This window comes from Sphingomonas sp. Sph1(2015) (assembly GCF_001970915.1).
GTDB lineage: Bacteria > Pseudomonadota > Alphaproteobacteria > Sphingomonadales > Sphingomonadaceae > Sphingomonas > Sphingomonas parapaucimobilis.
On record NZ_MQUI01000006.1, the window covers coordinates 1 to 112,174 of the forward strand.

Genomic DNA, 112,174 nt, shown 5'->3' on the forward strand with positions numbered 1-112,174 from the left:
CGAACCGGCCTCGTGCCAGTATCGTCACATGACATCGTCATGGCTGTAGGCCTTGCTGCTATCCAGAAAGGCCAATCCGTCCCCGGTTATGCCGCCATCAGCAAGGTGACCGCGCAACAGCGCTTACGCTTCAGCCGCAGCATTGACGATTTGTCGAACCACGTCAGATCAAGCCCGGCAAACTGGCTTGGGAACGGCATGACGGCGCCGTCCATCATGGCCCGCCCTGGTACCGCAGCGCTGACCACCAACCCGAGCCTGCCCCAACGACCGACCTGATCGAATGCGTGGCAGGCTCGTTGCAAATCGCTTGCAAGTCAGACAGCTAAGCTCATACATTGCGATTTAATGACATTTACCATCCCCGACACGTCACGGGACCGTCGGATAGAAGATCCGACAAATCTCTGGATTATTCATCCAGCGGCACGCTTTCTTGTGCCCTGGTTCATCGCGCGTGGAATCTCGGCCAATGCCGTTTCGCTGGCCGGGCTGGCTTTGGGCACATCGGCGGCGTTGGCCTACAGCCACTGGGAAATGTGGCCTTTTGCCGTTGTCGGCCTGCTGCTGTCCGTCTGCTGGCTTGTCGCAGACGGCCTGGATGGGATGATCGCGCGGGCCACAGGCACAGCCAGCCCGTTGGGACGCGCGCTGGATGGGCTGTGCGACCATGGCGTTTTCGTCCTGATCTATGTTTCGCTGGCCTTCTCCATCGGCACTTTGCAAGATTGGATACTGGCGGTGGCTGCAGGCATCGCACATATGGTCCAATCCAACATGTATGAAAGCGAGCGAGCCCGCTTTCACCGGCGCCGGGATGCGGTGGCGAAGATCGCCGGTCCTGCACCCAGCCGCAATCCGCTGGTTCAACTCTATGATCATTGCTGGGGATTATTGGATCGCGTTGCCGCGCGGTTCGACCACGCGCTGGCGCAGCACCAAGCTCCCGCTGAGCTTGCGGCAAGATATGCCACCCTGGCCCTTAGGCCCATGCGGCTGATGAGCCTGTTGTCCGCCAATGTGCGAGTCTATGCCATTTTCCTTGCCTGTCTTTTCGGCAATCCACGCCTGTTCTGGTGGTTTGAAATCATCCCGCTGAACATCATCCTCATCATTGGACTTTTCCAGCATCGCACCGTCGAAAATCGCCTTACAGTGCCGGAAAATCATTTCCCAAATATAGAAGGAAGCAACAGGTAATGCCGGCCATTAATATTGCCATTGTCGGGGTAGGCAACTGCGCCAGCTCTCTCGTGCAGGGGCTTTCCTATTATCGCGAGGGTGCAAACGAAACGGTCGGGCTCATGCATTGGGACTTGGGCGGCTATAAGCCGACCGATATCCATGTCGTGGCTGCTTGGGATATTGACCAACGAAAAGTCGGCAAGGACGTAGCAGAGGCAATCTTCGCCAAGCCCAATTGCACCACCGTCTTTTGCGAAACCGTGCCTCCCACGGGTACCAAGGTAAGGATGGGGAATGTTCTTGACGGCGTCGCCGAACATATGTCGGATTATGACGATCATCGGACATTCCTGCTCGCGCATGAGAAGGAGGCCTCCAAAGCGGAGGTCGTCGCCGCCCTGCGCGAGACCAAGACCGATGTGCTGATGAACTATCTGCCGGTGGGTTCGCAGGCCGCCAGTGAGTTCTACGCCGAATGCGCGCTCGAGGCGGGCGTGGCGTTTGTGAACAACATTCCCGTGTTCATTGCCAGTGACCCCGTGTGGGCGGAACGCTTCATCAAGGCTGGCGTGCCGATCATCGGCGACGACATCAAGGCGCAGCTCGGCGCCACCATCGTTCACCGCGTGCTCACCGATCTGTTCGCGAAGCGGGGCGTCAAGCTGGAGCGGACCTACCAGCTCAACACCGGCGGCAACACCGACTTCCTCAACATGTCCAATCATCGCCGCCTCGCCTCGAAGAAAATCTCGAAGACCGAGGCGGTGCAGTCGGTTGCTGCGGAGCGACTGCACGACGACAATGTTCATATCGGCCCGTCCGACTATGTGCCTTGGCAAAATGACAACAAGATCTGCTTCCTGCGGATGGAAGGGACGATGTTCGGCGGTGTGCCGATGAACCTCGAGTTGCGCCTGTCCGTCGAGGACAGCCCGAACAGTGCGGGCGTCGCCATCGATATGATCCGGTGCGCCAAGCTGGCAAAGGATCGCGGTTTGGCGGGGCCAATCGACGCGGCCTCGGCGTATTTCTGCAAGCATCCGCGTATTCAGATGACCGATGACCTTGCGGCGCAGGCAGTCGACGAGTTCATTGCCGTAGCGGCGGAATGATCGAAACCGGTATCGTTCTCGCGGCAGGCGAAGGCTCACGCCTTCGCACTGTCGCCCCGCTCAAACCGCTCTGCCGCGTGGGCGGGCGGACACTGCTTGCCCATGCCGTGTCCGGCATGGCGCAGGCGGGGCTGGCCCGGACGGTCGTGGTCGTCGGCTATGAGGCAGAGACGATCGAGGCCTATGTCGCGGCGGAAGACTGGCCGATCAAAGTCGAAACCGTACGGGTAAAGGATCATCGCCATCCCAACGGCTCGTCGTTGCTCGCAGCGGAACCACTGTTGTACGGTGAGGAGGCGGTCCTTGCGATGTGCGACCATCTCGTCGAACCGGAATTCTATCGGCGAATGGCCCATGCCGATACGGGGGGCGGCGCATCGCTCGGAATCGACCGTCGGATCGATCACGACTGGATCGATCTTGACGATGTGACGTGCGCTCAGACGGATGGCGACCGCTTGATCAGCATTGGCAAGGGACTCGCGGTATATGATTGCTTTGATACGGGTGTCTTCGCTGTTGGCAAGGGTCTGTTCGACGCACTCCGCGGATTGGAAAAGTCCTCTCTGACCGAAGGAATGCGGCGCCTGGCATCCGACCAAGCTGCTGGCATCAGCGATTGCAGCGATCTTGGATGGATAGATGTGGACGATGAGCGGGCATGGCGCATTGCAGAAACGTGGCTCACCACACGTCGTCGCAGCACAGGCGACGCTTAGAGCCCAAACGGGAATTACGGCTCACTGATATCATATGAACATGTGCAAGGTCGTTCGCGTCGAGCAAATATTATTACTGTGCGTGGTAGCCCGGTCTACCATGCAATATTAACGGCATGGGTCGCGTGCCTTAATCCCACAGTGGCCTTCCATCGGCAGCGGAAGGTAAGCCAATGACATAGCGCGTGATTAATTATCGGTTGGGCTCTTATAGATCGATCTCGCGTCGCCCGATCCGATATCATAAACGTTGCGGCGATATTCCGCGCCGAAGGTCGGCATTGACCGTGAACTCCGTCGACAGATCGTAATGAAAACCACCGGCATCACCGCGCACACCGCCGGTAAAGGCCATGTCATCCTCGCGAATTTTCTGGCGCGGGCTGAATCCGTTGGGTGGATTGTCTCCATCCGGATCGAAATAGGTCGTGCCCCCAGCAACCGTACGCGCCACCCGCGTCGGGACGCGAGCATTTTGGTACGCACTGGCGATCCGCTTGGAATAGGTACCGAAACTATAAACCTCGACGTCACCGAAATTATAGGCGGTGTTGTACTGCAGGTTGGTCAGCGAAGACTGGGCATCGCCGTTGATCCAGTTCACATAGGCAAAGCCGGCCATCAGCGGATATAGCTGTCGCTGCGTCGCGTTCAGGGATGGACTGGACGTCGCGGTCAGCAGGGTGCCCTTGATGTCAGTGACTCGGCGATCCAGTCCACCCACCCGGGTGAAGTCATGGAAACGGTGAAAGCCTGTCACGTTCAGGAAGCCGCTCTCTCCCAGGTTAGCCGCCAGATGCAGGGTGCCTGCGAGCGTGTCGCCGCCAACGCTGTAGTTGCGCCCGGCGGTGATGTATCCATCCCCACCCTGCGCATCGTCCTTCAGGATGATATTGATGACGCCCCGCGCCGACACCGTGGCACGAACGCAAACGGCGCCCTGCATTCATGGTTGACCCGGCCGCGGGCCTTCGCAACATCGGAGCATGGTTTCATCGAAGACGCTAAACGCCACCAACCTTTCCTCACTGGGGGCTGTCAGGCTTGCGGAGTTGCTCCTGGAATTGGCGCAGGGTGATGCCGTCATGAAACGGCGCTTGCGGCTGGAACTGGCAAGCCAGGCTGGGGGCAGCGATGTCGCCGCGCAGATCCGCAAGCGCCTCGCGACGATAGCCCGGTCGAAATCCTTCCTGGACTGGAACAAGGTCGGGCCGATGGCGCAGGATCTCGAAATGCAGCGATCGGCTATCATGACCCATGTCGTGCCGACTCATCCGGGAGAAGCGTTGGAGCTGCTGTGGCGGCTGCTCGACATGGCCCCCTCCATCTACGGACGATGCGACGACAGCAATGGGGCGATCGGTAGCGTCTTCGAGCAGGCGCTGGAGGATATCGGGGACGTCGCCAAGCGGGCCAGGCTCGACCCGGCGCGCCTGGCCGACCGCATCCATGACGCGCTGTGCGCCAATGATCATGATCAGTTCGATGACCTGATTCCCTTGATGGCGACGGCGCTCGGGACGGATGGCCTGACCATGCTGAAGGCGAAGTTCGAACAGCTTGCGGCAAGCCCTCCGGTTCCTTCCGAGCAAGACGGTCGCAAGATCATCGCCATCAGCAGCCATGGACCGATCTTCGGGGATGAATATGCCGCGCGACGCCGGACGCGGCTCGTCCAGAGCGCGCTGTCTGACATTGCCGACGCCCTGAACGATGTCGACGGCTATGCGGCTCTCCATTCGGAGGCGGAGCGGGCCAATCCAGCGATCGCGGCCAGCATTGCCAAACGCCTTCTGACGTCCGGCCGGCCTCAGGACGCGCTGGCCGCGTTGGCGCTCGCCGAGAGTAGAATGCGTCAGGGCGGTTACTGGCCAGACTGGCACAGGGTCAGGATCGATGCCCTGGAAGCGTCGGGCATGGTCGACGATGCGCAGCGTGAACGGTGGCAGCTGTTCGAAACGAACCTCGACAGGGGCTATCTGAAAGCCTTCATCAAGCGGTTGCCGGATTTCGATGACGTGGAGGCGGAGATGAAAGCCCTGGCCTATGCCCGCCGGTTTCCCGATTTCCATCAGGCACTGTCATTCTTCCTCGAATGGCCGGCGATCGATGAGGCTGGCCGCATGGTCCTCGATCGCCATGCCGAACTGAACGGCGACCATTATTGGCTTTTGGCCCCGGCGGCGGAGGCGATGGAGCAGCGCCATCCCCTGGCCGCGACGCTGCTTCTACGCGCGATGATCGACTTCTCGCTCGAGAAGGCCCGTTCCAAACGATACCCCCATGCCGCCCGCCACCTGCAAACCTGTGCCCAGATTGCCCGCAGGATCGAGGAATATGGCGGGCACGCCGACCATCAGGCGTATGTGACCGGACTGAAGGATCGCCATGGACGCAAGAGCGGCTTCTGGAGTGCGTAGACGCGCCCCGCCAAAATGGACCTCGATCACCGTCAGAAGATCAGAGATCGGATTTGGGCCGCAGGTTGTGCCCCGCGGGATGGTGTAGCTGAGGGGTGGCCATAGGCGATCTTGGGATAGGTTTGAGTTAGGACACTCGACCGACAGAGACCCCGATGACCGATGATACGATGAACCCGAATGCGCACCTCGAACGGGCGCTGCGGCACCGACAGGCGATGGCGACCCGTTGGGCGAATCTTGCGATAGGCGTCGAGCGCGGCACAGCCCGATTGAGTGATCGGCGATACATGGGCAAAGTCAATCGCGCTGGCAGCCATGCCCTGCGCCTGCAACGTCTGGCTGTAGAGATGGTCGCACCGCCCGCCCGAGGCCCCCTGCAACTTGGCCAGCGCCTCGGTCAATCAACGACCAAGTGGCTTGCCTTCCTCATCGGCGGCATCGAGTCCCGCCAGTTCGGCGGCGATCGCATCGGCGACCCTGCGGGCGGCACGGCGGCGGCGCGGCGGGGCGGCGCGGCGGCGCGGCGGCGGAGATACCGCCACAGCCCCCAGGCAAGCGCGACCAGCGCCACTGCCGCGATCCGCACCGAGAGGGGCCAAAAAAAGGGCACGAACAGCGGCAGTCCGAAAGCCAGCAAGGCAGCCCGCAAGACCGCGGCGGTGATCGTCACCCCATACCGGTTTCCAATGAACCGCCGCATCAGCAGCGCCTCGGCACGATGATTTCGACACGCCTCTTCTGCGACTTGCCCGCGGCATCGGCGTTGGAGGCGATCGACACGGTATCTCCCAGGCCGTTGGTCGTGCCCGACGACGGATCGGACAGGTCGTCCCTGATCAACGCCGCGATGGTTCCGGCCCTCGCTGCGCTCAGGGCCATGCTGTCGGGGAAGCGGACGGTGGCGATCGGGGTGTTGTCGGTATGGCGCCGCCGCCCACCACACTGCCCTGCTCGTTCTCGATCGCGCAGCCGATCCGGTGGAGCAGCGCCTCGCGGCCCGGCGCAGCTTCGAGCCCGCCTTGATGCTGGCCGCCGCTGCAACTGGGCCGGTTACGCCGATTGTCGGTGCCGACCTTTCCCCGATGATCGCCAAGCCCCGGCCGACAGCATCCGCTCCGAAATCAACCTCAGGCAACTGTCCGGGGCCGGAACCGGTGGCGAAGTCAGATCAGTGGGCTGCGTCACCCGGATCGATCCTGAGATCCGGCCGAGCCTGCGTCGCGCAATATCCGTTGATAAAGGCGAGGTGGTCCGGGATCTGCTGCACCTGCCGGGAAAGCTGTTGATCCAGCCCGTCGAAGGAATCGCGCAGGGCGTGCGGACTCAGCATCCCCGATATGCGGTGATGGGCTTTTGGAACCATTCCCTGCCCAAGCATGACTGAAATCCAGGAATCGATCTTGAACAGATCGTCCTGCCCCTGCCAGGCCCCTGCGCTTTCGACGAACAATGCCATGCGCTGCGCCAGTGTATCGGGCACGGACATCGTGGAGCAGCGTTGCCAGAACATCGAGTCCGTTCGTCCGGTCTGCGCATAATGCAGGATGATGAAGTCGCGGATATGCTCCCATTCGTGACGCGACTGGGCATTGAACCGCGTCCGCAGCGCCGCGCAATCCTGACCCTGGAACGGAAAGCCCTGGATCAGGCGCATCACCGCGATCATGACCAGATGGATGCTGGTCGATTCCAACGGCTCGATAAACCCGGCCGCCAGCCCCAGCGCCACGCAATTGGCGCTCCAGGCCCGCCGCCGCATCCCGGCGCGAAACTGCAGGGCACGCGGCTCGAACAATGGCTTACCCTCGATTCCGCCCAGCAACGTCGCACTTGCTTCGTCATCGCTCATGTCGGCCGAGGAATAGACCAGTCCATTGCCCACCCGCGTCTGCAAAGGGATGCGCCAGCGCCAGCCCGCCCGGTGCGCGATGGCGCGGGTATAGGGAACCGGGGGTGAGACGGCTTCGGTCTGGACCGCCAGTGCGCGGTCGCAGGCCAGCCATTCGCTCCAATCCTCGAAACCCGTCTCCAGCGCGCCTTCGATCAGCAGTGCGCGAAAGCCGGTGCAGTCGAGGAACAGGTCCCCCTCGATCCGGTTGCCCGATGCCAGATGCAATGCGGCGATGTCGCCGCGCTCGCCGTGGCGCTCGACCCTGGCGATGCGTCCCTCGACCCGGCATACTCCGGCTGGTTCGGCGATACCGCGCAGGAAGCGGGCATAGGCCGTGGCATCGAGATGATAGGCATAGGCCAGCGTGCCCGCCTCGTCCCGCCCGAACCGACCCGCCTCGGCCGCCCGCGTCTCCAGCGAATAGTCGGTATATGCGCCGCCAAAGCCGTGACGCCTGGCCTCCAGCCAGAAATGCTGGAAATCGGCGATCGCCACCGACCGGCCGACCGTTCCGAACGGGTGGAAATAGCGCGCGCCGTCCGGTCCCCAATTCTCGAACGCAATGCCCAGCTTGAAGGTCGCCTGGGTCGCCCTCATGAACTCGGCCTCGTCGAGCCCTAGAAAGGCATGGAAGCTGCGCGCCGTGGGGATGGTGGACTCGCCGACGCCGACCGTGCCGATCTCGTCGGACTCGACCAGCGTGACATCGACCAGCGGCCCCAGCTGCCGCGCCAGCGCCGTTGCCGCGAGCCACCCCGCCGTACCGCCCCCGGCGATGACGACACGGGTCGGCCGATAGGGATCGCTCATCGGTTCAGCCTTTGCAGAAGGTACGCACGTAACCGCCGCGCCATGGCCTCGTCGAGGGGCGCGAGCGGGCCGTGCGATGCAGGCGGGAGATGGCCGACGACCGCTTCGCCGTCACCGAAGATGTAATGATCGAACACCGCCCGCCAGGCCTGCTTCTCCGCCGTCGGTCGGTCGCGCAGCGACAGCATCGCATGCATCACGCTATCCATCGGCGTGTCGAGATAGTCGGGGCCTGTGTTCCACCAATAATTGACGAGGATGTTGAACGCCTCCAGCGCCTCGACATGGTGCCACCACAGGGCCGGATAGACCAACAGGTCACCGGGTTCGAGTTCGGCCACCACGGCGTGGGCCATGGCATCGGCGAAACGGGGATAGCGATCGAGGTCCGGCCGGGCGAAGTCGACCATGCTGACCACCTGCCCGCCCGGTGTCGGGGCAAGCGGTCCGGGATAGAGATTGCCGATCTGATCGGGGGGAAACAGCGTGAAGCGGCGCCGACCGGCGGCACAGATCGCCGCATTGTTCGCCATGTCGTAATGCGCCGAGGCGATGGTCCGGTTGCCGATCCAGATACTGGCCAGCGGCGGGTGACGCTGAAACAGCTCGCCGGAGGGAACCAGATCATTCTCGAGGCGAAGACCCGGCAGATAGGCGTCGAGATCGGTCGACCCCATATAGAGCGCGGGCTGTTCCCCCTGCTCGTCGTCTCCATCCAGCAGCCGCGCCAGGAATTCGCGCAGCAGCAGCGTCTCCGTCCGGAAATTCAGTCCGGTGGCAGTTTCGTCATAGTGGAAACGTCCGCCTGTCACCGCGTCCGCAACATAGCCGGTCACGGGTCGCCCACGATCGAAGCGCAGGAGATAATCGGCAGCGGCACGGGCGGAAACCTGCCCTGCGCGGACGAGCGGCCAGTGCGCGGCATGGCCCCGCAGGATGACCGGCTCGTTGCCTTCGACGAGCGCCGCCAGATCGGGCGCCCCCGTTTCCGTCAGCGCGCGCGCATGCCGCGCGGTGGGCAGGCGCTCAGCCATGTGCATCCCGGCTCAGCTTGCGGTCGATCAAATGGCGGAGATTGCCCAGCGAAGACGCCATCCAGAAGGCCGGGCGCAGATAGTCCTGCGCATGGAGATCACCCAAGGCCCCGGCCTCCAGCGCCGCCAGCCGTGCCGTGTCGATCGTCAGGCAATCCGGCACATTGTACCGCCGCCCCTCGTCCAGATCGAGTTGCAGGACGGCGGGCGTCAGCAGGTCGAGCGCGGCCCAGGCGTCGTACATCGCGCGCTCGGTCTGCACGCCCTCATAAATGCGTTGCAGCATGGCCGAGACATGGTCGAGCAGCGGCGCGTTGCCGCCATGTTCGCGAAACACGGGAAAACCCTCGGAGGTCAGCCGCGGATGCTCGGGGTCGACAAAGACCATGGGCTCGCCCGTGGCGTCGTGACCGATCGAGAACGGCCCCCGCGCCCGGGTCGCCGGGATGTAGCGGGCATCCCAGTGGTCGCCCTTCAGAAACAGGTTTTCGTCCGGGTCGAGGCCGAGGAGAATGGTGGCATACAGCGCCCCGCCTTCGTCCCGCCGCAGCAATATGGCGTATTCGCGCTGAAGCTCCTCGAACTCGGACGGAAACACGCGCGTCTGGTTGATCGCATCGCCGAAGCGGGCGTGATGACCGATCGCGACACGAAGGTCGCGATGGTCGATATTGTTGAGCAGGACAGGTGCGGCCATGATCGCCCCTTGTACCCGGAAGACCGCAGAGGGGACAGCAGCCTTCCGGGTTTCCACGATCAGAAGCGATACCGCGCGCCGATCAGATAGCGGGCGGAGCCTTCGGCCAGATACCAGGTGTTCATCCGGTCGCGGCCATAGGTCTGAACCCCCTCCTCGGTCAGGTTGATCGCCTCGAAGCCGAGCGCGAAGCGCGGCGTCAGGTCGAAGCTCATCGACAGGTCGAGCTGGCCATAGGGCGCGGTGAAGACCGGATTGCGATCGCCGCCACGGTTGATGTCGCTCAGGAACTTGTCGCGCCAGTTGTACGACAGGCGCATCGAAATGCCGTTCTTGTCGTAGATCAGCGTGGCATTGGCGGTGTCCGACAGGCCGACCAGCGCAAAGGTGTTCACGCTGGGATCGGCGGCGATGTCGATGCCGATATTGCCGCGAACGAGCGTATAGCTGGCCGCGACGCCGAAGCCCGTCTCGCCCAGAAAATACTGGCCCGCCAGCTCGACGCCATAAATGTGCGCATCGCGGTTGTTGATCGGCGTGTTGACCGCAAAGTTGAACAGCGGGTCGCTGGCATTCGGGCTGATGTCGACCTGGCTGAGGATCGAGTCGACGAAGCCCTGGTTCAGCGCGCGGCTCTGCGTGTTGTAATTGGCCGCGAACTGCGCGTTCGCCGCCGCGACATTGCCGTTATTCTGCTGGAGCAGCGCGGTATAGGTGAACAGGTTGACGTCGGTGATGTCCGCCCCGAACGTGTTCGCCAGCTGCTGGCGGGCGGTGCCCGACCGGGTGCCCGCCTGGCCCGACGTCGCGTCGCGCAGGCCGAACAGGTTACGGTTCACCACCGTGTTGCCGATGAAGTTGTGCACCCGCTTGTCGAAGAAGCCCGCCGACAGGAAGACGTCCTTGCGCGGATACCATTCGACCGACAGGTCGATATTGTCCGACGACAGCGGCAGCAGGCCGGTGTTGTTGGACGAGCCCGTCGCGATGCCGCCGATCGCGGTCGGCCGCCCGGGCGCACCGACGCCGGTCGAGGCGAAGAGGTTGCCATAGGGCGCACGCGAGATCGTCTTGCTATACGAAGCACGCGCGAACAGATTGTCCATCACCTCGATCTTGGCATCCACGGCGGGCAGCCAGTTGCTGTATGACCCGCGCGCCGAAATGGCCTGCTGATCGGCGCTGTTCTGGATCACGAAGTCGTTGTCCGCCGTCCACACGATCGCCAGCGGCACCGGTTGCAGTGACACCGCACGCACCTTGGTATTCTCATAGCGCAGGCCCGCGACGATCTGTGCATTGCGGCCGAACACCTGCCCGTTCCAGCTGCCCTGGAGATAGCCGGACCAGATATTCTCGCGCACCGAATTGTCGCTGTTCGCGTCGATATTGTTGCGGTGGTCGACCCCGTCGTTCGTCACGCCGGAATAATAGTTGAACAGCGTGTTGTAGAGCTTGGTCGCGTCCTCGGTACGAAAGGCGATCTGGGTGTTCGGATCGGCATTCGGGTTGTTATGCTCGAACTTGCAGGTGTTGCAGAACTGAAAGACCTGCCCCGGTGCCAGCCGCGCGACGTCCGGCGGCAGCGAATTGCCCCAGTCGCCCAGGACCTGGCGCGTGTTGAACTGGGTCTGGCGGGTCGTCGTGGTGCGATAATCGGCACCCGCATCGAACCGGATCTGGTCGGTGAATTCCCAGGCCGCATCGGCGCGCAGCTCGCGGATCCGCTGCGTCTGGTTCGAGGCGAATTGGCGCTGCACCGCGCTCGCCAGATCGCCGACGTCCAGCACGCCGTTATTATTGCCCTTGATGAAGGGCTGGGCGGTCGGGGTCGTGCTCTGCGTCCCGTCGTTGATCGACAGCGTCTGCTGCGGGAACCCCTTGTCGGTCCAGCGCAGCGTATGGCCGGTCACGACCGGCGCGTTGATCGCGACGGTGGTCGATGTCTGGCCGTTGGGATTGTCGGGCAGGCTCTGCGCCTCGCCGGCATGGCCGTCGATCGACAGGGTGAAGCGGTCGCTCGGCTTCCACTCGATATTGCCGCCGACGTCGTAGAGCCTGTTCTTCTGCGCGCGATAGGCCTGTTCGAACGCCGCGTCCTTCACACCGTTGATCGTCTCGGCCAGGAACTGGGTGGTGGCGATACCGTTGCTGGCATCGTCGAACGTCACCTCGCTGAACGGGCGGTTGAACCAGTTGGACTGGCTCGACCGGCGCTCCGACTGACGCAGCTGGGCATAGAGGCCGTCGGCGGTGAAGGTCAGCGTGTCGGTCGGGCGGAATTGCAGGATCGCCTGACCGTTGATCCGCTCGCGGCTGGCCTCGGAGAAGTGATAGCGGAAATCGTTGGGCACCGAGACCAGCGGGTTGCCGGTCGGGCGGTTGTTGATCTTGGTCGCGCCGTTGATGAAGCCGTTGGACGGGTTGAGGAAGTCGTTGAGCGAACGGATATTCCAATTGTCCGGGGCGACGCTGGCGAAGCTGAAATTGCGCTTCTGATAGCTGCCGAACAGCGACACGCCGACACGCTTCTCGCTGTCCGTCCAGCTGGCGGTGCCCGACGCCTCGGGCGTGACGCGCGCGCCGCAGTCGATGCAGTCGGCCGAGCTGTTGTCATAGCTGCCCTTGACGCCCAGCGACCCGACCAGCCCGGTATCGGCATTGTCGAGCGGGCGGCGGCTGACCACGTTGACCGTCGCGCCGATGCCGCCCGACGGGATCGCGGCGCGCCCGGTCTTGTAGACCTCCAGCGTCTTCACCCCTTCCGAGGCGAGGTTCGAGAAGTCGAACGAACGGCCGAAGCCGCCCGCGCCGTCACCGCCCTGGTCGCCGCCGACCGCGACGATGTTGGACGTCGCCAACTGGCGGCCGTTCAGCGTGACCAGATTGTACTGCGCGCCGAAACCGCGGACCGTGACGGTCGAACCCTCACCATTGCGCCGGTCGATCGAAACGCCGGTAATACGCTGCAGCGACTCAGCCAGGTTGGTGTTGGCGAACTTGCCGATATCCTCCGCGCTGATCGCGTCGACGACGCCGTTCGAGTCGCGCTTGATGGCGATCGAGCGTTCCAACGAGGCACGGACGCCGGTGACGACGATGTCGTCCGGCGTGGTTTCCGGCTGGGGGTTGCTCGGGCTTGCCTCGCCCGGCGGGGGTGTCTGGCTGCTGGTGTCCGCCTGGGGCGTGCCCTGTTGCGGGTCGATCGGTGCCGTCTGCGCCTGGGCCTGCGAGGCCAGCAACAGCCCCGCCGTCAGGCTTAGCACCGATGTCGAGCGCACGAGCACGCGCGCAAGCGTCTTCCCCTTCATCCCACCTCTCCCATTACGGCTATTTTTTGCTCTGATTGTTCGCCGATGAATTCGGCTAATTATTTTCTTTATAGTTCATAGCTATACCGACCGGCATCGGTGTCAATCAAAATGCCGTGGCGGCATGGTGCCCGGTCAATCAACCGGGCGACTGTGCTTCCGCCGCCACACTCCCCTCGCCTTTCGCGACGAGACTTTGGGCATCGGTGGCAAGTGTCAGGCGATCGCGATCCGGCGCAGCTCCCCAACCACGGCCTGCCGTCCGACGCGCTGGGATGGCGGATCGATCTAGATGGATGACGCCGTGATATAGGCGCCGATCGCGATCAATATGGCCGCAAATCCGCGTTCGAGCAGCCCCTTGCGAGTGCCGAGGCTCTTGCCCAGCGCGATGCCGCCGATCGTCCCGACGACGCCGCCCATGATCAGGAGCGCGGTCACCTGCCAATCGACCAACCCCGACAAGGCGTAGGAGGTGGCGGTGGTCAGCCCCAGCGCGCTGACGACGACCAGCGAGGTGCCGATCGCGAAGGGCAGCGGCATGGCGGTCGCCAGGATCAGCCCCGGCACGATCAGGAAACCGCCCCCGATCCCAAAGAAGCCTGCCGCCAATCCGACCCCCAGTCCGATCGGCACGAGGCGCGGCAGCAGCGCCCTGGCGCTGTCGCGGGTCAGCCGCACGTCGGGCGCTTCCGCCGTACGGCGCCTGCGCAGCATCGACACGCCGACACCGATCATCAGCAGCCCGAACAGGACGAGCAGCCGCTTGCCATCGAACGCCTTGCCCAGTTCCGCCCCCAGCGCAGCACCGATCATGCCCGACACGGCGAAGACGCTCGCACACCGCCATTTCACGCGGCTGGCACGGGCATGACCGATCAGACTGGCCAGCGCGTTGACCGTGACGGCGACAGCGGCTGTCCCGATCGCGGCATGCGGCGATCCGACCCCGACGACATAGATCAGGAGCGGCACGGCCAGGATCGACCCGCCCCCGCCGACAAGGCCCAGGATCAGGCCGATCACGCCACCCGATAGGAGCGCGGCGAGGATGGCGGCGGTGCCCATGATCGCCTCAGGCCGCCGCGCGCCGGTTCCATGGCATGATGCGCAGCAGATTGGCCATGCCGCACCACCCCGTCACACCCGCGAATATCAGCCCCGCCCCCACGAACGCCGACAGCGCGAAGAAGCCCGGGGTCACGAACAGGCCGAGCAGGACGCCAGCCAGCACGAGCGCCCCGGCGGTGATCTGCACCTGCCGCATGATCTCCAGCGGCTGCGACCGGTCGGCGACCACGGGGTGCCCTGCCTGTCGCCACGCCTCTATGCCGCCCCCGAGGATATAGGCTGGAGCGTTGCCCGCCGCCGCGCAGAGCTGCGCCGCATTGGCGGCAGTCCGCATCCCCGATCTGCAATGAAAGACGACCGGGCGACCGTCACACGGCAGGTCGCCGATCCGGTCGAGCGGCACGTTCACCGCACCGGGGATACGCTCGCGCGCATGTTCGTCAGCCCCGCGGATATCGATCAGGCGCGCACCGGATCGGATCACGGCATGGGTCTCGGCGGGGGATAGGGTCGCAAGCGTCATCGCATCAATCCTTGCAATAGAGCTGGTAAAGGGTGGCGAGCAGTGTTTCGACGCGGGGATCGGCAACGGCGTACCAGAGCGTCTGGCTCTCCCGCCGATAGGTGACGAGGCCCTCGTCGCGCATCCTGGCCAAGTGCTGCGAGCAGGCCGATTGCGACAAGCCGACATCGCGCGCCAGGTCGCCGACCGTCACCTCGCCATGTTCGACCAGCTTGCACAGCAGCATCAGCCGGCGCGCATTGCCGATCGCCTTCAGCGTGTCGGCGACCTGTCCGGCCTTCGCCTCGAAGGTCGCCAGGTCAATCGGGGGTTTGAGCATCATCGCTACTCCATTAGGTATTGCTTATGTAGCACTATCTAATATATTAGCAAGCGCTAACGGAGGAAATCATGACCCAGCCCTTTATCGAGGCCTTTTTCGACGAGCCGACGAACACGATCAGCTATCTCGTGGGCGATCCCGCGACGCGGACAGCCGCGGTGATCGATCCGGTGCTCGACTTCGACATGGCGAGCGGCGTCGCCGACACCGGCTCGGCCGAACGCATCATCACCTTTGCCCGCGCACAGGGCTGGCGGATCGTGATGGTGCTGGAGACGCACGCCCATGCCGATCACCTGTCGGCCGCCCCCTTCATCAAGGCGCATACCGGCGCATGGATCGGGATCGGCGCGCATATCCGCGACGTGCAGAAGATCTTCCGCCCCGTGTTCGCGATGGACGACCTGAAGACCGATGGCTCGGACTTCGACCGGCTGTTCGAGGACGGCGACCGCTTCGCGATCGGCGGGCTGGAGGTCGAGGTGCTGCACGTCCCCGGCCATACCCCGGCCGATATCGCCTATCGGATCGGCGATGCGGCGTTCGTCGGCGATACGCTGTTCATGCCCGACTATGGCACCGCCCGCGCCGACTTCCCCGGCGGGGACGCCCGTACGCTCTATCGCTCGATCCGGCGGTTGCTGGCCTTGCCCGAGGCGACGCGACTGTTCCTGTGCCACGATTATAAGGCGCCGGGCCGCGACGACTATCGCTGGGAGACGACGGTGGGCGAGCAGCGCCGGTCGAGCGTCCATGTCCATGACGGCGTGAGCGAGGATGATTTCGTCGCGATGCGCGAGCAGCGCGACGCCGGGCTGTCCGTGCCCAAGCTGCTGCTGCCCTCGATCCAGGTCAACATCCGCGCTGGGCGTTTCGCCGAGGCCGAGGCGAACGGCGTCAGCTATCTTCGCATTCCGGTGACGTGGAAAGCGCGATGAGGATCATGGTGCGGTCGTGATCGTCCGCCCGGAATAGCGCCCGACCCTGTTGCGCGGCACGTGACCGATTGGCCGGTAACCTGGCCGTGGCGTCCGGGGCTGCGCCACAAGGCCGTGGAGAGGCCTCAGGCCATCCCCATCCGCAGCGCGAGCGCCGCCAGCGTGATGAGCAGGACAGGCGCGGTGAGCGTGACCCCGACCCGGAAATAATAACCCCAACCGATCCTGACGCCCTTCTGCCCCAGGACATGCAGCCACAGCAGTGTCGCGAGCGAGCCGATCGGGGTCAGCTTGGGGCCGAGATCGCAGCCGATCACGTTGGCGTAGATCATCGCTTCCTTGACCGCCCCTGTCGCGTGCGCGGCGTCGATCGACAGCGCACCCACCAGCACGGTCGGCATGTTGTTCATCACCGACGACAGGACGGCCGCGATCACACCCGTCCCCAGCGCCGCACCCCACACCCCGCCTTGCGAGGTACGGTCGAGCAGCGCCGTCAGATGATCGGTCAGACCCGCGTGCCGCAGGCCATAAACGACCAGGTACATTCCGAGCGAAAAGATCACGACCTGCCACGGCGCGCCGCGCAGCACCTTGCGCGTCTCGATCACATCGCCACGCCCCGCGATCACCAGCAGCAGGATCGCGCCAGCAGCGGCGACGGCGCTGACCGGCACGCCGAGCGGCTCGAGCAGGAAGAAGCCGGCGAGCAGCAGGGCGAGCACGATCCATCCGGCGCGGAACGTGGCGGCATCGCGGATCGCCTCGCGCGGCGCGCGCAGCGCCCGCACGTTATAGTCTGTCGGTATGTCGCGCCGGAAGAACAGCAGCAGCGCCGCCAGCGTCGCGGCGATCGACACGAGGTCGACCGGCACCATCACAGCCGCATAGTCGCCGAACCCGACGTGGAAGAAGTCGGCCGACACGATGTTGACGAGGTTCGACACGACCAGCGGCAGGCTGGCGGTGTCGGCGATGAACCCCGCCGCCATGACGAACGCCAGCGTCGCCCTGTCTTTGAACCCCAGCGCGCGCAGCATGGCGACGACGATCGGCGTCAGGATCAGCGCCGCGCCGTCATTGGCGAACAGCGCCGACACGCCTGCGCCCAGCAGCACGATCAGGACGAACAGGCGGCGACCGTTCCCGCCGCCCCAGCGGGCGACGTGCAGCGCCGCCCATTCGAAAAAGCCCGCTTCATCCAGCAGCAGGCTGATGACGATGATCGCGACAAACGCGGCGGTCGCGTTCCAGACGATACCCCACACCACCGGCACGTCGGAAAGCGTGACGACGCCCGCAAGCAATGCCACCATGGCTCCGCCCATGGCGCTCCACCCGATGCCGAGGCCCTTGGGTTGCCAGATGACGAGTGCGATCGTCGCGACGAAGATCAGGATGGCGAGGATCATCAGGCGAAACGCTGGCCCGCGGCATCCACCACCTGTTCCCCGTCTTCCTTGGCGAAAGCGCTGAGCTGGCCACTCGGCAACAGATCGAGGACGGATTCGGAGGGGCGCCACAGCCTCACCCCGAGCGGCGAGACGACCAGCGGCCGGTTGATGAGGACCGGATGCGCCATCATCGCGTCGACCAGCACGTCGTCGGACAGCGCCGTATCGCTCAGGCCAAGCTCCGCATAGGGCGTGCCCTTCTCGCGCAGCAGCTCGCGAGGCGTCATGCCCGCGCGGTCGATCAGCTCGACCAGCAGCGCGCGAGAGGGCGGGGTCTTCAGATACTCGACTACGTGCGGCTCGATACCGGCGTTGCGGATCATGGCCAGCGCGTTGCGCGACGTGGCGCAGCCGGGGTTGTGATAGATGACGATATCGACGGCCACGGCTTGTCCTTTCAGCAGCAGGGGGCGAGTTCGGCGATGAGCGGCGCGCATAGTGCAGGCGCGCCAGCGCAGCAGTCCTTCACGAGGAACAGCGTCAGCGCGCGCAGGCCGCCGAGATCGGCTCGATAGATGATAGATCGGCTTTGGCGCGCCGATCGGATCAGGCCTGCGCGAGCAAGGATGCCGAGATGCGCCGACATGGTGTTTTGCGGTACGCCGAGCTGACGGGCGATTTCACCGGCCGCCATCCCGGCGGGTTCGTGGCGGACCAGCAGTCGGAACACCTCCAGCCGGGTTTCCTGTGCCAAAGCACCGAGCGCAGCGATGGCCGAATCGTTTTCCATCCATCCAGCATAATGGATATATCATTCGACGCCATTGCCGCGTCCTCATGTGCGGATCGAATATTCCAACACCCGTCCGACTGCGGATTTTGGGCAGGCTGCCGCCTTGAGAAAGCGCGACGGCGCCGCCGGATGCCCTGCGACCTGCCCCATGATCCCCCTTTGCCAAAGGTCGATCGCAATCCATGACCTGCATGATTCCTGTGATCCGGATTTGACGCTCGACGCTCTACGTCAGCCTGGCACCGGCCCAATCCCCACCCGGTCTCCCGCAGCGTCATGGCAGGAGCCGGTGAGGCAAGGCAGCGGACCGGCGTCTCTCCCACCTGAAGGGATCAGGCGCGAGATATCGGATCCCGGCATTCTCCGGTGACGCCACGCAGGGCCGTGGCATCCCGAAGATGCCGCTCCTTTCAAAAGCGAGTGCGCACCGAAAAACTGAAATTGCGAGAAAAGTACCGCACATCCTGTGGTGCGGCATAGGATCCCCAATAGCTTCGATTGCCGTCCGCCGTGAGGTTGGAGCCTTCCAGCGCGAGCGTCAGGTTCTTGTTCACGTCATAGTTGATCGAGGCATCCAGGCGACGAACGGGATCGAGGAACAGATTGTTGAAGGGATCAGCGCCGTCACGCCGCCATTGACGCCGCGATTGCCAGTTATAGGCGACGCGGACATTCAGCCCGTCCTTCTCGAAGAAGCCGACGATGTTGTACATGTACTTGGACACGTCCAGGAACGGGCCGTACACGAATTCCGCGTCGCGAATCTCGTTGCTGTCCGGACGAAACACGGGGAATGCCTGCCGCGTTATGTTCATCGTGCCGTTCACCTGCATCCCGAAGCTTTTCAGGATACCGGGGAGGAAGCTGAAGAAGGTGGTCACATTGCCTTCGATCCCGCGATGGCGCCCGCGACCCAGATTATAGGGGCGCGTGACCAGTGTCAGGACATTGGGCGCCTGAGGCAAAACCTCGGGCAGCGTTCGATTGCCAATAAAGCCTTCCTGGTTCCATTGCCAAACGGCCAGGCTGGCCAATCCGGTAGGCCCAAAATACCATTCCAACGAGGCGTCATATTTGGTGGTGGTGATCGGACCCAGCCTCGGGTTGCCGCCGCCCGCGACGGGCCGCGCGGCGTTGCGGACATCGATCTGGAGCCGCGGATTGATCTGATAGACGCTGGGGCGGCCCACTTCATACGTCCACGCCGTCCGCAACTGCAGCTTGGGGGTGAAGTGGATGATGGCATTCACGCTGGGCATGAAGTCCAGGAAGTTGCCCTTCGGAGAGATCGTCTCGTCCGTGGTCTGTTCAACCAGTCGGTCATCGATATTGACGAACCGCGCGACGCGCTGGATTGCGGTCAGGTTGGTCAGATTGTTGACCAGGCGGCCCCCGATCACCCCGTCGATCGGAAACAACAGCTTCACGTTATAATGCGCCATCGCATAGGCCGCATAGCTGCCGTCCGAACCTTCGAAATAATCGAGCGGGTTGTAGGTGGGATAAGGATCGGCAAGCTCGGGATAGATGCCGACCAGTTGCCCCCGTATCGCATCCCAGCTCTGCCGGATCGAATTGGTATCACCGATCAACCATTCGGCGGTCGATGCCGATGGCGAGCCTTGAAAGCCCTTGCCGCTGCTCACCAACTTATAGTCAGGCAGGCTGCTGATCGGCAGGCGCAGATTGCGATAGTCGCCACGGCGCCCATATTGCCTGTCGTAGCTACGATTGGCGTAGCGGAAACCGGTCTTCAGATAGTCGATCAGGTTCCAGCCGGTGTAGAGCTTGAGATCATATTTCACCTCGAGTTCGGCACTGGTCGTGAACTGGCGAGATTGGTTGAATCCATCAATATACAAATAATTTTTAGGATCGAGCAGATCGAAATTCTTGAACGTTACGTGCGACCCGCCAAGTGGGTCGCGCTTGTCGTTGAAGATGATGTCAAATTCAGGCTGCTGGTTGAAGCGGATCCAGTGGAAAATGTTGTTCGAATAATTTTCGGCCCGGGCGTAGTTGACCCAGCCGTTGAATTCCAGCCGGTCATTGGTGAAGTCGACCTGGAAGCGGCCATTGTAATTGCGGCTTTCATGTTGAAACGATTCGCGGCCCGGCCCGAACGGGTCGAGCGAGGTGACGGTCAGGGACTCGACCAGCCGGCCATCGGGGCCGAGCTTGATGTTCGACAACACCGGCGGCGGTGCGGCCGATGCCGAATAGGTCAGCGGCAGGACGAAGCCGTTGTCGGCCCAGAGCATTTTCTGATTGCGATAGCCGCCTTCCAGGGTGATCGACCAATGATCGTCGGGCCGCCATTGCGTCGAAACCTGCACATCGGCGCGGCGCGACCAGCCATTGGGTCCGGCGAAGCCGACATCGAAGGGCATGTAGATGTTGCTTGGGGTCGTACTGGGCAGCACGATCTGGCGCGGGTTGTTCGGGACGATCGGTCGCTGGTTCCAGCGGCTCGATTCATTGTAGCGCACGTCGTTATAGGTGCCGTTCACCGAAAACCCGATCCGCCCGATATCGGTGTCGGCATTATATGCGACGAGGGCGCTGACATAGGGGTTCACCTTCCTGATCTGGTCCGCGTAATCGCCGCGCACATTGAAGGCGTAGGTGGCTCCCTCCTTGAAGTCGGTCGGCCGACGCAGGGTCAGGTTGATGACGCCGGTCTGGCTTCCTTCGACCTGGTCCGGTGTTCGTGTCTTGAACACCTCGATCGCGGCGACAAGATCGGACGAGATGTCGTTCAGATAGGTCGTTCGATCACCGGCCGAGAAGGTCGGCGATCCGTTGACCGTTGTCATGGCCCCGCCCAGACCGCGAATTTTGACTTCCCCGCCTTCGCCACGATTGCGCTCGATCTGGATGCCGGGAATGCGCGCCAGCGCCTCGGGAATGTTTTTGTCTGGTAATTTGCCGATGTCCTGCGCGACCACGACGTCGACGATCTGCGATGCCCGGCGCTTGGCGTTTCGGGCCGACTTCACATTCTCGCGAAGCCCCATGACAATGATATCACCTTCGAGTCGCCCATTGGTGTTCGAGAGTTGAGGCTGCGATTCGCCGCTCTTCGCAGCATCTTTCGCTATTTTCTCATCGCGCTTTGTGCGGTTGCGCTTCGCCTTCTTTGCAGAAGCCCCGCCTGTTAGCACATTCTGTGCTTTTTCAGTAACATCTTGCTTCTGCTGCGCAGCAACATCATCAACCGGAAAAGCAGCAATTAAAGCAGCAACAGCAACCCCGCCTGCGAGTCCATGCATGGACAGCATCCTCACCTCCCCCAAAAACGTTTACGGAAGCCCTTTTAACTTGCTTGCGCAGCGTAGCTGGACTCTTAAACTCGGACAACTTAAACTTGAAAAAAATTTCATATGGGCGCAGCCATAGGATGCCTAGACGCTCAGGAAGGATTCGCCGAGGCCGGATGTCGCAGTTCCAAAGATAGGCAGAGCACCGGGTGACGCAGCCGCCCCCAGGCGTGGCGGTCAACAACAGGGGAGGGAAATGGAAGACTTTCGAATCATGCCCGAACATCGAGGCGAATCGACAAGTTCCGGTCGTCGCGAATTCTTCGGCCAAGTTCTGACCGGAGCCGTGCTGGCCGGGGCCGTGGTCGTCGGAGCTGCCGGGATGGCTCAGGCCCAGGTGGCGTCATCGGTCGACACCGCACCGCTGCAATTTGCGCTGAACTTGCACTATCTTTCGACCAACATGCTGCAACTGGCGATTTACGGCGCAGGCCGACAGTTGCCGGCCCAATATATCCGCGGCGGCGAGACGCTGGATCGGCCGGGCGTTTCGGCGACCTCGGCCAAGCAGGTCAGTTTTCCGGCCGGGACGCGTGATATCCAGGCGCGTATCCAGGAAATTGCGGCCTCGCTTTGGTTTCGCACTCTTTTCCTCCGCGACCTGCTCCGCGCCGACTCTCCGGCGCAGAATCAGATCGACATGACGGCAGAACGGTTCACCGCCATGTTCCGGCTGACGGGCGCGATCGGACCGGGAGACAGCTTCGATCCTTATGCCTCGCCGGTCGATCTGGCGCTGGCCGCGGAAACGATCCTGGCCGTGCAGGCAACGGCGCTCAACGGCTTGTCGACGCTTTATACCAATCCGGTCATCCGCGCATCGATGCTGTCGATGGCGGCGACGGCGGCGACGGACGTCACGACGATACGCACCATCCTGATGGCCGCATCCGCAGCCCGGCCGGAAATCGTGACGATGGTCGACCGCATGGCGTCGTGGCGCAATGGGATTGGCGGGGGCGGCACGACCGATCGTGGCCTGTCTCCCGTTCCGGTCAATGGCCGCCTGGCGGCCCGGCTGGCGCTGACCGATGATAACGGGCTGCACCTGTCGCGAACGCCCGGCCAGGCGCTCAACGTGCTGTTCATGACGTCGGGCGCCGCTACCCAAGGCGGCTTTTTCCCGACCGGGATCAACGGCACGTTCAAGACGGGCGCCGCCAACTAAGTCCGCAATTTCGATCCCAAGGGGGATGACATGACCTATTCCGACAAGGATATCGCCACTGCCGACACCACGCGCCGCCAGATGATCCGCTGGTTCGGCACCGCCTCGATCATGGCGGGCGGGCTGGCCTTTCTCGAGGGCTGTAACGACGATGTCGTCGGGTCCGAATCGGTGGTCACGCCGACGCCTACCGCATCGGCGACCGCCACTCCCACGCCACCCGCAGCCTATACGGCGACCGACGCCGACCGGATGAACCTCATCCTGCAGCTTCATTATCTCTATGGCACGTTCCTGGTCCGCGCTTTGGACGGCGCCACCCTGCCCCCCGCGCTGACCACAGGGGTCGGCACCTCAGGTGGCGTGACGGGCGGCAGCAAGGTCGTGTTCACCGACCCGATGACGCTGGCCGGGGTGAATGAGGTCGCCAATGCCGTGCTCGCCCGGATCGCTTTCCTGCGCAAGACGCTGGGCAGCGCGGCGACCGCCCAGCCCGCCCTGAACATCGCCGGTGGCCAGAACGGACCGTTCGATGCGATCGCGCGCGTGGCGTCGACAACGACGCAACCGACCAGCTTCTTCGATCCCTATGCCAGCCAGGACGAGTTCCTGCTCGGCGCAGTGGCCCTTTCGGCGGTCGTGATGACGACATCGGTCGGCCAGGGCTTTCAGGTGGGCGCGACGACAAGCGGCCCGGTCGCGGCGCTCGTCGCGGGCATAGCCGCCAGCGACGGAGCCATTCGCAACGCCCTCTACCAGCGCGCGATCCTTCAGAAGCGATCGATCCCGGAAAGCGAAATCCTGTTCGAACGGTCATGGCGCATGGCCGAGGTTCGGGATCGGCTCGATGGTCCCGTCGGCTTGGACCGCGGCATAGGGTCGTTCGGCGGCGGAGAGGACTTCGGTTCCCAAATCCAGCTCCGCGACAATAATTGGATAGCGTTGCGCCGCACGCCCGAACAGGCTCTGGGCATTTTGTACGCATCCGGCACCGCAGCATCCTCGGGAGGATTTTTCCCGGGCGGTGTGAACGGGCTGATCAAGACCAGTGGGAACAACGTCATGTGATCCCTCGAGTCGTGCGCCTTCGGCACCCCACTCTGACGGCGCACGAAACTTTGGCGAAGAGGGCTTCCCCCTCTTCGCTTTTTGCATCGCGGTAAAAGACGTTCGAATAGAGCGTTGCTGTTTGCGCGTTCAAACTCGTCTCAAACGGCTCGAATTTCCGCCGAGCCAGCATTCGCCTTTAATCTTCCGCTGGTTTGCCGGACACCGATGACGGGCTCTGCTGAGCCAGGACATGTTCTGATCGCGAATATGACGAAGCGTCGGTTCAAGCACGAGCGTACGCGCGAAGCGGTGGCGCTGTTAAAGGCGAGCGGTCGGATGCAGAGCGAGGTTTCGGCCGGGTTGGGGATCATGCCGACGATGCTGCATCGCGGACAGCGCAAAGGTGCAGGAGCGCGGAGTCTCGCCGGGAAGATCACAGCGGCGTCATGCGCAGCCCGCGAACCTCGTCGATCCGCTTCGTGGCCATCGTGCCATAGCATGGGATCGCGCCGCTGGGTCGGCAGGCCGCGACGTTCCGGGGCGCACGAAACCTCCGCGCCCGCCCGCCGTTGGACCATCGCTTCGCGGTCCTGCCGCATCGTGAAGCTGGAGGAGACGAAGATGACCGACCTGCCGACCCGGGTGACGCTCGATAATGACGGCACCGATGCCGAGCGGCCGCCGGTGCTGCCCTTCCTTCATATGTGGACCGGGGCGGATGGCGGCAGCCGGATCGACCTGTCGCGCATGACCGGCTTTGGCCAGAAGAGTGTCGGCGGCGGCGCGGACCCGCAATGGATGCGACCGTTTCCCGGCGAGGTGGAGGCGGTCAACTTCGCGATCCTGCCGGTGGGCTGGGTCGGCGACTGGCATGAAAGCCCCAAGCCGCAATGGGTGATCCCGCTGCGCGGCCGCTGGTTCATCGAGACGATGGACGGCAACCGGGTGGAGATGGGACCGGGCGACATTCATTTCGGCCAGGATCAGGACACCACCGACAGCAAGGGGCATCGATCGGGCCAGATCGGCGACGAGCCCTGTCTCCAGATCATGATCCAGTTCGCCACATCGCCCGCCGCGCAGACCCGCGACCCGTTCGGGGCATGACGGACGCTCAGGCGACGCCGCTCGCCCCGCTGTTGACTCCCGCCCGGCTGCGTCAGCCCGGACCGCCCGAGCGGACCGAGGTGGCGCCACCGACCATCCACCACGCCGCGGCGCACACGGTGCTCGGTGAAGCGCGGCTCGTCACGTTGTACGATGGGGCGAGTTGGAGTGAGGGGCCGACATGGTGGGCACGCGAGCGAACGCTGGTATGGAGCGACATCGTCGGTCGCCGCGTGCTGGGGTGGCGTGAGGACGGCGCGGTCGATGTGCTGCTCGACGCCACGCCGTTCATCAACGGCAATGCGGTGCTGCCGGACGGCACGCTGGTACATTGCGAGCATGGCCGTCGCGCGATCAGCCGGTCCGACGGCACGGGTGTCGCGACCCCCATCGCATGGGCGGCGGAGGGTAGCCACCTCAATGCGCCCAACGACCTGATCGTCACCCCCGACGGGGCGATCTGGTTCAGCGACCCGACATTCGGCCTCGAAAACCCCAAGCAAGGCGTGCCCGGCCGTTCGGAAAGCGGGCGTACCGCGATCTGTCGGATCGACGAGGATGGCACGGTGCGGCGGATGGTCGACATGGCGCAGCCCAACGGCCTCGCCTTCTCGCCCGATCGACGCACTTTCTACGCCTCGCAGACTCCCGAGCATGGCGAGGGCGAAGTGGCGATCTACGCGTTCGACTGGGACGGGACCACATTGTCGAACCGGCGACGGTTCGCGACCATGGCCGAGGGGATACCCGATGGCTTCACCATCGACCGGTGCGGCTGGCTGTGGAGCAGTTCGGCAAAGGGGGTCGAGCTGTTCGATGATGACGGTACGCATCTCGCCACCGTGCCGACGCCGGAGACGTGCAGCAATTGTACCTTCGACGCCGACGAAATGCGCCTGTTCGTGACCGGCGGCGCGCACCTCTGGATGTTGCCGCTGGCATAGCCCACGCTGGTCGCACCCGGTCGTCAGGCCAAGGCGACAAGGCCGGTGTCGCGCGGTCCGAGGTCCTATGGCTCGATCCGGATGACGTCACGACGGGAGGGGCACGGGTTTCTCGCCCTGCAAACAGACGCCAGCCTGGAATGCGATGGCACGCCATGACGCGACGTTCGTTGGTCCGGACCGATGGGAGACGTACATGATCAACCTGAATAGCGCGACCGCAGCGGAACTGGACGCGGTGCCCCAGCTGAAGGGACATGGTTTCGAGATTGTGAGATATCGGGACGAGCGTGGCAGCTTCAGCGAGGTCCGCCAGCTCGAGGAAGTGCCGGGCCTCGCAGGCAAGTGGAACGGGGCCGAGGCCGTTGTCTCCACCGAATGACGGTCGTTATCGCCCCCCGGCCCCGGCAGCCGCCATTCGACAGGCACCCAACGCTTTCCAGTTTCTACCGTTGGGTCATATTGGCCTTTTGCCGAACCTGTGAACAGAAATCCTCTCTCCATTTTCACGTCACCAGGGCTGCCGACATTCTGGCGACAGCGGCCTCACCGTGCATTTCCCGTTGGGCGTTCTGCTGAACCGCGATGGCCGATGCCGGTTTGACGTCGCGAGCATCGGGGCGAGCATCGGGGCGAGCATCAGGGAGCGTGCCGACCGCATTCTGTCGGGTATCTCCCATGAAATGATCCGGCACCGCTCGCGCGACGATCCCGGCAAAGGATCCTAGCAAAGACGTGCAACTCCCTCCCGGCGGCGCGGGTGGAGCGCGGTACGAAACCGGATTTTCGAGCGACACGCCGGACGAGCCAGCCGATGCGACGCCCCGATATCATCGGGTCCGTCAGTCCTTTTTGCAATCGATCGGACCTAAATAGAGGCCAATCGTTATGGGTCCGTCACCCGGACACGGGCGTCGGAATCGATTGAGGGGCGGGGACATGGCATGGGGGTTGAGCGGAGCGACCGGCAGGCATCTGCGGGTGGGATCGTCGAACGTACGGCGCTGGACCATCCTTTCGTGGCGGACGGTGCGTAGCGGTATGCGCGACGATTTCGGCATCGCGGCCAGCTCGATCGCCTTTGCCGCTTTCCTCGCCATGATCCCTCTGGTCGGCCTTGTCGCGGGTGCCTATGGCTCCATCGTGCCGGCCGCGACGGTGGCGCAGAATCTGTCGACACTGACCGCGATCATGCCGGTGGATGCGCGAAGGATCGTCGCCAGGGGATTGCACAACGCGCTGGCGACGGACCGCGCCTCCATCACCGCATTCCTCCTCTCGATTGCCATCGCCCTGTTCAGTGCCCGCCGCGCCGGGCGGTCGCTGCTTCACGGCATCAACCTCGCCTATCGGATCGAGCGGGAGCGCCAGGGTCTGCGCCGACAGTTCGCGTCGACGGCGCTGGTGCTGGGCTGCGCCGCGCTGGTGCTGACCGCCCTGGTGTCCCTGTCTGTCCTGGCGTTCCTGCAAAGCTATGTACCCGATGGCCTGCCCGGCGCGCGCCTCGTGTCCACGATCACGCTGTTCGGCTCGCTGACCCTCGGGGCAGGCGCAGGGCTGATCCTGATCTATCGCTACGCGCCCGCGGCGGAGCAGGCGATCCCGTGGCGCCACGCCCTGCCGGGCACGATCGCGGGCGTCGCGATGTGGCTCACCGCCACGTTGCTGTTCCGCATCTATGTCGCGCGCATCGCGCGGTTCGACGACACTTATGGCTCCCTTGCGGCCGTGGTGGTGCTGATGCTGTGGCTGATGGTCTCGGCATGGGCGCTGCTGCTCGGCGCACGGCTCAACGCCGAGGCCATGGCCGATTCCGGGACCCGCATCGAGGAACGACGCAAATGACCCAAAATCCGGTGCAGGACCGCTACCGCAATCGCATGCTGACGATCATTGCCGCGATCCTGCTGATCGCGGCGCTGCGGGCAGGATTTGCGGTGATCATGCCGGTCGCCTTCGCCGCGATCATCGTCGCCGCCTTGTGGCCGCTCAAGCGCTGGCTTGCCCGCTTCATGCCGTCGTGGATCGCCTATACGCTGACCCTGTTGTCGCTGATCGCGATCCTCGCGGCCTTTGCCGCATCCGTCTATCTGTCGATCGGGCAGGTCATCGGGGCCATGTCGGCGGAGTGGGCCGGGCTTGAAAAGGCCTATATGCGGCTTGCCGCCTGGGCGGCGGAGCATGGCGTACCGATCGCGGGGACCATCAACCGCCAGCGCATCATGGGGCTGTTGCAGATGCTGGCCAGCGGTGCCTATGCCTTCGTCACCTATGTCGGGTTCATCGGTATCGTCGTGATGCTCGGCCTGCCCGAGGTGCCGCGGCTGCGGCGGCGTCTGTACGAGATGTGCGAAGGCGGCGCGCGTCGCGACATGCTGGAAGTGAGCGAGGAGATATCGGGTCAGGTCCGTCGGTATCTCGGCACCACGTTGGCCACCAGCATCCTGACGGGGGCTGCATCCGCCCTGTGGTCGTGGATGACCGGGCTGGAGCTTGCGCTGGTCTGGGGTATCCTGAATTTCCTGCTCAACTTCGTGCCCGTGATCGGCAACATCGTCGGCATCGTGCCACCCGTGCTGTTCGCCTTCGTGCAGTTCGGCGGGTGGCAGATGCCGACCCTGGTCTTCGTCGGCTTCGTGATCCTGCAGATGACGATCAGCAACGTGGTCTATCCGCTACTCCAGGGCAAGCAGCTGTCGCTGTCACCGTTGGCGATCATCATCGCCATGACGTTCTGGAGCTGGGTGTGGGGTATCGCCGGCGCCCTGATCGCCGTACCGCTCACCGCCGCGATCGTCATCATCTGCGGCCAGTTCGATCGCAGCCGATGGATCACCAAATTGCTGTCCGCGTAAGTCCGATGGCGAGGATTCCATGGCCACCTCCGGCCCGATAGGAGGTCATTCGATGCCGCTATCTGGGCTTTCCGGATCGGCCCACTCGTCCCATGGGCCATGGGCGGCGGTTGCCCGATACCTATGGCCTGGGCGATGGCGGATGAACACCGTGAGACGGCTGGCTGCGGCGCCGTGGCTCGCCTATCGCTCGTGCGACGATGACATGCCATTTTCGTTGACGGCGCACCGTGGCTGTCCGCCAGGACAGGCCGGTCAGGTCGAGGAAGCGTTGCTGTATCCCGGCGGCGTGCTGCGCGAAATCATAATAGTCGATCCGATGATGCGCGAGCACCAGCCGCCCGCCGGGGCGTAGCGCCTGTGTGACGTGCCTGGCGACGTGCCTCATCGCTGGCGGGGAAAGATAGTAGAGCAGTTCCGCGATCACGATAGCGTCATAGTTTTTCTGCGGAAATCGCGCGGGCAATGCCAGGCTGATGGCACGCGCGCGGGGGCGGTCCGCGATGGCGCGGGCCGTCAGAGCCGTACCTTCGGCGGTCCCCTCCGTCGCATCGAGGCGCAGGGCGCGCGCGGCCATGGCCCGGCTGTTCGATCCATTCCCGCTGCCGAGTTCCAGAACGCGGCCGAGGGGGCCAGGGCCCAGGGCATGCAGGATCGCCGCACGCTTTGTCGCTTCGTCCCGGTCAGAATAGGTTCGCCAGGGGTCGCCACTTGCCGCGAATTTCTCGGCAAAACCGGCAAGATCGATAGGCCTCATCGCCGCTCCTCGGCAAACTGTTCGACGGGGAATGCGAAGACTGCGAGTTCATGGCGTGCGATCGTAAAGCCATGAGGATCGTCGGCGATCACGCCCAATTGCGTACGATGCATCCGAATGAGCGATCGCTTCGCCGCTACGCCGCCCGCCAGCGAAACGGTCTGGCATCGGGCACCCCTCGCGCGGTGTGGTGGCCATACCTGATAGGTCATGCGTCGTCCGGCAAAATGGAGGTCCCGAAGCGCCGCCGCGACGGCCCGGTGATCGGGATGCGCGTCGGTCATGGCGGGGCCGATAAGCATGTCCAAACCCCGGCACCGACGGATCGCCCGGCCCAGCCGCTGGCGACACAGCACCGGTCGAGTGAAAAGGCCGCCGTCCGGCAACCCCAGAAAGGTCACGCGATGACGCGTCACACCCAGACGGCTAAGCGCCGACAGGCTTTCCTGCCGACGCGCCGCAATCAGCCGTTCAGGGAGCCATGCCCCACTGTTGGGATGCGAGGCGGCGCCGTTGCTGACCACGACGACCCGGACCACACTGCCCTGCCGCCGCAAGGCCTGTATCAGGCCAGCGGCCCCGATGATCTCGTCATCGGGATGGGGTGCGACGACGACGGCATGGCGAACGGCGTTGAGATCCAGTTTCACAGGGCGGGCACCAACAGACCCTGCAGAACCCCGCGACCGACGCGAAGCCTTTGGGCGTCAGGGGCGGGCTGGCGGAGATAGACCGCCAGATCGCTGAGCATGGCCGAGAGAGGATGGCTGTGGAACTGGCTGGCAAGCCCCACGGCCTCGCGTGCGACGACCATCGCCCGCTCGGCCGCATCGGCCACCGCCAGTCGGGCCGCCGCCACGCGCGCCAGTCGCGGCTCGTCGCCTTCTTCGGCATTCTCGAACCACAGACGTGCCGTCCGCCGGACGATGGCGGCCGCGCCGTCGGCCAGTGCGAACAACTCGGCCAGTCGGGCGGCCTGAAAGGGATCGTCGCCCCGCCCCGCCGCAACCAGATGATCGCGGCTGAGGTCGCAGATGCCCGCCACGCCGCCCGCATGAACCGCCACGAAACGCAGCGCGCCGCCGCTGAAAAAGGGCTCCCGCGCATAGCAGCCGGGCCGGCCGATCCGATCCGCGTCGGTGACGGGGGCATGATCCCAGCGCACCCGATGCGTTTCGGATCGCTGCATGCCGATCACCCGCCACCAATCGGAGTCGACCGCCGGTGGTATGCGGGACAGGTCGAGGAGGAGCAGTTGTACCCCGTCGGACGTGTCCGCCGTCACCAGCGCATGGCTCAGCACCCCCGCCCCCGACGCATAGCTTTTGCCGCCGCTCAGCCGCCCGTCGTCCAGCCGCAGCGCCTCCCCCGGCCATCCGGCATTCCACACCCCCAGCGTCGCGCCGCGCGCCAAGGCACGGCCCAGCACTTCGACCTGAGCGGCCGAGCCATAGCGCCGGACGATCTGCACGGCATCGACATGCCCCTCGACCAGTCGGGCGAGCGGAAGGTCGCGGCGGCCGATCCCGTACAGCCTGGCCAGCAATGCGATCAGTTCGTCCGCCGTCTGCGGATCGCCTGGCGGATGATCGGCCCAGCCCTGTGCAGCGATCGCGCCCCGCAGTTGATCGGCCATCATCGTCATGCCGCGACCTCGCACCACCGGCTTTCCAGTTCGCCCAGACGATCTTCCGCCGTCGCCAGCGACACCATGGCGTCATGGGCCATGGGTGCCGGAACGATGCGCATGGCAAATGCCTCGCCATTGGGACAGTCCCGCGCGACGCCCAGGATATGGTCCGCCGACAGGCCCAGGCTTTCCCCCAGCGCCGTGCGGACAGGGATCTGGTCGATCGTCGCGAAACTGCGTCTCGCCGCCGCCTGTGCGCGCCATTGCCATGACGATCCACGCGGGTCGGCCATGGATGGCCATTCGCCGTGATCCAGCGCCCGCAACACGTCCGCAAGGCCCCCGGCGACGCGCCCGTCCCGCCGTGACGATGTGTCGACCGCCATCGCCCCGTCGCGGCGGACGCGAAAGCCGGCCCGCGCCGCATCGTCCAGAAACCGGGCGTCTTCGCCGGACGGCAGCGGCCGGAACCCGTCGATCGCGCGATAGGCGGACGCACGAACCGCGATATTGGCGCCTCCGCCGAAATGATGGGTATCCCGCGCCTCCCATGGCACCGGGTCGACGAGGCGGCGATATCGGTGGAGCCGATCATAATAGCGTTCGATGCGGCACTGCAGGGGGTCTCGCGCGGCTTCGAGGCGGAGGATACGTCCCGCCACCACATCCGCCTCTTGCAAAGCCCGACACCCCGCCGCGATCCAGTCGCGATGCGGCATGCTGTCGGCGTCGGTCGTGAATATCAGGCCCTCTGCGCCAGCCAGCCGTTCGAGGCCCATGGCCAGCGCCGCACGGCGGGCCGCGCCCGCATTGGGTTCCGTATCCCGGGCGCCCTGCGCCACCGTCAACCCGAAGGGCAAGACCGGCTGCATGCGATCGAGCATATCCCGGCTGCCGTCCCGGCAATCATCGAGATACAGGCAAAGATGCATGCCATTCGCGCCTATCGACTGCCCGGCGATCGCGGACAGCAATTGGGGCAGCAAGCCCGCCTCGTTGCGCGCCGGGACACAGATGATCACGGGGATGTCCTCGCTCAGAATCCTTCTCCCATGCTTCGTGCGTCTCGACCGATGCGGATCGGCCCTGCCTGTGTACGACAGGCCGACAGGATAAGACTTGATCAATATCAACCATTTAACGGCAGGGCGATTGTGCTTTCCATGCGTTGAGACGCTGACATTCCTCACGGACGCAAAGGCATCATCATGGCCAACAAGATCAAGTCGCGCGCAGGCGCGACAAAGGGCGAGACACCCGACAAGGCCCCCGCCCTTCCTGCCGCATCGGACACGCCCACCCATTATGCCGAGTCCCGCGGTCATGGGGGAGAAACGCACCAGAGCACCGACGACACGGCCCAGACGCTGACCACCCAACAGGGTGTTCCCGTCGCGGACAACCAGAACAGCCTGCGCGTCGGCGAGCGCGGCCCGACCCTGCTCGAAGACTTCATCCTGCGCGAGAAGATCTTCCACTTCGACCATGAGCGCATCCCCGAGCGGGTGGTCCATGCCCGCGGCTATGGCGCGCACGGCGTGTTCGAGCTGACCGACAGCCTGGCGGACTACACCCAGGCCGATGTGCTGAGCACGGTCGGCCAACAGACCGAGGTGTTCGTCCGCTTCTCGACGGTGGCGGGCAACAAGGGGTCGATGGACCTGGCGCGCGACGTGCGTGGCTTCGCGGTCAAATTCTATACCACACAGGGCAATTGGGACATTGTCGGCAACAACATCCCGGTGTTCTTCATCCAGGACGCGATCAAATTCCCCGACCTGGTCCATGCCGTGAAGCAAGAACCCGACCGCGCTTTCCCCCAGGCCCAGTCCGCGCATGACAATTACTGGGATTTTGCCAGTTTAAGCCCGGAGGCATGGCATATGGTCATGTGGCAGATGTCGGACCGGACCATTCCGCGCTCCTTCCGCACCATGGAGGGATTCGGCGTCCACAGCTTCCGCCTGGTCAATGCCGAGGGCAAGTCGACCTTCGTCAAATTCCACTGGAAACCGCGCCAGGGCCTGCAATCGGTGTTGTGGAACGAGGCGGTCAAGATCAACGGCGCCGATCCCGATTTCCACCGCCGCGACCTGTGGACCGCGATCGAGGGCGGTGACTTTCCGCAATGGGACCTGGGCGTCCAGCTGTTCGACCAGGAAACCGCCGACAGCCTGCCCTTCGACCATCTCGATGCGACCAAGCTGATCCCCGAGGAACAGGTGCCCGTCCGTATCGTCGGCACGCTGACCCTGAACCGCAATGTCGACAATTTCTTCGCCAGCACCGAACAGGTCGCCTTCTGCACCCAGAATGTCGTCCCCGGCATCGACTTTTCCGACGACCCGCTGCTGCACGGCCGCAACTTTTCCTATCTGGATACGCAGTTGAAGCGGCTGGGCGGACCCAATTTCACCCATATCCCGGTCAACGCGCCGCGCTGTCCGGTGATGAATTTCCAGCAGGACGGCCATATGGCGATGCGCAACCCCAAGGGGCGCGCCAATTACGAACCGAACAGCTGGGGTCCCGATGGCGGTCCGCGCGAGAACCCGACCATCGGCTATCGCAGCTTCCCCGCCGAGGTGCGGGGCACCAAGCAGCGTATCCGCGCCGAAACCTTCGCCGACCATTACAGCCAGGCACGGCAGTTCTTCATCAGCCAGCAGCCCATCGAGCAGAAGCATATCGGCGATGCGCTGGTGTTCGAACTGTCCAAGCTCGAGCGGGTCGACATCCGCGCGCGCGCCGTCTCGCATCTGCGCCTGATCGACGAAGGGCTGGCCGCGACGGTCGCCGACGGGCTCGGCCTCGACCTGCCCGAGCCCGCCCAGGCAGCCAAGCCCACGCTCGACCTGCCACCCTCGGCCAAGCTGAGCATCCTGTCCAACGGCCCCAAGGACTTCAAGGGGCGCAAGATGGGCATCCTGCTGACGGACGGCAGCAGCGCCGATCTGTTCGCCGCACTGACGAAGGCGCTCGAGGCGGAGGGCGCGCTTTGGGAAGTCGTCGCTCCCAAGATCGGTGGGGTGACGCTCGACGACGGCACGCAAGTCGCCGCCAAGCAGAAGATCGATGGCGGCCCCTCGGTGCTCTACGATGCCGTCGCGGTCCTGCCATCCGAGACGGGCGTGGCCATGCTCGCCAGGGATGCGACAGCCAAGGACTTCGTCACCGATGCCTTTGCCCATTGCAAGTTCATCGGCCACAACGACGCCGCCAATGCCCTGTTCAACGCCGCCGGAATGATGGAACGGGACGAGGGTTTCGTCGCCTTGGCCAACGCCAAAGATGCCAAGACTTTCGTCGGCCAGTGCCGTGCGCTCCGGATCTGGTCGCGAGAGCTGGATGTGGACCTTGATGCAGCGTCGCTTCAGACCTCGCAGTAACGATCAGGGGACGGGAAGGCGCGACAAGGCCTTCCCGTTCATCATGGCATCCCCCTTCCTACAATGGCGATAAGCGATGGATCCTTCGGCAATTGGCCGCCGTCCTTCATGAACTTCGCCCCTGGAACGAGGGCCGGTTGGTTGTCGGAGCCAGACGGGCGCATGAGCAGCAACAGATTGGGGCCATTCGCTGTCTCTTCGGTCGCCACCGGCATTGCCGGGCCAGACCGCTTATGAGGCATCGAACTTATGGATTCAGCCATAGCGTTCGGGGAAGCAGTGCATGGCGCGATGGCGGTCACGTCAACGTCTCCGCGGTGGCGGCCTTCGCCGACTGGCACCCGGCGGTGCGCCAGATGGTCGCGGCGGGGCGGCATCGCCTTCATGTGCATCGGCATTGCATTGATGGTGGAGCGGGTCTGACGCCACCAACGGGCGGGGGGCGAGATACTCGCCGCCCGCTTTCGCTGTCGGCAACCGCTTGGTCCATGGCGGCGACATCATGGAGGCGTGTCGCGACGAACCCTTCCCGCCGGGAAAGGGCTCGCCCCGACATGGAACAGGCGCTGAGGGAGCAGCCCTTGGCCGATCAGCGCGGTGCGGGCGCGGTGCGGGCCATCGGCTGCACCGGGCGGCCGCCGTTCAGGTCCGCAGCGTTATTGGCGTCGGTCGGTGTCGGCTGGACCATGGCGCGCATCTGCCACTGATATTTGTCGATGGCGTGCTGGACCTCCTGCAACAGGTTGGAGGTCGTGGGATCGCCATCCTCGCTGGCCTTGATGCCCTGGCCGATCTCGTCGCTGACCACGCGGTAGTTGGCCGCGAACCAGCCGATCACCTGCGCATCGTCGATGAAGCCGCCCGGCATCTCGGGGACGCGGCTGGTGCGGACGATGGTGTTCGCGCGGCCATCGGCCGATGCGCCGATGGCGAGCAGCCGCTCGGCCACCTCGTCGGCATATTTGGCGACGCCGTCATGATGGTCCTGCAACAGCTCGTGCAGCGGGTAGAACAGCGTGCCCGACACGTTCCAATGCGCCTGCTTCGTCTGGAGCTGAAGCTGCTGGAGTTCGATCAGCGTTTGCTGGAGCGCCATGATCGAGGCACGCTGCGCCTCGCCCTGCGGGCCGCCATGCGGCTGGCTGGACAGGCTGTTCTGCGGAAATCCGTTGCCCGTCTGGATGTCGTTGGTCTGGGCGAAAGCGGGCGCGGCAAAGAGGCACGCGACCAGCGCGAGCGAAGCGTAACGCATCGTTCCTGTTCCTTCGATAAAGGGACTCAGCCGGGGGAAATAGGGTTCGGCTCAGGCCGTCAGTCGGCGGACGGTGAACGCGACCCTCGGCATAGGGTTCTATAAATTTATGTTTATTTTGCTGCGCCGGGGCAGATGATCGAAACGGCACTGCCCTGCGCCGCAAAGGCAAGGCCGAAGCCGTGGAGATCGGCGATCGCCTTGACCAGCGGCAGGCCCAACCCGACCCCCGGTTGATCGGCGCGGCCACGATAGAAGCGTTGCAGCACCAGCGCGCGCTCGGCCGGGGGCACGCCGATACCGTCATCGGCGACCCTCAGCACGATGTCGCGCCCCTGCATCCCCAGGGTGACGCGCACCGCGCCGCCGACCGGCCCGAACTTCATCGCATTGTCGATCAGGTTGGACACCGCCTCGATCAACAGGCTGGCATCGCCATCGACCGGCGGCACCGGTTCGATGGCATAGGACAGGGTGATGCCGCGATCCTCGGCGGTCGGGTGGTGCAGGTCGCAAGCATCCTCGACCAGCCGGGCCAGATCGACGGGCGCGAAGCGGCTGCGGCGGGCATGATCCTCCAGCTCGCGGATGCGCAGCAGCGCGGCGATGATGCCCAGCAGCTTGTCGACATCGGCCAGCGTCGCCTCGGCGGTCGCGGCAAAGGCGGCGCGGTCGATATCGTCGCGCATCCCCCGCTCGACCCGTGCGCGCAGCCGCGTCAGGGGCGTGCGAAGCTGGTGCGCGATATCGTCGCCGATCCCGCGCATGTCGGCGACCAGCAATTGCAGCCGGTGGAGCATCAGGTTGATGTCGGCGCACAACAGCCCGAAGCTGTCGGGATCGCGCGGCACGGGAAGACGCTGCGACAGATCGCCTGACAGGATGCGTTCGGTCAGGCGGCGGACCGCGTCGACCTGCCGCGCCGCGCGCCGCCCGGCGATCAGCCCGAAGACCAGCGCCATCAGGATGCCCGGCACCAGCCCGACCAGCAGCGACTGGCCGACCAGCCGCATCGAAGCCTCCGTATCGTCCAGATCGACGCCGACCAGCAGGAGGGTGCCGTCGCCCATCGGGCATAGCTGGACCCGCGCCTCGTCACTATGCTTGCCGGGCAGTTCGGTCGGCGCGATCGAGGCGACGAACGGGGCGGCGGGCGGCGGGCCGGGCGGCAGGCGCGCGACATTGCCCGCGATCCGCCGTCCGTTCGCATCGAACAGCGCCAGGAACAGGTCGCGGTGCAGGTCGCGGTCCAGCTTCTCGCGCAGTTCCTCGGGCCGCTCCTCCGTCGGGGTCAGGCGGAAGAAGGTGCAGTCGTCGCTCAGCTGATGCTCGATCTCGCGCCGGTGATTGTCGTCGACCAGCACCCAGAACACCGCCGCCAGCGCCAGCGATTGCAGGACGAGCATCGCCGCCAGCGCGCTGCCCCAGCGCCAGGTCGCCCGCGCGCGCGGATCAGTGGGGAAGATCGAAGACATAGCCCTGCCCCCGCACGTTGCGGATCAGCTGCGCCTCACCCTCGCCGTCCACCTTGCGGCGCAGGCGGCCCATATGGACGTCGACGACATTGGTATTGGGCTCGAAACTATAACCCCAGACATCCTGGAGCAGCATCGAGCGGGTGATGATCCGCCCCGGTCGACGCACCATATAATCGAGCAGCTTCAACTCGCGCGGCAACAGTTCCAGGTCGCGTCCGGCGCGGGTGGCGCTGCCCGCCAGCAGGTCGAGGTCGAGCGGCCCCGCGATCAGCCGCGTCTCGCGCGTGTCGTTGGGGCGGCGCAGCAGCGCCTCGACCCGCGCGATCAGTTCGACCAGCGCGAACGGCTTGGGCAGATAATCGTCGCCCCCCGCGCGCAGGCCGCGCACCCGGTCGTCCAGGCTGCCGAGCGCGCTCAGCACCAAGGCGGGCGTGCGCCGCCCCCGCCCCCGCAGATCGGACAGCAGATCCAGCCCCTCGCCATCGGGCAATTGCCGGTCGAGGATCAACAGGTCGAAATCCAATTCCTCGACAAGGCTGGCGGCCGAGGTGAGGCTGCCGACATGGCAAACCTCATGCCCGGCGGCGACCAGCTCCAGCCGGATCTCCGCCGCAGTTCCTGCATCATCCTCGATCACCAATATTCGCGTCATGGCGGCGTGATCGCAACAGAGGCGCGGCAGCGTCAATGAAATTACGATTTAGTATTGATAGTCATTACAAGCAAAGAGCCATCGATGATGGGGAGCACCGGCATCACCCATCTCTAAATCGCTATTTAGTCGACGGCGTGCGGGAAACGCGTCTAGCGCTGCATCATCGAATACCGCGCAGGGGATGACATGCGGATCACGGCTTTGGCAGGACTGGCGGCGATGGTTGTGGCCGCGCCCGCAACGGCGCAGCAGCAGGCGATGACGCTGGACGCGCTGGTCCAGAACGTCATCGCGGGCAATCCCGAGCGCCAATTCTACCAGCGCCAGATCGAGACGGCGGGCGTCGAGCGCGAGGCGGCGGGCCGCTGGGCCGACCCCGAAGCGGTGGTCGAGTTCGGCCAGCGGCGCGCGCAGGACCGGACCAGCGGCGCGGTCACCGGCGAGGGGCTGACCTATGCCGTGTCGGTCGTGCAGCCGATCGAGTTCGGCGGGCGCATCGCGCTGCGCCGCGCGATCGCCGACGGGCAGGTCGGGCTGGCGCGAATAGGGTTGCAGCAATTCGACGCAACGCTGGCCGCGCGCGCCCGTTCGCTCGGCTACGGCCTGTTCGCGGCGGACGAGAAGGCGGCCGCCGCGCGCGAGGTCGCCGGGCGGATGCGGACGCTGGCCCGTGTGATCGTCGCGCGCGATCCGGCCGGACCCTCGCCGCAGCTGGAGGCCGCCTCGCTCCAGGCCAGCGCGATCAGCGCCGAGCGGACCGCCGCCGCCGCCGATGCCGAGGCCAATTCGATCCTCTACGAACTCAACCAGCTTCGCGGCGCGCCCTTTGCCGCGCGCATCCGTGTCGTGCGGCCCGACATGGCGCTGCCCGCCCTCCCCTCGGGCCAGATACTGGCCGACCGGGCGAGCGAAAATAATTTCGAGCTGAAGGCGCTTCGCGCGCAATTCGCCCAGCAGGGGCTTCGCGTCGACCTCGCCCGCAAGGCGCGTATCCCGACGGTCAGCGTCGGCCCCTATTATGACCGCGCCCGCTCGGACATTCGGGAGACGAATTACGGCGTCCGCATGTCCACCACCATCCCGCTATGGAACCGCCAGGCGGGCGATGTCGCGGTCGAACAAGGCAAGCAGGCCCAGGCCAATGCGACCCTGATCAACGCCGAGCGCCGGATCGCGCGCGAGGTGTTCGACCAGGCCGCGCAATATGAGGCCAAGCGCGAGGTGCTGGCCAAATGGGATGCCAACTCGCCGCAGCGTTTCGCGCAGGCCGCCGCCGACGCCGACCGCAACTATCGCCTCGGCGCGATCCCGCTGACCACCTATACCCAGATTCAGCAATCCTATGTCGAGGCGGTGAACGCCGTGCTCGACACGCGGCGCGAGGCGCTGGAGGCATTGCTCCAGCTCCGCGCGCTCAACGGCGGGGCGGCGCTCGCCCGATGAAGCGCTGGCTCGATCTCGTCACCCGCCACCGGCTGGGCGTCGCGCTGGTCGCCGCACTGATCGCGGCGATCGGGCTGTGGTCCTTCGCCAGTCTCCAGATCGACGCCATCCCCGACATCACCGGGGTTCAGGTGCAGATCAACACCACGGTCCCGGCGCTGGCGCCCGAGGAGATCGAGCGACTGGTGACCCTGCCCATCGAACGCGCCATGGGCGGCCAGCCGGGGCTGGACCAGACCCGCTCGCTGACCAAGACCGGGCTGAGCCAGGTGACGCTTCTCTACAAGGACGGCACCGACCAGCTGAAGGCGCGCCAGCTCGTCACCGAGCGGCTGGCGGCGGTGCGTGACCAGTTGCCCGCGGGCAGCACGCCGCAGCTGGCGCCGATCACCACCGGGCTGGGCGAGATCTTCTACTATACGCTAGAATGGCGAAAGCCGCCGCCGGGGCTGAACCCGCAAGCCCAGCTGATGGCGCTGTACGAGGCGCAGGAATATACCGTGCGGCCGATGCTACGCGCCGTGGCGGGGGTCGCCGACGTCAATTCCAATGGCGGGCTGGAGGAGCAATATGTCGTCGAGCCCGATCCGGTCCGGCTGACGTTGCACGGCGTCACCGCGGGCGAGCTGGCCGCGGCGGTCGCCCGGAATGTCGAGAATGCGGGCGGCGGCATCATCCGGCGCGGGGCGGAACGCTTCACCGTGCGCACCGATGCCCGCGTGATGACCGCTGAGCAGATCGCCGCCATCCCGGTCAAGTTCGCCGGCGGCGTCCTGCCGCTGCAGGTCCGCGACCTCGCGCGCGTCGTCACCGGCGCCGCGCCGCGTCAGGGGGCCGCGACCCAGAATGGCCGCGAGACGGTGCTGGGCACGGTCATGATGCTGGTCGGGCAGAACAGCCGCGAGACCGCCTTGCGCGTGCAGGAAGCCCTGCCCGGCATTGCCGCCGCGCTGCCCAAGGGCATGGTGATCGACCGGCAATATAGCCGCGCCGATCTGGTCGATCAGACGATCCATACCGTCGAGCGCAATCTCGGCGAAGGCGCGCTGCTGGTCGCGATCGTCCTGCTGTTCGTGATGGGCAACTGGCGCGCCGCGCTGATCGTCGCGCTGGTCATCCCGCTCGCCTTTCTGGTGACGGTCAGCGGGATGCACGCCATCGGCCTGTCGGGCAATCTGATGAGCCTGGGCGCGCTCGACTTCGGGCTGATCGTCGACGGATCGATCGTGGTGGTCGAGAACAGCCTTCGCCTGCTCGCCCTGCGCCGCGCCGAGAAGGGCGAGGACCTCACCGCCGACGAACGCCGCGACACGGTGGCCCATGCCGCCCGCATGGTCGCACGGCCGACCTTTTTCGGCATCGCGATCATCGCGCTCGTCTATGTCCCCGTGCTCAGCCTGGGCGGGGTCGAGGGCAAGCTGTTCCAGCCGATGGCGCAGGCGGTGATGCTGGCGATCGTCGCCGGGCTGCTCTGGACCTTCACCATCGTGCCGATGCTCTCGGCCTGGGCGTTGCGCGCACCCGCCCGCCCACATGGCGAGGACGCGCCCAAGGGCTTCGTGGCGGTGGCCGAGCGGGTCTATACCCCGGTGCTGGAACGCTCGCTGCGTCACCCGGCGATCCTCGTCCTCGGGGCGCTGATGCTGCTGGCGGCGGCGTTCCTCGCCTTCAAGACGCTCGGCTCGCAATTCACGCCGCAGCTCGATGAAGGCGCGATCACCGCGATGGTCTATCGCCCGGTCGGCATGTCGCTGGAGCAGAGCCTGGCCATCGAGCAGGCGACCGAGCGCGCCATCCGCCGCAAATTCCCGCAGGTCAGCCACACCTTCTCGCGCATCGGCACCAGCGAGGTCGCGACCGACCCGATGCCGCCCAACGAGAACGACCTCTACATCTTCTACACGCCGGTGAAGGACTGGCCGACCGGCGACGGGATGCCGACCACCAAGCAGGAGCTGATCGCCGGGATCGAGAAGGTCGCGCGCCAGGTCTATAAGGGCCAGAATTTCGAATTCGCCCAGCCGATCGAAATGCGCTTCAACGAGATGCTGGAGGGCGTGCGCGCCGACGTCTCGGTCAAGATTTACGGCGACGATTACGACGTGCTGGAACGCGCCGCGACCCAAGCCAAGGCGATCCTGGAAAAGCTGCCCGGCACCGAGGGCGTCGAGTTCGAGACGGCGGGGCGGCCCAAGAGCATCGTGGTCGAGCTGGATCGTGCCGCGCTGATCCGCCTGAACCTGGGCGCGCAGGCGGTCAACGACGCGATCCGCGACGCGCTGGCGGGGGCCGAGGTCGGCTTCATCCCGCACGGCCCCGCGCGCCACGCCATCGTGATCCGTATGCCCGATTCGCTGCGCGCCGATCCGGCGGCGATCATGGCGCTGCCGCTGCGGGTCGGCGACTATGGCATGGTGCCGCTGTCCCGCGTCGCCCGGCTGAAGGAAACCCGCATCGTCGAGCCGATCCTGCACGACGACACCAACCGCCGCGCCGCGCTGATGGTCAATCTGTCGACCAGCGATCTGGCGGGCTATGTCCAGCGCGCCCAGGCCGCGATCAACGGGCAGGTCAAGCTGCCCCCCGGCTATCGCATCGAATTCGGTGGGCAGTATCACCAGCTGGAGGCCGCACAGAAGCGCCTGTCGATCGTGGTGCCCGCCGCGCTGATCCTGATCTTCGCACTGGTCTATGCCGCACTGGGCAGCGTGCGCGAGGCGGCGATCGTCTATACCGGCATTCCGTTCGCGGTGACGGGCGGCGTGCTGGCGCTATGGTTGCGCGGCATGCCCTTTTCGATCACCGCGGCGATCGGCTTCATCGCGCTGTCGGGCATCGCGATGCTCAACGGGCTGGTACTGATCGACCATATCAACGCGCTTCGCGACGGGCGCGAGTGCGATCCCCTGCCAGCCGAGGACGCAGTGCGGCGCGGCGCGCACGACCGGCTGCGCCCCGTCCTTTCGACCGCGCTGGTGGCGTCGGTCGGCTTCATCCCCATGGCGATCGCCACCGGCCAGGGTGCGGAGGTGCAACGGCCGCTGGCCACCGTGGTGATCGGCGGAATCATCACCTCGACGATCCTGACGCTGGTGCTGCTGCCCAGCCTCTATGCGTGGGTCGAACGTCGCCGCCGCCCTGTATGGCGTGAAGCGGTTCCCGCCTGAGCCGGCGCACTGGCCTCGACCGTCTGGCGGGCGGCGGCGCTCCTGTGGGCGGGCAGCTTGTCGAGGATCACGACATCGCCGGGTTTGAGCGTCGGAGCGATACGGGCTGCGAACCACGCCCCGGTCATGGGTCCGTCGCTGCCCATGCGGGGGGCGTCGGGGGCAAAGGCACTTGCCGCGCTCCATTTCGAGCGTCCGTCCAGGCGGCGTCGCAAGCTGGTGGACGGCGCACCAAAAGAGATGATCGATCCGATCTCGCTGCTCGAAACCCTGCCATTTTGCGCAGCATGGACGTCGGTTCCCGCGAGATGTTTGCGGCGATGAGCGCGTTGATGTTGCGCTTCCTGTTCGGCATGACGCTCCGCTGGCCGGACCTGCCGCACAAACGGGTGAGGGCGCCGCGACCCTGGGCATCAATTACCAGGCATCAACCACTGGGCCGCGCCCGCCATGGCCTATCGCGTCGGCCAGCAACTTCCCTTGGCCGCAAGCATAGGGCAAGGCTGCCAAGGAAAGGTCGGATTGTCAGGCATTCGGCATCATATTGCCCAATGGCCGCCAGAAGGAAAAAGGGCTGGCCGATCAGGCTGATCACCATTCCTTCCGGACGTTCGGGTCCTGGGAAAGAATGGTGGGCGCGACAGGGATTGAACCTGTGACCCCACCCGTGTGAAGGGTGTGCTCTACCGCTGAGCTACGCGCCCGTAACCGGGAGACGGGCCTTTAGGCGGCGATCCGCCGCCTGTCCAGCCCAAAATTTCGGATTAGTTGACCGAGTCCTTCAACAGCTTGCCCGGCTTGAACTTGGGCTGCGACGAGGCCTTGATGGTCATCGGCTCGCCGGTGCGCGGGTTGCGGCCGGTCGAGGCCTTGCGCTTGGAAACCGAGAAAGTCCCGAAGCCGACGAGGCGGACTTCGTCGCCCTTCTTCAGGGCCGCGGTGATCGACTCAAACACGGCATCGACCGCCTTGACCGCATCGCCGCGGGCCAGGCCCGAGGAGTCGGCGACGGTAGCGATCAGCTCCTGCTTGTTCATTCCATAACCCCCTATGATTTCATCGAGAAAACGACACGGGACTCGGTGCCGCCCAAATATTAAAGCAACGATAATGACGCGGCAGGCGGTGCTGTCAAACCCCGCCCTTATCCCCCATCCTTACCCAAAGCGAAGCATGGCGCAAACAGAAGCACATGTCATCATCATGACATCGTTTGAAAAAGGCCGCCGATCCTTCGACCGGCGGCCCTGTCCTTGTGACGATCAGTGGTGGCGTTCGCCGCCCACCGCCGGGATCGCAGCGGGCGGCAGCGCCGCCAGCTCGTCCGCATCGGTCCAGTCGATCGCCTCCAGCGGCTCGACCAGCGCCAGGCGAAGCACCTCATCGACATGCGCGACCGGCACGATCTTCAGCCCGTTGAGAATGTTGCCGGGAATGTCCGCCAGATCCTTCTCATTCTCCTGCGGGATGAGCACGGTGGTGATGCCACCGCGCAGCGCCGCGAGCAGCTTTTCCTTCAGTCCGCCGATCGGCAGCACGCGTCCACGCAGCGTGACCTCGCCGGTCATCGCCACATCCTTGCGCACCGCGATGCCGGTCAGCGTCGACACGATCGAGGTGACTAGGCCGATACCCGCCGACGGACCATCCTTGGGCACCGCACCCTCGGGCAGGTGGATATGGATGTCCTTGCGGTGGAACAGCGACGGCTTGATCCCGAAGCTCGGGCTGCGCGCCTGGACGAAGCTGAAGGCGGCCTGGACCGATTCCTTCATCACATCGCCCAGCTTGCCGGTCGTCTTCACCTGCCCCTTGCCCGGCACCGTCACCGATTCGATGGTCAGCAGTTCGCCACCCACCTCGGTCCATGCCAGACCCGTGACCGCGCCGATCTGGTCCTCCTGCTCGGACAGGCCGTGGCGATATTTCTGGACGCCCGCGAACTCGTGCAGGTTTTCCGGCGTGATCGTCACCGACGTCGCCTTGCCCTCCAGGATCTGGCGCAGCGCCTTGCGAGCGAGACGCGCGATTTCCCGCTCCAGCGTCCGCACGCCCGCCTCACGGGTGTAGCGCTGGATCAGGGCGCGCAGGCCTTCCTGGGTCAGCGTGAACTCGCCGTCCTTCAGGCCATGCGTCTCGACCTGCTTGGCGACCAGATGACGCTCGGCGATCTCGACTTTCTCGTCCTCGGTATAACCCTCCAGACGGATGATCTCCATGCGGTCGAGCAGCGGCTGCGGCAGGTTCAGCGTGTTTGCGGTACACACGAACATCACGTCCGACAGATCGATATCGATCTCCAGATAGTGATCGTTGAACTTGGCGTTCTGCTCGGGGTCGAGCACCTCCAGCAGCGCCGAGGCAGGGTCACCCCGGAAATCCTGACCCAGCTTGTCGATCTCATCGAGCAGGAACAGCGGATTGGACGTGCCGGCCTTTTTCAGGTTGGTCACGATCTTGCCCGGCAGCGAGCCGATATAGGTACGACGATGGCCACGAATCTCGGCCTCGTCACGCACGCCGCCCAAGCTCTGGCGAATGAACTCGCGCCCGCACGCCTTGGCGATCGACTGGCCCAGCGAGGTCTTGCCGACGCCCGGCGGGCCGACGAGGCACAGGATCGGCCCCTTCAACTTGTTGGTGCGCGCCTGGACGCCGAGATATTCGACGATCCGGTCCTTCACCTTCTCCAGCGCATAATGATCCTGATCGAGGATCGCCTGCGCGGCGGCGATGTCCTTCTTGACCTTGGACTTCTTGCCCCAGGGCAGGCCCAGCAGCACGTCTAGGTAGTTGCGCACCACCGTCGCCTCGGCGCTCATCGGCGCCATGGTCTTCAGCTTCTTCAGCTCGGCAGTCGCCTTGGTGCGCGCTTCCTTGGACAGCTTGAGCGTCGCGATCTTCTGGGTCAGCTCGGCGATCTCGTCGCCGTCGCCGTCCTCGCTCTCATTGCCCAGCTCGCGCTGGATCGCCTTGAGCTGCTCGTTGAGATAATATTCGCGCTGCGTCTTCTCCATCTGGCGCTTGACGCGGCTCTTGATCTTCTTCTCGACCTGCAGGACGCCGAGTTCGCCTTCCATCAGGGCATAGGCCATCTCCAGCCGCTTGGCCGGATCGGTTTCCACCAAAAGCGCCTGCTTGTCTGCCACCTTGACCGAGATGTTGGCGGCAACCGCATCGGCCAGCTGCGAGGCGTCCTCGATCTCGGCCAGCTGCACCGCGGTCTCGGCGGGCAGCTTGCGGTTGAGCTTCGCGTAATTCTCGAACTGGTCGACCACCGAGCGCATCAGCGCCGCGACCTGCGCCTTGACGTCATGCTCCTGCTCTTCGAGCGCGGTTTCGTCCGCCTCGACCACGGTCGTGTCGATGGTGGAGGTCAGGTGGGGACCCGACTCGTCCAGTTCGACCAGGCGGCCGCGCGTCTTGCCCTCGACCAGCACGCGGACGGTGCCGTCGGGCAGCTTGAGCAGTTGCAGGACGCTGGCGGTCACGCCGATCTCGTACAGGTCCTCGCGCGAGGGATCGTCCTCGGCGGGATCGAGCTGGGCGACCAGGAAGATTTCCTTGTCCGCCGCCATCGCCGCTTCCAGTGCCGCGACCGATTTGTCGCGGCCGACGAACAGGGGCACGATCATGTGCGGGAAGACGACGATGTCACGCAGCGGGAGGACGGGATAGGTCTGGTTCATGCAAACTCCGGTCGGCCCCGACCGGGGCCTCTTCGCCTCTATATATGGGGAGGGTTGCCGATCCATCAATTCCCGCTGCGACAAGACGCTGCGGCACGGCTTGCCAAGCCGCAGCGCTTGGGCGAAACCATGGGCCATGGATCGTATACCGAACGCCGCACTCGCGCTGCTCGCCTCTTCGTTTCTCTGCGCCGCCCCGGCCATTGCCCAGACGGCCAAGGCGCTTCCGGGCAAGGGTGAGCCGCCGCTGACCGCGCAGACCATGATCTCCGGGGGGGTGCGTCCGCCCGAACAGCGCGCCGTCCGCTTCGACCGCGCCGACCTGTCGTTCGAGGTGCTGCCCGATACACGGGAGTTGAACGGCATCGCGGTGCTGGACTTTACCGCAACGGCGCCGCTGGCACGGCTGGTGATCGATCTCGACAAGAACCTGCCGGTCAAGGCGATCGCGATCGACGGCAAGCCGCTGTCGCCCGCACGGTGGAGCAATCCGCAAGGGCAGCTGGTCATCACCCTGCCCCGCCCGCTCAAGGCCGGGCAAAAGGTGAGCGCGAAGATCACCTATGGCGGCACGCCGCATGTCGCGGTGCGTGCGCCCTGGGATACCGGCGTCGTCTGGGCCAGGACGCCGGACGGCCGTCCCTGGTTCGCGACCACGACGCAAGGCTATGGCTGCGACCTGTTCTGGCCGTGCCTCGACTATCCGATGGGCGAGCCGGGGGTGGTGACGCTGCACATCACGGTCCCCAAGGGGTTGAAGGCCCCCTCCAACGGCGTGCTGCTGGGTGTCGATACACTGCCCGACGGGCGCACCCGCTGGAACTGGCGGACCAAGCATCCCAACACCTATGCCATCGCGCTGAACGTCGGCCCCTATGAGGTGGTCGAGGGCAAGTATAAGAGCCGCTTCGGCAACACGATCCCGATGTTCTACTGGTATCTGCCCGGCGAGAAGGAAAAGGCGGAAGGCCTGTTCGCCGAGTTCGCGCCGACGCTGGACTTCTTCGAATCGACGGTCGGCCCCTTCCCCTTCGGCGACGAGAAGCTGGGCGTGGTCGAAACCCCGCACAAGGGCATGGAGCACCAGACGATCAACGCGTACGGCAATGAGTACGCCAAGGCACCGGAAGGGTTCGACTGGCTGTTCCAGCATGAGTTCAGCCATGAATGGTTCGGCAACCAGCTGACCAATGTCGACTGGGACGATTTCTGGCTGCACGAAGGCTATGGCAGCTATATGCAGCCCAGCTACGGCCGCTGGCGCGAGGGCGAGGCCCGCTACGCGGTGATGATGGACGCGCAGCGCGGGCAGATCGCCAACAAGGCCCCCATCGTCCACGACCGCAGCATGACCGAGCAGGATGTCTATGAAGAGGCCAAGGGCGGCCCCGGCCTGGACATCTATATGAAGGGGTCGTGGATGCTCCACACCCTGCGCAATCTGATCGGAGACAAGGCGTTCTGGGACGTGACGCGGCTGGCGGTCTATGGCCGTACCGATCCGAAGCCGGGCAATTTCGCGCCCCGTTATGGCTCGACGAAAGAATATGAGGGGTTCGTCCGACAGGTCACGGGCAAGGATTATGGCTGGTTCTTCAACGTCTATCTGCGCCAGGCGGCGCTGCCCGAGATCGTCGAGACGCGGGTCGGCGACCAGCTGACCCTGACATGGAAGGTGCCGGGCGGCGGCCCCTTCCCGCTGCCGGTCGAGGTGCAGGTGGGCGATAAGATCGAGACCCTGCCGATGACCGACGGATCGGGCACGCTGACTGCTCCGGCCGATGCGCATGTGGTCATCGACCCCTGGGCGAAGGTGCTGAAGCGCTCGGTGGCGATCGAACAGTTCCGGGCGTGGAAAGCGGAGCAGATGGCGAAGAAGAAGCCCAATTAACGGCCATCCCATTCCCTACCTCCGTTCGCACTGAGCGAAGTCGAAGTGCACGCCCAGACCACTGGTCTTGGCGGCGTTCATCTCGTGGCCTTCGACTTCGCTCAGGCTGAACGGAGGGTGGGGTCCGGATAACCGGTATCTGCCGAACGGAGCGAGGTCTTACGGCACCACCGTCACGAACAGGTACGCGGCGAAGATCACCAGATGGACCGCGCCGCCCAGCACGGTCGTCCGGCCATTGCCGAGCGTCAGCGTGATGGTGAACAGCGACAGGACCAGCAGGATCATCTGCTTGGCCCCGATCCCCAGCGCCAGCGGCAGGCCGAGCATCAGCGACACGATCGCCACCGCCGGAATGGTCAGCCCGATCGTCGCGAGCGCCGAGCCGAGTGCGAGGTTGAGGCTGGTCTGGAGCCGGTTGCGCTTGGCCGCGCGGTACGCCGCCAGGCTCTCCGGCGCGAGGACCAGCGCGGCGATCACCACCCCGACGATCGCGAGCGGCAACCCCGCCCCCAGGATCGCCGCCTCGACGATCCCCGACAGCCCCTTGGCCAGCAACACCACCCCGACCAGCGCGACCAGCAGCATCCCCAGCGCCGCCCAGGCCGCCGCATTGCTCGGCGGCTCTGCATGGGCGTCGGCGGGCATATCCTCATCGGCGGGCAGGAAATAGTCGCGGTGGCGCACCGTCTGCACCATGACGAACGTGCCGTAGAGGATGACGCTGACGATCGCGACGAAGATCAGCTGCGACGTCGCATAGGTCGGCCCCGGTGCGGACGAGACGTAATTGGGCAGTACCAGCGACAGCACCACCATCGCGGTCAGCACATTGAGCGACGAACTCGCACCCCGCAGTGAAAAGCGCTGTTCGCCATGCTGGAATCCCCCGGCCAGCAGGCACAGCCCGACGATACCGTTCAGGATGATCATGATCGCCGCGAACACCGTGTCACGCGCGAGACTCGAGGCGTCGCCCGCGTCGGACAGCATCAGGCTGACGATCAGCGACACCTCGATCACCGTGACCGCAACCGCCAGGACCAATGTGCCGAAGGGCTCGCCGACCCGGTGGGCGACGACCTCCGCCTGATGCACCGCCGACAATACGCAGCCGAACAGGATGATCGCCGCCGCCACGACTCCGGCCGTGCCCATCCCGTAGAGCGATACCGCGATGGCGAGCAGCCCCAGGATCGGGAACACCAGGGTCCACCACGGCATCAACAGGCGCTGGAGCAGCGCGCGCTTCTGTCCGGCGGTCACGATGGCGTCGGTGTCGCTCATGGCTGGTCTGGTTTCCTTGTCATGACATGGAATGATGACATCCCTGTCATGCCAATGCGCCAAACGCCCTGTTGGCTCCCGAAGCGCTCAAATTCGTTGCGAACGGGGAATAACCACCCGCCCCCTCCCCCGCTGGCGGTGGCAGTAGGGGTGAGAACAAGAGGTGGCTTAGCCCGCCTCGTTCTCCACCCGATACCGGAGCCAAAGCTCGCCACCCGCCAGCACCTCGTGATGCGTCAGGATCAGCCCGGTCAGGGGCGCAGCCCTGTCCGCATCCTCCTCGCCCGAATGAAACAGGCTGGGCGCGCCCGCTGCATCGTCGATCGCGGGGCAGAGCGCCATGCTGATCTCATCGATCAAGCCGGCGCGCAGGAATTCGCCATTGGCCGTGCCGCCGCCTTCGACCAGGAGCGTCTCGACGCCCAGCTCGCGATTCAGGATTTCGGGTACGACGCGCAGGTCGATCGCGTCCGGTCCGGCAAAGATATAGGACACGCCATCGCTCCGAAGACCGGCAAGATGCGAGTCCGACACCGCCTCGGCCAGAACGACGACGATCGGATCGCCGCCGATATCGCCCCGGCCCCAGGCGATCTTGCCCTGCTCGTCCAGCACAACGCCGAATGCGTCGGCCTCACGACGCGCGAACCAGTTTTCGCGCGGGAAGGTTTCTTCCGTTTCGGGATAGCGATCGCCCTTGGCGAATTCCTGCCCGGTCACGCGCCCGACGATCCAGGCGTCCCCGCCGATCCGGTCGTGCAGATCCTCGAACAGATCGCCGGGCTTGTAGCTCTCGGGCCGCCAACGGCTTTGCAGGATACGCCCGTCCAGGCTGCAAATCATGTGACAGATCATATGGGGCTTCATCGCTGCGTCTCCTGTTCGGAGCGGCAACGCGTGGGATGAAGCCAATATCCTCCCCGGCACGGGGAGGTGGCAGCGCTTGAGCGCTGACGGAGGGGGGCTTGCCTCATAGGACATTCCCAGCCGCACGCCCCCTCCACCATCGCTATGCGATGGTCCCCCCTCCCCGTACCGGGGAGGATCAGCCGCCGACCGGCCGGATCATCGACCAGAAGCGCGGACCGCCGCCGGGCACCGACCATTCGCCGGTCAGTTCGAACCCCAGCCGCGCATAAAGCCCGACATTGCCCTCGGTCGCCGTCTCCAGATAGGCGGGCATAGCGTCCGCATCGCACCGGGCCAGCCCCGCCCGGATGATCGACGCGCCGCCCAGCCCGCGCCCCTGCCGCGCCGGATCGACACCGGCAATGTGCAGATACCAGAAGGGTTTGTTCGGAAACTGCGCCTTGATCGCATCGCCGAGTCGCATGGCGCGCGGCAGCGACGCCCCCAGGGCATGCAATACCGGGATCAGCCGCCGGATATAAGCTGCCATAGGCACATGCGCCTGTCCCGGCGACCGCCAGAAGGTCCCGGCATCGGCATCCTGGCTGACCAGCCGCATTCCTGTCGCATCGCTGTCGAACAGCAGCGCGAACAGGCGCGGCAGCCGTTTCGCCCGGTCGGCGTCATCGGGGAAGATGTAGGACATGGCCGGATCGTCGGCAAAGGCGCGGCCCAGCATCGTCGCCACCGCCGCACGGTCGGCCGCCCCCGCCTCACGGATCGTCACCATCGCATTCCTCATGTAGAAACGGGCGCCTCCCAAGGGGAAGCGCCCGCCATCCATTCACAACGTCGCGAAGCCGATCAGGCCGCCGCGCCGTCCGTCTTCTTGGCCTTTTCGGCATAGACGCGGATCGGTTCCTTGCGGCCCTCGACCACGTCCTTGTCGACCATCACCTCGTCGACGCCGTCCATGCCGGGCAGGTCGAACATGGTGTCGAGCAATATGCCCTCCAGGATCGAGCGAAGCCCGCGTGCACCGGTCTTGCGCTCGATCGCCTTCTTGGCGACCGTGGTCAGCGCATCGTCGGTGAAGTCGAGTTCGACATTCTCCATCTCGAACAGCTTCTGATACTGTTTGACCAGCGCGTTCTTCGGCTCGGACAGGATTTTCACCAGCGCCGCGATGTCGAGGTCTTCCAGCGTCGCGATGACCGGCAGACGGCCGACGAATTCGGGAATCAGGCCGAACTTGAGCAGATCCTCCGGCTCGGTCTGGCGCAGATATTCACCCGTGCGCTTTTCCTCCGGCGCGGCGACATAGGCACCGAAGCCGATCGACTTGCCCTGCAGACGGTCGCCGATGATCTTTTCCAGACCCGCAAACGCGCCGCCGCAGATGAACAGGATGTTCGTCGTGTCGACCTGCAGGAATTCCTGCTGCGGATGCTTGCGGCCACCCTGCGGCGGAACGCTGGCGGTGGTACCTTCCATCAGCTTCAGGAGCGCCTGCTGAACGCCCTCGCCCGACACGTCGCGGGTGATCGAGGGATTCTCGGCCTTGCGGCTGATCTTGTCGATCTCGTCGATATAGACGATGCCGCGCTGCGCCCGCTCGACATTATAGTCCGACGCCTGGAGCAGCTTCAGGATGATGTTCTCGACATCCTCGCCGACATAACCGGCCTCGGTCAGCGTCGTCGCGTCCGCCATGGTGAATGGCACGTCGAGGATGCGCGCCAGCGTCTGCGCCAGCAGCGTCTTGCCGCAGCCGGTCGGCCCGACGAGCAGGATATTCGACTTGGCGAGTTCGACGTCGGCACCCTTCGCGCCATGGTTCAGACGCTTGTAATGGTTATGCACCGCGACCGACAGGACACGCTTGGCCTGCTTCTGCCCGATGACATAGTCGTCGAGCACGTTGCAGATTTCCTGCGGCGTCGGCACGCCACCATCCTTCTTGGAAACCAGCGCGGACTTGGTCTCCTCCCGGATGATGTCGTTGCACAGCTCCACGCACTCGTCGCAAATGAAGACGGTCGGCCCCGCGATCAGCTTGCGCACCTCGTGCTGCGACTTGCCGCAGAACGAGCAATAGAGGGTGCTTTTCGAGTTGCCACCGCTCACCTTGTCCATCAATCACCTCTCGCACCATTGAAGCGGTGCGCTACCGTTGCCGGGGTGCGCATCGTACCGCACCCCTATAAAGTCACAATCGAAATAAACCGTTCACGGTGAACGATCCGCCTTATGCGGCGGCCGTTGCGTCGTCGGCCGGGGTCGGACGCTTGTCGAACACCTGGTCGATCAGGCCGAATTCCTTGGCTTCCTCGGCGCTCATGAACTTGTCGCGGTCCATCGCGCGCTCAATCTCTTCCAGCGGCTTGCCGGTGTACTTGGCGTACAGCGTGTTCAGGAAGTGCCGCATGCGCAGGATTTCGCGCGCCTGGATCTCGATATCGGCCGCCATGCCCTGCGCCCCGCCCGAGGGCTGGTGGATCATGATGCGGCTGTTCGTGGTTGCGACGCGCATGCCCGGCTCACCCGCCGACAGCAGGAAGCTGCCCATCGAGGCGGCCTGGCCGATGCACAGCGTGCCGACGCGCGGCCGGATATACTGCATCGTGTCATGGATCGCCATGCCCGCCGTGACGACACCGCCCGGCGAGTTGATGTACATGTAGATGTCCTTCTTCGGATTTTCCGACTCAAGGAACAGCAGCTGCGCGCAGATCAGCGAGGCCATGCCGTCCTCGACACCGCCGGTGACGAAGATGATGCGCTCGCGAAGCAGGCGGCTGAAGATATCGAACGACCGTTCGCCGCGGTTCGATTGTTCGATGACGATCGGAACCAGCCCGGCCTGCGTCTGCCGCAGCCCGACGCCAGCCATAGCCAGCGGGCTCGCGAAATCGCCGGTCTCGAACGGATTGTGCATGGAAATCTCTCTTATGCCCAGAAGAGCCCCTATGTCGCGTGATGCCCGCGCATATTCAAGCCCCGGCAGCCTCCAAGGATGCTGCCGTGCAGCGTTTATGGCTTTCAGGCGTGAAAATCGGATTAGCGCGGGTTCCCCGGCGCGGGCAGCGCCAGATAGGCCAGCCGCCGCACCTCCTGCCGTCCGCGCACCACCGTATCGAGGATCAGCCCGGTAAAGACGTTGAGCGCAGCGAGCAGCATCAGCCCCGTCGACAGGATCGCGGTCGGGAAGCGTGGCACCTGATGCGTGTCGAGATAGGTCAGGATCAGCGGCACGGCGAGCAGGATGGCGAGCGCGGCGAAAAGCCCTGCGACCGCGCCGAAGAACCACATCGGCCGCTCGATCCGGTACAGTTTCAGGATGGTGCGCAGGATGCGCCAGCCGTCCGAATAGGTGGACAGCTTCGACGCCGAGCCCTCTGGCCGTGCATAATAAGGCGTGGCGATTTCAGCGCAGGGCATCTTCAGCTCCAGCGCATGGACGCTGATCTCGGTCTCGATCTCGAAGCCGACCGACAGAACCGGGAAGCTCTTGACGAAGCGGCGTGAAAATACGCGGTAGCCCGACAGGATATCGGTAAAACTCCGCCCGAACAGCTTGGCGAGCATGCCGGTCAGCATCGCATTGCCGAAGCGGTGCCCGCGGCGATAGGCGAGTTCGGCCTCGCTCACCCGCTGGCCGACAACCATGTCGAGCTGCTCGTCGACCATGCGCGCGACCAGATCGGGGGCGGAGGCGGCGTCATAGGTCGCGTCGCCGTCCGCCATAACATAGATATCGGCGTCGATATCGGCGAACATGCGCCGCACCACCGCGCCCTTGCCCTGGATACGCTCCGACCGGACGACGGCCCCCGCCGCCCGCGCGACCTCGACCGTGCGGTCCTTGCTGTTATTGTCATAGACATAGATGGTCGCAGTCGGCAGCGCCTCGCGGAAGCCCGCGATCGTCTGAGCGATCGCCGCTTCCTCGTTATAGCATGGCAACAGCACCGCAATGCTTGGCGCGGCCCCCTGATAGTCCATCATTCTTCCCTCGTGCGGCCGTATGGTCAGCCGAAGCGATGCCCCTTATGGCGGATCGCGACCTAAAGCGAGACGGCGGCCGTCAGGCTTGCCCCCGGATCGGCCATATCCCTAAGCTGCGCCATGAACGAGTCAAAGCCGGATCGACGGCGCCCCGGAATATCATGGCGGATGACGCCTGCGGTCGTGCTGGGGGCGGCGATCCTGTCCTGGGTCGCGGTCGCCAACGGCTTCCCGTTGGTCTTCGCCGATTCGGGCACCTATTTGCGGATACCGCTCGACCTCTTCTACCCGACCGATCGGCCGCCCGTTTACGGCCTCGCGATCGGATTGCCTTTGTGGCTCACGGGGGTCTGGGGGATCGTCGCGGTTCAGGCGATCGGCAGCGTGCTGATCATCGCGATGACGCTGGCCATCGGTGGCGGCCGCCTCAACGCGCAGAATCTGGTCGTGACCTGCGCCCTTCTGGCCCTGGGGAGCAGCCTGCCCTGGTTCGTCGGCCAGATCATGCCCGACATCGCCACCGGCTTCGTGCCGCTGGTCCTGTTCGCGCTGCTCGCCCGCCCTTCCGATACGCCGCTATGGCAGCGCGTCGGACTGGCCGCCGTGCTGGCGCTGCTGATCGCGGTGCATCTCAGCCATGTGCTGTTGGCGGCGGGGCTTCTGGGGCTGGCGGCGGTCGCCATGCTGATAAGCGGCACGGGGTGGCGCGAGACGATCCGGCGATCCCTGCCCGCCGCGCTGGCCATCGCCCTGACGCTGATGGGTCTGAGCGGCCTGAACCGGGTGGCGGGGTATGAGTTCAGGCCCGCTTTGTCGTCCGACACCTTCCTGCTCGCACGCCTCTTTGACGGACATGTGGCGCAACCGACGCTGGCGCGGCTCTGTCGCGAACGGGCGCTTGCCCATTGCTCCGTGCGGCCGCTGGTCGACGACCCGTCGATCGCCAAGCCGGGTCAGGCCTATCTCTGGGACCAGCGCTCACCGATTGGCGCGATGCTCCATCACGACCGGGCAGGCGCGGTCGCCGAACAGCGGACAATCATTCGCAGGGTCCTGCACGACGATCCCGGCGGCTTCGCGGCATTGGCGTGGCGGGGGTTTGCCGAGCAACTGGTGACCGTTCGCAAGGGCGTGCTGCCGCCCTATGCCGCCGACATGCAGATTGCCCACATCCTGAAAGCCCGACTGCCGGATGCCTGCCGGGCGTTTGCGGTGTCGCGGCAACAGCGCGGGGCGCTCGATCCGCTGAAATTCGTACCCGACGTCGCGGTGGCGATGGCCGTCGTCCTGCTGCTGCCCCTGATGCTCGTCTGGGCGATACGCCGTCGGCGGTGGCGGCTGCTGGGTCTGGCGGGGCTGGTCGTTGCGACGCTCCTGCTCAACGCGGCCATCACCGGCGATCTGTCCGGCCCCGATGATCGTTACCAGAGCCGGGTGCTGTGGCTGCTGCCGCTGCTCGCCGCCTGTTTCGTCATCGCCGCTGCTCGACGCCCGATTCTTGACCGTGATGATATTGCCTTGAACTAACGCGAGCCCCTCCCCTGAAGGGGAGGGGTTGGGGTGGGGGTGGGGCCTCGCCACAAGCGCGGAATTCGTGGAGGCGCCCCACCCCCGCCCCCTCCCCTGAAGGGGAGGGGTAAGTCCATATCGTATCATCTTATTTTAAAAGCACGGCGGACCTGAACGACAAAAGGGCGACCGCTTGCGCGGCCGCCCTCTTTATCAATCGGTGGGCCGAAGCCCGCGCAGGCCGTCCTTACTCGGTCGGCGCAGCCTTCTTGGCACGCGGCTTCTTGGCGGGCGCCTCGGCGGCGTCCGCTTCGCCTTCCGCCGGAGCAGCGGCCTTCTTGGCGCGCGGCTTCTTCGCGGGGGCTTCCTCGGCCGCTTCCGCTTCGTCCTCAGCCGGAGCCGCCTTCTTGGCGCGGGCAGGCTTCTTCTCGGCGTCGTCAGCGACCGCTTCCTCGGTCACGTCGGCATCGGCCTTCTTGGCCTTCGTCTTTGCGGGCTTCTTCTTGCCATGGTCATGATCATGGTCGTGGTCATGATTGTGGACGTGCGTGCCCGACGCGAAGCCATCCTCGCTCTCAATCGCGGCTTCCAGTTCCTCGCGCGTGGTCTCGCGGTCGGTGATCTCGGCCTTGCCGAACAGGAAGTCGACGACCTTGTCCTCATACAGGGGCGCGCGAAGCTGGGCGGCGGCCATCGGCTCCTGCTGGACATACTGGATGAAGCGCTGGCGATCTTCCGGGCCGTATTGCTGCGCGGCCTGGGCGATCAGGCGGTTCATTTCCTGCGCGGTCACTTCGACGCCGTTCGCCTGACCGATTTCCGAGAGAAGCAGGCCCAGACGGACGCGGCGCTCGGCGATCTTCTTATAATCGTCGCGCTCCTTTTCCATCTCGGCCTTGGCGGCCTCGGGGTCTTCCTCGTGCGTGGCTTCATGCTCGAGCTGCGCCCAGATCTGCGAAAACTCGGCCTCGACCATCGACGGCGGAACCTCAAAGTCGTGGCCATCGGCCAGCTGGTCGAGCAGCTTGCGCTTCATATAGGTGCGGGTCAGGCCGTTATGCTCCTGCTCGATCTGCCCCTTCAGCAGGCCGCGCAGCTGCTCCAGGCTTTCCAGGCCCAGATTCTTCGCCATCTCGTCGTCGACCTTGGCTTCGCCAGCGGTCTTCACCGACTTGATCGTCAGGTCGAAGGTCGCGGGCTGACCGGCCAGGTCCTTGGCGGGATAGTCCTCGGGGAAGGTGACCGAGATTTGCTTCTCTTCACCGGCCTTCACGCCGACCAGCTGCTCCTCGAAACCGGGGATCAGGCGACCGCCGCCGATCTCGACGGCCATGTCCTCGCCCGAGCCGCCCTCGAAGGCGACGCCATCGGCGGTCTTGCCGACAAAGTCGACGGTGACCTGATCGCCTTCCGCCGCGGCCTTGTCGGCCGCATCGTCCCAACGCTTCTGCTGGTCGGCGAACTTCTGAAGCTGCTCGTCCACCGCCTCGTCGGCGACCGGCACGGTCAGGCGCTCGAGCTTCAGCGCGTCGATCGCCGGGGTCGGGACGGTCGGCAGAACCTCGAGCGTGACGTTCAGCGTCGCGTCCTTGCCCTCTTCATACTCGCCGACCAGCTCGACCTGCGGCTGCATCGCGGGGCGCAGGTTCTTGTCGGCGATCAGCGACTGCACGCCTTCCTGCAGCGCGGTGTTCAGCGCGTCCTGGAGGAGCGCCGGGCCGTGCATCTTGCGAACCAGGTTCGCCGGGACCTTGCCGGGGCGGAAGCCGGGCATCTTCATCTGCGGAGCGATCCGCTTCAGCTCGGCATCGACCTTACCGTCGATGTCCTTGGCAGTGATGGTGAGCGTGTAGGCGCGCTTCAGCCCCTCGTTCAGCGTCTCGACAGTCTGCATCTAAAGGCCTTCAATCTGGAGAAATTCCGTGTGGCTGTCGCCCCGTTGTGACCGGGGACTGGTGCGGGCGAAGGGACTCGAACCCCCACATCTTACGATACTGGAACCTAAATCCAGCGCGTCTACCAGTTCCGCCACGCCCGCACGAGGACACCGCCGATGGGCGCGCGTCTATATCACCATGGGCGGCTTCGGCAAGGGACAACAGGCAACATCGGTGCGCGCAGTGCGTTTATGCCCTCCCCAGCCCCAGAAACGGAGAGCGATCATGGCTACTCAGCCCCCGCCCGAAAGCCCGCAGCCGACCCAACCGGCGCAACCCGACACGCCGCCGCCCGAAATCGTGCCGCCCGGCCCGGATATCGACCAGCCCGCCCCCGGCGTGGGTCCGGGCGATCCCGGCACCGCCCAGCCGCCCCAGATCTGAGAGGAGCCGATCATGGCGACCAACCTCGAAAACCATCCCGACAGCCCGCCCGGCGAAGCGCCGGAGAACAACCCGGACAGCCCGCCGCGCGAAGACCCGCGCAGCGATATCGAACAGGCTGTCGAGGCGCGTTCCGATGCGGTGAAGCGCGGTGAGGGTGGTGAGGAGCCGGTAACGTTTACCGATACCGGCGAGCATGACGGCGTCGGCGGGACCGGCGGCGTGGTGCGGAACCAGGATCTGGATGCGCAGTAATTGAGGGGGTAGTCTCGGTGAGACACCGTTGCCCTCCCCCGACCCCTCCCGCTTGCGGGAGGGGAGATGCGCGGGGTGAGGTGTGAGGGTTGCCGCAGACCGTTTGCTGAATCCAAAGCTCAGCTCACGATAGCGTAAACGGCCCGCCCAGAAGCACGCCCCTCCCGCAGGCGGGAGGGGATGGGGGAGGGAAAGCCACAGGCCACGTCCTCTGCGAGGCTCAATGCCCTCCCCCGGCCCCTCCCGCCTGCGGGAGGGGAGAAGGAGGGGGAGCGGCGCTAAATCACCCGGCCAGCGCCTTTTTCAACAGGTCGTTCACCACCGCCGGGTTGGCCTTGCCGCCCATCGCCTTCATCGTCTGCCCGACGAAGAACCCGAACAGCGCGTCCTTGCCCGCGCGGTACTGGCCCAACTGGTTGGGGTTCTTCTCCAGAACCTCGGCGATCACCGCCTCGATCGCGCCCGTGTCGCTGGTCTGCTTGAGGCCGCGCTCCTCGACGATCTTCGACGGACCATCGCCCGTCTCCAGCATGATCTCGAACACCTGCTTTGAGAGACTCCCCGACAGCGTGCCGTCGGCGACCAGCGCCAGCAATTCGGCGGCCTGGGCAGGCGACACCGGACTCTCGGTGATGTCCTTCCCCAGCCGGTTCAGCGCGCCGAACAGCTCGGCCGCGACCCAGTTCGCCGCCTGTGCGGGCTTGGCCTGCGAGCCTTCCAGCGCACCCAGCAGCGTATCGAACCAGCGCGCGGTTTCGACCTCGGCGGTCAGCACGCCCGCGTTATAGGCGGTCAGGCCCAGCGCCTCGTACCGGCGACGCTTGGCATCGGGCAGCTCGGGCAGGCTGGCGCGGCATTCCTCAAGGAACGCGTCGGTCAGCTCCAGCGGCAGCAGGTCGGGATCGGGGAAGTAGCGGTAATCATGCGCATCCTCCTTCGATCGCATCGAGCGGGTGGTGCCGCTCTCGACGTTGAACAGGCGGGTTTCCTGGACGATCTTGCCGCCGTCCTCCAGCACCGCGACCTGGCGCTTGGCCTCATATTCGATGGCTGCCATGACGAAGCGGACCGAGTTGACGTTCTTCGTCTCGGTCCGGGTGCCGAATTCGTCGCCGGGCTTGCGGACCGACACGTTCACGTCGGCGCGCATCGAGCCTTCTTCCATATTGCCGTCGCACGACCCGACATAGCGCAGGATCGCGCGCAGCTTGCGCAGATAAGCCCCTGCTTCTGCCGGAGAACGCATGTCGGGGCGGCTGACGATTTCCATCAGCGCGACGCCCGAGCGGTTGAGGTCGACATAGGAGCGCGTCGGATGCTGGTCGTGCATCAGCTTGCCCGCATCCTGCTCGACATGGATACGCTCGACGCCGATCGACTTGGTCGGGCCGTCGGGATTCTTTTCGTCCAGGCTGATCTCGATCGCGCCCTCACCCACCAGCGGGTGGTAGAGCTGGCTGATCTGATAACCCTGCGGAAGGTCGGCGTAGAAGTAGTTCTTCCGGTCGAAGCGCGACCATTTGTTGATCTGCGCATCGATGGCCATGCCGGTGCGCACCGCCTGGCGGATGCACTCCATGTTGGGCACGGGCAGCATGCCGGGCATCGCCGCGTCGACCAGCGAGACCTGGGTGTTCGGCTCCGCACCGAACGCGGTCGCCGCGCCGGAGAACAGCTTGGCGTTGGAAGTGACCTGGGCATGGACTTCCAGGCCGATCACGACCTCCCATTCCCCCGTCGCGCCCTGGATGCGATATTCGCTCATGTTCGATCTCGATGATGAAGATAGTTGATCGCCGTCAGGACGGCGTTGCTGCCCAGCAGGGCGACGATCCAGCAGGTCGACAGGATGCGCAGGACGGACGTCTCGAAACCGAGATGCCGCGCCTCGCGCAACCCGATATAGGCCGCGCCTGCGCCCAGCAGCAGGAACAGGACGCCCAGCCGCACCTCACCGCGCAGGATCACGCTGTTGCCGACGCACAGGCACAGGATGAAGCCCGCCACGCCCAGAAAGAAGCGCGCCAGCGTGTGATGGTCGAAGGGCTGGCTTTCCATATGGTTCAGCGACACGCCGACATAGGCGCTGAGGATTGCCCCGAACGCGACGTTCAGGGCGCCCTGCGCCTCCCGCAACACGGCGATGTTGCGGGCCGAAAAGGCGCGGTCGCTTACCACCAGGCCTGCGGACGGGCAGTGAAGCCCGCGCGCTGCTCGATGGCGAGCCCGGCGTTCAGCACGCCCTGCTCGTCCAGCGGCTTGCCGATGATCTGAAGGCCGAGCGGCAGCCCGTCCTTGTCCAGCCCGCCCGGCACCGACATGGCGGGCAGCCCGGCCAGCGAGGCGGGCACCGTGAACACGTCGTTGAGGTACATGGCCAGCGGATCGGCCTGCTTCTCGCCCAGCGCGAACGCCGCCGAGGGCGCGGTCGGGGTGAGCAGCACGTCGCATTGCTCGAAGGCACGCTCGAAATCGCGGGCGATCAGCGTGCGGACCTTCTGCGCCTGGGTGTAATAGGCGTCGTAGAAGCCCGCCGACAGGACGTAGGTGCCGATCAGGATGCGACGCTTCACCTCGTCGCCGAACCCGGCGGCGCGGGTCGCGGCATACATGTCCTGCAGGCCCGCCCCTTCGGGCAGGTCGCGCAGGCCGTACCGCACGCCGTCATAGCGGGCGAGGTTGGACGACGCCTCGGCAGGCGCGATGATGTAGTAAGCGGGCAGCGCATATTTGGTGTGCGGCAGCGAGACCTCGACGATCTCCGCGCCCGCATCGCGCATCCAGGCGATGCCCTGCTGCCACAACGCCTCGATCTCGGCGGGCATACCGTCGACGCGGTATTCCTTGGGCACGCCGACACGCTTGCCCTTCAGGTCCGCCGACAGCGCAGCTTCCCAGTTGGGCACGTCGAGCTTCAGCGAGGTCGCGTCCTTGGCGTCGAAACCCGCCATCGCCTCCAGCATGATCGCGCAGTCGCGCACATCGCGCGCCATCGGCCCCGCCTGGTCGAGCGAGGAGGCGAAGGCGATCGTGCCCCAGCGCGAACAGCGGCCATAGGTCGGCTTGATGCCCGAAATGCCGGTGAAGGCGGCGGGCTGGCGGATCGAGCCGCCGGTGTCGGTGCCGGTCGCGCCGGGAGCCAACCCCGCCGACACCGCCGTCGACGACCCGCCCGACGACCCGCCGGGGGCGAGCGGAGCGGTGTCGTTCGGGCGCCGCCAGGGCGAAATCACGTTACCGAACGCGCTGGTTTCGTTGGACGAGCCCATGGCGAACTGGTCGAGGTTCAGCTTGCCCAGCATCCCCGCGCCCGCATTCCACAGATTCTGCGACACCGTCGATTCGTAGGGCGGCACGAAGCCTTCCAGGATCTTGCTCGCCGCGGTGGTCGCGACGCCCTTGGTCGCGAACAGGTCCTTCATGCCGATCGGCACGCCCGCGAGCGGCTTGAGCGTCTCGCCAGCCGCAAGCGCGGCATCGGCCGCATCGGCGGCGGCCAGCGCATGGTCCGGGGTCTCGACCAGGAAGGCGTTGAGCGCCTTCGCGCCCGCGACCTTGGCGTTGAAGGCCTCGGCGACTTCGCGCGCCTTGAACTGGCCGTCGCGCACGCCGTCGCGGATGGCGGCGATGCCGAGTGTGGTGAGATCAGTCATTATTCGATCACCTTGGGCACCGTGAAGAAGCCATGTTCGGCCTGCGGCGCATTCTGCATGAGGAGGTCGCGGATGCCGCCGTCATTGACGACGTCGTCGCGCAGGCGAAGCTGGTTGGGGATGACCGCGGTCATCGGCTCGACCCCTTGGGTGTCGACCTCGCCCAGCTGCTCGATCCAGCCCAGGATATTCCCAAGCTCGGGGGCGAGGCGCGTCGCGTCCTCCTCGGTGATCGCGATGCGGGCGAGGCTCGCGATCTTCTTCACGGTTGCGGTATCTACGGACATGGATTTGCGGCTAGCATCGCCGCGCGGCTTCGCGCAACGCTTTTGCCGCCTTGGCGATTGCAATGGGGGCAAGTGGGGCATCATGGATAGCAATTGCGGGCCGTCCTGTTTTGCTGCACCGCACAACGGAGTGATGATTTGGCGCGCAAATTCCTCTATGTCGTGGCGGCGCTCATCGTGCTGACGATCGCGGCGGCCTTTGCCTATCGCCTGTTCGGCAACCAGCTTCTCCGCTGGTCGACCGTCCCCTCCGAGTCGTTCCAGACCCAGGCGACGACACGGGCCGAGGCATATCGCGATCGCAAGATGTGGCTGGCGCGCCCCGACCTGCCGGGCAACCCGGCGCTCTGGACGCCGACTGGCTATATGCCCGGCCAGCCCGGCCGAGGGGCGGCGGTCTTCTTCATCCATCCGACGTCCTATGTCAGCAAGGCGCACTGGAACGCACCGCTAGACGATCCCGAGACCAATGCCCGCGCCGAGCTGTTCCTGCGCGGACAGGCAAGCGCCTTCAACGGGTCGGGCGACATCTGGTCACCGCGCTATCGCCAGGCGACGTTCGGCGCGTTCCTGACCAGCATGGCGGATGCCGAACGCGCGCTCGACCTCGCCTATCGCGACGTGGACGCGGCATTTACCGCCTTTCTGGAACAGGTCGATCCCAACCGCCCGCTGATCCTGGCGGGGCACAGCCAGGGCGCGCTGCACCTGTCGAGGCTGCTGACCGACCGGGTGGCCAAGGACCCCGCGCTCAAGCGGCGGATCGTCGCGGCCTATGTCGTCGGCTGGCCGATCTCGATGACCGCCGACCTGCCCGCCATGGGTTTGCCCGCCTGTGCGGCACCCGACCAGACCGGCTGCATCCTCAGCTGGCAGAGCTTCGGCGAACCCGCCGACCCGTCGCTGATCCTCGACGTGTTCGACCAGACCAACGGTTACACCGGCGCGCCTCGCAAGGACACCGCGATGCTCTGCACCAACCCCTTGACGGGTACGGCCGGCGTCGCTGCGCCTGCGACCGCCAATCTGGGCACGCTCTATCCGTCCGCCGACCTGAAGACCGCCGCCATCGCGGCGGGCAAGGTGCCCGCCAAGTGCGAAGGGCGCGGCATCCTGACCATCGGCGAGGGGCCGAGCGTCGGCCCCTATGTGCTGCCGGGCAACAATTATCACGTCTATGACTATAGCCTGTTCTGGGCAAATGTCCGCGCCGATGCGGATCGCCGTTTGAAAGCCTTTCGATGAGCCTGATCACCACCGACCGTACCGAATTTCGTAACGCCCTGCCCTCCGGCGGGCGGCTGATCGGGCTGGACGTCGGCACCAAGACGGTCGGCACCGCGCTGTGCGATGCCGGGTGGAGCTTCGCCAGCCCCGCCACCCTCATCCGCCGGACCAAGTTCACCAAGGACAAGGAACAGCTGATCGCGATGATCGCGCAGCAGGGCGTGCAGGGCTTGGTCATCGGCCTGCCGCTGAACCTGGACGGCAGCGAAAGCCCACGCTCGCAATCGACGCGCAGCTTCGCGCGCAACTGCGCCGATCTCGGCCCCATATTGCTGTGGGACGAGCGCTGGTCGACGGTCGCGGTCGAACGCACGATGATCGAACAGGATATGAGCCGCGCCAAGCGCGCCGAGCGGATCGACAACCTCGCCGCCGCGCATATCCTGCAAGCCGCGATCGACGCGCTGGTGATGGCGTAGAAGCATTCCTCCAGGCCTCGCTTGGGGAGGATTTGGGTTGCCCATCGCGCCGCCGCTCGCTACCCGGCGGCTTTAATGCAGACCTCGGATCATCGCCCCGGCACGCTCATTCAGGGTGGCGCCGTTTTCCCGCACCGGCATCTGACCGGAATCGACGGCCTTCAACCGCATGAGATCATGTTCCTGCTTGACGAGGCGGAACACTGGCTCGATCGCGGCGCGACCGATACGCCCGACACAAGACTGGCGGGCCTGACCCAGATCAACGCCTTTTTCGAGAACTCGACCCGGACCCTTCTGTCCTTCGAGATCGCCGGAAAACGCCTGGGCGCGGACGTCGTCAACATGCACGCCGCGCAGTCGAGCGTGAAGAAGGGCGAGACGCTGATCGACACGGCGATGACGCTGAACGCGATGCGCGCCGACGTCATCGTGATCCGCCACATGGCGTCGGGCGCGGTCCGCCTGATCGCCGACAAGGTCGACTGCCCGGTCCTGAACGCGGGCGACGGGCGGCATGAGCATCCGACGCAGGCGCTGCTCGACATGCTGACCATCCGCCGCCGCCGGGGCAGCGTGGCGGGCCAGAAGGTCGTCATCTGCGGCGATATCCTGCACAGCCGGGTCGCGCGCTCGGACATTCTCGCCCTGACCGCGCTGGCGGCCGAAGTGCGGGTCTGCGCGCCCTCGACGCTGATGCCCAAGGGGATCGAGCGGATGTTCGTCACCCCCTTCACCGATTTCGACGAAGCCATCGAGGACGCCGATGTCGTCATGATGCTGCGCGTCCAGAATGAGCGAATGGCGGGCGGCTATATCCCCTCCACCCGTGAGTACCGGATGCGCTACGGCCTGACCGCCGAGCGGCTGAAGCGTGCCAAGCCCGATGCGCTGGTCATGCACCCCGGTCCGATGAACCGGGGGGTCGAGATCGACTCGGACGTGGCTGACGGCCCGCAATCGGCGATTACCGAGCAGGTCGCGATGGGCGTCGCGGTGCGCATGGCCTGTCTGGACGTGCTGACCCGCCGAGCCCGCAAGCTGGAGGGCTGGGCATGAGCATCACCGCCTTTACCAACGCCACGCTGATCTGCCCGGTCGGCGGCAAGATTCGTGGGTCGACCCTGCTGGTCGAGGACGGCGTCATCACCGGCACCGGAGACGCGCCCGAGGGCGCGACGGTCATCGACTGCGGCGGCAAGATGCTGGCCCCCGGCATCATCGATCTGGGCGTGTTCAAGGTCGACAATGCGGCGGCGCGCGCGGGCGGGATCGTTCGCATCGGCCTGATGCCCGACCAGTCGCCGGTGCTGGACGATCCCGGCGTGGTGCAGCGGGCCGCGCTGATCGGACGGCCCGATCTGTGGATTCATCCCATCGCGGCGGCGACTCGCGCGCTGACGGGGACGGACCTGGCCGAGATGGCGGTCTGTGTCTCGGCCGGCGCGCGCGCGGTCGGCACCGGGCGCGGCTGGATCGCCGATTCGGGCGTGATGCACCGCGTGCTGGCCTATGCCGCCGATCTGGGCCTCACCGTCATCACCCATGCCGAGGATGGCGGCCTCGCCGCCGAGGCTGTGGCGACCGAAGGCGAGACGGCGAGCCGCCTGGGCCTGCCCTCCGCACCTGCCATCGCCGAGTCGCTCGCCATTGCGCGCGACCTGATGCTGGCCGAGGAAACGGGTGCGAAGCTGCACATCCGCCAGGTGACGACGGCGGCGGGCTTCGACCTTATCCGCGCGGCCAAGCGGCGCGGAGTGAAGGTGACGTGCGGGATCACGCCCGCGCACCTTCACCTGTCCGATATCGCCGTCACCGATTTCCGCACCTATGCCCGGCTCTCGCCACCCTTGCGCGACGAGAGCGACCGGCAGGCGGCCCTGGCAGCGGTCGCGGATGGGACGATCGATGTGATCGGCTCGGGCCATGATCCGCACGGCCCCGAATCCAAGCGCTTGCCCTTCGTCGATGCCGAGCCTGGCATGGCGGGGGCGGAGACGCTGCTCCCGCTGGCGCTGATGCTGGTGCGTGACGAGCGGATCACCCTGCCCCGGCTGTTCGCGCTGCTGGCAAGCCATCCCGCCAGGGTGCTGGGACTCGACACCGGCACGCTGGAGCCGGGCAAGCCCGCCGACCTGATGCTGTTCGACCCCGACACGCCATGGATGGTGTCGGGCGACGCCTTCGCCTCGGCGGGGAATACGCCGTTCGACGGCTTTCCGGTGCAGGGCCGCGCGCTGCGGCTGTGGAAGGCGGGACGGGAGATCGCGTAAAAATCCTCCCCATCCCCGATGGGGAGGGGGACCGCTCGCGTCAGCGAGTGGTGGTAAGGCCAGCAACGCCAGTGAGGGACCACGCCCCTCCACCACCGGGCTGCGCCCGGCGGTCCTCCTCCCCAAGCACAGCTTGGGGAGGAATAAAAAAGCCCTCCGCGAGATATCTCGGGGAGGGCTTTTTGCTGAACCGCTAAGGGTTAGCCGCGACGCGGACCGCGCGGGCCGCCCTGGGTGGGGCGCGGCGAGTAGCGGCGCGGGCCGCCACCGGGGCCACCGGCCGGACGACCGCCCATCGGACGATTGCCACCGCCCGGACCACGACGCGGACCGCCATGGCCCGAACCACCGGCGGGCGGGCCATCGGCCTGCTCGATCGCGATATCGTCCTCGGCATGGTCCGCCTCGGTCCGCTTCAGCGCGGCGATGAAGCGCGACGCCAGCGCGGACGGGATTTCGAACAGCGTCTCGTTCGGCTGGATGCGGATCGCGCCGATCTCGTTGCGGGTGATGTGCCCGCGACGGCAGATCAGCGGCAGCAGCCAGCGCGGATCGGCATTCTGGCTGCGGCCGACGCTCATGCGGAACCAGGCCGTGTCGTCAAACCCTTCGCGACGCTCGCGCGGGGCCGGAGCATCGCCCTCGACCAGTTCCTCGGCCTGGGGCAGCGCGGCGCGGTGCGCGCGGACCAAAGCGGCGGCGATATCCTCGGGCGACTTCTCGGCAAGCAGGCGAGTGGCCAGCTCACGATCGCCCTCGTCCACCTCGACCGGAGCCAGCAGCGCGGTCAGCAGGCGCTCGCGGTCCTGCGCGCGGATTTCCTCCAGCGTCGGCGCGCGACGCCATTCGGCATCGATACGCGCACCGCGCAGCATACCCTCGACCCGGCGGCGGCGCGGATAGGGCACGATCAGGATCGCGGTGCCCTTGCGACCCGCACGGCCGGTACGGCCCGAACGGTGCTGCAAAGCCTCGGCATCGCGCGGGATTTCGACGTGGATGACCAGCGTCAGACCCGGCAAGTCGATACCGCGCGCGGCGACGTCGGTCGCGACGCAGACACGGGCGCGGCCGTCCCGCAGCGCCTGGAGCGCATGGTTGCGCTCGTTCTGCGAATGCTCGCCCGACAGTGCGACCGCCGAAAAGCCACGCTCGACCAGGCTGGCGTGGAGATGGCGGACATTGTCGCGCGTGGCGCAGAACAGGATCGCGACTTCGGCTTCATGCAGGCGCAGCAGGTTGACCACCGCCGCCTCGATATCGGCAGGCGCCACCGTCACCGCCTGATAGGCGATGTCGGCATGGCCCTTGTCCTCGCTGATCGTCTCGATCCGCTTGGCATTGGTCTGGTAACGCTTGGCCAGCTGCACGATCGGACGCGGCATGGTCGCCGAGAACAGGAGCGTGCGGCGCTCGGTGGGCGTGCCGTCGAGGATCTGTTCCAGGTCTTCGCGGAAGCCCATGTCAAGCATCTCGTCCGCCTCGTCGAGAACGACGAACTTCAGCGACGACAGGTCGAGCGCGCCGCGCTCCAGATGGTCGCGCAGACGGCCCGGCGTACCGACGACGATATGCGTGCCATGGCTGAGCGCACGACGCTCGCGCGAGGCGTCCATGCCGCCGACGCAGGTCGCGATACGCGCCCGCGCCCCGGCATAGAGCCATTCCAGCTCACGGCTGACTTGCAGCGCCAGCTCGCGGGTCGGTGCGATGACCAGCGCCATCGGCGCGCCCGGCTGGGGCAGGTGATCGCCGCCGTTCAGCAGTTCGCTGGCCATGGCGAGGCCGAAGGCGACGGTCTTGCCCGAGCCGGTCTGGGCGGACACGATCAGGTCGCGGCCCTGGGCGTCATCCTCGATAACGGCGGCCTGGACGGGGGTCGGCGCGGTATAGCCACGCGCGGAAAGGGCAGCCGACAATACCGGCGGCAAGGCAGAAAAAGGCATGGGGACTCCGACAGAAAAAGGAGCGCGTACCGCCGAACCAAGGGACCCATCCCTCTCGGTTGGCGGATACACCCATGCGGCACGGGTGATTGTTTGCGTTCCGTGAAAGCGTGGCCCTTTACACCAATTGGCGAGAAACTCAAGCCGTGCTTGCGGTGAACCGAACGGCCCGTCATGGAGCCGCGTCATGACCCGATGCGTTGATCCCCGATGAGTGTCGCCTTTCGCCGCGAATCCGATGAGGAGCATCTCGAACCCAAATTCGAGCTGCCCATCCCGCCCGGCCCCAATCTGGTCACTTCGCGTGGCCTGGAGCTGACCCGCGCGAAAGTGGCGGAGGTCGAGGCCGCCGTCGCCGCCGCGACCGATGACGAGGAACGGACCCGGCTCCAGCGCGAACTGCGTTACTGGAACACCCGAGCCGCCACGGCGGAGCTGGCCCCTGCCCCCGCCGAGGATGAGGTCGGGATCGGCAGCACGGTGACCATCCGCCTCAACGGGCAAAGCAGGACGCTGACCATCGTCGGCCATGACGAGGCCGATCCCGCGCACGACCGCATCGCCTATGCCGCGCCGCTGGCCCGCGCCCTGATGGGCGCAATGGCGGGTGAGACGGTGGCGTTCGGAGGCAAGGCGGACGCGGTGGAGGTGGTGGAGGTGAAAGCCCTCTGACCTTCTTCCTCCCCTCCCGCAGGCGGGAGGACTCCCTTCTTCTCCCCTCCCGTAAACGGGAGGGGTCGGGGGAGGGTAAGGAGTCTCACCGAGACCATTGCTCGCGGCCTACCCTCCCCCATCCCCTCCCGCTTGCGGGAGGGGCGTGCCAAGCGGTCATCACACGGCACTATCGCATCGCCCCCCACGCGACTAAACGCCGCTCATGCAACACTATGACGCGATCATCCTCGGCGCGGGCGCGGCGGGGCTCATGGCCGCCGCCAGCGCGGGGCAGCGGGGGCGGCGGGTGCTGGTCGTCGACCATGCCGATGCGCCGGGCAAGAAGATCCTGATCTCGGGCGGCGGACGGTGCAATTTCACCAATATCGGCACCGTGCCCGACCGCTTCCTGTCGGCGAACCCGCACTTCGCCAAATCGGCGCTGGGCCGCTACACACCAGCCGACTTTCTGGAACTGGTCGAGGCGCATGGCATCGCCTGGCACGAAAAGACGCTGGGACAGCTGTTCTGCGACGGTTCGGCGCGGCAGATCGTGGCGATGCTGCTCGATGAAGGCGACCGGGCCGCGCGGTCCGGCGGCGTGGTCGATATCGCGCTCGGCCAGCCGGTCGAGGCGGTCGCGCATGACGGCACGCAATTCCGGGTGACGCGCGGCGGCCGGGCCTTCACCGCCCCCCGCCTGATCGTCGCGACCGGCGGGCCGAGCATCCCCAAAATGGGTGCGACCGGCTATGCCTATGACCTCGCCCGCCAGTTCGGGCTGAAGGTGGTCGAGCCGCGCCCTGCCCTCGTTCCCCTGACGCTGGGCGGCGAGGAGACGCTGTTCCGCTCGCTCTCGGGCGTGGCATCCGAAGTCGTGGCGCGCGCGGGCAAGACGCGTTTTCGCGAGGCGGCGCTGTTCACCCATCGCGGCCTGTCCGGCCCGGCGATCCTGCAGGTGTCGTCCTATTGGCGGCATGGCGAGGCGATCGGCATCGACTTCCTGCCCGATTGCGCGCCCGACTGGCTGGTCGCCCTGAAGCGCAGCGCCCCGCGCACCAGTCCACGCCGGGCGCTTGGCCAACACCTGCCCGACCGGCTGGCGGAGACGCTGGCGGAACGGCTGGCGCTGCCCGCCGAACTGGGCGCGGCGACCGACAAGCTGCTGGCGGCAGCGCAGGGACGGTTGGCCGACTGGACCTTCCACCCCAATGGCAGCGAAGGCTATGCCAAGGCCGAGGTGACGGTCGGCGGTGTCTCCACCGCCGGGCTGTCCTCGCGCACCATGGAGGCCAAGGCGGTGCCGGGGCTGCACTTCGTCGGCGAGGCGGTGGACGTCACCGGCTGGCTGGGCGGCTATAACTTCCAATGGGCCTGGGCGAGCGGCCGCGCGGCAGGCGAAGCCGTCTGATGTCAGAGCGATGCGATGCCGATCCCCGGCCGCGCCCATTGCGCCATATGGTCATCGCCCTGACGCCGGACGAAACAAGCACCCCCCGCCGCACGATAACGATGACAGAGTGAGTCGGCATCGGCGCGGCTGAGCCCGCCGACCGACAGGCGGTAAAGCCGCTCGCCCGACAGGCGCACGGTGCCGCTCTGCGGGGCATAGCCCGACAGGCCGTCGAAACGGCGGGTCAGTTGGTCCCACGCCTTTTGCGCGCCGTCCGCCTTGCCGAAGGCGCCGATCTGGACATTCCAGTCGCCGCGACGCCGCGTGACGATGTGCCGTTCCTCGGCCCGGCGGAGCAGGGCGGGTGCCGTGACGGGGCCTGCCGCGATGCGCCGATCGCTGGGCTGCGGTTCATCATCACGCCGGGCCAGCAACAGGCTCGACGGCGGAGTTCGCGCGGTCCGCTGGGCGGTCATGGGCAGCGGCTGGACGATTTCCTGCTGCGCGGCGAAGACGATGCGCGCCGCCGCCGGTTCAGCGGGTGCGGGTGCCGCGACGACCGGCTGGGGCAGCGCCTGGACCATGTCCTGCACCACCGCCGCCGAGGGGGCCGCGTTCAGCGCCAGCATGATCGGCTGGCCGGTGTCGACCGACGGCTGCACACCCAGCAGGGACGACACCATGTCGGCCGGACTGGCATGGGTGAAGTCCGCCCATTCGCGCATCCGCCCCTCGACATCCGCCGGTGCCATGTCGGCCGACGCCGCCATGCGCGCCATGTCCCACTGCCCCGACAGCGCCAGCGCCAACGCCAGATTCTGGCGCGCCTTGACGCTCGCCCCCGGCTCCCGCGTGGCGGCGGTCAGCAGGCGGACGCCCTCGCCCGGCGCCCCAGCCAGCGCCAGCGCCAGCCCCAGGTCGGCGGTCGGAATGGCGGCGGCGTGCCGGTCGAGCAGCGTCTGCGCACCCGCCCCATTGCCCCCCGCGATCATCGCCAGCGCAAGGTTCAGCGCGGCCCGGCCATCGGCGGGATCGAGCTGCAAGGCATCGGTAAAGGCCTGCCGCGCCGAGGCGAAGCGACCCGCCTGGAGATAGCTTTGCCCCAGGAGCGAACGATAGCCCGCATCCCTGGGTTCGGCCGCGACCAGCCGTTCGGCCAGCGCCACCGCGGCGTCGCCGTCACGCTGCGCCAGCACCCGGCGGGTCTGGTCGGCGAGCGCGGCATTCGCCCGCGCCGGGCCGGCCTCCGCGTTCAGTCGCGCCGTGCGCGGGCTGGCGGCGGTGCAGCCCCCCAGGATCAACACGCCGACGCTGCAGGACAGGAGAGTGCGGAACGTGGTCATCTTGGTCATCCGGTTCGGCCCAGGGGGAAGGCGGTCGATACGCCCGGCGCATGACCCGTTTCCCCGATCGGCCCCCACGCTAGGCCCCCAGCCTATAAGGAACGGTTAACCCCTTCATTGAGCGCTTTACCCTTGCCCGGCAGCGGGGCATGGATGGCGTGCAACAAGGGCGGAAGGACGAAGGATGATGCGCAGATTCGCGATCGGCGGCACGGTCGCGCCCGCCGCTCTTCTGGCCGTTTTCCTGAGCGCGACGCCTGCGCTGGCCGTGCCAGACGTGAAGGCCGGGGTCGATGCCTGGGCGCAGGGCGATTATCGCAAGGCGGTCGAGGAATGGCGCGGCCCCGCCGTGGCGGGCGATGCCGATGCGCAGTTCAACCTCGCCCAGGCCTATAAGCTGGGTCGCGGCGTACCGCTCGACCCTGCGCTTGCCGAAAGCTGGTTCCGCAAGGCTGCCGTCCAGGGGCATGTCCAGGCCGCCGACAATTACGGCCTCGCACTGTTCCAGGCGGGCCGGAAGACCGAGGCCGCGCCCTGGCTGGAAAAGTCGGTCGCACATGGCGAACCGCGGGCGCAACTGGTGCTCGGCACGATGTTGTTCAACGGTGACGGCGTGCCCCGCGACTATCCGCGCGCCTATGCGCTGATGACGCTGGCGTCGCAGGCGGGGTTGCAGGCCGCCTCTCAGACGCTGGCGCAGATGGACCAGTATATCACCCCGCCCGACCGACAGCACGGCGTCGAACTGGCCCAGCAATATCGCGCCCGCCTGACCGCCCTGCCCGCCCCTGTCGCCAGCGGGGCGAAGCGGGTGACGGTGGGTAGCGAACCGACCCCGGCCAAAGCGGCCGACACCCCGGCCCGTACCGCCGTGCAGACGCGCCCGGCGGTGCAGCCGGTGCCGATCACACCGTCACGCCCGGCGACGCCCGGCTATGGCGCCAGCTATCCGGCACCCGGCGCGTCTGCCAGCCAGACGCCACCGGTCCGCGAGGAAGCGTCCGACCTGATCGACCGGCGCAAGCCCGTTGCACCGACGCCCGCGCGGACCACCGCGCCGCGCCCCGCCAGGCCGACACCGGCTCGCACGACCAGCGGGCCATGGCGCATCCAGCTGGGAGCCTTCCGCGATCGCGGCAATGCGGATGCCCTGTGGCGAGAGGTGCGCGGACGCCTTGGCGGTGCGCAGCCCTATTTCGTGACGGCGGGCGGCGTCACCCGGCTCCAGGCGGGCGGCTATCCCAATCGCGGCGCGGCGCAAGCCGCGTGCCGCCGATCCGGCCAGCCCTGCGTGGTCGTCGCGCCGTAAAATCCCGTTCCTCCCCTTGCAGGGGAGGTGGCAGGCCGAAGGCCTGACGGAGGGGTGTCGCGCTATCGAGAGGGGGACACCCCTCCGACGCGCTGCGCGCGCCACCTCTCCTGCAAAGGGAGGAATAGTTGGACGGCCTTTTAACCGACCACCCACTCCGCGCGTGGGATGCCCTGCGCATAGAGCAGCGCGGTCAGGTCGCCATGGTCGATACGCGCCGCCGCCGCGCCCGCGACGATCGGCTTGGCGCGATAGGCGACGCCCAGACCGGCCCGGCGGATCATCGCCAGGTCATTGGCCCCGTCGCCCACCGCCATGCTTTCACCTGCACCGATGCCCAGTTCGTCGAGCGCGGCGAGCAGCGTCTTTTCCTTCGTGTCCGAGCCGACGATGGGCTTGCGCACCGTGCCGGTCAGCTTGCCATGCGCGATCTCGAGGTAATTGGCGATGGCGTGGTCGAAGCCGATCTCGGCCGCGACCGGCTCGGCAAAGCGGGTGAAGCCGCCGGACACCAGGATCGCATGACCGCCGCGCGCCTTCATCGTGCGGACCAGCGCGCGGGCGCCCGCCATCAGCGTGACCCGTTCGGCCAGGCATTGTTCGATGACGCTCTCGTCCAACCCTTCCAACAGCGCGACCCGCGCGTCGAGCGCGGCGGCGAAGTCGAGTTCGCCGCGCATCGCCCGCTCGGTCACCTCGGCCACCTGTTCCTTGATCCCGGCATAGTCGGCCAGTTCGTCGATGCACTCGACGGTGATCATCGTGGAGTCCATGTCGGCGACCAGAAGGCGCTTTTCGCGATTGGCGGCAGGCTGCACGACTATATCGGTCGCCTCGAACCGGCCCTCCAGCGCCTCGCGCGCCGCCAGCGGATCGCCGGTGAAGTCGAGGTCGGCCGCGATGCCCGTGTCGATCCAGCGCGTCGCGGTGACGGTGCAACCCGCCGCCGCCATTTTCTCCTGCGCGATCGACAAATCCGCATCGGCCAGTCGGCCCTTGGCTGCTATCAGCGTGGCGATGAACATGGCGAACTCCTCTGACCGACCCAGGGTCGCGCTCATCGCAGGGCCGACCGCCAGCGGCAAGTCCGCATTGGCGCTCGATCTGGCCAAGGCGACCGGCGGCACGATCATCAATGCCGATTCGGCGCAGGTGTACCGCGACCTGTCGATCCTGACCGCCCGACCATCCCCTGCCGAAGAAGCCCAGGCTCCGCACCGGCTGTTCGGTCATGTCGACGGGGCGGACACCGGCTATTCGGCGGCGCGCTGGGCGGCGGAGGCGCGCAAGGCGATCGACGACAGCGTTACGGCGGGATCGCTGCCGATCCTGGTCGGCGGCACCGGCCTTTATATGCGCACCCTGCTCGACGGCATCGCGCCGGTGCCCGAGATCGACCCCGATATTCGCGCGGAAGTCCGCGCGCTCCCCGTCGCCGAGGCCCATGCCGCCCTGTCACGCGAGGATCCCGCCGCCGCCGCGCGGCTCAATCCCGCCGACACCACCCGCGTCGCCCGTGCGCTGGAGGTGGTGCGCTCCACCGGCCGCCCGCTGCGTGACTGGCAGGCGCATAAAGAGGGCGGCATCGGCGACCGCATCGCCCTGTCCGCCGTCATCCTGCTGCCCGATCGCGACTGGCTGAACGCGCGGATCGACCGGCGTTTCGGTGAGATGCTGGACGAAGGGCTGGACGAAGCCGCCGCGCTCCTCGCCCGCCCAGACCTGCCCGCCGACGCCCCCATCCGCCGCGCGATCGGCGTGCCGGAGGCTGCAGCGCTGCTGGCGGGCACCATGACCCGCGCCGAGGCCGAGGCTGCGGGCGCGCTCGCTACAAGGCGTTACGCCAAAAGGCAATTTACCTGGTTCCGTCACCAGCCCGGCCCCGACTGGACCATGATTTCCGACACAGCTCCCGATGTGCGTTGCAGCATAATAGAAACTTTATTGCGCATTTGACGGTTGACGCGCACTTTTTAAACTTGTAGCCGCGCCATTCCCGACACGCCCCGTCAGCGGGCACGGACGCAGAAGGACGAAGACGATGACCGAGAAAAGCGGAGCCGATATCCTGGTCGAGGCGCTGTGCGATCTCGGCGTGGAGGTCGTCTTCGGCTATCCGGGTGGTGCGGTGCTGCCGATCTACGACGCGATGTTCCGATCGAAGCGCATCCGCCACATTCTAGTCCGCCACGAACAGGCGGCGACCCATGCGGCGGAGGGCTATGCCCGCTCGACCGGCAAGCCCGGCGTGGTGCTCGTCACCTCCGGACCGGGCGCGACCAATGCGGTCACCGGCATCACCGACGCGCTGCTCGATTCGATCCCGATGGTGGTCATCACCGGCCAAGTGCCGACCGCGCTGATCGGCACCGACGCGTTCCAGGAAGCCGACACGGTCGGCATCACGCGCCACTGCTCCAAGCACAACTACCTCGTGAAGGACCCCGCGCGTCTGGGCGAGGTGGTGCATGAGGCGTTCCACATCGCGACCCAGGGCCGCCCCGGTCCGGTCGTGATCGACATCCCCAAGGACGTGCAGGTCGCCACCGCCCGCTATCAGAAGCCGGGTCCGATCCGTCACAAGACCTATCGCCCGCAGGTGAAGGCCGACCAGAGCCAGATCGAGCAGCTGGTCGACATGCTGGCGGCCGCCGAGCGTCCGATCCTCTATACCGGCGGCGGCATCATCAATTCGGGTCCGGCCGCGTCGCAGCTGCTGCGCGAACTGGCCCGCATCACCGGCGCGCCCGTCACCTCGACCCTGATGGGCCTGGGCGCCTTCCCGGCCAGCGATCCGCAATGGCTGGGCATGCTGGGCATGCACGGCACCTATGAAGCCAATATGGCGATGAACCAGGCCGACCTCGTGGTCGCGCTGGGTAGCCGCTTCGACGACCGCGTGACCGGCCGCCTGGATGCGTTCAGCCCGAACAGCCGCAAGGTTCATGTCGATATCGACCGGTCGAGCGTGAACAAGAATGTCCGCGTCGACCTGGCCATCATCGCCGATGTCGGCCACGCGCTGGAGGATGCGGTGCGCATCTGGAAGTCGCGCCAGCATCCCAAGCCCGACACGACCGAATGGCAGCGCCGCATCGCGGGCTGGCGCGCGGTCGGCTGTCTCTCTTTCCCCGAGGCGGGCGACGCGATCATGCCGCAACGCGCGATCCGCGCGCTGTACGACGCGACCAAGGCGCGCCAGCCGATCATCACCACCGAGGTCGGCCAGCACCAGATGTGGGCCGCGCAGCATTTCGGTTTCGAGAAGCCCAACAAGTGGCTGACGAGCGGTGGCCTCGGCACCATGGGTTACGGCTTGCCCGCCGCGATTGGGGCGCAGCTGGGCAATCCGGGCGCGCTGGTGATCGACATTGCCGGTGAAGCCTCGATCCAGATGAATATCCAGGAACTGGCGACGGCGACGCAATATCGCCTGCCGGTCAAGATCTTCATCCTGAACAACGAATATATGGGCATGGTCCGCCAGTGGCAGGAACTGACCTATGAGAGCCGCTATGCCGAAAGCTATTCGGACTCGCTGCCCGACTTCGTGAAGCTGGGCGAGGCTTATGGCTGGAAGGGCATATTGATCGAGCATCGCGATCAGCTGGAGGACGGCATCGCCGCGATGCTCGACCATGACGGACCGGTGATCGTCGACTGCCGCGTGGCCAAGCTCGCCAACTGCTTCCCGATGATCCCGTCGGGCGCGGCGCACACCGACATGATCCTGCAGGCCAATGAGGTATCGGGCACCATGGACGACGAGGCCAAGGCGCTGGTGTAACTCTTAGCTCCTCCCCGCCCGCGGGGAGGGGGACCGTGACGCGAAGCGGCACGGTGGAGGGGGATCGCCGCTTGGTACAGCATTGGTGGAGAGCCCCCTCCACCACTCGCTGCGCGAGCGGTCCCCCTCCCCGTACCGGGGAGGAATTACGAAATGCACATCAAGACCGAACAGGTGGAACGCCACACGCTGGCGGTGATCGTCGACAACGAACCGGGCATTCTCGCGCGGATCGCCGGGCTGTTCACCGCGCGCGGCTATAATATCGAGAGCCTGACCGTGTCGGAGATCACCGCCGACAAGGCCGTCAGCCGCATCACCATCGTCACCAGCGCCTCGCCGCCGGTGATGGAGCAGATCATCGCCCAGCTCGACCGACTGGTGCCCGTCCACAAGGTCACCGACCTGACCGTTCTGGGCGACCATGTCGAGCGCGAGCTGGCGCTGGTGAAGGTCTCGGGCACCGGCGACCGCCGGATCGAGGCGCTGCGTCTGGCCGAGGTCTACCGTGCCCGCGTGGTCGATGCGACGATCAGCAGCTTCGTGTTCGAGGTCACGGGCGGCATCGCCAAGATCGACAAGTTCGTCGAGCTGATGGGCGAAGTCGGCCTGGTCGAGGTCGCCCGCACCGGCATCGCCGCCATCTCGCGCGGCGCAGAAGCGGCCTGAGCCACCCCATTTTCAACGATCCGAGGCCCTGAGCGGCCCAACCATTTTGAAAGGGAAGTCCAATGCGTGTGTATTACGATCGCGACGCCGATCTGAACCTGATCTCCGAAAAGAACATCGCCATCCTGGGTTACGGGTCGCAGGGTCATGCCCATGCGCAGAACCTGCGCGACTCGGGCGTCAAGAATGTCGCGATCGCGCTGCGCCCCGGTTCGGCCTCGGCCGCCAAGGCGGAAGCGGCGGGCTTCAAGGTCCTGTCGAACAAGGAAGCAGCCGCCTGGGCCGACATCCTGATGATCCTGGCCCCCGACGAGCATCAGGCCGCGATCTATGACGCCGACCTGAAGGGCAATATGAAGCCCGGCGCCGCGCTCGCCTTCGCGCACGGCCTGAACGTGCATTTCGGCCTGATCGAGCCGCCCGCGGACATCGACGTCATCATGATCGCACCCAAGGGCCCCGGCCACACCGTGCGCAGCGAATATGTGCGCGGCGGCGGCGTGCCCTGCCTGATCGCGATCCACCAGGACGCCAGCGGCAATGCGCATGACGTGGCGCTGGCCTATGCGTCGGGCGTCGGCGGCGGCCGTTCGGGTATCATCGAGACGAACTTCCGCGAAGAGTGCGAAACCGACCTGTTCGGCGAGCAGGCCGTGCTGTGCGGCGGCGCGACCGCGCTGGTCCAGGCGGGCTTCGAGACACTGGTCGAGGCGGGCTACGCCCCCGAAATGGCCTATTTCGAGTGCCTTCACGAACTGAAGCTGATCGTCGACCTAATGTATGAGGGCGGCATCGCCAACATGCGCTACTCGATCTCGAACACCGCCGAGTACGGCGACATCAAGACCGGCCCGCGCATCATCACCGAAGAGACCAAGAAGGAAATGAAGCGCGTCCTCGCCGACATCCAGTCGGGCCGCTTCGTGAAGGACTTCGTGCTCGACAACCGCGCCGGCCAGCCCGAGCTGAAGGCCAGCCGTATCGCCGCCAAGCGCCACCCGATCGAACAGGTCGGCAGCGAGTTGCGCGCGATGATGCCGTGGATCGGCGCGAACAAGCTGGTGGACAAGGCGAAGAACTGATCTTCGTCTGGGGGGTGGGCTCGGTGAGACACCGTGACCCTCCCCCATCCCCCCCCGCTTGCGGGAGGGGCGTGCCTAGAAGCTACGGCATGTTCCCAGACCGACCTTTCCATCCGCTGATAGGTTTCGGTGGCGCGTAACGGCAGCCCCGTACCGCTCCCCTCCCGCAAGCGGGAGGGGATGGGGGAGGGCAAAGGGGCCTCGCAGAGACCACCCTCCCCACTCCAACCCGGAAACGCATCGTTGCGACCTTGGCCTTTGACGTGCGTTCACCGCACGGCCCACAAAGGCCAACGTCCAACAGGGAGTCTACCCATGCGTTTCGCCATCCCCGCCGCTCTGGCGCTCGTCCTCGCCGCCCCCGCCATCGCCCAGACCCAGCCGGGTGCTCCGGTCGCCTCGCGCGTCGTCGCGGGCACCTATGCCGTCGACCCCGCCCATACCCAGGTCACCTGGTCGCTGAACCATATGGGCTTCTCGATGCTGGAGGGACAGTTCGGCGCGTCGGAAGGCACGCTGACCATCGACCCGGCCCGCCCACAGGCCGCCAAGGTCGACGTCACCTTCAAGATCAACGACCTGTCGGTCACCGCCGCGCCGTTCGCGAACCACCTGAAGTCGAAGGACTTCTTCGATGCCGCGACCTATCCGACCGCGCGCTTCGTCTCGACGGGCGTGAAGGTGATGGGGACCAAGGCGGTCATCACCGGCAACCTGACCATCAAGGACCAGACCAAGCCGGTCACGCTGAACGCGACCTTCTTCGGCGCGGGCACCAACCCGATGTCGAAGAAGCTGAACATCGGTTTCCGCGCCACGTCCAAGATCAAGCGTTCGGACTTCGGCGTCGGTGCCTATGTCCCGGTCGTCGGTGACGAAGTCGACCTGACGATCAACGCCGCCTTCACCGCCCAGTAAGCGGTCATTGCCTGACCCCGGTCGCCCGATTCCAGGGGTGGCCGGGGTCGGATCAGAAGAGTCGCTTCAATCCGGCGAAACTCTCGAACGTCGCACGAACCTCCGGCGCGGCCGACGCTGCCAGCCTGGCGATCCGCTCGATCAATGCGGCCTTGTCCTCGCCCTTGATCGCATAGCCCATCGCCCAGTCACCGAACTCGCGCGCCTCGACATGGCGATCCGACAGGACGACCAGCGCGTGATGCCGCGGGTCCGCCGCGATATGGCGATACAGGCGCTCGACCGCCTCGGCCTCACCCTCCAGCGCCTGAAGGAAGCGCCGCCCGTCGAAATAGAGCAGCCCGGTAATGCCCGCCTGCGCATTGTTGCGGCGCGATGCGATCAGGATCGTCTCGGGGTCGATGGCCACCGCCGGCCCCTTCACACTGCTGATATAGACGAGTTGACGCAACATCGGTGTATCCCGCTGCCCGGCACACCTGCCGGTCTTCGCTGCCGTCGATGGCGGGTGGCGCTTTAACAAAGCGTTCACGCGGTGCGGCGGGATATGGACAAGCCCGCCCCGACGCGGCATGAACCGCTCCATCATGATCGCCGCGCTGCTGCTCCGTTCGCTTCGACTTATCCGCCCTTAGGGGAGGATCGGCGTGGCCATGCGCGACTTCCCTAAGGGCGGAATGAAACGATAAGCCTGTCCCCGCCGCGCCCTGGCCTGACGCGGCCGAGAATGCTGGAAGACCCGATCATGTTACGCGATCCCTCGACCAAATACCGCCCCTTCCCCACCATCGCCCTGCCCGACCGGCAATGGCCGAACCGTACGATCACGAAGGCGCCGCGCTGGCTGTCGACCGATCTGCGTGACGGCAACCAGGCGCTGATCGACCCGATGGACGCCGAGAAGAAGACGCGGATGTTCGACCTGCTGGTCAAGGTCGGGCTGAAGGAGATCGAGGTCGGCTTCCCGAGTGCGGGCGCGACCGAGTTCGACTTCATCTCCGGCCTGATCCGCGACGACCGCATTCCCGACGACGTGACGATCCAGGTCCTCACCCAGTCGCGCCGCGACCTGATCGAGCGCAGCTTCGAAAGCCTGGAGGGCGCGCGCACCGCGATCGTCCATCTCTACAACGCAGTCAGCCCGGCGTGGCGCAAGATCGTGTTCGGCATGACCCGCGACGAGGTCCGCAGGATCGCGGTCGAGGGCGCCAAGATCCTGCGCGACGAGGCGGCCAAGCGCCCGAACACCGACTGGTTCTTCGAATATAGCCCGGAGACCTTCTCGACCGCCGAGCTGGATTTCTCGGTCGAGGTCTGCGCCGCGGTCATGGACGTGCTGAAGCCGACGCCCGACCATCCGCTGATCCTGAACCTGCCCGCGACGGTCGAGTGCGCGACGCCCAATGTCTATGCCGACCAGATCGAATGGTTCGGCCGCAACATTCCGAACCGCGACTCCGTGGTCATCTCGCTCCACACCCATAACGACCGGGGCACCGGCGTCGCCGCCGCCGAGCTGGGCGTCATGGCGGGGGCCGACCGGGTCGAGGGCTGCCTGCTCGGCAATGGCGAGCGGACCGGCAATTGCGATCTCGTGACCGTCGCGCTCAACATGTACACCCAAGGCGTCGACCCCAAGCTCGACCTGTCGGACATCGACGAGGTGGTGAACACGGTCAATTACTGCACCAACCTGCCCGTCCACCCGCGCACCCCCTATGCGGGCGATCTGGTCTTCACCGCCTTTTCGGGCAGCCATCAGGACGCGATCAAGAAGGGCTTCGCCGCCCAGGGCCAGCGCAACGACGATCTGTGGGAAGTCCCCTACCTCCCCATCGATCCCGCCGATCTGGGCCGCAGCTACGAAGCGGTCATCCGCGTCAATTCGCAGTCGGGCAAGGGTGGCGTCGCCTGGGTGATCGAGCAGGACAAGGGGCTGAAGCTTCCCAAGCGGCTCCAGGCCGATTTCAGCCGCCATGTCCAGGCGATGGCCGACGCGACCAGCCGCGAACTCAACGCCGCGGACATCTGGCGCGGGTTCGAGGCGACCTATCTGCCGCGCGAGGGCGACCGTTTCGTGCTGCGCGACTATGAGGAAAGCGGCTCGACCGGCCAGCGGACCTTTATCGGCCGCGTGCAGGTGGATGGCGAGGAACGGTCGATCTCGGGTCGCGGCAACGGCCTGATCTCCAGCGTGATCGCGGCACTCGCCGACACCACGGGTCCGAACCTGGAAGTCATCGACTATAACGAACACGCCATCGGTCACGGCGCGGACGCTCAGGCCGCCGCCTATGTCGAGGCGCGGACCCCGGATGGGCGGGTCGTGTTCGGCGTGGGGCTGGACACCGACATCGCCACCGCCAGCGTCCGGGCGGTGCTCTCCGCCGCCAACCGGGCCTGATGCGCCCCGTCCTTCTCGGCTAAGACGACGCGCCATGAAAGCGTCGTTCCTTCCTCCCCTGCAAGGGGAGGTGGCAGACCGAAGGTCTGACGGAGGGGTGTCCCGGCCGATGATATGTCCATCATGAGCGCGGTCGTCCCTCCGTCCTCGCGCTGGTCGTTCATCCCCGAGCGCTACCGTGAGAAACTGCGCGAACGGGGGGCCTCGATCACGCTCACCGTGCTGGCGCACCTGTTGCTGGCATGGCTGCTGTTCCATCTGGCGCCCAAGCTGATCGACCCGGAGAAATCCTCGGTCCTCAACACCTTCTCCGTGTCACCGGATGACAAGGAGTCGGGCGCGCCGGTGCCCAAGACCCGCACGGCGACGCGCAAGCCCGCCGCGGCAGGCGGCTCCAAGGCCCCGGTCTCGGAGAAGCGTGCCGACACCCCTGTCCCGCAGCCCGAGAAGAAGGCCGACACCTCCGCGCCGACGCCGTGGCAATGGGGGGACAAGTCTTTGTTCGACGCAGGCGATATCGCCGCCCTGCCCAAGGGCGAAGGCAAGGGTGTCGGGTCGAGCAAGGGCGACGACCGGGGCGAGGACAGCGCATCGGCCTATGGCCCTGGCGAGGGGCCGGGCGGTCGGCGGCTCTACAATGCGGAATGGTTCCCGCGCCGCCCGAGCAATGCCGAGTTGAACGGCTATTTGCGCGGCCCCGCCCCCGATGGCGGCTGGGCGTTGATCGCGTGCCGCACCATCCCCGGCTACCGCGTCGAGAATTGCCAGATCCTGGGCGAGTCGCCCGTCGGCTCCGGGCTGGCCCGCTCGATGCGCGAGGCCGCCTGGCAGTTCCGCGTCCGGGCACCACGCGTCAACGGCAAGGAGATGATCGGCGAATGGGTCCGTATACGGATCGACTTCACCACCAGGGGCGGTGGTTGACGCGTCGGGCGGATCGACATCCCTGCGGCCCCCTCCCCAGAGCGGGATGACGTCACATGGAATCAGCGTAAGCCCCTCCCCTTCAGGGGAGGGGTTGGGGTGGGGCCTCTCCACGAACGCCGCGCTTACGGAAGCGCCCCACCCCCTGCCCCCTCCCCTGAAGGGGAGGGGAAGGAAGGCGCATATACTATCGATAAGGCTCAATATGTGAATTGCAGCTGGGTGCGGATCAGGTCGCCGGTCGCGCGGCCCGTCCGCCGTGCATCCGCCTCGCGCCGTTCCATCCGGGCATAGGCGATCGTCAGTTCCAGCGCCTCGACCAGCTGGATCTCGGCGCCGAGTTCCCACTCGTCGGTTTCCAGCCGGGGGGCATCGACATTGGCCTTCCACCCGCCGCGATAATGCTGCCACCGGACATAGGGGATGGCGCGGCCGACCGGCGTCTGGCCTACATTCGCCATCAGCTGGACATAGCCGCCGCCCAGACGGCTGGAACGGATCGTCGCCGATGCGCTGTCATATTGCGGCCCCCAGCCGGTCGTCCATTCGGTCTGTATCCCGAAGGGCTGCGGATAGAGGATAGCGTGGACGGCGACGCGATCGTCGCGATAGTCGACCGGGCTGACCCCGCCGCTGCGCAGCTCGGGCCGGAAGCGGTTGAACATCGCCGATCCGCCGATCTCCAGCACCTGATCCCGGAACAACGGCCCCAGCCCGTCCAGCGCGAAGGGCCAGGTGGCCATGGCGACCTTCATCAGATTGTCGGTCCGCTCGGTCCGGTTGGTCCCCTGCCCGTTATAGACGGCCAGACCAAAGGCACCATAATTGCCGAACAGCTTCTGCTTGTTCTTGGTCAGCCGATCCCAGATCGCCTGGACGGGCGCGGGCGTATAATAGACGTTAATCCCGACATCGCGCTCGCCCGGCACGCCGCTGTTGATCGCATCCGACCGATCGAGCGGCAGGCGGTTGGACGAGGATTGCAGGTTCTCCCAGCCGAACGGCACCTTGGACTGGCCGAAGCGCAGGCGCAGGCGGCGTTCGGGGTCGAGGAACCAGTCGGCATAGACGTCGCGCAACTGACCGAAATTCTCGCGCCGCTCGGTGCTGGACTGGTTGTTCACCGCCGCGCCGAAGTCGTGCTGGAAATAGAGTTGCAGCCGGTCGGTGATATCGCCTTGCAGCACCAGCCGGACACGGCGCAGCAGGAAGCCGCCATCATCGTTGATCGACGCATCGTGGACCGAGCGCAGGCGCGAACCGTTGGTCCCCGGCGCGTCCTCGCTGTCGAGCAGGGCGTTGTAGCGAAGCTGCGTATAGCCGCGCAGGCGCAACCGCTCATACCAGGGCGTCCGTGACGATACCGGCTTGGGCGCGCTGGCCACCCGCTGCGGTGCAGGGGCCGGGGCGGGCGCGCGCGAGACAGGTGCCAATGCCACGACCGGCGGAGTGGATGGGGTGACAGGCGCCGTTGGAACGGCAGCCGTCGTGCCCTTTTGCGCATCGGTAAGCAGCTTGATCTGCGCCTTCAGCTCGTCGATCTGACGCTGCAATTCCTGCACCGTCTGGGCGGCGGCGGGGGACGGACAGGTCGCGAGCATCGTCGCGGCGGCGAACCCGGCACCGGCCCGCTGGGGTATCCACTTGATCGCCATGCTGTTCCGCCCTGTTTTCGGCGGCGACTTAGGACGGCTCCGGCCCCTTCCGCAACAGATTGATGACAGCAGCGTGATATTATCGTGACAAGCCGTTCAGCGTCAGCGGCTCCGCTCGATCTCGCAACCGATCCGGGCGTCGGGATAGATGTCGGTCTTGGTCGATCGCACCGTCACCGAAGTCACGCGGGGATCGGCGAGGCATAGTGCCGCGACCGCCTCGCACAGGCTTTCCTGCAAGGCAAAACCGGGGCCGCGCGCCATCGCCAATATGCCTTCGCGCAGGAAGTCATAGTCCAGCACTTCCTCGATCCGGTCGGCACTGGGCGCGGCGGGATAGGTGACGGTCATCGCGACCGACAGGCTGACCGGCTGGGGCGCGACTTCATGCGGATAGATGCCCAGATGCATCGCCACCGTCATCTCGTCGAGCAGGATTCGATAGGTCGCCGTCATGCCCGTCCCTCGAACATCACATCGCCGTCGCGGCGGCAGAAACGCTGGCCGCAATCGACATACAGGGTCTGTCCGCGAAGCCCCCGCGCGCTCAGCAGGAACGACACCGCCTCGGCCACCGCCTCCGCGCCGATCGGTCGGCCAAGCAGGTTCTTTGTTGCGGCCTCGGCAAACTCGGCGTCGCTCTGGTCCCCGCTTTGCAGGGTCAGGCCGGGGGCGACGGCATTCACCGCGATGCGGGGGGCAAGCGCCTGGGCCAGCATCGTGTTCGCGCCCGCCAGTGCGAATTTGGCGCAGCTATAGGCGAAGAAGTCGGGATTGGGATTGGCGAGCTTCTGGTCGAGGATATCGACCACCGCGCCGTCCGTGACATCGTCCTGCCGCGCCAAGGCCGAGGCGAGCAAGGCGGGCGCGGCGGCGTTGATCGCGTAGAGCTTGGCCATCAGGCCCGCATCCGTCTCCGGCGGCCGGTCGAACTCGAAGGCCGAAGCGCTGTTGACCAGCCCGTCGATCGGGCCACCCGCCGCCGCCCGCGCACGGGCGAACACCGCGTCAATCGCGTCGATCCGTGACAGGTCGCCCTGCACCATCGGCGCGTCCAGCTCCGTCGCCAGCGCCGCCGCATCCTCGCCCGAGCCGCTATAGTGGATCACCGGCCGATGCCCGTCCGCCGCCAGCCGCCGGGCGATGCTCGCGCCCAGCCGCCTGGCCGCCCCGGTCACCAGCACGGTGCGCCTGGTCATCCGGCCATGCCCATCAGCGACAGCACTTCCTTGCGGCTGCGATCGTCGTCGCGGAACACGCCCATCATCCGGCTCGTCACCATCGACACGCCCGGCGTGCGCACCCCGCGCGAGGTCATGCATCCATGCGTCGCCTCGATCACCACCGCGACGCCCAGCGGCTTCAGGTTTTCCCAGATGCAGTCGGCGACCTCGGCGGTCAGCCGTTCCTGCACCTGCAAGCGACGCGCGAAACCATGCAGCACGCGGGCGAGCTTGGAGATACCGACGACATGGTTGCGCGGCAGATAGGCGATGTGCGCGCGGCCCATGATCGGTGCCATATGATGCTCGCAATGCGACTGGAAGGGGATGTCCTTCAGCAGCACGATCTCGTCATAGCCGCCGACCTCCTCGAACACCCGCGACAGGTGGACGGCCGGGTCGTCGCCATAGCCCGCGCAATATTCGCGCCATGCCCGCGCTACGCGCTTGGGGGTGTCGACCAGCCCCTCGCGTGTAGGGTCGTCCCCGGCCCAGGCGATCAGCGTGCGAATGGCCTCGGCGACATGATCGGGAACGACGATCTTGCCGTCCTGACCGATCAGGTCGCCGTCCTCCGGGTCGCCATGGGCGCAGCTCATATCATGTCCTTCACATCAAAGCCGGTGCGATAGCGGAACGATGGCCGGGGTGCAAAACTCGCATTCCCGTAACCCATGTCACATGAATCCGTTCAGCCTGAGCGTAGTCGAAGGCCAAGGGAATCCGCCCGGATTCAGGCGATGTGGCGTGGTCCTCGGCTACGCTCAGGCTGAACGGAAGGGGGGATGCTTGGCTCCGCGGGAAGGAATTATCCGCGCAGCCGCTCCGCCGCCCAGGCGACATGGTCGGCCATCAAGGTGGAGATGAAGTTGTAGCTGTGGTCGTAACCCGGTTGCATCCGCAGCGTCAGGGCGATCCCCGCCTTCTTACACGCCTCGGCCAACAATTCGGGGCGCAACTGCTCGATCAGGAACTGGTCGGCATCGCCTTGGTCAACCAGCAGGTCGGGCACCCGCGCGCCGTCCTCGATCAGCGCGACGGCATCGGCCCGTCGCCATGCGGCACGGTCGGAGCCCAGATAGCCGCCCAGTGCCTTCTCGCCCCACGGCACCCGGGATGGCGCGACGATGGGGGCGAAGGCCGACACGCTGCGGAAGCGGTCCGGGTTGCGCAGCCCGATGGTCAGCGCGCCGTGGCCCCCCATCGAATGGCCGGTGATCGCTTGCGCGTCCATATCGGCCATGGGCAAATGCGCGGCGATCAGCGCGGGCAGTTCCTGCTCGATATAGGTCCGCATCTGGAAATGCTTTGCCCAGGGTTCTTCGGTCGCATCGACATAGAAGCCCGCACCCTGCCCCATGTCATAGGCATCGTCGTTCGCCACCCCGTCGCCGCGCGGCGAGGTGTCCGGCGCGATGAAGATCACCCGATGCTCGGCACAAGGCCCACGAAACTCGCCCTTGTCGGTGACATTGGCATGGGTGCAGGTCAGGCCCGACAGATACCAGAGGACGGGCAGCTTCTCGCCTTCCTCATGCTCCGGCACGAAGACCGAAAAGGTCATGCGCGTGCCGGTCGCCGCGCTGTCGTGCGCGTATACGCCCTGCACGCCGCCATGTGCCTTGGAGGTCGAAATCGTCTCGATCGTCATCGGAACACCACCGTCCGGTTGTCATTGAGGAAGACCCGCCGCTCACCCACCCAGGCGACCGCGCGGGCCAGCACCTGCGCCTCGATATCGCGGCCGATGCGGATCAGGTCGTCGATACTGGCGCGGTGATCGACCCGCTCGACCGCCTGTTCGATGATCGGCCCTTCGTCCAGGTCGGCGGTCACGAAATGCGCGGTCGCGCCGATCAGCTTCACGCCGCGGGCGTGCGCGCGATGATAGGGCTGCGCGCCCTTGAAGCCGGGCAGGAAGCTGTGATGGATGTTGATGCACCGCCCCGGCAGAGCGGCGACCAGCCGCTCGCCCAGCACCTGCATATAACGGGCGAGGACGAGGTAATCAGCGCGGGTGCTCTCCATCAGGTCGAGCATCGCCGCTTCCTGTTCGGCGCGGTTGCTGTTGTCGACCGGCAGATGATGCCAGGGCAGGCCGTGCCAGTCGACCAGCGGGCGAAGGCTGTCGTGATTGGACACGACCCCGACGATCTCGACCGGCAGGGTGTTGGTCCGCCAGCGATGCAGCAGGTCGTTCAGGCAATGCGAACCCTTCGACACCGCGAGCAGCATCCGGGGTCGCTCGGCGGCGGGCGCGACATGCCAGTCGAAACCGAAGCGCGCCGCCGGTTCGGCCAGTGCCGCCCTCACCTCCTCGACCGAGGCGGGGAAACGATTTCCCTGCCCGGTGAAGACGATGCGCAGGAAGAAGCGCCCCGTCTCCAGATCGGCATATTGCTGGCTGTCGAGGATGAAGCCGTCGATCCCCGCCAGCGCGCCCGACACGGCGGCGACGATGCCGACCCGGTCCTGACACGCCAGCGTCAGGATATAGCCGCTGTCGCTCACGCCGCCGGTGCGGGCAGGCGACAGCCCAGGCACAGCTTGTTGCCATCGGGATCGCGCAGATAACCCAGATAGGCCGGGCCCAGGCCGGTCTGGCGCTCGCCCAGCGGTGCTTCGACCGCCGTGCCGCCATTGGCGACGCCCGCCGCATGGGCGGCCTCGACCTGAGCGGGGTCCGCCGCACCCAGACCGATCGTGCCGCCATTGGCATGGGTGGCCGGCTGGCCGTCGATAGGGCGGGTCACGATGAAGACCGCGCCATTATGCAGATACATGACGCGCTCGGCACCGGGGGCCTGCATCCCCGGCTGGCCGCCCAGCGCGCCGAACAGCGCGTCGTAAAATGCCTTGGACCGCGCGATGTCGTTCGATCCGACCATGACATGCGTATACATCAGTTCGCCTCCACCAGATGCCGTGCGCAGAGCTTGTTGCCGGTCGGATCGCGCAGATAGGCGAGATAGACCTTGCCCACCGGCACGTCGCGGATACCCGGCGGGTTCTCGATCGCGGTGCCGCCATTCGCCAGCCCCGCCGCGTGCCAGGCATCGGCCTGCTCCGGCGAGTCTATCGCAAAGCCCAGCGTTGCGCCATTGGCATAGGTCGCGGGCTTTCCATCGATCGGCTTCGAGATCAGGAAACGTGCGCCCTTATAGCTGTAGACCAGCCGTCCGAGCGGATCGACCACGCCCTCGGGCGCGCCCAGCACGCCCAGAATCGCGTCGTAAAAGCGCTTGGCCGCATCGATGTCGTCGGCCCCCAGCATGACATGGCTGAACATCAGAAGATCACCACGCTGCGGATGCTTTCGCCCGCATGCATCAGGTCGAAGCCCTTGTTGATCTCCTCCAGCGTCAGTCGGTGGGTGATCATCGGGTCGATCTCGATCTTGCCGTTCATATACCAGTCGACGATCTTGGGCGTGTCGGTCCGCCCGCGCGCGCCGCCGAACGCGGTGCCGCGCCAGTTGCGGCCCGTCACCAGCTGGAACGGCCGCGTGCTGATTTCCTTGCCCGCCTCGGCCACGCCGATGATGATCGAAGTGCCCCAGCCCCGGTGGCAGGATTCCAGCGCGGTGCGCATCACCTCGGTATTGCCGGTCGCGTCGAAGCTGTAATCCGCGCCGCCATCGGTGAGTTCGAGGATCTTGGCGATCGTCTCCTCACGGCTCAGCCCCTTGGAGTTGAGGAAGTGGGTCATACCGAAACGACGGCCCCATTCCTCGCGATCCGGGTTGATGTCGACGCCGATGATCCGGCCCGCCCCCGCCAGCTTGGCGCCCTGGATGACGTTCAGGCCGATACCGCCCAGACCGAAGACGACGATATTCTCGCCCGGCTGCACCTTGGCGGTGTTGACCACCGCGCCGACGCCCGTCGTCACGCCGCAGCCGATATAGCAGCTGGTGTCGAACGGCGCGTCCTCGCGGATCTTGGCGACCGCGATCTCAGGGAGGACGGTGAAGTTCGAGAAGGTCGAGCAGCCCATATAATGGAAGATCGGCTGCCCCTTGTAGCTGAACCGGGTCGTGCCGTCGGGCATCAGCCCCTTGCCTTGCGTCGCGCGGATCGCGGTACACAGGTTCGTCTTGCCCGACAGGCACGACTTACACTGGCGGCATTCCGGCGTGTAGAGCGGAATGACATGGTCGCCCGGCACCACGGATGTGACGCCCGCGCCGACCTCGCGTACGATGCCGCAGCCTTCATGGCCCAGCACGCTGGGGAATATCCCCTCGCTGTCGAAGCCGTCGAGCGTATAGGCGTCGGTGTGGCAGATGCCGGTCGCCATGATCTCGACCAGGACCTCGCCCGCCTTGGGGCCTTCCAGATCGAGTTCGACGATTTCGAGCGGCTTCTTGGCCTCGAAGGCGACGGCGGCGCGGGTTTTCATGGGTTCCTGTCTCCTTGGCTGGCCGCCCTGATGCCCCGATGCGACGGCATGTGCAACCAACGAACGGCCCGGCGGATTGATGGCGCTCAACAGGATGGGAGAGCGACGATGACCGAGTTCAAAAAGGGCGACCATGTCGAATGGAACAGCCATGGCGGCACGGCCGAGGGCAAGGTCGTGAAGAAGCAGACCAGCGACACCGAGATCAAGGGGCACACGGTCCGTGCGTCGAAGGATGAGCCGCAATACATAGTAGAGAGTGACAATGGCGGAAAGGCAGCGCACAAGGCGGACGCGCTGAAGAAAGCGTGATTCACGCGCGTCCCGCCAACGGGCTGGGATGCTGAAGGATTATAGGAAGGAATAACATGGCCACCGCAACCACGGGCACCGGCATCCACGCCCCGGTCCAGCCGTCCGAGGAACTGGGCGCGATCGTCGGCAACGAGAAGCTGCCGCGCAGCCAGGTCATCAGCAAGGTGTGGGACTATATCAAGGCCAACAACCTGCAGAACCCCGAGAACAAGCGGGAAATCCTGGCCGACGACAAGCTGAAGAAGGTGTTCGGCAAGGACAAGTGCACCATGTTCGAGATGAACAAGTTCATCTCGGCGCACCTGAAGAAGTAAGCCTTTGGCGATGCCCCGGCCACCGTGCCGGGGCGTAACCCCACGCCGCCCGCGCCGCTATCGCAGGTCCAGGACCAGCGGCTTGCGCACGGGCGGCGGCTGGGACGATTTTTCGGTCGGAGCTGGTGTACGACCCTGGGCACGCGTCGCTGTGGGCGTCGGCGTCGCCGCAGGGGCCGGATCGCCCGCCCCCACTCGCCCCGCCTCGATCTGGTTCAGCCTCTGCTCGACCAGTTGCGCGTCCAGCAGCTTGCGATCCCCCTGCATCGCCGCCACCTGCGCCTCGAGCGCGGCCACACGCTGCTCCAGCATCTTCACCCGCACCTGATCCTGGGTCTGCGCGACCATGTCCTGGGCGATCTTCTCCTGCCGCGCCCGTTCCTGCGCATCGGCATCGGCGAGCCGGTCGTCGGCGCGGCTATTCTGTTGGCACGCGGCCAGCGACAAAGTGAGGATCAACAGGGAAGCGGCACGGCGCATGAACGATCTCTGTTTAGTAAATCCTCCCCGGCACGGGGAGGTGGCAGGCCAAAGGCCTGACGGAGGGGGGGCTTCCCCATGGGATAGCCTATGTCGCGATCCCCCTCCACCACCGCTTCGCGGCGGCCCCCCTCCCCGTGCCGGGGAGGAATTATCAATCCTGCAACTTCACCCAGGTCGGGGCGTGGTCACTCGCCTTTTCGCGCCCGCGATAACTCTTGTCGACGCCTGCATCGACCAGCCGGTCGGCGGCCTGCGGGCTGAGCAGGAGATGGTCGATCCGAAAGCCCGCATCACGCTGCCACGACCCGGCCTGATAGTCCCAGAAGGTCCACACCCCGCCCTTGGGCGCGCGCGTCCGCAGCGAATCCGTCCACCCTTGCGCCAGCAACCGACGATAGGCCTGACGGCTCTCCGGCTGCATCAGCGCATCGCTCGCCATGGCCGGGACGGAGAAGGTGTCGTCGTCATTCGGGATGACATTGTAATCCCCGGCCAGCACGGCAGGCACTTCCTCGGCCAGCAATGCGCGGGCGCGCGCCGCCAGCCGCTCCATCCAGCGCAGCTTATAATCGAATTTCGGCCCCGGCTGCGGATTGCCGTTGGGCAGATAGAGCGAGGCGACGACCAGACCGTTGACCTCGCATTCGAGATAGCGGCTATGGTCGTCCTCATCCTCGCCAGCCAGCCCGCGCTGCCGCTCGACCGGCTGGGCACCACGCGCGAGCACCGCGACGCCGTTCCAGCTCTTCTGACCGTGCCAGACCGCGCCGTACCCGGCCGCTTCGATATCCTGGATCGGGAAGGTTTCGTCGCTGGCCTTCAGCTCCTGGAGACAAACGATATCCGCATCGGCCTCGGCCAGATATTCGAGCAGCCGGGGCAGTCGGGCCTTGATCCCGTTGACGTTGTACGTGGTGATCTTCACGTCAGACCGAGAAGCTGGTGCCGCAGCCGCAGCCCGAGGCCGCGTTGGGGTTCTTCACCTGAAACGCCGCGCCGCCCAGCGATTCGACATAATCGACCTGCGCCCCCCGGACGAGGTCCAGGCTGATGCTGTCGACGACCAGCGTGACGCCATCGGTTCGGGTCACCGCATCATCGTCGGCCGGTGCATCGGCCAGGCCGAACTTGTACTGGAAGCCCGAACAGCCGCCGCCTTCGACCGACAGACGCAGGATGGCGGGCTTGTTCTGCCGCTCGGCGATCGTCGCGACACGCGCCGCGGCGGCCGGGGTCAGCGCGATTTCGGAAATGCTGGTGGCCATGGGGGTGAGATAGGCGCGAGGAGCGAGTGGGGCAATCCCACTAAATCCTCCCCGGCACGGGGAGGTGGCAGACCGGAGGTCTGACGGAGGGGGGCCTCTCCACGGGATGCCTCTGGCCGCAATCCCCCTCCACCGCTCTTCGAGCGGTCCCCCTCCCCATGCCGGGGAGGAATATTTGTCAGTCCTGCGCGGCGGGGCCGTCGGAGGAAACCGGGATCTGGTGGATCGCATGATCCTGCGACGCGGTCAGATAATCGCCGGTGGTCAGGAAGGGCACGGGATTGACGGCATGGCCGTCCATGCGGACTTCGTAATGCAGGTGCGAGCCGGTCGAACGCCCGGTCGAGCCCATCAGCGCGATCAGCTGGCCGCGCGTCACGCGGGCGCCATCGGCGACCAGGATCTTCGAAAGGTGGCCGTAACGGGTCGCGATGCCCTTGCCATGGTTGATCTCGACCATGTTGCCATAGCCGCCCTGCCAGCTGGCATGGTCGACGATACCGTCGGCGGTTGCATAGATCGGGGTGCCGACAGGCCCCGGAATATCGACCCCGGCATGCATCGCGGCGGTGCCACGGAACGGGTCGGAGCGGATGCCGAAATTGCTGGTGAACTGGAGCTTTTCGACAGGATGGACCGAGGGGATGGCGATGACGCCGTTCGGGCGGGCGTCCATCTTCTTCCAGGTCTGGAACAGGGTGCGGAACTGCTGGTCGGTGCGCAGGTCGGCCGAGGCTTCGGCGCTGTTGGCGGGGATGAACTCGCCCCCGACCGCCTTGGGCGCGCCATGGGCCGGAGCGGCGGCGGGTGCCGAATGGGCCAATGCCATCTGGCCCGACAGGCCGATCGTCAATGCAGTGAGGAAAACGGATCGGACGCGCGATGCAATCGATTTACCCGAGAGTGCCAGTTGATTCATCGAACCCCGAACCCTTGTCGCCGAACGATCCCGCAGTCGGAAAAGCCCGGCTTCGTTCATCCTATGCTGTGTCGCAGCCCCACCGCGTTACAGACGGTCAGCTTGTGCCTTTATGGGTTCCTCGTCCGCAAGGGGCGCATAGAAATCACGCGTCAAACCGGCTGTATCGCGCGCCGAAACGTTGAACGGTGGCTTAACGACCCCGCGAAAATGGCGGCGGACCAGCATCCGCCAGTGTTCGGCAGGCTCGATGTCGTGCCCGGCGGCCAGATAGCCGAACCATTTCGCGCCGAATCCGACATGCCGGATCTCGTCGGTATAGATGCGGTTGAGGATGCGCGCCGACACCTCGTCGCCCCCGGCCCGAAAGCGTGCGACCGTTTCCGGCGTCACGTCGAGGCCCCTGGCCTCCAGCACCATCGGCACGACCGCCAGCCGCGCCATGGCGTCATGCGCGGTTTCCTCCGCCGCTTCCCACAGGCCCGCATGGGCGGGCAATTCGCCATACCCAGAACCCAGCGTCTTCAACCGGCGATGCAGGACGGCAAAGTGCATCGCCTCATCCGCGCCGACCGAAATCCAGTCGTCGACAAAGGTGCGCGGAAACTGCCCGCCGAAGCGCCCCGCCGCGTCGAAGGCCAGGTCGATCGCCGCGAACTCGATATGGGCCAGCGCATGGAGCAGCGCGATCCGCCCCTTCTCCGATCCGCCGCGCCCGCGCTTGGGCATACGGTTGGGCGGCAGCAGCTCGGGTCGATCGGGCCGCCCTGGCGCATCGGGCATCGCGACGTCGAAGTCATGCGCCAACACGCCCCGCCGCCAACCGCGCGCCACCGCCCGCGCGGCCCGCACCTTGGCCAGCGGATCGCTTTCGCGCAGAACGCCCGCGCAGGCTTGGGCGATCGTCGTCAAAGCGCGCGCGCCGCCTCCAGCACGGCCTCGGCATGGCCGGGCACCTTCACCTTGCGCCAGCTCTGCACGAGCGTCCCATCGCGGCCGAACAGGAAGGTCGCCCGCTCGATGCCCATATAGGTCTTGCCGTAGAGCTTCTTCTCACCCCAGACGCCGAACGCCTCGCAGGCCGCGCCGTCCTCGTCGCTGACCAGTTCGACCGCCAGCGTGTATTTTTCGCTGAACTTGCGATGCCTGGCCGGGCTGTCCTTGGAGATGCCGATCACCCGCACGCCAGCGCTCTCAAAATCCCCGGCCAGCGCGGTGAAGTCCTGCGCCTCGCGCGTGCAGCCGCTGGTGTCGTCCTTGGGATAGAAATAGACGACCAGCGGCCCGGCCAGATCGCCCAGCGCCAGCTTTTCGTCGTTCGCGGTCGTGACCGTCACCGCCGGAATTGCATCACCCTGCTGCATTACCATCTCCATGCCAGACTCGGGCGACCTCCTGCCGTGTCGCCTCCAGCGTGGCAACCACCGTCGCCCAGTCGGGCAGGCCCATGGCGCGCGCGATCAGCGGGCGGGTCGGCTCGGGCGGCTCCTGCCCGTCGGGCACCAGCAGGCGGAAGGACACCAGCGCGCGGGTCAGCACGTCATGCGCCCGCGCCATGGACGGCGGCATCAGCTCCTCCGCCACCAGCGCACCGATCGCTTGCCCAAGATCGGGGTCGAAGCCCGCGCGGTGGATCAACTGCGCCCGATGCACCGCGAACTCCAGGTCGACCAGCCCGCCGGGCAGCAGCTTGACGTCGAGCGGTCCCTGCGGCGGTTTGTGCCGCGCCATTTCGGCCCGCATATCGCCCGCCTCGGTCGCGACATCGCGATCGGGTCGGTTGCCATTGAGCACATCCGCGACGATCGCCGCCACCTCCGCCCGTGCGCTTGCCGAGCCGAAGATCGGCCGGGCGCGGGTCAATGCCATATGCTCCCAGGTCCAGGCGTCTTCGCGTTGATATCGCGCGAAACTCTCGACCGAGACGACCAAAGGCCCCTGCGTGCCGGACGGCCGCAGCCGCGTGTCGACCGGATAGAGCGGCCCCGCCTGGGTCGGCACCGACAAGGCCGCCGTCACCCGCTGCGCGAGGCGGTTATAGTAAAGCGTCGCCCCCAAAGGCTTCGCCCCATCGGACTCGCCCGCGAAATCACCAGTGAACAGATAGACGAGGTCGAGGTCCGACGCATGGGTCAGCGCTGCGCCGCCCATCCGGCCCAGTGCCAGGATCACCAGCTCGCTGCCCGGCACCCGGCCATGCGCCGCGACGAATTCGTGGACCGTCGCCTGCGCCAGCACATCCACCGCCGCCTCGGCGACGCGCGCATAGCCGCCCGCCACCTCCAGCGGATCGGCCCGCCCCGCGACGATCTGCGCGCCCAGGGCAAAGCGCAGCTCGCCGACGACGCGGCGGACATGATCCAGCCGGTCCTGATAATCCTGCCCCGTTTCGCCGCCGCGCATCGCATGTTCCAGCAATGGGACGGCGGGCAACGGATCGAAGGCGGAGGCGTCGATCAGCCCGTCGAGCAAAGCAGGCCGCCGCGCCAGCTCGGCCGCCAGCGGCGCAGCATGGCTGAGGATCGCCACCGTCAGGCTGGCCAGGCCCGGCCGCGCCTCCAGCAGGCGGAAGATGTTGATCGCGCTGGTCATCCGCTCGAACAGCGAATCGAGCTTCAGGATCGCGGCATCGGGATCGGGAGCCTCGGCCAGCGCCTCGACCAAAGTGGGCAGCACCGCGTCCAGTGCCTCGCGCGCCGCCGGGCTACGCAGCGCGGCATAGTCGCCGCCACGCCATGCCGCGATCCGCCGCGCCGCCGCCTCGATATCGTGCAGCCCCGCCGCCGCCAGCCGCTCGTTGAGCAGGACCGGATCATGCGGCAGGCGCGGTCGCTCATCGGCATCGAGCGCGTCATAGAAGCGCCCGACCCTTTCGGTGACGGGGGCCAGCATGCCGATCAGCGCCTCGCCATCCGCCAGTCCGTGGAGTTGCGCCACCCGGCCCAGCCCTTCGCCCAACGGCAGCTGATGGGTCTGGCGGTCGTCGATCATCTGGACCCGGTGCTCGATCGTGCGCAGCAGGACATAGGCATCGGTCAGCGCCGCCGCCTGCCCTGCATCGATCCGCCCGGCCTCGGCCAGCGTCGCCAGCGCGTCGCGGGTGGCGGGTGCCCGTAGCGCGGGGTCACGGCCACCATGGATCAGCTGGTGGATCTGCGCGAAGAACTCGATCTCGCGAATGCCGCCGCGCCCGCGTTTCAAGTCATAGCCCGGCCCCATCGCCTGCCCCTGCGCATGATGATCGCGGATGCGCCGCGTCAGGTCGCGGATCTCGCCGACCGCACCGAAATCGAGCGCGCGCCGCCAGACGAACGGGCGGATCGCGTCGAGGAAACGCTGGCCCAGCGCCAGATCACCCGCCGCCGCCCGCGCCCGGATGAACGCCGCCCGCTCCCACGTCAGCGCCTGGCTCTCATAATAGGCGATCGCCCCCTCCACGGGAATCGCGATCGGCGTCGCCTCGGGCGAGGGCCGCAGACGCAGGTCGACGCGCAGCACATAGCCCTCGCCGTCGCGCGCCTGGAGCAGCTCGACCACCCGCTTGCCGATCCGCACCGCCGCATCCTCCGGCTCCTCGCGCGGGCGGCGGGGAAGCGTCTGCGGATCGAAGATCAGGATCGGGTCGATATCGGAAGAATAATTGAGTTCGCGACTGCCCTGCTTGCCCAGCGCGATGGCGGCGAAACCGACCGGCTCGGCACCCGGCGTCCGTTCCTCGATCGCGGCGCGGATCGCGCGGTCGAGGGATCGGTCGGCGAAATCGGTCAGCCGGTGCGTCACCTCGGTCAGGTCGTAAAGCCCGGACAGGTCGCCCAACGCAACGGTCAGCGCCAGCGCGCGCCGCTCGCGGCGCAATCGGGTGCCGACCGGCAGATCCTCGGCCGTAGCGGGCGGCGCGAGCAATTCGCCCGCCAGCGCGCCCGCCTCTATGTCCGGCTCCCGGTCGAGCAGCATCGCCAGAAAGGACGAATGCCGACGTGCGCGGGCGACGGCATCGGGCAAGGCGGACAGGGACAGGCTGCTCATACCCCGCTTCTACCCTGCGGGTCGTGGCGAAAGAAACACTTTCGATCCAGTTAACAAATGCGCATCAGATGATTTGCAACTTGTCAAGCGCCGATCGGTTGTGTTGTCATGATGAGCACCGAATCTGGAACCCGCGATATCCGTATCGTCCGCGCGCCGCAGCGCACGGACGATATTGGCGGCGCGCTCCGCTCGGCCTATTCCCGGCCGGTGCGGTTGCCGGACCATTGGGTGCGGTTGCTGGCGCGGCTGGATCGACGGTCCTGATCGACTACAACCTTTGGCCGGGCGGGCAGCGTCCGTAGCTTTTGTCCATTCCGCCGAGATACTCCGCCACAGGCGCAAGACCTACCTCCGCGCGCAATCGATCCACCCTTTTCTCATCTTCCAGCGGCTGGGACACGCGTTTGCCATTGTCACACATTGCTTGCGTCCCATAACGCTGCTTACCGGTGATCTTCAGCATCACGCGATCATAAAGATAGGCATAGTCCGTCTTGGACACGTCGCCATTCGTTAGAAGCGGTTCCATCGCGCGCAGCACGGTGAGTTGGAACGCCGGGTCGGCATCCGCATGCTGAACCAGCAGCCAAGCCTCGCCCGCTGCGTCGTCGCCGACCTCCGATCGTTTGGGCCAGCCCTGCTTTGCAACTATTTGCTTGAGCCATTCGGTGTTCTCATGGTCTTCGACCATCCCAGCCGCCATGAGACGCGACCGAATGATGGCACCGACCGGTTCGGGGACGGCTGGGGCCTTTACCAAGCCGTCGGGCCTCCAGTCACCGGCATAGCGCAGCATCTGCTCGCCCACCGGACGCGCCATCAGCAGGTCATGAAGCTTTTCCGTCTTCGACGCGCTGATCTGTTTGGCCGCCCCCACCGCCATCAAATAGGTGTCTGCGATCGGCACGGCCGTTTCGAGGGACTGTTGGAAAGCGGAAAAGCTTGCCCAATGTGATGCATGGGGAGCAGCGGCCACCTGCGAGCAGAGCGCATCTTCCACCGGCGCTTCTTTCAGCAGAGGATCGACGATACCAAGCGCACGCAGTTCGGCCCGCGTTTCCGCCAAACCTTGCGTATAACACGCCATCAACCAGTCCCGGACCTGCTTGTCCTGCGCCTTTTCCTCGGCAGTCGCGTCCTGGAAGCGCCCCTTCATCCATTTATAATCGCCCGGATCGAAACGATCACCCTTGATATAAGGCTTCAGGATCTCCGGAACCGGCGGCGTGGCCGCCGTCAGCAGAAAGGCGGAGAGGATCAAAGAGAGCACGCGCATAACCGGATCGGACAAGGTCTCGCAATCACTGTCAAGCCGAGCAATCCCGCAATAAAAAAGCCGCCCCGATCAGAACCGGGGCGGCAATCTTTTAACGCTCGGAAGTAAAGGCGCTTATCGCCCGCCGCTCAACTGGTCGACATCCCCCATGATCGTGTCAAGCGCAGTCTTGCTGCTGTCGGTTTCATGCAGACGCCGTGACGGCAACGAGCCTTCGTTCAGGATCGTCTCCAGCGCGACACGGCCGCGCGCCACGCGGCTCTTGATCGTGCCGACCGCGACGTTGCAGATTTCGGCCGCTTCCTCATAGGCAAAGCCGCCCGCACCGACCAGGATCAACGCCTCGCGCTGCGGCTGCGGCAAGTGCATCAGCGCGCGCTGCATATCGCCCAGCTCGACATGGCGATCCTGGCTGGCCGGGGCCGCCAGGATGCGGTCGGCGACCAGATCGTCCCACTCGCCCTTGAAGCGCGCGCGACGCATCTGCGACAGATACAGGTTGCGCAGGATGATGAAAGTCCAGGCACGCATGTTCGTACCCGCCTGAAATCGCTGGCGCGCGGCCCACGCCTTCAACAGCGTTTCCTGCACCAGATCGTCGGCCAGATCGCGGCTGCCTGAAAGCGAGCGGCCAAAGGCGCGCAGATGGGGGATCACGCGCGCCAGCTCCGCCTTGAATTCGGAATCTGGCAGCGCGACGTGCTCGACGGGCGCCTCAGGTGCGTCGTCCTCGAATTCGTCCCGCGTCAGTGGCTGCGTCATGAAAATCCGATCATCGGAAACGGCCGCCCTTGCGACCATTTCGAAACATAAGGGGCCGACCCAAAAATAGCCAGCCGTCCCAAAAGGCTAATCGCAAAGCCCCGTGTCAGCGCAGCACCAGAAAGGCGAAGATCGCGATCACGAGCACCAGCGAGATGGGCAGGATGTACCGCGTCACATGCGGCGTCGACCCTGCCCTGGCATCCTCTTTGGCGACATGAATGGGTTCATTGGAATCAGCCATGTCTGCCTCAACGCCTCTCAACCGTTTTGGGTCCGTAACCGTAGGTCTTTCTTATTCGGCCGGAACGGTGCTCTGGTCGAAGAACAGCGCCTGGCTGATCGCGGCCTTCACGGTCGACCGCTGGAACGGCTTGGTGATCAGGAAGGTCGGCTCCGGTCGCTCGCCGGTCAGCAGTCGCTCGGGGAAGGCGGTGATGAAGATCACCGGAACCTCGAACTCGGCCAGGATGTCCTTGACCGCATCGATGCCCGAACTGTCATCGGCCAGCTGGATGTCGGCCAGCACCAGGCCGGGCCGATCCTCCATGGCCAGCGCCACGGCCTCGTCACGAGTCACCGCGACGCCGGTAACTTCATGGCCCAGGTCGCGGACGATCGTCTCGATATCCATCGCGATGATCGGCTCGTCCTCGATGATGAGCACGCGGGCGCGGGTCTGCTTCTCGATCTCGGCCAGCGCCTCTGACACGAGATTCTCGACCTCGCTCGGCTCAACGTCGATCAGATAGGCGGCGTCCTCGGGCGTGAAGCCCTCCATCGCGGTCAGCAGCAGCGCCTGGCGCGATAGCGGCGTCATCCGGGCCAGGCGCGCGCGCGCCACACCTTCATTGCCGTCGGCATCGATACCGTCATTGTCCAGCTCGTCATAATTGGCCGACGACCAGATGCCCTGGAACATGCGGTACAGCCCCAGGCGGGGATCGACGTCGCGCGGAAACTGGTCCGGGGCCGCGACGATCGCCTCCAGCGTGGCGCGGACATATTTGTCGCCGTGCATCTGGCTGCCGGTCAGGGCTCGGCCATAGCGCCGCAGGAAGGGAAGATGGGGCGCAAGCTGCTGTCCAAGCGACATGGGTAATAATCACTCCCTGAAGTATTCGCGGGTGCCTGATGTGCTGACCCCCGCGCATGTTTTCAATGCCGTTTCCCGAAATCTCCGTCAGACACGCCCTCTGGACGTCCCCTCTGGTTTTTTCGTATCGCATCGGGAACCAACAAGATCGAATTTGGTTTCATCGCCACATCAACTATGGCCCAGGCATGACGCCAACCGGCAGTGCCCATGGCCGCCATTGCGTCGGTTGCCCCGCTAGTGGGTCGTGCAGGGGGATATTTTGAGTTTGGGCAACAAGACGAAGAACACGCCATCCGAAACGCCCCCAAAGGGCGGTCAGAAAGATGCGGGCTCGGCCCTTCGCCAGGCGTATCAGAAGACGGTTGACGAGCAGGTTCCTGCCGAGATGCTTGACCTTCTCAGCAAGCTGGACTGAACGTCCGGCTGAATGGCCAGCACCCCTCCCCAAGATATCGAGGCGCCCGAGCGCCTTCGCCCCGCTCCGCCCCGTCTCGCCACGGGCGCGAAGCTCGTCCTCGTGCTGGGCAGCACCCTGCTCATTCTGGCGGCCATCGCGGTATTCGCGACGCTCCAGACCACCAGGCTTGCGGACAGCGAGGCAAGCGGCCGGTTGCGGATCGCGGCGAACGAAGATGCGCGTGCCATCGCCACCGAGCTGATGGGCGACATGACGGCGCTGCGCGTCGCCGTCCGCGCCATGGGCCAGGCTCCGCTCGACATGCCAAGCTGCGCGCGCGCCCAAGGCGTGTTCGCACAGCAATCGATGACCGGCGCGCGCTTCCTCATCACCAGCCGCGCGGGCAAGGTCCTGTGCGGCGATCCGCTGCCTGCGGCATTGCCGACCCAGGTCGACGGATCGCCGATCGGGGCCGACATCCTGCCCGGCAAAGGACTGGTGCTGTCGGTCGCCAGCCAGGACGGCCGCGCCCAGGCCCGCGCTTTCTTCCCCCTGCCGTTCCTTGAGTCGCTGGTCGACCAGAGCAACCCGACCAGTCCGATTGAATCGGTGCTGGAACTGGACGGCGAGCTGCTGCCTATCAAGCAGCTTTCGCGTCAGGGTGCGCTGGAGCGGAGAAAGTCGATGCGGACCGAGCTGGGCATTGCCGGCCTGGTCCTGCGCACCTCCACGCCGAGCGCGCCGATCACGTCGTCGCTGATCGTGGCGCTCGCGCTGCCGCTGCTGATGTGGCTGGCCGCCGTGGTGCTGGGCTGGTTCATCGTCGACCGGCTGCTGATCCGCCCGCTGCGCCGATTGCGCGCGATCGTCGCGACCTATCAACCGGGCGAGGTTCTCGACATTTCCGGGGTCGAGGCCGCGCCCGCGCAGGAAATCCGCGACCTGGCCGACACGTTCGAGGCGATCACCCGTACCGTCGCCACCCACGAGGCCGGTCTGGCCGAAGGGCTGGTGCGCCAGACCAAGCTGACCCGTGAGGTCCATCACCGCGTCAAGAACAACCTGCAGGTCATCTCCAGCCTCATCAACTTCCATGCGCGCGGCGCGACGGGGCCGGAGGCGATGGCCGCCTATTCCTCGATCCAGCGCCGGGTCGATGCGCTGGCGGTCGTCCACCGCCACCATTTCGCCGAGCTGGAGGAAAATCGCGGGCTGAACCTGCGCACGATGATCGGCGAACTGGCCGCCAATATCCGCGCCACCGCGCCGGAAAATGCCGCGGGAATCGGTATCTCGCTCGACGTCGCCCCCCTGTTGGTCAACCAGGACGTGGCGGTCGCCGTCGCTTTCCTCGTCACCGAGACGATCGAGCTGGCGATGAACTGCGATCCGGCCGCGCAGATCCGCGTGGCGATCAAGCCAGCCGAACAGGAAGGCCGCGCGGTCGTCCGAGTCGTCACCCGTGCGCTGGTCGAGACGGACCAACTCCGCCACCTGATCGGCAAGCGCTATGGCCGGGTCATGGAGGGGCTGGCACGGCAGCTTCGTGCGCCGCTGCATCACGATCCGCTGGTCGGCGCCTATGAGATCGCCATCCCCATTGTCGGGCGCGACTGACTTTATTGAAAAAAAGATCGGCGCTCGTCAAAAAGGCGGGAACCCCTGCCCCAGCAGCGTGTTTTGATCTTCGGATAGCGAACTTATGCCCCCCCGCTCTCGCTGTCCAAGTCATAGGCCTGGAAGCGTCCACCCTCCCCCCCCGGTGACGCTTCCAGGCCTTAATCCTTTTCAGGGCCACCGCCCCATCTCCCGATATCTGGCACAGCGTCCGTAACAGAGGCGGAACGATTGCACGCCTGACGCATTGATCGGCAACGGAATTCATCGAGGAGACTGAGAATGCGTAAGCTCATGGGTCTGGCAATCGTCGCCGGTGCGCTGATGGTCAGCGCGTGCAACACCGTGGAAGGCGTGGGCAAGGACGTCAGCTCGGCAGGCAACACCGTCGCCAAGACGGCCGACAAGTCCAAGTAAGCCTTTCACCCGGCTGACTTTGCAAAAGGGCTCCGGCGGGCTTCCGTCGGGGTCCTTTTTGTTTTGGGGCGGGGTGGGGCAGCTTCATGTCATTCTGCTTTAGCCGTCGGGCGGATGATATGCTTTCGCCCGATCGCGGGCGTTAAGGCCCCCCATATGGGTAATTCCGCCCTTGGCCTTCGACTTCGCTCAGGCTGAACGGCTGCTGGGCTTTGACCCATTTTTCTCGGTCCGTTCAGCCTGAGCGAAGTCGAAGGCCACGTCCCATTCCTCCGCCCAACAAAAAAGGGTCCCGGCTTTCACCGAGACCCCTCACACTCCCGAACCCGACCCGATCACGCCACCGCGTCGGCATCCTCTTCCGCAGCCGTCGCCTGCTTCGACCGCGCCCTTTCGGTGAACCAGATGCCGATGATCGCCAGCTCGTAGAGAATGATGAGCGGCACCGCGAGCAGCACCTGCGACATCAGGTCCGGCGGGGTCAGCACCGCCGCCACGGCCGTCGCCGCGACGATGGCATAGCGCCGCGCGCCGATCAGCTGTTTGCGGGTGACGATCCCCGCCCGCTCCAGCAGCATCAGCAGCACCGGCAGCAGGAAGGCCAGGCCGAAGGCGAACAGGAACTGCATCACGAAGGACAGGTAATTGCCGATCGCGGGCAGCGCCTCTCGCTTCACCCCGCCGACCATCCCGTCAAAGCCCAGCAGGAAGTGCAGCGCCATCGGGATGGCGATGTAATAGGCCATCGCCGCGCCCATCAGGAACAGCACGGGCGTCGCCAGCAGGAAGGGCAGCAGCGCCTTCTTTTCCTTACGGTACAGGCCCGGCGCGACGAACTGCCACAGCTGGTTGGCGATCACCGGGAAGGAGATCATCATCGCGGCGAAGAACGACACCTTCACCTGAACAAAGAACGCCTCGAAAATCTGGGTATAGACCAAGGTCCCCTGCCCGGCGCGCAGCAGCGGCTTGGCCAGGAAGCCGAAGATCGACTCCGAAAAATACATCGACACGCCAAAGGCCAGCCCTACCGCGATGATGCAGTACAGCAGCCGCCGACGCAGCTCGATCAGATGCTCCAGCAAGGGTGCGCGGCTGGCGTCGATATCGTCCTGGTCGCTCACGATGCTGCCCCCTCGGTCCCGCGCGAGGGATGCTCGCCCATGGGCGCAGGCGAAACGACCGGTTTTTCGACCATCACCGGCCGATCGCTGTGATCCGCCTGAGCATCACCGTGGTCGTGCGCCTGGGGATCGCGGTGCGGCGCATCGGGCCTCGTGTGATCCGGCAGGGCTGCCGGGGTTGCCGTCGGCGGCGTCGCTTCGGCATCGACATGCGGAGGCGCGTCGGCGGCATGTTCGCGCATGATCCGCTCATTCTCCGCGGCCCAGCGCTTTTCCATTTCCTCCAGCTCGGCCTCCCGGACCATATTGTCGAAGCCCTGGCGGAACTGGCGCGTGACGCCGCGCGCCTTGCCCACCCAATAGCCGACGACACGCATCGCCTTGGGCAGGTCCTTGGGACCGATCACGACGAGCGCGACGATGGCGACCAGCAGGAACTCGCTGGAATCGATGTTGAACATGAAAGTCCGCTGCTGGCTTTAACGGACCGGGATCAGCGATCGTCGCGCACGCGCTCGCCATCGCGATCGAAGGCAGGCTCGGCCGACTTCTGCGCCTCGATCCGCGCCGACGGCTTGGCGGACGTCTCGTCTTCCTCGGCCATGCCCTTCTTGAAGTTCTTCACACCCTTGGCGACATCGCCCATCAGGTTCGAGAAACGCCCGCCGCCGAGCAGAAGGATCGCGACGACCGCGAGGACGAGAAGGTGGATCGGGCTAAAGCTGCCCATGGCACGTCTCCTGGAATTTCTATCTATCTAGGCTTTGGCATCACCAGCGGCAATGGGCCAACGGCAATGGTCGAGCGATGGCATGGCCCCCGATCGGGGATGCAAGGGCCGTGGCGGAGCATTGTGACGCGGCCATGACGCAAAGGAAAGCACTCAATCGCGTTCCTCCTCACCCGAATCCGGGGCGGAGTCGGGCATATCCTCGTCCCCCATCCGCTCCAGCGCCAGATCGACCGGATCGAGCAACCCGGCGGCGCGCAGATCCTCCAGCCCCGGCAGGTCCCGCCTGCTGGTCAGCCCGAAATGCTGGAGAAAGGCGGGCGTCGTCGCATAGATTAGCGGTCGCCCCGGCACCTCGCGCCGTCCGGCGGGGCGTACCCAGCCCGCCTCCATCAGCACGTCGAGCGTGCCCTTGGAGATGGCGACGCCGCGTATCGCCTCGATCTCCGCCCGGCTGACGGGTTCGTGATAGGCGATGATCGCCAGCGTCTCGATGGCGGCGCGCGACAGGCGGCGCGCTTCCTCCCGGTCGCGGCGGAGCAGATGCGCCAGATCGGGCGCGGTCTGGAAATGCCAGCGGTCGCCGCGCCGCACGAGCATGATGCCCCGCCCGCGATACTGCGCCTCCAACCGCTCCAGCGCCGCGCGGATATCGCCGCCCCCCCTCCCCACGCCGACATGGGCGCGGATCGAATCCACGCTCATCGGCTCGGGCGAGGCGAACAGCACCGCCTCGACGGCGCGGACGATCGGGTCGATCTCGGTCATGGCGCGGGCTGGCGGATCAGCAGCGGCGCGAAAGGGGCCGCCTGGCGGAGTTCGACTTTACCCTGTCGCGCCAGTTCGAGCACCGCGAGGAAGCTCGACGCCAGCGCCGACCGTCGCAATCGCTCGCTGCCGTCGGGCAGGAAGGTCTCGATCGCCGACCAGTCGATCCGGCTGCCGACCAGCATCGACACCCGCTCCAGCGCGGCCTCCAGCGTCATGACCTGCCGATCGGCGACGACATGCATGACCGGGCGGGTGCGCGCGTTGATCCGGCCATAGGCGGATATGAGGTCGTACAGCTCGGCCTGCCACAGCGCCTTGCGCTGCACCGCCAGCCCCTCGGGCGCGCCACGCGCGAAGACGTCACGGCCCAGCCGGTCGCGCGCCATCAGACGTGCGCCGCATTCCCGCATCGCCGCCAGCCGCTCCAGCCGGAGTTGCAGGCGCAGCGCCATCTCTTCGGGGTCCGGCTCCTCCTCGGGCTGGCGCGGCAGAAGCAGCGAGGATTTGAGATAGGCCAGCCACGCGGCCATCACCAGATAATCGGCGGCCAGCTCCAGCTGCATCCGCCCCGCCTTGTCGACGAAGCGCAGATATTGCTCGACCAGGGCCAGGATCGAAATCTGCCGCAGATCGACCTTTTGCGAACGGGCCAGCGACAGCAACAGGTCGAGCGGCCCCTCCCACCCGTCCAGATCAAGCGTCAGCTGTTCCCCCGTCATCGCGGGGAACTTAGCGGCGATGCGAAGCCATGGCGAGACAGGCGACGTATCTTTCCTCGCCCTTTCCAAATCCTCCCCAAGCTCGCTTGGGGAGGGGGACCATCGCGCCAGCGATGGTGGAGGGGCGGGATGGATGGGACCATGCCCCTCCACCACGCCCTGCGGGCGCGGTCCCCCTCCCCATCGGAGATGGGGAGGATTTAGCGGGTCAGCGCCAGCAGTGCGTCTCGGCGGGCGATCAGTTCGGCGAAGTCGCCCTTCCCTGCCCCTACGCTTGCCATGGCGCGGTCGAGGCGTGCGCGCGCCGCTTCGGTGATCGGGGGCACGCGCCCGGCAATCTCGACCATCTCGTCCATCCGCGCCCAGCAATCTAGGACCAGGTCACATCCGGCCGCCAGCGCCCCCGCCGCCTTTTCGCCTGCCGTGCCCGACAGCGCCTTCATGTCGATATCGTCGGTCATCAACAGGCCGTCGAAACCGATCCGCCCCCGGATGATCCGCTCGATCACCACCGGCGACAGGGTGGCGGGGCGCGCGGCGTCCCAGGCCTCGAACACGATATGGCTGGTCATGCCCATCGGTGCGTCGGACAGCGTGATGAAGGGTTCGAGATCGACTTCCAGCGCCGCCTCGTCGGCGGTGACGGTCGGCAACAGATGGTGCGAATCGACCAGTGCGCGGCCATGGCCCGGCATATGCTTGACCACCCCGACCACACCCGCCGCCGCCAACCCGTCCAGCATGGCACGGCCCAATGCGGCCACCTGCATCGGCTCGGAGCCATAGGCGCGGCAGACGATCGCCTCGGTCGTGTCGGGTTGCGCCACGTCGAGCAACGGCGCGCAGTCCACGGTGATACCGACCTCGCGCAGCATCACGCCCAGCGCCTGGCCGTTGGCGCGCATCGCCTGGATCGCCGACATCGGCGCTTTTTCGTATAGCTGCGCAAAGACCGGCCCGGCGGGAAAAGCGGGCCATTCGGGTGGCCCCATGCGCGCGACACGGCCGCCTTCCTGATCGATCAGGATGGCCAGATCGTCCCGCCCCGCCAGGTCCCGCAACGAGTCCGTCAGCGCACGGACCTGCGCCCGGTCGACGATGTTGCGCTTGAACAGGATATAGCCCGCCGGTTCGACCGAGGCGAAGAACGCCCGCTCGTCGGGGGTCAGCACCGGGCCGGACAGGCCGAAAATGACGGGGATCATGGGTGCGCGATCAGCTGGCGACGAAGCAGCTTTCGCCCGCCACGCGCAGGCGACCGCAGATATCGGCGGCCTGGTTGGCCGACCCGGCATTCACGCGCAGGCGATACAGGGTCTTGCCGTTGGAGGCGACGGGCTGGACCACCTTGCCTAGCGCGGCGACGTAGGAGAAGCGCTTCGAAAAGCGATCCCAGGCGGCATTGGCCGAGGACTCGCTGGGATAGGCACCCAGCTGGACCATCGCACCGCCGGTCGGGGCCGCAGCGGGGGCACGCGCCGCCGCGACGGGTGCGGGGGCGACAAGCTTGCCGCCCGATTCCGGCACCTGCGCCACCGCGTTACGGCCGCCATTGGGTTCGGCAGGCTTCGGCACGACACGCGTGCCGTTCATCGGCGCCTCGGGCACGGCGCGCAGGTCGATCGCGCCGGTGCCGCCGGGCTTGCCCGCGCTGGTGGCGATGGCGGTGTTGCCCTCGCCCTTGATCTTCAGGCCGCCCGGATCGGCCGGGCGAACCTTATAGTCGCCCTCGGGCGCGGCGATCACCGCGCCGTCGCCGTCTGCGGCTGCACGATGCGCCTGCCACTTGTAGAAGCCGAAGCCGATCGCGGCCAGAATGGCGAGCCCCAGAATGACGAGCGCGATCACCTTCCCGATGCCGACACCCTCGGGCTCATCGGCCTCGACGGTTTCCAGCCAGGGCAGGCGATCCGCTTCGTCCAGATCCAGGGCACGGCCGTCCGTTTCGTTCGCCATCACTTCATCTCCGACACGGCTTCGACGCCCATCAGCGCCAGACCATTGCGTATGATCTGCCCGATCCCCTCGCTGAGGAAAAGACGCGCGCGGGTCAGTTCGGCATCGTCCGCGATCAGGAAGCGACGATCAACCCGGTCATTGCCGACATTCCAGGCCGCATGGAAGGCGGCGGCGAGGTCATAGAGATAGAAGGCCACGCGATGCGGCTCGCGCGCGGTCGCCGCCGTCTCGACGATGCGCGGGAACTGTGCGGCCAGCTTGACCAGCGCCAGATCCTCGGCGTCGAGCAGCGACAGGTCGGCGGTGCCGCCCCCATTCTCAAGGCTAATGCCCGCCTCGGCCGCACGCCGCTTCAGCGAGGCGATGCGCGCATGGGCATATTGCACATAGAAGACCGGATTGTCCTTCGACGCCTCGACCACCTTGGCGAAGTCGAAGTCCATCTGCGCGTCCGCCCGGCGGGTTAGCATGGTGAAGCGCACCACGTCCTTGCCGACCTCGCGGACCACATCGGCCAGCGTCACGAAATTGCCCGCGCGCTTCGACATCTTCACCGGCTCGCCGCCGCGCAGCAGGCGGACCATCTGCACCAGCTTCACGTCGAACCTGGTCTTGCCGCCGGTCAGCGCCTCGACGGCGGCGACGATCCGCTTGACGGTGCCCGCATGGTCGGCGCCCCAGATGTCGATCAGCTGATCCGCCGTCTGCGCCTTCTGATAGTGATAGGCCAGGTCGGCGCCGAAATAGGTCCAGGCGCCGTTCGACTTCTTGATCGGGCGATCCTGGTCGTCGCCATATTGGCTGGAGCGGAACAGCGGCAGCTCGACCGGCTCCCAATCCTCGGGCGTCTCGCCCTTGGGGGCCTCCAACACGCCGTCATAGACAAGGCCACGCGACCGCAGTTCGGCCTCGGCCGCCTCCGGCTTGCCCGCCGCCTGCAGCTCGGCTTCCGACGAGAAGATATCGTGATGGATGCCGAGCAGCGCCAGATCCTCGCGGATCATCGCCATCATCGCCGCCACCGCGCGGGTGCGGAACAGGATCAGCCATTCGCTCTCGGGCGCGTCAACAAACGTGTTGCCGAACTCGGCGGCAAGTGCCTCGCCCACGGGCTTCAGATACTCGCCCGGATACAGACCCTCGGGAATTTCGATCGTCGCGCCCAGCGCCTCGCGGTAGCGCAGATGCGCCGAACGGGCGAGCACGTCGACCTGGCCGCCCGCATCGTTGACATAATATTCGCGGATGACCTTGTGCCCCGCAAATTCCAGCAGCGTGGCGAGCGCGTCGCCCACCACCGCGCCGCGGCAATGGCCCATATGCATCGGCCCCGTCGGATTGGCCGAGACATATTCGATATTGACGGTCACGCCCTGCCCGCGCGTCGAACGGCCATAATCGCCACCCGCCGCCGGGATCGCCGCCAGCTCGTCGCGCCACGCCGCCTCGGTCAGCCGCATGTTCAGGAAGCCCGGCCCGGCGACCGAAACATTGTCCACCTCATCCAGCTTGCCCAGCTCGGCCGCGATCGCCTCGGCCAGCGCGCGCGGGTTGGTGCCTGCGGGCTTGGCCAGCACCATCGCCGCGTTGGTGGCGAGGTCGCCATGGCCGGCGTCGCGTGGCGGTTCGACGGTCACGTTGCGGCGATCCAGCCCGCCGGGCAGCGTGCCGGCGGCGACCAGCGTGTCCAGCGCCGCGTCGATATGCGCGGCAAAGCGGGTGTAGAGGGTCATCACATCGTCCGATCGGGGTAGCAAAGCGTTGCGCTCTAGCGAAATCGGACGCTCGCTTCAAATCTTGGCGTGCAAGGGCGCGGGACGATTGCACCAAGTGCAATCAGGCGGAATCCCTTTGCAGTTGCTGACAATGCTGCATCGCAATATTTCGGTATACGAAAGTAAAGCGCGGACAACGCGCGAGAGGACCTGATCCGGCTCAACGCACATGCGGGAGTTTCGATCATGCGCAAGACCATTCTGATCCTGGCCGCCACCGTCGCCGCCGCCATCCCCACCATCGGTGCGATCGCCGCCGAGGGCGAGCAGCGCTTCGTTCACGAGGGCAGCACCTATGTCTATACCCGTTCGGACGCGAACGGCCAGTCGGTGATTCAGGGTCATCGCTATCCGGGCGGCGAGCCGTTCCGCTTCGTCGTGAAGGGCCACCGCGTGACCGGCACGACCGGCAACACCCCGGTCGCCTTCACCACCGACGAAGCCCGCGGCGCGCTGGGTGCCGGCGTGGAGACCAGCGCTCGCTGAGCTTGGCCTGACGGCTGAACGAAAAAAGCCCCGTGTGTCCGATGGGACACATGGGGCTTTTTCGTGAAACGTTTCTATCCGTTGCAAGAGCCCGAAGCGCCCTCCGGCGCTGCGGCTCGGCGATATCCTTCCCGCTCTTCATCCATCGCGGCCTGCCATTGCGCACGCAAAATTGCTCGACGCTGCGGGACGGGTGCCTCCAATACGGTGGCCGATAACATCCTGTCGGTCCGAAAATATCGGAAGGCACCGCGTAGTTCGCACCAGGCCGCCATGATACGGCCACTGTCGCGATAGCCCAGCAGCACAGGCCAGACGACACGATGGGATATCGCACCGCGATCCGACCTATATTCGATCGTCACCTTTCGATTGGACCGGATCGCCTGGCGGAGGAGGGAAGCATCCACACGCTCCTCCGGCGCTTCGACGGGGGCAATGCTGGTGGCAGGCTCTGCAATATGCCCGCGCAAGGCCTCCGGCACGCTGGCCTCGATCTTGGCGATCAGGTTTTGCGCCGCCCTGGCCAGTTCGGGCTCGCCACGGCTGGCTACCCAGTGCGCGCCCAGCACGACCGCATCCAGTTCATCGCTGGTCAGCATCAGCGGCGGCATGTCAAAACCGCGTTCCAGAATATAGCCGATCCCCGGCTCCCCGCGGATCGGAACGCGCTGCGCCATCAGCGATGCGATGTCGCGATAGACCGTGCGTAGCGACACCTCCAGTTCCGCCGCCACCGACAGGGCGGAGATGGGCCGCTTGGCCCGCCGCAATATCTGGACGATTTCGAACAGGCGATCGGCCCGACGCATAAGAGGTCCCCAGCCCATACTGACACAACGGTGTCAGCATGACTATGCGATCGACGGCCTTCAGCCAATGTCCTGGCAGGAGAAAAGATCATGACGAAATGGATGGCGAGTTGCGCATGTGGTCGCGTGGAGTTCCACCTCTCGGCTCCGCCCACCATGATGGCGACGTGCCACTGCACCCGTTGCCGCAAGGTCGGGGCCAGCACCTTTGTCTTCGTGGAGGCGTCGACCTTCACGTGGATCAAGGGGCAGGATTCCGTCCGGCGATTGGCAGCGGAACCACCCTATCTCTATAATCGCCACTTCTGTGGCGAATGCGGCACGGCGCTGGGCGAGCCTGGCGTCGGGACGTCCTTTCCTATCAACGCTCACTGCTTTGACAGCGAGCTACCCCTCCGTGTCCGGTTTCACGAGTTTGTCGATGAAAAACCCGACTGGTATGCCATCTGCGATCAGGCCACCCAATATGCCCGTCATCCGGTTAAGAACGATCCGCCACCGGCCGAGGCATGACGACGCCTCTAAAACCCCTCCGGCAGATCGATCGCGCCCACAATCTCCCGATAGCATCGGACGGCATAGCGATCGGTCATCCCGGCGATGAAATCGGCGATGTGCCGACTGCGCGCCGGTTCCTCGGTCGGCAACCGCTCGCGCCACTCCTCCGGCAGTTGCGCAGGGTCGGCGCGATAGGCCGCGAACAGGCCCTTCACGATGCCGTGGGCCGCGTCCGCCGCCGCCAGCTGGAGGGGGTGGTGGTAGAGATTGGCGTACATGAAGCGCTTCAGGTCGCGCTCCTCGATCCGCATCGCGTCCGAAAAGCCGACCAGCGCCCGGCCCGCCGCGCGGACATCGGCCACGTCCCCCACCCCGCTCTCGGCGATGCGAGTGCGGGTTTCGGCGACCAGATCGTTGACCATTACCCCGATCTGTGAGCGGATCAGTTCGCTCGCCAGCCTTTTGGGCGGGACATCGGGGAATTGCGCCCGGGCCGCATCCCAGCCGCGTGCGACCAGCGGCACGGCCAGCAA

The 112,174-nt window shown here is 65.9% G+C and carries 110 protein-coding genes and 2 tRNA genes (1 of these 112 cut by a window edge); 43 read left to right on the forward strand and 69 right to left on the reverse strand.

All coding sequences use genetic code 11. The features are described from left to right. The 4 genes from BSZ14_RS19920 to BSZ14_RS03965 all read left to right on the forward strand — a co-directional run. On the forward strand, positions 1-279 hold a 279-nt coding region (locus BSZ14_RS19920; RefSeq protein ID WP_206744325.1), incomplete at its 5' end, for a hypothetical protein. A gap of 69 nt (positions 280-348) precedes the next feature. Further along, positions 349-1,200, forward strand: coding sequence for a CDP-alcohol phosphatidyltransferase family protein (locus BSZ14_RS03955; protein WP_076709908.1), 852 nt, complete (start codon positions 349-351; stop codon positions 1,198-1,200). Beyond that, positions 1,200-2,297 (forward strand): inositol-3-phosphate synthase, encoded by a 1,098-nt coding sequence (locus BSZ14_RS03960; RefSeq protein ID WP_076709909.1) that lies wholly within the window; start codon positions 1,200-1,202, stop codon positions 2,295-2,297. Before BSZ14_RS03955 ends, BSZ14_RS03960 begins: the two co-directional genes overlap by 1 nt. Next, entirely contained in the window at positions 2,294-3,016 is a 723-nt protein-coding gene (locus BSZ14_RS03965; RefSeq protein WP_076709910.1) for a phosphocholine cytidylyltransferase family protein, read from the forward strand. The genes BSZ14_RS03960 and BSZ14_RS03965 overlap by 4 nt, the downstream gene beginning before the upstream one ends. 241 nt (positions 3,017-3,257) lie before the next feature. On the opposite strand, the gene BSZ14_RS03970 is transcribed toward BSZ14_RS03965, so the two are convergent. Next, the gene (locus BSZ14_RS03970; protein ID WP_076709911.1) at positions 3,258-3,962 is read right to left on the reverse strand and encodes a hypothetical protein; all 705 of its coding nucleotides are present in this window, start codon (positions 3,960-3,962) and stop codon (positions 3,258-3,260) included. A 40-nt stretch (positions 3,963-4,002) separates the two neighbouring features. On the opposite strand from BSZ14_RS03970, the gene BSZ14_RS03975 reads away from it, so the two are divergent. Beyond that, positions 4,003-5,436, forward strand: coding sequence for a DUF6880 family protein (locus BSZ14_RS03975; RefSeq protein WP_076709912.1), 1,434 nt, complete (start codon positions 4,003-4,005; stop codon positions 5,434-5,436). Positions 5,437-5,591: 155 nt separating this feature from the next. Continuing rightward, a complete protein-coding gene (locus tag BSZ14_RS19225; protein WP_139330306.1) occupies positions 5,592-6,161 on the forward strand; it encodes a hypothetical protein in 570 nt (189 codons plus the stop codon). Here the strand turns inward: BSZ14_RS19225 and BSZ14_RS19565 are convergent. From BSZ14_RS19565 to BSZ14_RS04020, 8 genes are all read right to left on the reverse strand, one after another. Further along, complete coding sequence (locus BSZ14_RS19565) at positions 6,139-6,318, reverse strand: hypothetical protein (RefSeq protein WP_076709914.1); 180 nt, start codon at positions 6,316-6,318, stop codon at positions 6,139-6,141. The genes BSZ14_RS19225 and BSZ14_RS19565 overlap by 23 nt on opposite strands. Before the next feature lie 289 nt (positions 6,319-6,607). Further along, complete coding sequence (locus BSZ14_RS03990; RefSeq protein ID WP_076709915.1) at positions 6,608-8,140, reverse strand: tryptophan halogenase family protein; 1,533 nt, start codon at positions 8,138-8,140, stop codon at positions 6,608-6,610. Further along, positions 8,137-9,174 (reverse strand): cupin-like domain-containing protein, encoded by a 1,038-nt coding sequence (locus BSZ14_RS03995; RefSeq protein WP_198930447.1) that lies wholly within the window; start codon positions 9,172-9,174, stop codon positions 8,137-8,139. Before BSZ14_RS03995 ends, BSZ14_RS03990 begins: the two co-directional genes overlap by 4 nt. After that, positions 9,167-9,871 carry a SapC family protein gene (locus BSZ14_RS04000; RefSeq protein WP_076709917.1) on the reverse strand — a complete coding sequence of 235 codons (705 nt, stop codon included), beginning with the start codon at positions 9,869-9,871 and terminating at the stop codon, positions 9,167-9,169. Before BSZ14_RS04000 ends, BSZ14_RS03995 begins: the two co-directional genes overlap by 8 nt. A gap of 59 nt (positions 9,872-9,930) precedes the next feature. After that, the gene (locus BSZ14_RS04005; RefSeq protein ID WP_076709918.1) at positions 9,931-13,182 is read right to left on the reverse strand and encodes a TonB-dependent receptor; all 3,252 of its coding nucleotides are present in this window, start codon (positions 13,180-13,182) and stop codon (positions 9,931-9,933) included. A gap of 288 nt (positions 13,183-13,470) precedes the next feature. Then, positions 13,471-14,250 carry a sulfite exporter TauE/SafE family protein gene (locus tag BSZ14_RS04010; RefSeq protein WP_076709919.1) on the reverse strand — a complete coding sequence of 260 codons (780 nt, stop codon included), beginning with the start codon at positions 14,248-14,250 and terminating at the stop codon, positions 13,471-13,473. Positions 14,251-14,257: 7 nt separating this feature from the next. Beyond that, positions 14,258-14,776 carry a rhodanese family protein gene (locus BSZ14_RS04015; protein ID WP_042489815.1) on the reverse strand — a complete coding sequence of 173 codons (519 nt, stop codon included), beginning with the start codon at positions 14,774-14,776 and terminating at the stop codon, positions 14,258-14,260. 4 nt (positions 14,777-14,780) lie between these two features. Then, a complete protein-coding gene (locus BSZ14_RS04020) occupies positions 14,781-15,098 on the reverse strand; it encodes an ArsR/SmtB family transcription factor (protein ID WP_076709920.1) in 318 nt (105 codons plus the stop codon). A gap of 68 nt (positions 15,099-15,166) precedes the next feature. Between BSZ14_RS04020 and BSZ14_RS04025 the strand changes: the two genes are divergently transcribed. Then, positions 15,167-16,036 carry an MBL fold metallo-hydrolase gene (locus BSZ14_RS04025; RefSeq protein ID WP_076709921.1) on the forward strand — a complete coding sequence of 290 codons (870 nt, stop codon included), beginning with the start codon at positions 15,167-15,169 and terminating at the stop codon, positions 16,034-16,036. A gap of 125 nt (positions 16,037-16,161) precedes the next feature. Here BSZ14_RS04025 and BSZ14_RS04030 read toward each other — a convergent pair whose 3' ends face one another. From BSZ14_RS04030 to BSZ14_RS04045, 4 genes are all read right to left on the reverse strand, one after another. Then, entirely contained in the window at positions 16,162-17,448 is a 1,287-nt protein-coding gene (locus tag BSZ14_RS04030) for an arsenic transporter (RefSeq protein ID WP_076709922.1), read from the reverse strand. Continuing rightward, positions 17,448-17,876, reverse strand: a complete 429-nt coding sequence (gene arsC, locus BSZ14_RS04035; RefSeq protein ID WP_241823626.1) for an arsenate reductase (glutaredoxin) — start codon at positions 17,874-17,876, stop codon at positions 17,448-17,450. Before arsC ends, BSZ14_RS04030 begins: the two co-directional genes overlap by 1 nt. A gap of 11 nt (positions 17,877-17,887) precedes the next feature. Continuing rightward, positions 17,888-18,220 carry an ArsR/SmtB family transcription factor gene (locus BSZ14_RS04040; RefSeq protein WP_042489825.1) on the reverse strand — a complete coding sequence of 111 codons (333 nt, stop codon included), beginning with the start codon at positions 18,218-18,220 and terminating at the stop codon, positions 17,888-17,890. Positions 18,221-18,633: 413 nt separating this feature from the next. After that, positions 18,634-21,495 carry a TonB-dependent receptor gene (locus tag BSZ14_RS04045; RefSeq protein WP_158069166.1) on the reverse strand — a complete coding sequence of 954 codons (2,862 nt, stop codon included), beginning with the start codon at positions 21,493-21,495 and terminating at the stop codon, positions 18,634-18,636. A gap of 262 nt (positions 21,496-21,757) precedes the next feature. On the opposite strand from BSZ14_RS04045, the gene BSZ14_RS04050 reads away from it, so the two are divergent. From BSZ14_RS04050 to BSZ14_RS04080, 7 genes are all read left to right on the forward strand, one after another. Further along, entirely contained in the window at positions 21,758-22,711 is a 954-nt protein-coding gene (locus BSZ14_RS04050) for a ferritin-like domain-containing protein (protein ID WP_076709925.1), read from the forward strand. 30 nt (positions 22,712-22,741) lie between these two features. Continuing rightward, the gene (locus BSZ14_RS04055; protein WP_076709926.1) at positions 22,742-23,779 is read left to right on the forward strand and encodes a ferritin-like domain-containing protein; all 1,038 of its coding nucleotides are present in this window, start codon (positions 22,742-22,744) and stop codon (positions 23,777-23,779) included. A gap of 603 nt (positions 23,780-24,382) precedes the next feature. Continuing rightward, positions 24,383-24,868 (forward strand): hypothetical protein, encoded by a 486-nt coding sequence (locus tag BSZ14_RS04060; RefSeq protein ID WP_042489832.1) that lies wholly within the window; start codon positions 24,383-24,385, stop codon positions 24,866-24,868. Further along, positions 24,865-25,812 (forward strand): SMP-30/gluconolactonase/LRE family protein, encoded by a 948-nt coding sequence (locus BSZ14_RS04065; protein WP_076709927.1) that lies wholly within the window; start codon positions 24,865-24,867, stop codon positions 25,810-25,812. The genes BSZ14_RS04060 and BSZ14_RS04065 overlap by 4 nt, the downstream gene beginning before the upstream one ends. A 196-nt stretch (positions 25,813-26,008) precedes the next feature. Beyond that, the gene (locus tag BSZ14_RS04070; RefSeq protein WP_042489910.1) at positions 26,009-26,194 is read left to right on the forward strand and encodes a helix-hairpin-helix domain-containing protein; all 186 of its coding nucleotides are present in this window, start codon (positions 26,009-26,011) and stop codon (positions 26,192-26,194) included. 557 nt (positions 26,195-26,751) lie between these two features. Then, the gene (locus BSZ14_RS04075; protein ID WP_158069168.1) at positions 26,752-27,657 is read left to right on the forward strand and encodes a YihY/virulence factor BrkB family protein; all 906 of its coding nucleotides are present in this window, start codon (positions 26,752-26,754) and stop codon (positions 27,655-27,657) included. Beyond that, entirely contained in the window at positions 27,654-28,667 is a 1,014-nt protein-coding gene (locus tag BSZ14_RS04080; RefSeq protein ID WP_042489835.1) for an AI-2E family transporter, read from the forward strand. Before BSZ14_RS04075 ends, BSZ14_RS04080 begins: the two co-directional genes overlap by 4 nt. A gap of 121 nt (positions 28,668-28,788) precedes the next feature. On the opposite strand, the gene BSZ14_RS04085 is transcribed toward BSZ14_RS04080, so the two are convergent. Genes BSZ14_RS04085 through BSZ14_RS19230 form a run of 4 tightly spaced genes read right to left on the reverse strand, consistent with a single transcriptional unit; the run spans position 28,789 to position 32,076 of the window. Beyond that, a complete protein-coding gene (locus tag BSZ14_RS04085) occupies positions 28,789-29,424 on the reverse strand; it encodes a class I SAM-dependent methyltransferase (protein ID WP_076709929.1) in 636 nt (211 codons plus the stop codon). Further along, a complete protein-coding gene (locus BSZ14_RS04090) occupies positions 29,421-30,074 on the reverse strand; it encodes a PIG-L deacetylase family protein (RefSeq protein ID WP_076709930.1) in 654 nt (217 codons plus the stop codon). Before BSZ14_RS04090 ends, BSZ14_RS04085 begins: the two co-directional genes overlap by 4 nt. Beyond that, complete coding sequence (locus BSZ14_RS04095) at positions 30,071-31,069, reverse strand: acyl-CoA dehydrogenase (protein ID WP_076709989.1); 999 nt, start codon at positions 31,067-31,069, stop codon at positions 30,071-30,073. The genes BSZ14_RS04090 and BSZ14_RS04095 overlap by 4 nt, the downstream gene beginning before the upstream one ends. Beyond that, positions 31,066-32,076 carry a glycosyltransferase gene (locus BSZ14_RS19230; protein WP_076709931.1) on the reverse strand — a complete coding sequence of 337 codons (1,011 nt, stop codon included), beginning with the start codon at positions 32,074-32,076 and terminating at the stop codon, positions 31,066-31,068. The genes BSZ14_RS04095 and BSZ14_RS19230 overlap by 4 nt, the downstream gene beginning before the upstream one ends. Before the next feature lie 186 nt (positions 32,077-32,262). Between BSZ14_RS19230 and BSZ14_RS04105 the strand changes: the two genes are divergently transcribed. Beyond that, positions 32,263-34,443 (forward strand): catalase, encoded by a 2,181-nt coding sequence (locus BSZ14_RS04105; RefSeq protein WP_076709932.1) that lies wholly within the window; start codon positions 32,263-32,265, stop codon positions 34,441-34,443. A 589-nt stretch (positions 34,444-35,032) separates the two neighbouring features. Here BSZ14_RS04105 and BSZ14_RS04115 read toward each other — a convergent pair. From BSZ14_RS04115 to BSZ14_RS04125, 3 genes are all read right to left on the reverse strand, one after another. Beyond that, positions 35,033-35,695: a Dps family protein gene (locus BSZ14_RS04115; RefSeq protein WP_042489845.1), complete on the reverse strand. Its 663-nt coding sequence runs from the start codon at positions 35,693-35,695 to the stop codon at positions 35,033-35,035. Between the two features lie 113 nt (positions 35,696-35,808). Continuing rightward, positions 35,809-37,170 carry a sensor histidine kinase gene (locus BSZ14_RS04120; protein ID WP_076709934.1) on the reverse strand — a complete coding sequence of 454 codons (1,362 nt, stop codon included), beginning with the start codon at positions 37,168-37,170 and terminating at the stop codon, positions 35,809-35,811. Beyond that, positions 37,148-37,825 (reverse strand): response regulator transcription factor, encoded by a 678-nt coding sequence (locus BSZ14_RS04125; RefSeq protein WP_076709935.1) that lies wholly within the window; start codon positions 37,823-37,825, stop codon positions 37,148-37,150. Before BSZ14_RS04125 ends, BSZ14_RS04120 begins: the two co-directional genes overlap by 23 nt. A 189-nt stretch (positions 37,826-38,014) precedes the next feature. On the opposite strand from BSZ14_RS04125, the gene BSZ14_RS04130 reads away from it, so the two are divergent. Then, the gene (locus BSZ14_RS04130; protein WP_076709936.1) at positions 38,015-39,271 is read left to right on the forward strand and encodes a TolC family protein; all 1,257 of its coding nucleotides are present in this window, start codon (positions 38,015-38,017) and stop codon (positions 39,269-39,271) included. After that, complete coding sequence (locus BSZ14_RS04135; protein WP_076709937.1) at positions 39,268-42,438, forward strand: efflux RND transporter permease subunit; 3,171 nt, start codon at positions 39,268-39,270, stop codon at positions 42,436-42,438. Before BSZ14_RS04130 ends, BSZ14_RS04135 begins: the two co-directional genes overlap by 4 nt. Before the next feature lie 629 nt (positions 42,439-43,067). On the opposite strand, the gene BSZ14_RS04140 is transcribed toward BSZ14_RS04135, so the two are convergent. From BSZ14_RS04140 to lon, 3 genes are all read right to left on the reverse strand, one after another. Beyond that, a tRNA-Val gene (locus tag BSZ14_RS04140) sits at positions 43,068-43,142 on the reverse strand. A gap of 60 nt (positions 43,143-43,202) precedes the next feature. Further along, on the reverse strand, positions 43,203-43,475 hold the full coding sequence (locus tag BSZ14_RS04145; protein WP_042489856.1) for an HU family DNA-binding protein: 273 nt from the start codon (positions 43,473-43,475) through the stop codon (positions 43,203-43,205). Between the two features lie 225 nt (positions 43,476-43,700). Continuing rightward, positions 43,701-46,127, reverse strand: a complete 2,427-nt coding sequence (gene lon / locus BSZ14_RS04150) for an endopeptidase La (protein ID WP_076709938.1) — start codon at positions 46,125-46,127, stop codon at positions 43,701-43,703. Positions 46,128-46,263: 136 nt separating this feature from the next. On the opposite strand from lon, the gene BSZ14_RS04155 reads away from it, so the two are divergent. Further along, entirely contained in the window at positions 46,264-48,018 is a 1,755-nt protein-coding gene (locus BSZ14_RS04155; RefSeq protein WP_241823627.1) for a M1 family metallopeptidase, read from the forward strand. A 159-nt stretch (positions 48,019-48,177) separates the two neighbouring features. Here the strand turns inward: BSZ14_RS04155 and BSZ14_RS04160 are convergent, their stop codons facing one another. From BSZ14_RS04160 to BSZ14_RS04185, 6 genes are all read right to left on the reverse strand, one after another. Beyond that, a complete protein-coding gene (locus tag BSZ14_RS04160; protein WP_042489860.1) occupies positions 48,178-49,305 on the reverse strand; it encodes a calcium:proton antiporter in 1,128 nt (375 codons plus the stop codon). A gap of 168 nt (positions 49,306-49,473) precedes the next feature. After that, the gene (locus BSZ14_RS04165; protein ID WP_076709939.1) at positions 49,474-50,172 is read right to left on the reverse strand and encodes a dihydrofolate reductase family protein; all 699 of its coding nucleotides are present in this window, start codon (positions 50,170-50,172) and stop codon (positions 49,474-49,476) included. 178 nt (positions 50,173-50,350) lie between these two features. Beyond that, on the reverse strand, positions 50,351-50,944 hold the full coding sequence (locus tag BSZ14_RS04170) for a GNAT family N-acetyltransferase (protein ID WP_076709991.1): 594 nt from the start codon (positions 50,942-50,944) through the stop codon (positions 50,351-50,353). A 74-nt stretch (positions 50,945-51,018) separates the two neighbouring features. Further along, positions 51,019-52,290: an ATP-dependent Clp protease ATP-binding subunit ClpX gene (gene clpX, locus BSZ14_RS04175; RefSeq protein WP_042489865.1), complete on the reverse strand. Its 1,272-nt coding sequence runs from the start codon at positions 52,288-52,290 to the stop codon at positions 51,019-51,021. A 112-nt stretch (positions 52,291-52,402) separates the two neighbouring features. Further along, positions 52,403-53,092 (reverse strand): ATP-dependent Clp endopeptidase proteolytic subunit ClpP, encoded by a 690-nt coding sequence (gene clpP, locus BSZ14_RS04180; RefSeq protein ID WP_076709940.1) that lies wholly within the window; start codon positions 53,090-53,092, stop codon positions 52,403-52,405. A gap of 122 nt (positions 53,093-53,214) precedes the next feature. Next, the gene (locus BSZ14_RS04185) at positions 53,215-54,162 is read right to left on the reverse strand and encodes a glycosyltransferase family 2 protein (RefSeq protein ID WP_445190533.1); all 948 of its coding nucleotides are present in this window, start codon (positions 54,160-54,162) and stop codon (positions 53,215-53,217) included. A 120-nt stretch (positions 54,163-54,282) separates the two neighbouring features. On the opposite strand from BSZ14_RS04185, the gene BSZ14_RS04190 reads away from it, so the two are divergent. Continuing rightward, a complete protein-coding gene (locus BSZ14_RS04190) occupies positions 54,283-55,689 on the forward strand; it encodes a hypothetical protein (RefSeq protein ID WP_206744326.1) in 1,407 nt (468 codons plus the stop codon). 229 nt (positions 55,690-55,918) lie between these two features. Here the strand turns inward: BSZ14_RS04190 and tig are convergent, their stop codons facing one another. Both tig and BSZ14_RS04200 read right to left on the reverse strand, forming a co-directional pair. Continuing rightward, the gene (gene tig, locus BSZ14_RS04195) at positions 55,919-57,565 is read right to left on the reverse strand and encodes a trigger factor (protein ID WP_076709942.1); all 1,647 of its coding nucleotides are present in this window, start codon (positions 57,563-57,565) and stop codon (positions 55,919-55,921) included. 59 nt (positions 57,566-57,624) lie between these two features. After that, positions 57,625-57,709 (reverse strand) — tRNA-Leu (locus BSZ14_RS04200). Between the two features lie 124 nt (positions 57,710-57,833). Between BSZ14_RS04200 and BSZ14_RS19845 the strand changes: the two genes are divergently transcribed. Together BSZ14_RS19845 and BSZ14_RS04205 are read left to right on the forward strand one after the other, a co-directional pair. Next, positions 57,834-57,992, forward strand: coding sequence for a hypothetical protein (locus tag BSZ14_RS19845; RefSeq protein ID WP_167334720.1), 159 nt, complete (start codon positions 57,834-57,836; stop codon positions 57,990-57,992). A 12-nt stretch (positions 57,993-58,004) separates the two neighbouring features. After that, a complete protein-coding gene (locus BSZ14_RS04205; RefSeq protein ID WP_076709943.1) occupies positions 58,005-58,247 on the forward strand; it encodes a hypothetical protein in 243 nt (80 codons plus the stop codon). A 283-nt stretch (positions 58,248-58,530) separates the two neighbouring features. On the opposite strand, the gene gatB is transcribed toward BSZ14_RS04205, so the two are convergent. The 4 genes from gatB to gatC are packed head-to-tail and all read right to left on the reverse strand — an operon-like array spanning position 58,531 to position 62,187. Next, a complete protein-coding gene (gatB, locus tag BSZ14_RS04210; RefSeq protein ID WP_042489874.1) occupies positions 58,531-60,012 on the reverse strand; it encodes an Asp-tRNA(Asn)/Glu-tRNA(Gln) amidotransferase subunit GatB in 1,482 nt (493 codons plus the stop codon). After that, positions 60,009-60,425 carry a hypothetical protein gene (locus BSZ14_RS04215; RefSeq protein WP_174435549.1) on the reverse strand — a complete coding sequence of 139 codons (417 nt, stop codon included), beginning with the start codon at positions 60,423-60,425 and terminating at the stop codon, positions 60,009-60,011. The genes gatB and BSZ14_RS04215 overlap by 4 nt, the downstream gene beginning before the upstream one ends. Further along, positions 60,419-61,900 (reverse strand): Asp-tRNA(Asn)/Glu-tRNA(Gln) amidotransferase subunit GatA, encoded by a 1,482-nt coding sequence (gatA, locus tag BSZ14_RS04220; RefSeq protein ID WP_076709944.1) that lies wholly within the window; start codon positions 61,898-61,900, stop codon positions 60,419-60,421. Before gatA ends, BSZ14_RS04215 begins: the two co-directional genes overlap by 7 nt. After that, complete coding sequence (gene gatC / locus BSZ14_RS04225; protein ID WP_037568622.1) at positions 61,900-62,187, reverse strand: Asp-tRNA(Asn)/Glu-tRNA(Gln) amidotransferase subunit GatC; 288 nt, start codon at positions 62,185-62,187, stop codon at positions 61,900-61,902. Before gatC ends, gatA begins: the two co-directional genes overlap by 1 nt. 138 nt (positions 62,188-62,325) lie before the next feature. Between gatC and BSZ14_RS04230 the strand changes: the two genes are divergently transcribed. The 4 genes from BSZ14_RS04230 to BSZ14_RS04245 all read left to right on the forward strand — a co-directional run bounded on the left by BSZ14_RS04230 (position 62,326) and on the right by BSZ14_RS04245 (position 66,166). Further along, the gene (locus tag BSZ14_RS04230; RefSeq protein WP_076709945.1) at positions 62,326-63,432 is read left to right on the forward strand and encodes a DUF3089 domain-containing protein; all 1,107 of its coding nucleotides are present in this window, start codon (positions 62,326-62,328) and stop codon (positions 63,430-63,432) included. Then, positions 63,429-63,893: a Holliday junction resolvase RuvX gene (ruvX, locus tag BSZ14_RS04235; protein ID WP_167334721.1), complete on the forward strand. Its 465-nt coding sequence runs from the start codon at positions 63,429-63,431 to the stop codon at positions 63,891-63,893. The genes BSZ14_RS04230 and ruvX overlap by 4 nt, the downstream gene beginning before the upstream one ends. A gap of 174 nt (positions 63,894-64,067) precedes the next feature. Further along, positions 64,068-64,952 (forward strand): aspartate carbamoyltransferase catalytic subunit, encoded by an 885-nt coding sequence (locus BSZ14_RS04240; protein ID WP_241823633.1) that lies wholly within the window; start codon positions 64,068-64,070, stop codon positions 64,950-64,952. Next, positions 64,949-66,166, forward strand: coding sequence for a dihydroorotase (locus tag BSZ14_RS04245; RefSeq protein ID WP_076709947.1), 1,218 nt, complete (start codon positions 64,949-64,951; stop codon positions 66,164-66,166). Before BSZ14_RS04240 ends, BSZ14_RS04245 begins: the two co-directional genes overlap by 4 nt. Positions 66,167-66,366: 200 nt before the next feature. Here BSZ14_RS04245 and BSZ14_RS04250 read toward each other — a convergent pair whose 3' ends face one another. Continuing rightward, on the reverse strand, positions 66,367-68,112 hold the full coding sequence (locus BSZ14_RS04250) for a DEAD/DEAH box helicase (RefSeq protein ID WP_076709948.1): 1,746 nt from the start codon (positions 68,110-68,112) through the stop codon (positions 66,367-66,369). A 210-nt stretch (positions 68,113-68,322) separates the two neighbouring features. Between BSZ14_RS04250 and BSZ14_RS04255 the strand changes: the two genes are divergently transcribed. Together BSZ14_RS04255 and BSZ14_RS04260 are read left to right on the forward strand one after the other, a co-directional pair. After that, positions 68,323-68,784: a GreA/GreB family elongation factor gene (locus tag BSZ14_RS04255; RefSeq protein ID WP_076709949.1), complete on the forward strand. Its 462-nt coding sequence runs from the start codon at positions 68,323-68,325 to the stop codon at positions 68,782-68,784. A gap of 205 nt (positions 68,785-68,989) precedes the next feature. Further along, positions 68,990-70,177 carry an NAD(P)/FAD-dependent oxidoreductase gene (locus tag BSZ14_RS04260; protein WP_076709950.1) on the forward strand — a complete coding sequence of 396 codons (1,188 nt, stop codon included), beginning with the start codon at positions 68,990-68,992 and terminating at the stop codon, positions 70,175-70,177. 2 nt (positions 70,178-70,179) lie between these two features. On the opposite strand, the gene BSZ14_RS04265 is transcribed toward BSZ14_RS04260, so the two are convergent. Further along, positions 70,180-71,511, reverse strand: coding sequence for a tetratricopeptide repeat protein (locus tag BSZ14_RS04265; protein ID WP_241823628.1), 1,332 nt, complete (start codon positions 71,509-71,511; stop codon positions 70,180-70,182). 175 nt (positions 71,512-71,686) lie between these two features. On the opposite strand from BSZ14_RS04265, the gene BSZ14_RS04270 reads away from it, so the two are divergent. Then, entirely contained in the window at positions 71,687-72,811 is a 1,125-nt protein-coding gene (locus BSZ14_RS04270; RefSeq protein ID WP_241823629.1) for an SPOR domain-containing protein, read from the forward strand. Between the two features lie 140 nt (positions 72,812-72,951). On the opposite strand, the gene serB is transcribed toward BSZ14_RS04270, so the two are convergent. After that, a complete protein-coding gene (serB, locus tag BSZ14_RS04275) occupies positions 72,952-73,836 on the reverse strand; it encodes a phosphoserine phosphatase SerB (RefSeq protein ID WP_076709951.1) in 885 nt (294 codons plus the stop codon). Between serB and miaA the strand changes: the two genes are divergently transcribed. The 5 genes from miaA to BSZ14_RS04300 all read left to right on the forward strand — a co-directional run bounded on the left by miaA (position 73,835) and on the right by BSZ14_RS04300 (position 79,267). Continuing rightward, positions 73,835-74,767, forward strand: a complete 933-nt coding sequence (gene miaA, locus BSZ14_RS04280; protein WP_076709952.1) for a tRNA (adenosine(37)-N6)-dimethylallyltransferase MiaA — start codon at positions 73,835-73,837, stop codon at positions 74,765-74,767. The genes serB and miaA overlap by 2 nt on opposite strands. 85 nt (positions 74,768-74,852) lie before the next feature. Beyond that, the gene (locus tag BSZ14_RS04285; protein WP_042489891.1) at positions 74,853-76,598 is read left to right on the forward strand and encodes an acetolactate synthase 3 large subunit; all 1,746 of its coding nucleotides are present in this window, start codon (positions 74,853-74,855) and stop codon (positions 76,596-76,598) included. 153 nt (positions 76,599-76,751) lie between these two features. Beyond that, complete coding sequence (gene ilvN / locus BSZ14_RS04290; RefSeq protein ID WP_076709953.1) at positions 76,752-77,267, forward strand: acetolactate synthase small subunit; 516 nt, start codon at positions 76,752-76,754, stop codon at positions 77,265-77,267. Between the two features lie 62 nt (positions 77,268-77,329). Next, the gene (gene ilvC, locus BSZ14_RS04295; RefSeq protein WP_042489895.1) at positions 77,330-78,349 is read left to right on the forward strand and encodes a ketol-acid reductoisomerase; all 1,020 of its coding nucleotides are present in this window, start codon (positions 77,330-77,332) and stop codon (positions 78,347-78,349) included. Positions 78,350-78,664: 315 nt separating this feature from the next. Then, a complete protein-coding gene (locus tag BSZ14_RS04300) occupies positions 78,665-79,267 on the forward strand; it encodes a YceI family protein (RefSeq protein ID WP_042489897.1) in 603 nt (200 codons plus the stop codon). A gap of 52 nt (positions 79,268-79,319) precedes the next feature. Here the strand turns inward: BSZ14_RS04300 and BSZ14_RS04305 are convergent, their stop codons facing one another. Further along, positions 79,320-79,721 carry a BLUF domain-containing protein gene (locus BSZ14_RS04305; protein ID WP_241823630.1) on the reverse strand — a complete coding sequence of 134 codons (402 nt, stop codon included), beginning with the start codon at positions 79,719-79,721 and terminating at the stop codon, positions 79,320-79,322. Between the two features lie 291 nt (positions 79,722-80,012). On the opposite strand from BSZ14_RS04305, the gene leuA reads away from it, so the two are divergent. Both leuA and BSZ14_RS04315 read left to right on the forward strand, forming a co-directional pair. Continuing rightward, positions 80,013-81,671, forward strand: a complete 1,659-nt coding sequence (gene leuA, locus BSZ14_RS04310) for a 2-isopropylmalate synthase (RefSeq protein ID WP_076709954.1) — start codon at positions 80,013-80,015, stop codon at positions 81,669-81,671. 123 nt (positions 81,672-81,794) lie between these two features. Continuing rightward, positions 81,795-82,595, forward strand: coding sequence for a hypothetical protein (locus BSZ14_RS04315; protein ID WP_139330310.1), 801 nt, complete (start codon positions 81,795-81,797; stop codon positions 82,593-82,595). A 200-nt stretch (positions 82,596-82,795) separates the two neighbouring features. Here BSZ14_RS04315 and BSZ14_RS04320 read toward each other — a convergent pair whose 3' ends face one another. The 9 genes from BSZ14_RS04320 to BSZ14_RS04360 form a co-directional block, all read right to left on the reverse strand. Beyond that, positions 82,796-84,250: a porin gene (locus tag BSZ14_RS04320; RefSeq protein ID WP_076709955.1), complete on the reverse strand. Its 1,455-nt coding sequence runs from the start codon at positions 84,248-84,250 to the stop codon at positions 82,796-82,798. A gap of 102 nt (positions 84,251-84,352) precedes the next feature. Beyond that, entirely contained in the window at positions 84,353-84,706 is a 354-nt protein-coding gene (locus tag BSZ14_RS04325) for a dihydroneopterin aldolase (RefSeq protein ID WP_076709956.1), read from the reverse strand. Next, on the reverse strand, positions 84,703-85,449 hold the full coding sequence (locus tag BSZ14_RS04330) for an SDR family oxidoreductase (RefSeq protein WP_076709957.1): 747 nt from the start codon (positions 85,447-85,449) through the stop codon (positions 84,703-84,705). The genes BSZ14_RS04325 and BSZ14_RS04330 overlap by 4 nt, the downstream gene beginning before the upstream one ends. Continuing rightward, positions 85,446-86,072, reverse strand: coding sequence for a GTP cyclohydrolase I FolE (gene folE / locus BSZ14_RS04335; protein ID WP_042489942.1), 627 nt, complete (start codon positions 86,070-86,072; stop codon positions 85,446-85,448). The genes BSZ14_RS04330 and folE overlap by 4 nt, the downstream gene beginning before the upstream one ends. A 209-nt stretch (positions 86,073-86,281) precedes the next feature. Next, the gene (gene fghA, locus BSZ14_RS04340; RefSeq protein ID WP_076709958.1) at positions 86,282-87,124 is read right to left on the reverse strand and encodes an S-formylglutathione hydrolase; all 843 of its coding nucleotides are present in this window, start codon (positions 87,122-87,124) and stop codon (positions 86,282-86,284) included. Then, positions 87,121-87,966 (reverse strand): formyltetrahydrofolate deformylase, encoded by an 846-nt coding sequence (gene purU / locus BSZ14_RS04345; RefSeq protein ID WP_076709997.1) that lies wholly within the window; start codon positions 87,964-87,966, stop codon positions 87,121-87,123. The genes fghA and purU overlap by 4 nt, the downstream gene beginning before the upstream one ends. 14 nt (positions 87,967-87,980) lie before the next feature. Continuing rightward, positions 87,981-88,376: a VOC family protein gene (locus tag BSZ14_RS04350; RefSeq protein ID WP_076709959.1), complete on the reverse strand. Its 396-nt coding sequence runs from the start codon at positions 88,374-88,376 to the stop codon at positions 87,981-87,983. Further along, complete coding sequence (locus BSZ14_RS04355; protein ID WP_076709960.1) at positions 88,376-88,762, reverse strand: VOC family protein; 387 nt, start codon at positions 88,760-88,762, stop codon at positions 88,376-88,378. The genes BSZ14_RS04350 and BSZ14_RS04355 overlap by 1 nt, the downstream gene beginning before the upstream one ends. Next, positions 88,762-89,874 carry an S-(hydroxymethyl)glutathione dehydrogenase/class III alcohol dehydrogenase gene (locus BSZ14_RS04360; RefSeq protein ID WP_076709961.1) on the reverse strand — a complete coding sequence of 371 codons (1,113 nt, stop codon included), beginning with the start codon at positions 89,872-89,874 and terminating at the stop codon, positions 88,762-88,764. Before BSZ14_RS04360 ends, BSZ14_RS04355 begins: the two co-directional genes overlap by 1 nt. A gap of 108 nt (positions 89,875-89,982) precedes the next feature. Here BSZ14_RS04360 and BSZ14_RS04365 point away from each other — a divergent pair, with 108 nt between their 5' ends. Continuing rightward, positions 89,983-90,186: a hypervirulence associated TUDOR domain-containing protein gene (locus BSZ14_RS04365; RefSeq protein WP_058744903.1), complete on the forward strand. Its 204-nt coding sequence runs from the start codon at positions 89,983-89,985 to the stop codon at positions 90,184-90,186. Between the two features lie 56 nt (positions 90,187-90,242). Continuing rightward, the gene (locus BSZ14_RS04370; RefSeq protein ID WP_007405135.1) at positions 90,243-90,503 is read left to right on the forward strand and encodes an SWIB/MDM2 domain-containing protein; all 261 of its coding nucleotides are present in this window, start codon (positions 90,243-90,245) and stop codon (positions 90,501-90,503) included. A 57-nt stretch (positions 90,504-90,560) separates the two neighbouring features. Here BSZ14_RS04370 and BSZ14_RS19115 read toward each other — a convergent pair whose 3' ends face one another. The 7 genes from BSZ14_RS19115 to BSZ14_RS04405 all read right to left on the reverse strand — a co-directional run bounded on the left by BSZ14_RS19115 (position 90,561) and on the right by BSZ14_RS04405 (position 97,196). Continuing rightward, complete coding sequence (locus BSZ14_RS19115; protein WP_076709962.1) at positions 90,561-90,983, reverse strand: hypothetical protein; 423 nt, start codon at positions 90,981-90,983, stop codon at positions 90,561-90,563. 154 nt (positions 90,984-91,137) lie between these two features. Continuing rightward, positions 91,138-91,911: an exodeoxyribonuclease III gene (xth, locus tag BSZ14_RS04380; protein ID WP_076709963.1), complete on the reverse strand. Its 774-nt coding sequence runs from the start codon at positions 91,909-91,911 to the stop codon at positions 91,138-91,140. Position 91,912: 1 nt separating this feature from the next. After that, positions 91,913-92,251 (reverse strand): iron-sulfur cluster insertion protein ErpA, encoded by a 339-nt coding sequence (erpA, locus tag BSZ14_RS04385; protein WP_042489957.1) that lies wholly within the window; start codon positions 92,249-92,251, stop codon positions 91,913-91,915. A 178-nt stretch (positions 92,252-92,429) separates the two neighbouring features. Beyond that, positions 92,430-93,104: a M23 family metallopeptidase gene (locus BSZ14_RS04390; RefSeq protein ID WP_409663381.1), complete on the reverse strand. Its 675-nt coding sequence runs from the start codon at positions 93,102-93,104 to the stop codon at positions 92,430-92,432. Positions 93,105-93,257: 153 nt separating this feature from the next. Beyond that, positions 93,258-94,082 (reverse strand): ferritin-like domain-containing protein, encoded by an 825-nt coding sequence (locus BSZ14_RS04395; protein WP_042489959.1) that lies wholly within the window; start codon positions 94,080-94,082, stop codon positions 93,258-93,260. Beyond that, on the reverse strand, positions 94,079-94,534 hold the full coding sequence (locus BSZ14_RS04400) for a peroxiredoxin (protein WP_042489960.1): 456 nt from the start codon (positions 94,532-94,534) through the stop codon (positions 94,079-94,081). Before BSZ14_RS04400 ends, BSZ14_RS04395 begins: the two co-directional genes overlap by 4 nt. Then, positions 94,521-97,196, reverse strand: coding sequence for a bifunctional [glutamine synthetase] adenylyltransferase/[glutamine synthetase]-adenylyl-L-tyrosine phosphorylase (locus BSZ14_RS04405; RefSeq protein ID WP_076709964.1), 2,676 nt, complete (start codon positions 97,194-97,196; stop codon positions 94,521-94,523). The genes BSZ14_RS04400 and BSZ14_RS04405 overlap by 14 nt, the downstream gene beginning before the upstream one ends. Positions 97,197-97,307: 111 nt before the next feature. Here BSZ14_RS04405 and BSZ14_RS19575 point away from each other — a divergent pair, with 111 nt between their 5' ends. Then, on the forward strand, positions 97,308-97,463 hold the full coding sequence (locus BSZ14_RS19575) for a hypothetical protein (RefSeq protein WP_206744327.1): 156 nt from the start codon (positions 97,308-97,310) through the stop codon (positions 97,461-97,463). 4 nt (positions 97,464-97,467) lie between these two features. Here the strand turns inward: BSZ14_RS19575 and BSZ14_RS04410 are convergent, their stop codons facing one another. From BSZ14_RS04410 to BSZ14_RS04420, 4 genes are all read right to left on the reverse strand, one after another. Beyond that, a complete protein-coding gene (locus tag BSZ14_RS04410) occupies positions 97,468-98,490 on the reverse strand; it encodes a DUF6624 domain-containing protein (RefSeq protein ID WP_139330313.1) in 1,023 nt (340 codons plus the stop codon). A gap of 99 nt (positions 98,491-98,589) precedes the next feature. Beyond that, entirely contained in the window at positions 98,590-99,237 is a 648-nt protein-coding gene (locus BSZ14_RS04415; protein WP_042490011.1) for a sigma-70 family RNA polymerase sigma factor, read from the reverse strand. A gap of 106 nt (positions 99,238-99,343) precedes the next feature. Then, positions 99,344-99,481: a hypothetical protein gene (locus BSZ14_RS19850; RefSeq protein ID WP_042489965.1), complete on the reverse strand. Its 138-nt coding sequence runs from the start codon at positions 99,479-99,481 to the stop codon at positions 99,344-99,346. Positions 99,482-99,532: 51 nt separating this feature from the next. Further along, entirely contained in the window at positions 99,533-100,333 is an 801-nt protein-coding gene (locus tag BSZ14_RS04420) for a response regulator (RefSeq protein WP_076709966.1), read from the reverse strand. A gap of 268 nt (positions 100,334-100,601) precedes the next feature. Between BSZ14_RS04420 and BSZ14_RS19580 the strand changes: the two genes are divergently transcribed. The 3 genes from BSZ14_RS19580 (at position 100,602) to BSZ14_RS04430 (ending at position 102,767) form a co-directional block, all read left to right on the forward strand. Beyond that, the gene (locus BSZ14_RS19580) at positions 100,602-100,751 is read left to right on the forward strand and encodes a NepR family anti-sigma factor (RefSeq protein WP_158069170.1); all 150 of its coding nucleotides are present in this window, start codon (positions 100,602-100,604) and stop codon (positions 100,749-100,751) included. A gap of 102 nt (positions 100,752-100,853) precedes the next feature. After that, complete coding sequence (locus BSZ14_RS04425) at positions 100,854-102,350, forward strand: sensor histidine kinase (RefSeq protein ID WP_338012070.1); 1,497 nt, start codon at positions 100,854-100,856, stop codon at positions 102,348-102,350. Positions 102,351-102,632: 282 nt separating this feature from the next. Continuing rightward, positions 102,633-102,767 (forward strand): entericidin A/B family lipoprotein, encoded by a 135-nt coding sequence (locus tag BSZ14_RS04430; RefSeq protein ID WP_042489972.1) that lies wholly within the window; start codon positions 102,633-102,635, stop codon positions 102,765-102,767. Positions 102,768-103,102: 335 nt separating this feature from the next. Here the strand turns inward: BSZ14_RS04430 and tatC are convergent, their stop codons facing one another. The 8 genes from tatC to argS form a co-directional block, all read right to left on the reverse strand. After that, the gene (gene tatC / locus BSZ14_RS04435; RefSeq protein ID WP_076709968.1) at positions 103,103-103,891 is read right to left on the reverse strand and encodes a twin-arginine translocase subunit TatC; all 789 of its coding nucleotides are present in this window, start codon (positions 103,889-103,891) and stop codon (positions 103,103-103,105) included. Further along, positions 103,888-104,352, reverse strand: a complete 465-nt coding sequence (gene tatB / locus BSZ14_RS04440) for a Sec-independent protein translocase protein TatB (protein ID WP_076709969.1) — start codon at positions 104,350-104,352, stop codon at positions 103,888-103,890. The genes tatC and tatB overlap by 4 nt, the downstream gene beginning before the upstream one ends. Positions 104,353-104,384: 32 nt before the next feature. Continuing rightward, complete coding sequence (locus BSZ14_RS04445; RefSeq protein ID WP_042489978.1) at positions 104,385-104,621, reverse strand: Sec-independent protein translocase subunit TatA; 237 nt, start codon at positions 104,619-104,621, stop codon at positions 104,385-104,387. 153 nt (positions 104,622-104,774) lie between these two features. Further along, positions 104,775-105,389, reverse strand: coding sequence for an SMC-Scp complex subunit ScpB (scpB, locus tag BSZ14_RS04450; protein WP_076709970.1), 615 nt, complete (start codon positions 105,387-105,389; stop codon positions 104,775-104,777). Continuing rightward, a complete protein-coding gene (locus tag BSZ14_RS04455) occupies positions 105,386-106,111 on the reverse strand; it encodes a segregation and condensation protein A (protein WP_042489981.1) in 726 nt (241 codons plus the stop codon). The genes scpB and BSZ14_RS04455 overlap by 4 nt, the downstream gene beginning before the upstream one ends. Positions 106,112-106,311: 200 nt before the next feature. Continuing rightward, a complete protein-coding gene (locus BSZ14_RS04460; RefSeq protein ID WP_076709971.1) occupies positions 106,312-107,316 on the reverse strand; it encodes a glycoside hydrolase family 3 N-terminal domain-containing protein in 1,005 nt (334 codons plus the stop codon). Between the two features lie 10 nt (positions 107,317-107,326). Next, positions 107,327-108,067 (reverse strand): SPOR domain-containing protein, encoded by a 741-nt coding sequence (locus tag BSZ14_RS04465; RefSeq protein WP_076709972.1) that lies wholly within the window; start codon positions 108,065-108,067, stop codon positions 107,327-107,329. Further along, positions 108,067-109,803 (reverse strand): arginine--tRNA ligase, encoded by a 1,737-nt coding sequence (argS, locus tag BSZ14_RS04470; RefSeq protein WP_076709973.1) that lies wholly within the window; start codon positions 109,801-109,803, stop codon positions 108,067-108,069. Before argS ends, BSZ14_RS04465 begins: the two co-directional genes overlap by 1 nt. 228 nt (positions 109,804-110,031) lie before the next feature. Here argS and BSZ14_RS04475 point away from each other — a divergent pair, with 228 nt between their 5' ends. Then, the gene (locus BSZ14_RS04475) at positions 110,032-110,331 is read left to right on the forward strand and encodes a hypothetical protein (RefSeq protein ID WP_042489988.1); all 300 of its coding nucleotides are present in this window, start codon (positions 110,032-110,034) and stop codon (positions 110,329-110,331) included. Positions 110,332-110,405: 74 nt separating this feature from the next. Here BSZ14_RS04475 and BSZ14_RS04480 read toward each other — a convergent pair whose 3' ends face one another. Beyond that, a complete protein-coding gene (locus BSZ14_RS04480; protein ID WP_076709974.1) occupies positions 110,406-111,143 on the reverse strand; it encodes a helix-turn-helix transcriptional regulator in 738 nt (245 codons plus the stop codon). 90 nt (positions 111,144-111,233) lie between these two features. Between BSZ14_RS04480 and BSZ14_RS04485 the strand changes: the two genes are divergently transcribed. Continuing rightward, the gene (locus BSZ14_RS04485; RefSeq protein ID WP_042489992.1) at positions 111,234-111,656 is read left to right on the forward strand and encodes a GFA family protein; all 423 of its coding nucleotides are present in this window, start codon (positions 111,234-111,236) and stop codon (positions 111,654-111,656) included. 8 nt (positions 111,657-111,664) lie between these two features. Here BSZ14_RS04485 and BSZ14_RS04490 read toward each other — a convergent pair whose 3' ends face one another. Further along, positions 111,665-112,174, reverse strand: partial view of a deoxyguanosinetriphosphate triphosphohydrolase gene (locus BSZ14_RS04490; protein WP_076709975.1) — the final stretch only. It continues 657 nt past the right edge of the window; only the last 510 of its 1,167 coding nucleotides appear in the window; its start codon lies beyond the right edge, outside the window; its stop codon occupies positions 111,665-111,667.

Excerpts from the sequence above, each read along its gene's own strand:
- BSZ14_RS03955 (WP_076709908.1), top strand. The coding sequence starts at position 349 with ATGACATTTACCATCCCCGACACGTCACGGGACCGTCGGATAGAAGAT.
- BSZ14_RS03960 (WP_076709909.1), top strand. The coding sequence starts at position 1,200 with ATGCCGGCCATTAATATTGCCATTGTCGGGGTAGGCAACTGCGCCAGC.
- BSZ14_RS03965 (WP_076709910.1), top strand. The coding sequence starts at position 2,294 with ATGATCGAAACCGGTATCGTTCTCGCGGCAGGCGAAGGCTCACGCCTT.
- BSZ14_RS03970 (WP_076709911.1), bottom strand. The coding sequence starts at position 3,962 with ATGCAGGGCGCCGTTTGCGTTCGTGCCACGGTGTCGGCGCGGGGCGTC.
- BSZ14_RS03975 (WP_076709912.1), top strand. The coding sequence starts at position 4,003 with ATGGTTTCATCGAAGACGCTAAACGCCACCAACCTTTCCTCACTGGGG.
- BSZ14_RS19225 (WP_139330306.1), top strand. The coding sequence starts at position 5,592 with ATGACCGATGATACGATGAACCCGAATGCGCACCTCGAACGGGCGCTG.
- BSZ14_RS19565 (WP_076709914.1), bottom strand. The coding sequence starts at position 6,318 with ATGGCCCTGAGCGCAGCGAGGGCCGGAACCATCGCGGCGTTGATCAGG.
- BSZ14_RS03990 (WP_076709915.1), bottom strand. The coding sequence starts at position 8,140 with ATGAGCGATCCCTATCGGCCGACCCGTGTCGTCATCGCCGGGGGCGGT.
- BSZ14_RS03995 (WP_198930447.1), bottom strand. The coding sequence starts at position 9,174 with ATGGCTGAGCGCCTGCCCACCGCGCGGCATGCGCGCGCGCTGACGGAA.
- BSZ14_RS04000 (WP_076709917.1), bottom strand. The coding sequence starts at position 9,871 with ATGGCCGCACCTGTCCTGCTCAACAATATCGACCATCGCGACCTTCGT.
- BSZ14_RS04005 (WP_076709918.1), bottom strand. The coding sequence starts at position 13,182 with ATGAAGGGGAAGACGCTTGCGCGCGTGCTCGTGCGCTCGACATCGGTG.
- BSZ14_RS04010 (WP_076709919.1), bottom strand. The coding sequence starts at position 14,250 with ATGGGCACCGCCGCCATCCTCGCCGCGCTCCTATCGGGTGGCGTGATC.
- BSZ14_RS04015 (WP_042489815.1), bottom strand. The coding sequence starts at position 14,776 with ATGACGCTTGCGACCCTATCCCCCGCCGAGACCCATGCCGTGATCCGA.
- BSZ14_RS04020 (WP_076709920.1), bottom strand. The coding sequence starts at position 15,098 with ATGATGCTCAAACCCCCGATTGACCTGGCGACCTTCGAGGCGAAGGCC.
- BSZ14_RS04025 (WP_076709921.1), top strand. The coding sequence starts at position 15,167 with ATGACCCAGCCCTTTATCGAGGCCTTTTTCGACGAGCCGACGAACACG.
- BSZ14_RS04030 (WP_076709922.1), bottom strand. The coding sequence starts at position 17,448 with ATGATCCTCGCCATCCTGATCTTCGTCGCGACGATCGCACTCGTCATC.
- BSZ14_RS04040 (WP_042489825.1), bottom strand. The coding sequence starts at position 18,220 with ATGGAAAACGATTCGGCCATCGCTGCGCTCGGTGCTTTGGCACAGGAA.
- BSZ14_RS04045 (WP_158069166.1), bottom strand. The coding sequence starts at position 21,495 with ATGCATGGACTCGCAGGCGGGGTTGCTGTTGCTGCTTTAATTGCTGCT.
- BSZ14_RS04050 (WP_076709925.1), top strand. The coding sequence starts at position 21,758 with ATGCCCGAACATCGAGGCGAATCGACAAGTTCCGGTCGTCGCGAATTC.
- BSZ14_RS04055 (WP_076709926.1), top strand. The coding sequence starts at position 22,742 with ATGACCTATTCCGACAAGGATATCGCCACTGCCGACACCACGCGCCGC.
- BSZ14_RS04060 (WP_042489832.1), top strand. The coding sequence starts at position 24,383 with ATGACCGACCTGCCGACCCGGGTGACGCTCGATAATGACGGCACCGAT.
- BSZ14_RS04065 (WP_076709927.1), top strand. The coding sequence starts at position 24,865 with ATGACGGACGCTCAGGCGACGCCGCTCGCCCCGCTGTTGACTCCCGCC.
- BSZ14_RS04070 (WP_042489910.1), top strand. The coding sequence starts at position 26,009 with ATGATCAACCTGAATAGCGCGACCGCAGCGGAACTGGACGCGGTGCCC.
- BSZ14_RS04075 (WP_158069168.1), top strand. The coding sequence starts at position 26,752 with ATGGCATGGGGGTTGAGCGGAGCGACCGGCAGGCATCTGCGGGTGGGA.
- BSZ14_RS04080 (WP_042489835.1), top strand. The coding sequence starts at position 27,654 with ATGACCCAAAATCCGGTGCAGGACCGCTACCGCAATCGCATGCTGACG.
- BSZ14_RS04085 (WP_076709929.1), bottom strand. The coding sequence starts at position 29,424 with ATGAGGCCTATCGATCTTGCCGGTTTTGCCGAGAAATTCGCGGCAAGT.
- BSZ14_RS04095 (WP_076709989.1), bottom strand. The coding sequence starts at position 31,069 with ATGACGATGATGGCCGATCAACTGCGGGGCGCGATCGCTGCACAGGGC.
- BSZ14_RS04105 (WP_076709932.1), top strand. The coding sequence starts at position 32,263 with ATGGCCAACAAGATCAAGTCGCGCGCAGGCGCGACAAAGGGCGAGACA.
- BSZ14_RS04115 (WP_042489845.1), bottom strand. The coding sequence starts at position 35,695 with ATGCGTTACGCTTCGCTCGCGCTGGTCGCGTGCCTCTTTGCCGCGCCC.
- BSZ14_RS04120 (WP_076709934.1), bottom strand. The coding sequence starts at position 37,170 with ATGTCTTCGATCTTCCCCACTGATCCGCGCGCGCGGGCGACCTGGCGC.
- BSZ14_RS04125 (WP_076709935.1), bottom strand. The coding sequence starts at position 37,825 with ATGACGCGAATATTGGTGATCGAGGATGATGCAGGAACTGCGGCGGAG.
- BSZ14_RS04130 (WP_076709936.1), top strand. The coding sequence starts at position 38,015 with ATGCGGATCACGGCTTTGGCAGGACTGGCGGCGATGGTTGTGGCCGCG.
- BSZ14_RS04135 (WP_076709937.1), top strand. The coding sequence starts at position 39,268 with ATGAAGCGCTGGCTCGATCTCGTCACCCGCCACCGGCTGGGCGTCGCG.
- BSZ14_RS04145 (WP_042489856.1), bottom strand. The coding sequence starts at position 43,475 with ATGAACAAGCAGGAGCTGATCGCTACCGTCGCCGACTCCTCGGGCCTG.
- lon (WP_076709938.1), bottom strand. The coding sequence starts at position 46,127 with ATGAACCAGACCTATCCCGTCCTCCCGCTGCGTGACATCGTCGTCTTC.
- BSZ14_RS04155 (WP_241823627.1), top strand. The coding sequence starts at position 46,264 with ATGGATCGTATACCGAACGCCGCACTCGCGCTGCTCGCCTCTTCGTTT.
- BSZ14_RS04160 (WP_042489860.1), bottom strand. The coding sequence starts at position 49,305 with ATGAGCGACACCGACGCCATCGTGACCGCCGGACAGAAGCGCGCGCTG.
- BSZ14_RS04165 (WP_076709939.1), bottom strand. The coding sequence starts at position 50,172 with ATGAAGCCCCATATGATCTGTCACATGATTTGCAGCCTGGACGGGCGT.
- BSZ14_RS04170 (WP_076709991.1), bottom strand. The coding sequence starts at position 50,944 with ATGGTGACGATCCGTGAGGCGGGGGCGGCCGACCGTGCGGCGGTGGCG.
- clpX (WP_042489865.1), bottom strand. The coding sequence starts at position 52,290 with ATGGACAAGGTGAGCGGTGGCAACTCGAAAAGCACCCTCTATTGCTCG.
- clpP (WP_076709940.1), bottom strand. The coding sequence starts at position 53,092 with ATGCACAATCCGTTCGAGACCGGCGATTTCGCGAGCCCGCTGGCTATG.
- BSZ14_RS04185 (WP_445190533.1), bottom strand. The coding sequence starts at position 54,162 with ATGATGGACTATCAGGGGGCCGCGCCAAGCATTGCGGTGCTGTTGCCA.
- BSZ14_RS04190 (WP_206744326.1), top strand. The coding sequence starts at position 54,283 with ATGAACGAGTCAAAGCCGGATCGACGGCGCCCCGGAATATCATGGCGG.
- tig (WP_076709942.1), bottom strand. The coding sequence starts at position 57,565 with ATGCAGACTGTCGAGACGCTGAACGAGGGGCTGAAGCGCGCCTACACG.
- BSZ14_RS19845 (WP_167334720.1), top strand. The coding sequence starts at position 57,834 with ATGGCTACTCAGCCCCCGCCCGAAAGCCCGCAGCCGACCCAACCGGCG.
- BSZ14_RS04205 (WP_076709943.1), top strand. The coding sequence starts at position 58,005 with ATGGCGACCAACCTCGAAAACCATCCCGACAGCCCGCCCGGCGAAGCG.
- gatB (WP_042489874.1), bottom strand. The coding sequence starts at position 60,012 with ATGAGCGAATATCGCATCCAGGGCGCGACGGGGGAATGGGAGGTCGTG.
- gatA (WP_076709944.1), bottom strand. The coding sequence starts at position 61,900 with ATGACTGATCTCACCACACTCGGCATCGCCGCCATCCGCGACGGCGTG.
- gatC (WP_037568622.1), bottom strand. The coding sequence starts at position 62,187 with ATGTCCGTAGATACCGCAACCGTGAAGAAGATCGCGAGCCTCGCCCGC.
- ruvX (WP_167334721.1), top strand. The coding sequence starts at position 63,429 with ATGAGCCTGATCACCACCGACCGTACCGAATTTCGTAACGCCCTGCCC.
- BSZ14_RS04245 (WP_076709947.1), top strand. The coding sequence starts at position 64,949 with ATGAGCATCACCGCCTTTACCAACGCCACGCTGATCTGCCCGGTCGGC.
- BSZ14_RS04250 (WP_076709948.1), bottom strand. The coding sequence starts at position 68,112 with ATGCCTTTTTCTGCCTTGCCGCCGGTATTGTCGGCTGCCCTTTCCGCG.
- BSZ14_RS04255 (WP_076709949.1), top strand. The coding sequence starts at position 68,323 with ATGAGTGTCGCCTTTCGCCGCGAATCCGATGAGGAGCATCTCGAACCC.
- BSZ14_RS04260 (WP_076709950.1), top strand. The coding sequence starts at position 68,990 with ATGCAACACTATGACGCGATCATCCTCGGCGCGGGCGCGGCGGGGCTC.
- BSZ14_RS04265 (WP_241823628.1), bottom strand. The coding sequence starts at position 71,511 with ATGACCAAGATGACCACGTTCCGCACTCTCCTGTCCTGCAGCGTCGGC.
- BSZ14_RS04270 (WP_241823629.1), top strand. The coding sequence starts at position 71,687 with ATGATGCGCAGATTCGCGATCGGCGGCACGGTCGCGCCCGCCGCTCTT.
- miaA (WP_076709952.1), top strand. The coding sequence starts at position 73,835 with ATGGCGAACTCCTCTGACCGACCCAGGGTCGCGCTCATCGCAGGGCCG.
- serB (WP_076709951.1), bottom strand. The coding sequence starts at position 73,836 with ATGTTCATCGCCACGCTGATAGCAGCCAAGGGCCGACTGGCCGATGCG.
- BSZ14_RS04285 (WP_042489891.1), top strand. The coding sequence starts at position 74,853 with ATGACCGAGAAAAGCGGAGCCGATATCCTGGTCGAGGCGCTGTGCGAT.
- ilvN (WP_076709953.1), top strand. The coding sequence starts at position 76,752 with ATGCACATCAAGACCGAACAGGTGGAACGCCACACGCTGGCGGTGATC.
- ilvC (WP_042489895.1), top strand. The coding sequence starts at position 77,330 with ATGCGTGTGTATTACGATCGCGACGCCGATCTGAACCTGATCTCCGAA.
- BSZ14_RS04300 (WP_042489897.1), top strand. The coding sequence starts at position 78,665 with ATGCGTTTCGCCATCCCCGCCGCTCTGGCGCTCGTCCTCGCCGCCCCC.
- BSZ14_RS04305 (WP_241823630.1), bottom strand. The coding sequence starts at position 79,721 with ATGTTGCGTCAACTCGTCTATATCAGCAGTGTGAAGGGGCCGGCGGTG.
- leuA (WP_076709954.1), top strand. The coding sequence starts at position 80,013 with ATGTTACGCGATCCCTCGACCAAATACCGCCCCTTCCCCACCATCGCC.
- BSZ14_RS04315 (WP_139330310.1), top strand. The coding sequence starts at position 81,795 with ATGAGCGCGGTCGTCCCTCCGTCCTCGCGCTGGTCGTTCATCCCCGAG.
- BSZ14_RS04320 (WP_076709955.1), bottom strand. The coding sequence starts at position 84,250 with ATGGCGATCAAGTGGATACCCCAGCGGGCCGGTGCCGGGTTCGCCGCC.
- BSZ14_RS04325 (WP_076709956.1), bottom strand. The coding sequence starts at position 84,706 with ATGACGGCGACCTATCGAATCCTGCTCGACGAGATGACGGTGGCGATG.
- BSZ14_RS04330 (WP_076709957.1), bottom strand. The coding sequence starts at position 85,449 with ATGACCAGGCGCACCGTGCTGGTGACCGGGGCGGCCAGGCGGCTGGGC.
- folE (WP_042489942.1), bottom strand. The coding sequence starts at position 86,072 with ATGAGCTGCGCCCATGGCGACCCGGAGGACGGCGACCTGATCGGTCAG.
- fghA (WP_076709958.1), bottom strand. The coding sequence starts at position 87,124 with ATGACGATCGAGACGATTTCGACCTCCAAGGCACATGGCGGCGTGCAG.
- BSZ14_RS04350 (WP_076709959.1), bottom strand. The coding sequence starts at position 88,376 with ATGTATACGCATGTCATGGTCGGATCGAACGACATCGCGCGGTCCAAG.
- BSZ14_RS04355 (WP_076709960.1), bottom strand. The coding sequence starts at position 88,762 with ATGTTCAGCCATGTCATGCTGGGGGCCGACGACATCGATGCGGCCAAG.
- BSZ14_RS04360 (WP_076709961.1), bottom strand. The coding sequence starts at position 89,874 with ATGAAAACCCGCGCCGCCGTCGCCTTCGAGGCCAAGAAGCCGCTCGAA.
- BSZ14_RS04365 (WP_058744903.1), top strand. The coding sequence starts at position 89,983 with ATGACCGAGTTCAAAAAGGGCGACCATGTCGAATGGAACAGCCATGGC.
- BSZ14_RS04370 (WP_007405135.1), top strand. The coding sequence starts at position 90,243 with ATGGCCACCGCAACCACGGGCACCGGCATCCACGCCCCGGTCCAGCCG.
- BSZ14_RS19115 (WP_076709962.1), bottom strand. The coding sequence starts at position 90,983 with ATGCGCCGTGCCGCTTCCCTGTTGATCCTCACTTTGTCGCTGGCCGCG.
- erpA (WP_042489957.1), bottom strand. The coding sequence starts at position 92,251 with ATGGCCACCAGCATTTCCGAAATCGCGCTGACCCCGGCCGCCGCGGCG.
- BSZ14_RS04400 (WP_042489960.1), bottom strand. The coding sequence starts at position 94,534 with ATGCAGCAGGGTGATGCAATTCCGGCGGTGACGGTCACGACCGCGAAC.
- BSZ14_RS04405 (WP_076709964.1), bottom strand. The coding sequence starts at position 97,196 with ATGAGCAGCCTGTCCCTGTCCGCCTTGCCCGATGCCGTCGCCCGCGCA.
- BSZ14_RS19575 (WP_206744327.1), top strand. The coding sequence starts at position 97,308 with ATGAGCACCGAATCTGGAACCCGCGATATCCGTATCGTCCGCGCGCCG.
- BSZ14_RS04415 (WP_042490011.1), bottom strand. The coding sequence starts at position 99,237 with ATGACGCAGCCACTGACGCGGGACGAATTCGAGGACGACGCACCTGAG.
- BSZ14_RS19850 (WP_042489965.1), bottom strand. The coding sequence starts at position 99,481 with ATGGCTGATTCCAATGAACCCATTCATGTCGCCAAAGAGGATGCCAGG.
- BSZ14_RS04420 (WP_076709966.1), bottom strand. The coding sequence starts at position 100,333 with ATGTCGCTTGGACAGCAGCTTGCGCCCCATCTTCCCTTCCTGCGGCGC.
- BSZ14_RS04430 (WP_042489972.1), top strand. The coding sequence starts at position 102,633 with ATGCGTAAGCTCATGGGTCTGGCAATCGTCGCCGGTGCGCTGATGGTC.
- tatB (WP_076709969.1), bottom strand. The coding sequence starts at position 104,352 with ATGTTCAACATCGATTCCAGCGAGTTCCTGCTGGTCGCCATCGTCGCG.
- BSZ14_RS04445 (WP_042489978.1), bottom strand. The coding sequence starts at position 104,621 with ATGGGCAGCTTTAGCCCGATCCACCTTCTCGTCCTCGCGGTCGTCGCG.
- scpB (WP_076709970.1), bottom strand. The coding sequence starts at position 105,389 with ATGACCGAGATCGACCCGATCGTCCGCGCCGTCGAGGCGGTGCTGTTC.
- BSZ14_RS04455 (WP_042489981.1), bottom strand. The coding sequence starts at position 106,111 with ATGACGGGGGAACAGCTGACGCTTGATCTGGACGGGTGGGAGGGGCCG.
- BSZ14_RS04460 (WP_076709971.1), bottom strand. The coding sequence starts at position 107,316 with ATGATCCCCGTCATTTTCGGCCTGTCCGGCCCGGTGCTGACCCCCGAC.
- BSZ14_RS04465 (WP_076709972.1), bottom strand. The coding sequence starts at position 108,067 with ATGGCGAACGAAACGGACGGCCGTGCCCTGGATCTGGACGAAGCGGAT.
- argS (WP_076709973.1), bottom strand. The coding sequence starts at position 109,803 with ATGACCCTCTACACCCGCTTTGCCGCGCATATCGACGCGGCGCTGGAC.
- BSZ14_RS04475 (WP_042489988.1), top strand. The coding sequence starts at position 110,032 with ATGCGCAAGACCATTCTGATCCTGGCCGCCACCGTCGCCGCCGCCATC.
- BSZ14_RS04480 (WP_076709974.1), bottom strand. The coding sequence starts at position 111,143 with ATGCGTCGGGCCGATCGCCTGTTCGAAATCGTCCAGATATTGCGGCGG.
- BSZ14_RS04485 (WP_042489992.1), top strand. The coding sequence starts at position 111,234 with ATGACGAAATGGATGGCGAGTTGCGCATGTGGTCGCGTGGAGTTCCAC.